Source organism: Streptomyces sp. MGP-BFMKR1, from assembly GCF_057766585.1.
This window is the reverse complement of record NZ_CM173408.1, coordinates 8,359,040-8,472,000: the sequence shown is the minus strand read 5'-3', so window position 1 is coordinate 8,472,000 and position 112,961 is coordinate 8,359,040. Positions and strand designations below refer to the sequence as shown.

Annotated in this window: 97 protein-coding genes and 1 pseudogene (1 of these 98 cut by a window edge); 58 read left to right on the top strand and 40 right to left on the bottom strand. The window is 73.6% G+C overall.

Going from position 1 to position 112,961, the window contains the following annotated elements; genetic code table 11:
• Positions 1-145 precede the first annotated feature (145 nt).
• On the top strand, positions 146-304 hold the full coding sequence (locus AC3CHW_RS33865; protein ID WP_398612257.1) for a hypothetical protein: 159 nt from the start codon (positions 146-148) through the stop codon (positions 302-304).
• Between the two features lie 932 nt (positions 305-1,236).
• Here the strand turns inward: AC3CHW_RS33865 and AC3CHW_RS33860 are convergent.
• Complete coding sequence (locus tag AC3CHW_RS33860; protein ID WP_488469052.1) at positions 1,237-1,854, bottom strand: TOPRIM nucleotidyl transferase/hydrolase domain-containing protein; 618 nt, start codon at positions 1,852-1,854, stop codon at positions 1,237-1,239.
• Positions 1,855-2,358: 504 nt separating this feature from the next.
• Here AC3CHW_RS33860 and AC3CHW_RS33855 point away from each other — a divergent pair.
• Positions 2,359-3,024 (top strand): BlaI/MecI/CopY family transcriptional regulator, encoded by a 666-nt coding sequence (locus AC3CHW_RS33855; protein ID WP_488469051.1) that lies wholly within the window; start codon positions 2,359-2,361, stop codon positions 3,022-3,024.
• Positions 3,025-3,323: 299 nt separating this feature from the next.
• On the opposite strand, the gene AC3CHW_RS33850 is transcribed toward AC3CHW_RS33855, so the two are convergent.
• A complete protein-coding gene (locus AC3CHW_RS33850) occupies positions 3,324-4,142 on the bottom strand; it encodes an SAM-dependent methyltransferase (RefSeq protein ID WP_398609420.1) in 819 nt (272 codons plus the stop codon).
• Positions 4,143-4,155: 13 nt separating this feature from the next.
• Positions 4,156-5,019: a DUF5753 domain-containing protein gene (locus AC3CHW_RS33845; RefSeq protein WP_488469050.1), complete on the bottom strand. Its 864-nt coding sequence runs from the start codon at positions 5,017-5,019 to the stop codon at positions 4,156-4,158.
• 101 nt (positions 5,020-5,120) lie between these two features.
• On the opposite strand from AC3CHW_RS33845, the gene AC3CHW_RS33840 reads away from it, so the two are divergent.
• A complete protein-coding gene (locus AC3CHW_RS33840) occupies positions 5,121-5,615 on the top strand; it encodes an ATP-binding protein (protein WP_459247494.1) in 495 nt (164 codons plus the stop codon).
• On the top strand, positions 5,612-5,881 hold the full coding sequence (locus AC3CHW_RS33835; protein WP_187060532.1) for a hypothetical protein: 270 nt from the start codon (positions 5,612-5,614) through the stop codon (positions 5,879-5,881). The genes AC3CHW_RS33840 and AC3CHW_RS33835 overlap by 4 nt, the downstream gene beginning before the upstream one ends.
• Positions 5,882-5,908: 27 nt before the next feature.
• Here AC3CHW_RS33835 and AC3CHW_RS33830 read toward each other — a convergent pair whose 3' ends face one another.
• From AC3CHW_RS33830 to AC3CHW_RS33820, 3 genes are all read right to left on the bottom strand, one after another.
• On the bottom strand, positions 5,909-8,014 hold the full coding sequence (locus tag AC3CHW_RS33830; protein WP_488469049.1) for a protein kinase domain-containing protein: 2,106 nt from the start codon (positions 8,012-8,014) through the stop codon (positions 5,909-5,911).
• Positions 8,015-8,137: 123 nt separating this feature from the next.
• Positions 8,138-10,324, bottom strand: a complete 2,187-nt coding sequence (locus AC3CHW_RS33825; protein WP_488469048.1) for a protein kinase domain-containing protein — start codon at positions 10,322-10,324, stop codon at positions 8,138-8,140.
• Positions 10,325-10,328: 4 nt separating this feature from the next.
• The gene (locus AC3CHW_RS33820; RefSeq protein WP_488469047.1) at positions 10,329-11,129 is read right to left on the bottom strand and encodes a protein kinase family protein; all 801 of its coding nucleotides are present in this window, start codon (positions 11,127-11,129) and stop codon (positions 10,329-10,331) included.
• 700 nt (positions 11,130-11,829) lie between these two features.
• On the opposite strand from AC3CHW_RS33820, the gene AC3CHW_RS33815 reads away from it, so the two are divergent.
• Together AC3CHW_RS33815 and AC3CHW_RS33810 are read left to right on the top strand one after the other, a co-directional pair.
• Positions 11,830-13,353: a glycosyl hydrolase family 18 protein gene (locus tag AC3CHW_RS33815; protein WP_398609426.1), complete on the top strand. Its 1,524-nt coding sequence runs from the start codon at positions 11,830-11,832 to the stop codon at positions 13,351-13,353.
• 372 nt (positions 13,354-13,725) lie between these two features.
• Entirely contained in the window at positions 13,726-14,241 is a 516-nt protein-coding gene (locus AC3CHW_RS33810; protein WP_176160004.1) for a lytic polysaccharide monooxygenase auxiliary activity family 9 protein, read from the top strand.
• A 218-nt stretch (positions 14,242-14,459) separates the two neighbouring features.
• Here the strand turns inward: AC3CHW_RS33810 and AC3CHW_RS33805 are convergent, their stop codons facing one another.
• Together AC3CHW_RS33805 and AC3CHW_RS33800 are read right to left on the bottom strand one after the other, a co-directional pair.
• Complete coding sequence (locus tag AC3CHW_RS33805; protein ID WP_488469046.1) at positions 14,460-15,662, bottom strand: lactonase family protein; 1,203 nt, start codon at positions 15,660-15,662, stop codon at positions 14,460-14,462.
• Positions 15,663-16,062: 400 nt separating this feature from the next.
• A complete protein-coding gene (locus AC3CHW_RS33800; RefSeq protein WP_488469045.1) occupies positions 16,063-17,034 on the bottom strand; it encodes an NAD-dependent epimerase/dehydratase family protein in 972 nt (323 codons plus the stop codon).
• Positions 17,035-17,385: 351 nt separating this feature from the next.
• On the opposite strand from AC3CHW_RS33800, the gene AC3CHW_RS33795 reads away from it, so the two are divergent.
• Complete coding sequence (locus tag AC3CHW_RS33795; RefSeq protein WP_488469044.1) at positions 17,386-18,672, top strand: trypsin-like serine peptidase; 1,287 nt, start codon at positions 17,386-17,388, stop codon at positions 18,670-18,672.
• Between the two features lie 159 nt (positions 18,673-18,831).
• On the opposite strand, the gene AC3CHW_RS33790 is transcribed toward AC3CHW_RS33795, so the two are convergent.
• Positions 18,832-19,194, bottom strand: coding sequence for an SAM-dependent methyltransferase (locus AC3CHW_RS33790; protein ID WP_488469043.1), 363 nt, complete (start codon positions 19,192-19,194; stop codon positions 18,832-18,834).
• Positions 19,195-19,486: 292 nt separating this feature from the next.
• On the opposite strand from AC3CHW_RS33790, the gene AC3CHW_RS33785 reads away from it, so the two are divergent.
• The 7 genes from AC3CHW_RS33785 (at position 19,487) to AC3CHW_RS33755 (ending at position 27,249) form a co-directional block, all read left to right on the top strand.
• Positions 19,487-20,269: a cupin domain-containing protein gene (locus AC3CHW_RS33785; RefSeq protein WP_488469042.1), complete on the top strand. Its 783-nt coding sequence runs from the start codon at positions 19,487-19,489 to the stop codon at positions 20,267-20,269.
• A gap of 50 nt (positions 20,270-20,319) precedes the next feature.
• Positions 20,320-21,282 (top strand): hypothetical protein, encoded by a 963-nt coding sequence (locus AC3CHW_RS33780; protein ID WP_488469041.1) that lies wholly within the window; start codon positions 20,320-20,322, stop codon positions 21,280-21,282.
• Positions 21,279-22,367, top strand: coding sequence for a hypothetical protein (locus tag AC3CHW_RS33775; protein ID WP_488469040.1), 1,089 nt, complete (start codon positions 21,279-21,281; stop codon positions 22,365-22,367). Before AC3CHW_RS33780 ends, AC3CHW_RS33775 begins: the two co-directional genes overlap by 4 nt.
• Positions 22,364-23,254, top strand: a complete 891-nt coding sequence (locus tag AC3CHW_RS33770; protein WP_488469039.1) for a hypothetical protein — start codon at positions 22,364-22,366, stop codon at positions 23,252-23,254. The genes AC3CHW_RS33775 and AC3CHW_RS33770 overlap by 4 nt, the downstream gene beginning before the upstream one ends.
• A gap of 82 nt (positions 23,255-23,336) precedes the next feature.
• On the top strand, positions 23,337-23,858 hold the full coding sequence (locus AC3CHW_RS33765) for a hypothetical protein (protein WP_488469038.1): 522 nt from the start codon (positions 23,337-23,339) through the stop codon (positions 23,856-23,858).
• A 141-nt stretch (positions 23,859-23,999) separates the two neighbouring features.
• Positions 24,000-25,766 carry an asparagine synthetase B family protein gene (locus tag AC3CHW_RS33760; protein ID WP_488469037.1) on the top strand — a complete coding sequence of 589 codons (1,767 nt, stop codon included), beginning with the start codon at positions 24,000-24,002 and terminating at the stop codon, positions 25,764-25,766.
• Between the two features lie 97 nt (positions 25,767-25,863).
• Entirely contained in the window at positions 25,864-27,249 is a 1,386-nt protein-coding gene (locus AC3CHW_RS33755) for an aldehyde dehydrogenase family protein (protein ID WP_488469036.1), read from the top strand.
• A gap of 30 nt (positions 27,250-27,279) precedes the next feature.
• Here the strand turns inward: AC3CHW_RS33755 and AC3CHW_RS33750 are convergent, their stop codons facing one another.
• Together AC3CHW_RS33750 and AC3CHW_RS33745 are read right to left on the bottom strand one after the other, a co-directional pair.
• The gene (locus tag AC3CHW_RS33750; protein ID WP_488469035.1) at positions 27,280-29,694 is read right to left on the bottom strand and encodes a glycoside hydrolase family 65 protein; all 2,415 of its coding nucleotides are present in this window, start codon (positions 29,692-29,694) and stop codon (positions 27,280-27,282) included.
• Entirely contained in the window at positions 29,691-30,566 is an 876-nt protein-coding gene (locus AC3CHW_RS33745; protein WP_488469034.1) for an HAD family hydrolase, read from the bottom strand. The genes AC3CHW_RS33750 and AC3CHW_RS33745 overlap by 4 nt, the downstream gene beginning before the upstream one ends.
• Before the next feature lie 282 nt (positions 30,567-30,848).
• Here AC3CHW_RS33745 and AC3CHW_RS33740 point away from each other — a divergent pair, with 282 nt between their 5' ends.
• Both AC3CHW_RS33740 and AC3CHW_RS33735 read left to right on the top strand, forming a co-directional pair.
• A complete protein-coding gene (locus tag AC3CHW_RS33740) occupies positions 30,849-31,754 on the top strand; it encodes a LysR family transcriptional regulator (RefSeq protein ID WP_488469033.1) in 906 nt (301 codons plus the stop codon).
• Positions 31,755-32,052: 298 nt separating this feature from the next.
• Positions 32,053-33,189: an MFS transporter gene (locus AC3CHW_RS33735; RefSeq protein ID WP_488469032.1), complete on the top strand. Its 1,137-nt coding sequence runs from the start codon at positions 32,053-32,055 to the stop codon at positions 33,187-33,189.
• A gap of 272 nt (positions 33,190-33,461) precedes the next feature.
• Here the strand turns inward: AC3CHW_RS33735 and AC3CHW_RS33730 are convergent, their stop codons facing one another.
• Both AC3CHW_RS33730 and AC3CHW_RS33725 read right to left on the bottom strand, forming a co-directional pair.
• Entirely contained in the window at positions 33,462-34,733 is a 1,272-nt protein-coding gene (locus AC3CHW_RS33730) for a serine hydrolase domain-containing protein (RefSeq protein WP_488469031.1), read from the bottom strand.
• Between the two features lie 365 nt (positions 34,734-35,098).
• Positions 35,099-36,238 (bottom strand): amidase domain-containing protein, encoded by a 1,140-nt coding sequence (locus AC3CHW_RS33725; RefSeq protein ID WP_488469030.1) that lies wholly within the window; start codon positions 36,236-36,238, stop codon positions 35,099-35,101.
• A 378-nt stretch (positions 36,239-36,616) separates the two neighbouring features.
• Here AC3CHW_RS33725 and AC3CHW_RS33720 point away from each other — a divergent pair, with 378 nt between their 5' ends.
• From AC3CHW_RS33720 to AC3CHW_RS33665, 12 genes and pseudogenes are all read left to right on the top strand, one after another.
• Complete coding sequence (locus tag AC3CHW_RS33720) at positions 36,617-36,694, top strand: 50S ribosomal protein bL37 (RefSeq protein WP_370454205.1); 78 nt, start codon at positions 36,617-36,619, stop codon at positions 36,692-36,694.
• Between the two features lie 242 nt (positions 36,695-36,936).
• On the top strand, positions 36,937-37,389 hold the full coding sequence (locus AC3CHW_RS33715) for a VOC family protein (RefSeq protein WP_176160020.1): 453 nt from the start codon (positions 36,937-36,939) through the stop codon (positions 37,387-37,389).
• 170 nt (positions 37,390-37,559) lie between these two features.
• Entirely contained in the window at positions 37,560-39,158 is a 1,599-nt protein-coding gene (locus AC3CHW_RS33710) for an alpha/beta hydrolase (protein ID WP_488469029.1), read from the top strand.
• Positions 39,068-39,766, top strand: a pseudogene (locus AC3CHW_RS33705) (serine hydrolase domain-containing protein); the annotation flags it as partial. The gene AC3CHW_RS33710 and the pseudogene AC3CHW_RS33705, both read left to right, overlap by 91 nt.
• A gap of 79 nt (positions 39,767-39,845) precedes the next feature.
• On the top strand, positions 39,846-40,403 hold the full coding sequence (locus tag AC3CHW_RS33700; protein ID WP_488469028.1) for a serine hydrolase: 558 nt from the start codon (positions 39,846-39,848) through the stop codon (positions 40,401-40,403).
• Between the two features lie 117 nt (positions 40,404-40,520).
• Positions 40,521-41,084 (top strand): GNAT family N-acetyltransferase, encoded by a 564-nt coding sequence (locus tag AC3CHW_RS33695; RefSeq protein WP_187118196.1) that lies wholly within the window; start codon positions 40,521-40,523, stop codon positions 41,082-41,084.
• Positions 41,085-41,151: 67 nt separating this feature from the next.
• The gene (locus AC3CHW_RS33690; protein ID WP_488469027.1) at positions 41,152-42,129 is read left to right on the top strand and encodes an SDR family NAD(P)-dependent oxidoreductase; all 978 of its coding nucleotides are present in this window, start codon (positions 41,152-41,154) and stop codon (positions 42,127-42,129) included.
• A gap of 186 nt (positions 42,130-42,315) precedes the next feature.
• Positions 42,316-44,472 carry a SpoIIE family protein phosphatase gene (locus tag AC3CHW_RS33685; RefSeq protein WP_488469026.1) on the top strand — a complete coding sequence of 719 codons (2,157 nt, stop codon included), beginning with the start codon at positions 42,316-42,318 and terminating at the stop codon, positions 44,470-44,472.
• A gap of 192 nt (positions 44,473-44,664) precedes the next feature.
• Positions 44,665-45,219 (top strand): GNAT family N-acetyltransferase, encoded by a 555-nt coding sequence (locus AC3CHW_RS33680; protein WP_488469025.1) that lies wholly within the window; start codon positions 44,665-44,667, stop codon positions 45,217-45,219.
• Positions 45,220-45,612: 393 nt separating this feature from the next.
• The gene (locus tag AC3CHW_RS33675) at positions 45,613-45,825 is read left to right on the top strand and encodes a hypothetical protein (protein WP_488469024.1); all 213 of its coding nucleotides are present in this window, start codon (positions 45,613-45,615) and stop codon (positions 45,823-45,825) included.
• A 24-nt stretch (positions 45,826-45,849) separates the two neighbouring features.
• The gene (locus tag AC3CHW_RS33670) at positions 45,850-46,569 is read left to right on the top strand and encodes an SMI1/KNR4 family protein (protein ID WP_488469023.1); all 720 of its coding nucleotides are present in this window, start codon (positions 45,850-45,852) and stop codon (positions 46,567-46,569) included.
• A gap of 821 nt (positions 46,570-47,390) precedes the next feature.
• On the top strand, positions 47,391-49,418 hold the full coding sequence (locus AC3CHW_RS33665; RefSeq protein WP_488469022.1) for an ATP-binding protein: 2,028 nt from the start codon (positions 47,391-47,393) through the stop codon (positions 49,416-49,418).
• Positions 49,419-49,535: 117 nt separating this feature from the next.
• On the opposite strand, the gene AC3CHW_RS33660 is transcribed toward AC3CHW_RS33665, so the two are convergent.
• A complete protein-coding gene (locus tag AC3CHW_RS33660; protein WP_488469021.1) occupies positions 49,536-50,720 on the bottom strand; it encodes a zinc-dependent alcohol dehydrogenase in 1,185 nt (394 codons plus the stop codon).
• 226 nt (positions 50,721-50,946) lie between these two features.
• Here AC3CHW_RS33660 and AC3CHW_RS33655 point away from each other — a divergent pair, with 226 nt between their 5' ends.
• The 7 genes from AC3CHW_RS33655 (at position 50,947) to ligD (AC3CHW_RS33625) (ending at position 55,535) form a co-directional block, all read left to right on the top strand.
• Complete coding sequence (locus tag AC3CHW_RS33655) at positions 50,947-51,195, top strand: hypothetical protein (RefSeq protein ID WP_176160031.1); 249 nt, start codon at positions 50,947-50,949, stop codon at positions 51,193-51,195.
• A 72-nt stretch (positions 51,196-51,267) separates the two neighbouring features.
• Positions 51,268-51,483 (top strand): hypothetical protein, encoded by a 216-nt coding sequence (locus tag AC3CHW_RS33650; RefSeq protein WP_488469020.1) that lies wholly within the window; start codon positions 51,268-51,270, stop codon positions 51,481-51,483.
• A gap of 93 nt (positions 51,484-51,576) precedes the next feature.
• Positions 51,577-52,665 (top strand): NAD-dependent epimerase/dehydratase family protein, encoded by a 1,089-nt coding sequence (locus tag AC3CHW_RS33645; RefSeq protein ID WP_398609453.1) that lies wholly within the window; start codon positions 51,577-51,579, stop codon positions 52,663-52,665.
• A gap of 227 nt (positions 52,666-52,892) precedes the next feature.
• Positions 52,893-53,312 carry a CBS domain-containing protein gene (locus tag AC3CHW_RS33640; RefSeq protein WP_398609454.1) on the top strand — a complete coding sequence of 140 codons (420 nt, stop codon included), beginning with the start codon at positions 52,893-52,895 and terminating at the stop codon, positions 53,310-53,312.
• A gap of 333 nt (positions 53,313-53,645) precedes the next feature.
• Entirely contained in the window at positions 53,646-53,876 is a 231-nt protein-coding gene (locus AC3CHW_RS33635) for a DUF5133 domain-containing protein (protein ID WP_187062531.1), read from the top strand.
• Positions 53,877-53,889: 13 nt separating this feature from the next.
• Positions 53,890-54,522, top strand: a complete 633-nt coding sequence (locus tag AC3CHW_RS33630) for a DNA polymerase ligase N-terminal domain-containing protein (protein ID WP_398609455.1) — start codon at positions 53,890-53,892, stop codon at positions 54,520-54,522.
• Complete coding sequence (gene ligD, locus AC3CHW_RS33625; protein WP_488469019.1) at positions 54,519-55,535, top strand: non-homologous end-joining DNA ligase; 1,017 nt, start codon at positions 54,519-54,521, stop codon at positions 55,533-55,535. The genes AC3CHW_RS33630 and ligD (AC3CHW_RS33625) overlap by 4 nt, the downstream gene beginning before the upstream one ends.
• On the opposite strand, the gene AC3CHW_RS33620 is transcribed toward ligD (AC3CHW_RS33625), so the two are convergent.
• Both AC3CHW_RS33620 and AC3CHW_RS33615 read right to left on the bottom strand, forming a co-directional pair.
• A complete protein-coding gene (locus AC3CHW_RS33620) occupies positions 55,429-55,674 on the bottom strand; it encodes a hypothetical protein (RefSeq protein WP_488469018.1) in 246 nt (81 codons plus the stop codon). The genes ligD (AC3CHW_RS33625) and AC3CHW_RS33620 overlap by 107 nt on opposite strands.
• Before the next feature lie 8 nt (positions 55,675-55,682).
• The gene (locus AC3CHW_RS33615; RefSeq protein WP_488469017.1) at positions 55,683-55,925 is read right to left on the bottom strand and encodes a methyltransferase; all 243 of its coding nucleotides are present in this window, start codon (positions 55,923-55,925) and stop codon (positions 55,683-55,685) included.
• Positions 55,926-56,500: 575 nt separating this feature from the next.
• On the opposite strand from AC3CHW_RS33615, the gene AC3CHW_RS33610 reads away from it, so the two are divergent.
• Positions 56,501-57,775 (top strand): S8 family peptidase, encoded by a 1,275-nt coding sequence (locus tag AC3CHW_RS33610; RefSeq protein ID WP_488469016.1) that lies wholly within the window; start codon positions 56,501-56,503, stop codon positions 57,773-57,775.
• 75 nt (positions 57,776-57,850) lie between these two features.
• On the opposite strand, the gene AC3CHW_RS33605 is transcribed toward AC3CHW_RS33610, so the two are convergent.
• Entirely contained in the window at positions 57,851-60,112 is a 2,262-nt protein-coding gene (locus tag AC3CHW_RS33605) for an MMPL family transporter (RefSeq protein ID WP_488469015.1), read from the bottom strand.
• Positions 60,113-60,320: 208 nt separating this feature from the next.
• Here AC3CHW_RS33605 and AC3CHW_RS33600 point away from each other — a divergent pair, with 208 nt between their 5' ends.
• The 5 genes from AC3CHW_RS33600 (at position 60,321) to AC3CHW_RS33580 (ending at position 68,491) form a co-directional block, all read left to right on the top strand.
• Positions 60,321-61,664, top strand: coding sequence for an FAD-dependent oxidoreductase (locus tag AC3CHW_RS33600; RefSeq protein WP_176160040.1), 1,344 nt, complete (start codon positions 60,321-60,323; stop codon positions 61,662-61,664).
• Between the two features lie 17 nt (positions 61,665-61,681).
• The gene (locus AC3CHW_RS33595) at positions 61,682-62,671 is read left to right on the top strand and encodes a UbiA family prenyltransferase (protein WP_488469014.1); all 990 of its coding nucleotides are present in this window, start codon (positions 61,682-61,684) and stop codon (positions 62,669-62,671) included.
• A 10-nt stretch (positions 62,672-62,681) separates the two neighbouring features.
• Positions 62,682-64,289, top strand: a complete 1,608-nt coding sequence (locus tag AC3CHW_RS33590; protein ID WP_187062524.1) for a class I adenylate-forming enzyme family protein — start codon at positions 62,682-62,684, stop codon at positions 64,287-64,289.
• 81 nt (positions 64,290-64,370) lie between these two features.
• Positions 64,371-65,714 (top strand): protoporphyrinogen/coproporphyrinogen oxidase, encoded by a 1,344-nt coding sequence (locus tag AC3CHW_RS33585; RefSeq protein WP_488469013.1) that lies wholly within the window; start codon positions 64,371-64,373, stop codon positions 65,712-65,714.
• Positions 65,715-66,112: 398 nt separating this feature from the next.
• Complete coding sequence (locus AC3CHW_RS33580) at positions 66,113-68,491, top strand: ATP-binding protein (protein WP_488469012.1); 2,379 nt, start codon at positions 66,113-66,115, stop codon at positions 68,489-68,491.
• Between the two features lie 220 nt (positions 68,492-68,711).
• Here the strand turns inward: AC3CHW_RS33580 and AC3CHW_RS33575 are convergent, their stop codons facing one another.
• On the bottom strand, positions 68,712-69,776 hold the full coding sequence (locus AC3CHW_RS33575; RefSeq protein WP_488469011.1) for a polyprenyl synthetase family protein: 1,065 nt from the start codon (positions 69,774-69,776) through the stop codon (positions 68,712-68,714).
• A gap of 598 nt (positions 69,777-70,374) precedes the next feature.
• On the opposite strand from AC3CHW_RS33575, the gene AC3CHW_RS33570 reads away from it, so the two are divergent.
• From AC3CHW_RS33570 to AC3CHW_RS33560, 3 genes are read left to right on the top strand one after another with little or no spacing between them, the layout of a single operon-like run.
• Positions 70,375-71,613, top strand: coding sequence for a DegT/DnrJ/EryC1/StrS family aminotransferase (locus AC3CHW_RS33570; protein ID WP_488469010.1), 1,239 nt, complete (start codon positions 70,375-70,377; stop codon positions 71,611-71,613).
• Positions 71,613-72,761: a DegT/DnrJ/EryC1/StrS family aminotransferase gene (locus tag AC3CHW_RS33565; protein WP_488469009.1), complete on the top strand. Its 1,149-nt coding sequence runs from the start codon at positions 71,613-71,615 to the stop codon at positions 72,759-72,761. The genes AC3CHW_RS33570 and AC3CHW_RS33565 overlap by 1 nt, the downstream gene beginning before the upstream one ends.
• Positions 72,762-72,806: 45 nt before the next feature.
• A complete protein-coding gene (locus AC3CHW_RS33560) occupies positions 72,807-74,072 on the top strand; it encodes a nucleotide sugar dehydrogenase (protein ID WP_488469008.1) in 1,266 nt (421 codons plus the stop codon).
• A gap of 93 nt (positions 74,073-74,165) precedes the next feature.
• On the opposite strand, the gene AC3CHW_RS33555 is transcribed toward AC3CHW_RS33560, so the two are convergent.
• Together AC3CHW_RS33555 and AC3CHW_RS33550 are read right to left on the bottom strand one after the other, a co-directional pair.
• Positions 74,166-74,399, bottom strand: a complete 234-nt coding sequence (locus tag AC3CHW_RS33555) for a hypothetical protein (protein WP_488469007.1) — start codon at positions 74,397-74,399, stop codon at positions 74,166-74,168.
• Between the two features lie 6 nt (positions 74,400-74,405).
• A complete protein-coding gene (locus tag AC3CHW_RS33550) occupies positions 74,406-75,110 on the bottom strand; it encodes a TNT domain-containing protein (RefSeq protein ID WP_398609469.1) in 705 nt (234 codons plus the stop codon).
• A gap of 398 nt (positions 75,111-75,508) precedes the next feature.
• Between AC3CHW_RS33550 and AC3CHW_RS33545 the strand changes: the two genes are divergently transcribed.
• A complete protein-coding gene (locus AC3CHW_RS33545; RefSeq protein ID WP_488469006.1) occupies positions 75,509-76,327 on the top strand; it encodes a M23 family metallopeptidase in 819 nt (272 codons plus the stop codon).
• A gap of 121 nt (positions 76,328-76,448) precedes the next feature.
• On the opposite strand, the gene AC3CHW_RS33540 is transcribed toward AC3CHW_RS33545, so the two are convergent.
• Positions 76,449-77,279, bottom strand: coding sequence for a serine hydrolase domain-containing protein (locus AC3CHW_RS33540; protein WP_488469005.1), 831 nt, complete (start codon positions 77,277-77,279; stop codon positions 76,449-76,451).
• A 351-nt stretch (positions 77,280-77,630) separates the two neighbouring features.
• Between AC3CHW_RS33540 and AC3CHW_RS33535 the strand changes: the two genes are divergently transcribed.
• Together AC3CHW_RS33535 and AC3CHW_RS33530 are read left to right on the top strand one after the other, a co-directional pair.
• Positions 77,631-78,455, top strand: coding sequence for a class I SAM-dependent methyltransferase (locus AC3CHW_RS33535; RefSeq protein WP_488469004.1), 825 nt, complete (start codon positions 77,631-77,633; stop codon positions 78,453-78,455).
• Positions 78,456-78,598: 143 nt separating this feature from the next.
• The gene (locus tag AC3CHW_RS33530; protein WP_488469003.1) at positions 78,599-78,877 is read left to right on the top strand and encodes a DUF6233 domain-containing protein; all 279 of its coding nucleotides are present in this window, start codon (positions 78,599-78,601) and stop codon (positions 78,875-78,877) included.
• Between the two features lie 63 nt (positions 78,878-78,940).
• On the opposite strand, the gene AC3CHW_RS33525 is transcribed toward AC3CHW_RS33530, so the two are convergent.
• Positions 78,941-80,425 carry an FG-GAP-like repeat-containing protein gene (locus tag AC3CHW_RS33525; protein WP_488469002.1) on the bottom strand — a complete coding sequence of 495 codons (1,485 nt, stop codon included), beginning with the start codon at positions 80,423-80,425 and terminating at the stop codon, positions 78,941-78,943.
• A gap of 236 nt (positions 80,426-80,661) precedes the next feature.
• Between AC3CHW_RS33525 and AC3CHW_RS33520 the strand changes: the two genes are divergently transcribed.
• On the top strand, positions 80,662-81,048 hold the full coding sequence (locus AC3CHW_RS33520) for a thiol-disulfide oxidoreductase DCC family protein (protein ID WP_488469001.1): 387 nt from the start codon (positions 80,662-80,664) through the stop codon (positions 81,046-81,048).
• A gap of 124 nt (positions 81,049-81,172) precedes the next feature.
• On the opposite strand, the gene AC3CHW_RS33515 is transcribed toward AC3CHW_RS33520, so the two are convergent.
• The 3 genes from AC3CHW_RS33515 to AC3CHW_RS33505 form a co-directional block, all read right to left on the bottom strand.
• A complete protein-coding gene (locus AC3CHW_RS33515; RefSeq protein WP_187089205.1) occupies positions 81,173-81,985 on the bottom strand; it encodes an SAM-dependent methyltransferase in 813 nt (270 codons plus the stop codon).
• Positions 81,986-82,091: 106 nt separating this feature from the next.
• The gene (locus AC3CHW_RS33510) at positions 82,092-82,307 is read right to left on the bottom strand and encodes a DUF397 domain-containing protein (RefSeq protein ID WP_176165787.1); all 216 of its coding nucleotides are present in this window, start codon (positions 82,305-82,307) and stop codon (positions 82,092-82,094) included.
• Positions 82,308-82,351: 44 nt separating this feature from the next.
• Positions 82,352-83,209 (bottom strand): helix-turn-helix domain-containing protein, encoded by an 858-nt coding sequence (locus AC3CHW_RS33505; RefSeq protein WP_398609475.1) that lies wholly within the window; start codon positions 83,207-83,209, stop codon positions 82,352-82,354.
• Positions 83,210-83,454: 245 nt separating this feature from the next.
• Between AC3CHW_RS33505 and AC3CHW_RS33500 the strand changes: the two genes are divergently transcribed.
• Complete coding sequence (locus tag AC3CHW_RS33500; RefSeq protein WP_488469000.1) at positions 83,455-83,904, top strand: ATP-binding protein; 450 nt, start codon at positions 83,455-83,457, stop codon at positions 83,902-83,904.
• 39 nt (positions 83,905-83,943) lie between these two features.
• On the opposite strand, the gene AC3CHW_RS33495 is transcribed toward AC3CHW_RS33500, so the two are convergent.
• The gene (locus tag AC3CHW_RS33495) at positions 83,944-85,005 is read right to left on the bottom strand and encodes an ATP-dependent DNA ligase (RefSeq protein WP_488468999.1); all 1,062 of its coding nucleotides are present in this window, start codon (positions 85,003-85,005) and stop codon (positions 83,944-83,946) included.
• A 115-nt stretch (positions 85,006-85,120) separates the two neighbouring features.
• On the opposite strand from AC3CHW_RS33495, the gene ligD (AC3CHW_RS33490) reads away from it, so the two are divergent.
• From ligD (AC3CHW_RS33490) to ku, 3 genes are all read left to right on the top strand, one after another.
• Entirely contained in the window at positions 85,121-86,125 is a 1,005-nt protein-coding gene (ligD, locus tag AC3CHW_RS33490; protein ID WP_488468998.1) for a non-homologous end-joining DNA ligase, read from the top strand.
• Between the two features lie 86 nt (positions 86,126-86,211).
• Complete coding sequence (locus AC3CHW_RS33485; RefSeq protein WP_488468997.1) at positions 86,212-87,261, top strand: PHP domain-containing protein; 1,050 nt, start codon at positions 86,212-86,214, stop codon at positions 87,259-87,261.
• Between the two features lie 39 nt (positions 87,262-87,300).
• On the top strand, positions 87,301-88,293 hold the full coding sequence (gene ku, locus AC3CHW_RS33480) for a non-homologous end joining protein Ku (protein WP_488468996.1): 993 nt from the start codon (positions 87,301-87,303) through the stop codon (positions 88,291-88,293).
• A 186-nt stretch (positions 88,294-88,479) separates the two neighbouring features.
• Here ku and AC3CHW_RS33475 read toward each other — a convergent pair whose 3' ends face one another.
• The 5 genes from AC3CHW_RS33475 to AC3CHW_RS33455 all read right to left on the bottom strand — a co-directional run bounded on the left by AC3CHW_RS33475 (position 88,480) and on the right by AC3CHW_RS33455 (position 93,875).
• A complete protein-coding gene (locus AC3CHW_RS33475) occupies positions 88,480-89,469 on the bottom strand; it encodes a zinc-dependent alcohol dehydrogenase family protein (RefSeq protein ID WP_398609481.1) in 990 nt (329 codons plus the stop codon).
• Complete coding sequence (locus AC3CHW_RS33470; RefSeq protein ID WP_488468995.1) at positions 89,466-90,374, bottom strand: carbohydrate ABC transporter permease; 909 nt, start codon at positions 90,372-90,374, stop codon at positions 89,466-89,468. The genes AC3CHW_RS33475 and AC3CHW_RS33470 overlap by 4 nt, the downstream gene beginning before the upstream one ends.
• A complete protein-coding gene (locus tag AC3CHW_RS33465) occupies positions 90,371-91,339 on the bottom strand; it encodes a carbohydrate ABC transporter permease (protein ID WP_459247550.1) in 969 nt (322 codons plus the stop codon). Before AC3CHW_RS33465 ends, AC3CHW_RS33470 begins: the two co-directional genes overlap by 4 nt.
• On the bottom strand, positions 91,339-92,712 hold the full coding sequence (locus AC3CHW_RS33460) for an ABC transporter substrate-binding protein (RefSeq protein ID WP_217195935.1): 1,374 nt from the start codon (positions 92,710-92,712) through the stop codon (positions 91,339-91,341). Before AC3CHW_RS33460 ends, AC3CHW_RS33465 begins: the two co-directional genes overlap by 1 nt.
• Before the next feature lie 401 nt (positions 92,713-93,113).
• Positions 93,114-93,875 carry a DeoR/GlpR family DNA-binding transcription regulator gene (locus tag AC3CHW_RS33455; RefSeq protein ID WP_176160066.1) on the bottom strand — a complete coding sequence of 254 codons (762 nt, stop codon included), beginning with the start codon at positions 93,873-93,875 and terminating at the stop codon, positions 93,114-93,116.
• 339 nt (positions 93,876-94,214) lie between these two features.
• Here AC3CHW_RS33455 and AC3CHW_RS33450 point away from each other — a divergent pair, with 339 nt between their 5' ends.
• On the top strand, positions 94,215-96,089 hold the full coding sequence (locus tag AC3CHW_RS33450) for a hypothetical protein (protein ID WP_488468994.1): 1,875 nt from the start codon (positions 94,215-94,217) through the stop codon (positions 96,087-96,089).
• A 204-nt stretch (positions 96,090-96,293) separates the two neighbouring features.
• Here the strand turns inward: AC3CHW_RS33450 and AC3CHW_RS33445 are convergent, their stop codons facing one another.
• The 3 genes from AC3CHW_RS33445 to AC3CHW_RS33435 form a co-directional block, all read right to left on the bottom strand.
• A complete protein-coding gene (locus AC3CHW_RS33445) occupies positions 96,294-97,622 on the bottom strand; it encodes an MFS transporter (protein ID WP_488468993.1) in 1,329 nt (442 codons plus the stop codon).
• Positions 97,619-98,218: an ArsR/SmtB family transcription factor gene (locus AC3CHW_RS33440; protein WP_488468992.1), complete on the bottom strand. Its 600-nt coding sequence runs from the start codon at positions 98,216-98,218 to the stop codon at positions 97,619-97,621. Before AC3CHW_RS33440 ends, AC3CHW_RS33445 begins: the two co-directional genes overlap by 4 nt.
• A gap of 323 nt (positions 98,219-98,541) precedes the next feature.
• Entirely contained in the window at positions 98,542-100,353 is a 1,812-nt protein-coding gene (locus tag AC3CHW_RS33435; protein WP_488468991.1) for an ABC transporter ATP-binding protein, read from the bottom strand.
• A 112-nt stretch (positions 100,354-100,465) separates the two neighbouring features.
• On the opposite strand from AC3CHW_RS33435, the gene AC3CHW_RS33430 reads away from it, so the two are divergent.
• Together AC3CHW_RS33430 and AC3CHW_RS33425 are read left to right on the top strand one after the other, a co-directional pair.
• Complete coding sequence (locus tag AC3CHW_RS33430) at positions 100,466-100,918, top strand: MarR family winged helix-turn-helix transcriptional regulator (protein WP_488468990.1); 453 nt, start codon at positions 100,466-100,468, stop codon at positions 100,916-100,918.
• Between the two features lie 225 nt (positions 100,919-101,143).
• Complete coding sequence (locus AC3CHW_RS33425; RefSeq protein WP_488468989.1) at positions 101,144-102,598, top strand: Gfo/Idh/MocA family protein; 1,455 nt, start codon at positions 101,144-101,146, stop codon at positions 102,596-102,598.
• Positions 102,599-102,645: 47 nt separating this feature from the next.
• Here AC3CHW_RS33425 and AC3CHW_RS33420 read toward each other — a convergent pair whose 3' ends face one another.
• Both AC3CHW_RS33420 and AC3CHW_RS33415 read right to left on the bottom strand, forming a co-directional pair.
• Complete coding sequence (locus AC3CHW_RS33420) at positions 102,646-103,368, bottom strand: L,D-transpeptidase family protein (protein WP_488471259.1); 723 nt, start codon at positions 103,366-103,368, stop codon at positions 102,646-102,648.
• Positions 103,369-103,547: 179 nt separating this feature from the next.
• Positions 103,548-104,339: a metal-dependent hydrolase gene (locus AC3CHW_RS33415; RefSeq protein WP_488468988.1), complete on the bottom strand. Its 792-nt coding sequence runs from the start codon at positions 104,337-104,339 to the stop codon at positions 103,548-103,550.
• Between the two features lie 136 nt (positions 104,340-104,475).
• Between AC3CHW_RS33415 and AC3CHW_RS33410 the strand changes: the two genes are divergently transcribed.
• Both AC3CHW_RS33410 and AC3CHW_RS33405 read left to right on the top strand, forming a co-directional pair.
• A complete protein-coding gene (locus AC3CHW_RS33410) occupies positions 104,476-106,989 on the top strand; it encodes a DEAD/DEAH box helicase (RefSeq protein ID WP_488468987.1) in 2,514 nt (837 codons plus the stop codon).
• A gap of 73 nt (positions 106,990-107,062) precedes the next feature.
• The gene (locus AC3CHW_RS33405; RefSeq protein WP_488468986.1) at positions 107,063-107,944 is read left to right on the top strand and encodes an acyl-CoA thioesterase; all 882 of its coding nucleotides are present in this window, start codon (positions 107,063-107,065) and stop codon (positions 107,942-107,944) included.
• On the opposite strand, the gene AC3CHW_RS33400 is transcribed toward AC3CHW_RS33405, so the two are convergent.
• The 3 genes from AC3CHW_RS33400 to AC3CHW_RS33390 all read right to left on the bottom strand — a co-directional run bounded on the left by AC3CHW_RS33400 (position 107,892) and on the right by AC3CHW_RS33390 (position 111,227).
• On the bottom strand, positions 107,892-109,127 hold the full coding sequence (locus AC3CHW_RS33400) for a DUF6397 family protein (RefSeq protein WP_488468985.1): 1,236 nt from the start codon (positions 109,125-109,127) through the stop codon (positions 107,892-107,894). The genes AC3CHW_RS33405 and AC3CHW_RS33400 overlap by 53 nt on opposite strands.
• Positions 109,128-109,234: 107 nt before the next feature.
• Entirely contained in the window at positions 109,235-109,645 is a 411-nt protein-coding gene (locus tag AC3CHW_RS33395; protein WP_398609495.1) for a roadblock/LC7 domain-containing protein, read from the bottom strand.
• 628 nt (positions 109,646-110,273) lie between these two features.
• Entirely contained in the window at positions 110,274-111,227 is a 954-nt protein-coding gene (locus tag AC3CHW_RS33390; protein WP_488468984.1) for an oxygenase MpaB family protein, read from the bottom strand.
• 433 nt (positions 111,228-111,660) lie between these two features.
• On the opposite strand from AC3CHW_RS33390, the gene AC3CHW_RS33385 reads away from it, so the two are divergent.
• Positions 111,661-112,572 (top strand): hypothetical protein, encoded by a 912-nt coding sequence (locus AC3CHW_RS33385; protein WP_488468983.1) that lies wholly within the window; start codon positions 111,661-111,663, stop codon positions 112,570-112,572.
• 195 nt (positions 112,573-112,767) lie between these two features.
• On the opposite strand, the gene AC3CHW_RS33380 is transcribed toward AC3CHW_RS33385, so the two are convergent.
• Positions 112,768-112,961 carry the end of an MOSC domain-containing protein gene (locus AC3CHW_RS33380; RefSeq protein ID WP_488468982.1) on the bottom strand. It continues 349 nt past the right edge of the window, so 194 of the gene's 543 nt are visible here — the last part of the coding sequence; the start codon falls outside the window, past its right edge; the stop codon is at positions 112,768-112,770.

Below are 112,961 nucleotides of genomic sequence, written 5' to 3'. Positions count from 1 at the left end.
GTTCCGTCGGGGCGTTCACCAGATTCCGTCGATGTCCGCGTATCGGGCTAGGCTACGGCCCTGACCTCCCGTTCGACCCGCACATGCAACTCGTGAGCCCCTGCAGGGCCCGCGAGCGCGGGCCCGGAAAGGAGGAGTGCCCGACATGGCCTCCCACGAGGAGAACGGTCACGAGGGCCGCCGCAGGGTCAACTGGCGACGGGTGCGGAAGCTCGCCCGTGTCGCAGCAGCACGAACCGCGTGGGTCGCGGCGATCGTCTCGATCGCCAACGACACCATCAGTCTCGCGGCACGGCTGCTGTAACGCCGCGACCCCGATCAGGCACCGCCTGACCGGGGTCACAGCCCGCGGTAAGACCGGAAGTCCCATCCCGCCCGGCCACCAAGCAGTGGAGGGATGGGGCTTCCTCTTGTTCTCGTTTCCGCGGCCCGAATCGGCACCTTGCCGTGATCAAGATCACCGCCGAATTCAGGGTCGACTATGCCATCATGCCGCGCCGCGTGCGGCAGTTGGCGCCATTCACCGTTCGTACAGGCGACGGGGTCGAACATGTGCGAGAGGTACGGCGCTCCGCAGTCTTCGCGGTGCGCAACGGCACGTACATCTCCGGCCCCCGTTCTCCATTCCGGACACGCATCGCCAAAACGCAAGTTGCATTTTGCATGATGCGTAAGACAGTACAACGGGCACACCCCCTCCGAGGCAACCCTGGAATCGACGGCCGAGCCTCAACCGCCCTTCGGTCGCGGACAGGAAGGGGTGTGTTCGTCTCCCGAGTAACCAGGAATGGCCACATCGAGCACCCGGCTTGCCGTGTCCTGTCTCACCTCAGTCGGCCAACTGCTCGTCCTGGGCCGACCGGCCACTGCCGATGCCCGAGGAGTGGGTGCCCCCATGCGTCGGGCTTCCCAGACACGTGGCGCGCACGACACCTGGCTGGCGGGCCGCTCGTGGGGACGACCAGGCTCGCACTCCGATGCTGACCGCTGGTCGATGCTCTGCTTGCCCTTGCAAACTTCCGCCGGCAGCACGCGAAGAGTACGGCGAGCGTCGGGGCCGGAGGGTGGTCGCCTTCGGCCCCGCGTGGTCAGCGATCAGGTCAGCACCTGCCGTGGGTATTCTCCTTCAGCTCTCCCGGTCAACGCCGGCCTGTCTCCCGGAACTTGTGCCTCTTCACCGTCAGTTGTCTCGGCGTACTGGCGGAACTGCGGCCGTGCCCGTGCGAGAGCCGTGGGTCAGAGGCTGGCGAGCAGGTTGTCGAGTGGAGCGGGGACGTGGGCGAGGTCGACGGCCTCGACGAGGACGCGGCCGTAATGGATCTTGCGGCCCTTCTTCGTGCCGAGGAAGCGTCGGAGCTGCTGCTGTGACGTGCGGCCCTGCTGGGCGGGCTGGCGTAGGAAGGTCTGGAGGGCGCGCTGGTCGCCCTCCGCCCGGACGAGGTCGGTCACCCGTGTCACACCCAGCGCGCGGATGAGTTCGTCTTCCAGGTCGGCCGCGCAGACGAAGAACCCCTGCTCCGTCGCGCCGGCCCGCTCCCAGCCACGGGCGTAGAAACGGCTCTCCGCCACGTCACACAGGCCGGTCAACCGCAGGCCCAGGCCGGGTGGGCCGAGGAGGCTGGTGAAGCGTGCGACGCTCATCGCGCCACCCATCGACAGCACGCAGACGCCCTCGGCCTCCAGGTCGCGGTCGTGCCTGGCCGCGAGCGCGTTCACCGCCGCGGCGTCGCTCGGTCCTTCGAGGAGGACGACCGTCCGGATGGACAGGGTCGCGGCCAGGTCGCGTGCGGTGTCGCCGGAGCCACCGGCCGCCCATGCGGTGACTGTCTCCCGGAACGACTCCATGTCTGCCATGTTCTTCAGTGTCTGTTCTTTTCGGCCCGCGCGGTAGGCGATTTTCGCGAGGCGACAGGTGGTGGTGGGTGGCAGCCCGCCGGTGCCGGGCGTCGCGGCGTTGGGTTGGTGGGGTGGGGTGTTGGCGGACGGGGTGCTGGTGAAGGGGCGGGCGGGGCGGTGGGGTTTCCGGGGGTTGGGGGTGGGGCGGGGCGGGCCGCGTGGGGCGGTGGACCTGCTTGTTGCCTACGGGGCGGAGGGCGTGGGAAACACCCGAACCGGTGATGCCCGGCGGTCGGGGAAACAGGCGCGACACAGTTGTCTCGTGCGGTGTCGGCCGCTGCCGTGGCTCGGATGTGAGCGGTAACGCGCAGGTGGCAGGGGGTCGCGGTGGACTGGTTGGGCATCGCTTGAGTGTTCAAGTCGGCAGCGTTGTCTGGGGAGTCCGGGATACGGATGGAGGCGCGCGGTGGGGTTTCATGAGTAGCATCCAGGGCCAACATCCCCCAATCAACAGGAGAGCGTGTGTCAGCCCAGAGTCGGAAGAGTGCTCCCCCTGTCCCCCTGGACCCGTCCGCGTCGGTGGAGTCCGTACTGCGCCACATGGACGAGGAGCGCGCGGAGCTGGTCAGTCAGCTTGCCGGGCTTCAGCATCGGCTGGAGCAGTTGGAGACGTCGAAGGCCCTGTTGCTCACGTACATCGGGTCGTCGGACGGCGACAGCCTGGCTTCCGCGCCCGTCGAGCCGGCGGCGGCTGCGGCGGTGGCCGTGCCGGCCGCGCGGCGTTCCTCGGCGTCCTCGTCCCGACGCGCTGGTGGGCGCGCGGCGCGGCAGGGTACGGCCGGGCGGGGCAAGTCGCGGAAGAAGCCCGCCGCAGCGAAGGCTGACGCTCCGGCGCGCGGTCAGCGCGGGCAGACCATCGTCGAGTACCTGGCCGAGCACGGTGAGCCGCGCTCGGCCACCGAGGTGACCAACGCTCTGCAGGAGCGCCACCCTGACCAGGAGTGGAGCCGGGCGGGCGTGCGCGAGAGCCTGGAGCACCTGGTCTCCAAGAACCAGGCGCAGCGCACCACGCAGGGGCGGTCGGTCTTCTACTCCGCCGCTGCTGTCGCCGCCGCGTCCGATGACGCCGCCGCCAAGGACGCTGAGGTCGCGTCCGAGTCGCGGCCAGAGGCCGCGGCAGCCTCCTGACACCCCCGGTGGGCCGTGGCGCGCCCGGTGCGTCCGGGGTGTGTCGCGGCGTGGGTGGCGGCGCGGTGCGCTGACGTCCGGCTTCCGATCGGCTTCGGGTGGTGCGGAGGAATCGGTTCCGCGCGGGCCAGCGGGCAGGCGGGCGCTCAGCAGTGGGGCCCGGAGCCGATGGTCGGCTCCGGGCCCCACTGCCGTGTGGCGCCTTCCTGGTTCGCCCCGCGGGGCCAGGCACGCGTCCCGGGCGTCGTTGTCGCGCGGGACGCGTGCCTCGGGGTGGGTTCGGGTCGCGGGCCGGCCGCTCAGGGGATGCGGGCGACCGCGCCGTAGCCGATGCCGGCGCGGGCGGGCAGGGTGTCGCTGTCGGGGCGCCAGTCGGGCATCAGGACCAGGCCGGGGTCCACCATCTCCAGGCCGTCGAAGAACTGGGCGATCTGTTCGCGGGTGCGCAGAGTGAAGGGGACGACGCCCGGTTGGTCGTTGTACTGCTCCTCGGAGGCGATGACCGCGTCCGAGGTGGGGGCGGAATGACTGATGATGAGGTGGCTGCCGGGCGCGACGTTCTTCACGAACTCGCGTACCAACGTGTAGACCTCGCCGTGGTCGGGGATCAGGCCCAGGCTGTCGGAGAAGATCAGTGCGACGGGTTGGCTGAAATCGAGGGTCTCGGCGGCCATCCGCAGCACGTCGGCCGTGTCGCGCATGTCGGCGATGAAGCAGTCGGTGCGTCCCTCCGGGGTGCTGTCCAGGTACGCCTGTTGGTACATGCTGACCATCAGGTCGTTGTCGACGTAGACGACGCGGGCGTCGGGTCGGTGGCGTTGGGCTATCTGGTGGACGTTCGGTTCGGCGGGCAGGCCGGCTCCCAGGTCGAGGAACTGCCTGACGCCGGCCTCGCGGGCCGTCCACCGTACGGTGCGCCACAGGAACTCGCGCCCGGATAAGGCCAGTTCGCTCACCTCGGGGAGTTGGGCGATGACCGCTTCGGCGGCCTGTCGGTCCGCCGGGTACCAGTACTTGCCCCCCAGCATGTAGTTCCAGAACCGGGCCGGGTGGGGGACGGTGGGGTCCACGCCGGTGGGCGGGTGCGGTCGGCCTGCGGGGGTGGCGTGGTCGGTCATCGGTAGGGCTCCTTCAGGGGGTCGTTGGGGCGATGAGGTCGGCGAGCGTCGCGCCGCGGCGAAAGCCGGCCGCGGCGGAGGCGGCGTCCAGCCGCTGGCGCCAGATGGCGACCTGCTCGGGGGCCTCGATGATGGTGGTGGCGCCGGGGAGGTCGAGCAGGATCTGGTCACCGATCTCGTCCACGTCCAGGCGCAGGAGGCGCACCGGGGGCGCGCCGGTCAGCGGGTGCCAGCCGGCGCTGAGCGGTAGCACCTGGAGGGTGACGCGCGGGCGTGCCATCAGGCGTTCCAGGGCCTGGTGTTGGGCGCGCATCACCTCGGGCGAGCCGATGACGGTGTGCAGGGCGGTGGCCGAGACCGCGGTCCAGAGTCGGGCCTTGCGCTGCCACAGGCGCTGTTGGCGCTCGGCGACGAGTTCCACGGCGAGGTCGAGTTGCTCGGCCGTGTGGTGTGGGTGTCGGGCTCGGTAGAGCGCCGCGGTGTACTCGGGGATCTGGAGCAGGTCGGGTACGAGGGCGGGGTGCCAGACGCGGACCAGGGAGGCGGCGCTCTCCAGTGCGATCCACTCCTGGTAGTCCCTCGGCATCACGGGGCGGTAGCGCTGGTGCCACCAGCCCGGTCTGGCCGCCGCGGCGGCCTGCTCCACCAGGTGCTCCCGCTCGGTCGGGGGCAGGCCGTACAGGGTGAGGAGTTGTTCGATCAGCCCGAGGTCGATGGAGGTCTTGGCTTCCTCCAGGCGCCAGATCGTGGTGTGCGCGACGCCGGCGGCCTCGGCGGCCTGCGCCACGCTGCGGCCGACCTCCTCTCGTACTCTGCGCAGCCGTTTGGCCACCACGCGGTGCTCCAGCGTGGGGCTGGATCGTGGCCGCTGCGGCACGTCGTCCTCCCCGTCTCGGTTGCTCGCCGCCGCTGCGGGCGGGTCGTTCGGCGGTGCCCGATTCTGATAGGCACATGTTGCCAAGTGTGCAAACTGCGCGCATGGTTGAGCGTATGAGCTATCGCTTTCCAGAGGAACCCTCGACACGGCGCGGCAGTCAGCCGGCCTGTGCGTGTCGCCGCTGGATACCCGCCGAGCCGGAGGGGCCTGCCATCGCCCGCAGGCAGGTGCGCACGGCCCTGGAGCACTGGGGGTTGGACGAGCACACCATCGAGCACGCGGCCCTGCTGGTCAGCGAGTTGGTCACGAACGCGGTGGAGCACGGTCGGCACCGGGGGCGGCTGCGCATGGTGTGGTGCCACGTCCGGCGCACCCCGGAGGGTGTGCGGCTGGGGGTGTGGGGGCCGACCGGGGACACCGTGCCACGGGCCCGCCGACCGGTCGAGGACGGCGATGTGGACGTCACGGACCTCGCGGAGTCCGGCCGCGGGCTGTTGATCGTGGACGCGCTCTCCGAGCGGTGGGGCACGCGGCGCGGGCGGGTCAGCCGCGAGGTGTGGGCGTTGATCCCCGCGCGGCAGTGGGCGCACTCGTGACGGGCGACCGCCGGGCCGAGGTGGAGCGCGCGACCCGGGACCTCTACGACGCCCTGGCCCGCCTCGAAGCGCTCGGCCAGGCGCCCTACCCGGTGGGCGGCCTTCCCGGCCGCGCTCCCGGGCCCGTCCTCGCCGGCTGGGGCGAGCGGGGCATCCTGCTGCCCCGTGAGACGCTCATCTGGTCGCCGCCCAGCGGGCGTTCCGACGAGCCGGGGATGTGGATGCGCTGGCCCCACGAGTGGACCGCGCCCCGGCACCGGCTGTGACCCGACCTGGCCGCGGGCGCGTGGGGGTCAGAAGACCGGCAGGGCGAGCAGCGAGCCCCCGTTGAGGGCGAACAGCCTGTTGGCGTCGCCGGCCAGGGTGCGGCCCTGTCTGGCGGTGAGCGGGTACGTCTGGGCCACCCGAGGGCTGGAGCGGGGCAGGCCGCTCACGCCGGTTTCGCGGCTCTCCGCCACCCACACGCTGCCCGCCTGGACCACCGGTGGCTGCCAGGGTGGGGCGACGCCGGTGACGAAGGCGGATGGGTTGGCCTCGTCACCGTTCGGCTGGAGGGAGCGCAGCGCCTCGCTGTCCAGCGAGAAGACCACCCCGCTCGCGACGGTGGGTGGGCCGAAGCCGTAGGCGGTGCCCCGTACCGGGTGCAGCGGGTCGTGGCTCCACAGGGTTTCGCCGTCGCTGGCGCGGATCGCCGTGAGGGTGTGGCCGCCGAGGAAGACGGTGCCGCCGTCGATGGCCGGCGGCAGTGCCGCGGCGGCCTGGCCGGTGCGGACCCATGCCCTGGCGCCGTCGCGTGTGCGCATGGCGGCCACGTCGCCGGAGGCCGCGCAGGTCACCAACAGGCCCGCCCCCAGGGCCGCCGTCGGGCGCCCGCCCGCCAGCGCGAGGGGCGGGCGGCGGGTCCACAGGACGCGCGCGTCGGCCGTGGACACGCACCGTACGGCTCCTTCGGACGTGAGCGCGTACACGTGGTCGGCGTCGGCGGCCAGCAGGGTGGTGGCCTGGATGTCGGCGGTCCATCGGGGGGCGCCGGTCGAGGCGACGTAGGTGCGCAGTACTCCGTCCCCGTCCGCGGCGGCCACCAGCCGGTCGGCGATCGACAGGTACCCGGCGTCGGCGCGGGCGTCGCCGGCCCGCCACCGGGGCTCGCCGTCCGTGACCCGGTGGGCGGCGATCCCGCCGCCGGCGGCGGCGAACACCACCACGTCCCGGACGGGCAGGGGGCGGGGCGAGCCGCTGTCGGCGACGCTCGGGAGCGGGCCCCACAGGGCCCGCGGGGTGCCGTTGTCGGAGCCGAGCCTGGCGGGCCGCACCGTCGCGGCCGGGGGGATGTCGAACGGGTCGGACGGGCTCTCGTCGGCGCCGTCGGTCAGCCACCAGGCGGTGCCGGCCGCGCCGGCCGCCAGCAGGGTGCCCCCGCCGGTGAGGGTGAGCAGGAGGCGTCTGCGGGTGGGACGGGTGCTGGTTCCGGTGGGGGTGGGTGTGTGGCTGGGTGGCGGGCCCACCGTGTTCTCGTCCTGTACCAGGCGTCGGGCCGCGGCCTCCCGCTGGCGGATCTCGTCGGCCAACGGCCCTACGAGCCACAGGCGTTCGCTGCCGGCGGGCGGTGAGGCGGCTTCGGCGACCTGGAGCGGGAGGGGGCGGGCGGCCGGGTCCTTGGCCAGGCACGGTTCGAGCAGTTCGCGCAGCGGGCCCGGGACGCGTTCGAGGCGGGGTTGGCCGTGCACCACCTCGTAGAGCACCGCCGCCACCTCGGCGCCCCGGTAGGCCGGTTGGCCCGCCGCGGCGAAGGCGAGGACGGTGCCGAGCGAGAACAGGTCGGCGGCCGGCCCGACCCGTCGGCCCAGCGCCTGTTCGGGTGCGCCGTATCCGGGGGTGACGGGCACCTGGCCGGTTCGGGTGAGGGTGAGGCCGTGCTCGGGGCGGGCGATGCCGAAGTCGATGATCCGCGGCCCGCGCGAGGTCAGGACGACGTTGGACGGCTTGAGGTCGCGGTGGACCAGGCCCGAGGTGTGGATGTCGTGGAGGGTCCGAGCCAGGGAGCGGGCGACCTCGCGGAGGAGGGCGTCGCCGAACGGCCCGTACCGGCGCACCGCGTCGTCCAGGGTGGGGCCGGCGAGGAACTCGGAGGCGATCCACGGTCGGCCCGCCTCCAGTTCCGCGCCGAGCACCCGGGCCACGCCCTCGCTGGTGACCGAGCGGGCGGTCTGGGCCTCTCGGACGAAGCGCTGGGCGAGGTTCTCGTCCTGAGTGAGTTCGGGCAGGAGTACCTTGACGGCCGCGGGGCGCCCCCGCGCGTCCCGTCCCAGGTACACCTTGCCCATGCCGCCCTCGCCGAGGACCCCGACGACGCGGTAGGGGCCGAGGCGGAGTGGGTCTCCGGGGCCGAGGGGTTTCACGCGGTGCGCTCCTTGGCGGTGGGGGGCGTGGCGTACCGGCGCAGGGTGGGGGGCGCGTCTGGTGGCCGGTGGGTTGGTGTGGTGGTGGGCCGATGGGTTGGTGGGTTGGTGCGGGGCGGGGGCTCAGGCCAGGGGCAGGGCGAAGGTCTCGCGCAGTTCCCGGACGTACAGGCGCTCGCGCGCGTAGTCGGGGGTCAGCACGGTCGCGTCGGTCTCGTACGTCCACACGGCGCGCCGGGTGGTGAGGTCCACCGCGCGCAGCCCCTGGTCGTCAAGGCTGTAGAGGTACTTCCTGCCGATCACCGGTGGCACGTCGCGGTTCAGGCGTCGGCCCTTGAAGTCCTTCTCCAGCCAGTTGAGGCTGCCGGTGAGGGCGTCGACGGCGACGACGCCGCGGTCGCCCTCGGTGCAGTACAGGACGCCGTCGCGGAGGGCGGGGGCCCCGTACACGCGCTCCTCGCCCGCGCTGTCGCCGACGTCGCGGCTGCCGTTCTCACCGAAGAGCCACCCGAGGGCGCCGTCGGACAGGTCACGTGCCATCACCGCCTCGTCGCAGAGGTAGACATGCCGCTCGTCGCGGACGATGCGGCTGGGCGGCACGCTGCTGTAACCCTCCGTCTCCGACCACCGCTGCCTGCCGTCGCGCGTGGCGTGCACCGCCACCTCGACGGACTCGGTGTAGGGGTCCTTGCGCCACAGGAACAGGTTCTCGCCGGTGACCGAGCCGCCGAGGAAGGGTGGCCCGTACTGGTCACCCGGCTCGTCCACGGGGCGGCGCCAGTGCTCGCGCCCGGTGCGCAGTTCGACGGCCAGGAGGTACCAGCGGTTGCCTGACGTCGTGCGGGCGGTCAGGTAGGCGCGGCCTCCGGCGACGCACAGGAGTTGGTTGCGCACCTCGTCGCCGGCGAAGTCCGTCGTGTCCACCCGGGGGTTGGCGAGCCTTCCGCTGGTGGGGTCGATCTCGCCGAGCACGAGGGAGCGGCCCTCGTCGTGCTCGCGCAGCGCGTAGACCCTGGTGCCGTCGCTGGCCCAGCGCCAGCCGTCGCCCATGTTGGCCTGCCAGGTGCCCTCGCCGCTTTCGGCGTTGACACCGGTCAGCACGATGCCGGCGGGTACGGCGAGCCCCTGCTTGGTCGGCAGGACGTCCCCGTACGCCTCCGGGCGGCGGACGGGGAACGTCCACAGCCGGGCGGGGGGCTTGGCCGGCGCGGCCGTGGGCTTGGCTTCGGCGGGCTTCCTGGCGTCGTCCTTCGTCGTGTCCCGGCCGGCCAGCCAGGCCCACACTCCGCCGCCGGCCAGGCCGGCACCGGCGAGCGCCGCGCCGCCGGTCAGCGCGAGCAGCCGGCGCCGCGAGGGGCCGGGGGCGGCCGGGGCCGCGGCGGGCGCGGGCACGTCGGGTGGTGGGGGTGGCTGCCGGTCCGGCGGTGTGCGCCACACCTCGGCGCCGCGCCGGGCGATCTCCCGGAGCACGGCGTCCGGCAGCGCGTCCACCCACGAGGGTGGGGCCTCGCCGGCGCCGAGTTCGGTGGCCAGCTCGTCGAGGGTGGGCCGGTTGGCCGGGTCCTTGGCCAGGCACCGGGCGAGCACCGGGGCCAGGTCGGGGTCGACGCCGCCGAGGTCGGGCTCGGCGTAGCGGACGCGGAAGAGGAGTTCGGCGGGCCCGCCGGCGCCGAACGGGCCGTGCCCGGAGGCCGCGAAGACGAGGACGCCGGCGAGCGCGAAGACGTCGCCGGCCGCTCCGTGTGCCAGGCCGGCCGCCTGCTCCGGTGACATGAACGCGGGCGTGCCGGTGGCGTCGCCGGCCTGGGTGCCCTGCTCGGCGCCGATCGCCTGGGCGATGCCGAAGTCGATGATCCTCGGCCCGGTCGCGGTGAGCAGGATGTTGGACGGCTTGAGGTCGCGGTGCACCGCCTCCGAGCGGTGCAACCGCGCCAGGCCCTCGGCCAGGGCGGCGCCCACCACGCGCACCGCGGGCGCCGGCAGCGCCCCGCCGGCCTGTACGGCGACGTCCAGCGGCGGCCCGATGACGTATTCCGTGGCCAGCCAGGGTCGCGGCGCGGAAGGGTCGGCGTCGTGCACCGCCGCGCCGTACCGCCCGCCGTTCACGCGCGCCACGTCGGTCTCCAGCCGGAAGCGGGCGCGCAGTGCCGGTTGGGCGGCCAGGCGGTCGTGCAGCGTCTTGACGGCGACGGTGCGCCCGCCCGCCGTGCGGGCCAGGTAGACCGTGCCCATGCCACCGCCACCGAGCCGGGCCACCAGCCGGTAGGGACCCATGGTGGGGGGATCGTCGTGCAACAGGGCCGACAGCATGTCGCTAGCGCACCTCCGTGGGGTGGGCGGGGAGTTCGGCGGCGAGCGCGTTCGCGGACTGCGTGGCCAGGGCCGCGACGACGCGGCCCGGCAGTGACACCGGCTCCGCCGTGGCGGTCAGGGTTCCGTACGCGGCACCGGGCGCCAACTCGGCCAGGACGTGGGCCGGTTCGGGCCTGCCGTCCGGGTCACGCGACAGGCAGGCCGAGATGAGCGGGCGCAACCCGGCGGGGATCTCGTTCCGCTCGGGTACGGCGTGGCCGGTGGCCGCGTAGGCCAGGACCGCGCCGAGCGCGTACACGTCGCCGCGCGGGTCGACCGGGGCGCCGGCCAGGTGCTCCGGGGCCAGGCACTCCTGGTCGACGCCGGGCAGGCCGGCGCGCGGCGTGCCCTCGGGCGCGGCGGCGCGTACCGTCCCGAAGCAGGCCAGCAGCGGGCCGTAGGCGGTGAGCAGGACCGCGGCGGGGCACACGCCGGCGTGGGTGATGCCCAGTACGTGCGCGGAGGCCAGGGTCTCGGCCAGCGCGGCGCCGATGGCGCGCACCGCGCCCTCGGGCAGCGGGCCGCCGTGCGCGGCCAGGGCCGCGGTCAGCGGGAGGACGGGTTGGTACGGGGAGGCGTGCCAGGGAAAGGCGGCGGTGCCACCGAGTTCGGCCACCGGCCAGAATCCGGGCTGGTTCAGTTGGTTGGCCCACCGCGCCTCGGCCGCCCAGCGGGCCGGGTCGGCGCCCGGCGCGGGCAGGCTGACGAGGACGGTGCGCTCGCCGTCGGCGCCGCGCGCCAGGTAGCGGCGTTCCGGCGGCACGCGCGGGGAGCGCGCCGCGTCCAGTCTGGCGAGTGCGACGTACTCCCCTACGCGTGGTGGGTCCGCTGGCTGTAACCCGTGCATGGCCGCCCCCTCAGCTCGCGTTGGCAGGCGAGCCTACCGGCGCGCGCCCCAGCACCTGGGGCGGGGGTTGCCGGGGTCGCCGGCCCGGCCGGGGCGATGCGCCGGGGGCTCGGCGCGGGGGTGAGGCGGGGGCGCGGCCGGGGTCCGGGCGGCCGGGCAGGACGCGGCGGGCTGGCGCGCCGACCGGGGCTCGGGGCACCCGCGCCCCGTTGGCTCGGCGGCCGGTCTCCGTACGCGGCGCGGGCCGTGCGCGGCGTGTGACGGGGCCTCAATGGCGCTGCGGCGGGCGGAAGATCGGCTCGGTGGTTCACTCGTCCCGCGGGCCTCATGGGTCACTGTGCCACCCCGCGCCGGGAGTTGGCCGCGCGGCCCGCGCGGACCCCGTTGACCCCGGGATACGGGCGGAGCGGGCCCCTGGGCGGCCTCGGCGACGCGTCGGTGACGGTGGGGCGGCGCCGGGGGTGCGGGAGTGGTGGGCGGAATAAGGGCATGAATTGGTCTAGTCCTACCTTGGTTCAGACCATTGACATGCCCATATCGCCAGGGATATTCCATAATCCCCAACCGCTGCGCACCGGGATTCCTAGCGGCCCCTTCTCACTCAGCTTGGACAATCATGAGACGTAAGCGCTCGCTCCGCGCGGCCCTCGCCGCGACCGTCACCGCTGTGGTTGCAGCGGGCATGACCGTGATCGGCGGCGGCACCGCCGAGGCGGCGACCCCACTGCCGCCCCGCGTCTTCGCCCCCTACTTCGAGGCCTGGACCGGGGAGAGCCCGGCCGCCATGGCCAAGGAAGCCGGCGTGAAGTACCTGACGATGGCCTTCATCCAGACCGAGGCCAAGGGTTCCTGCACGCCGTACTGGAACGGCAGCACGAGCACCCCGATCTCCCAGGCCACCTTCGGTGAGGACATCAAGACGATCCAGGCGAGGGGCGGCGACATCATCCCCTCGTTCGGCGGCTACACGGCCGGCACCACCGGCACCGAGATCGCCGAGAGCTGCAACGACGTCGACAAGATCGCCGCCGCGTACCAGAAGGTGATCACCACCTACGACATCTCGCGGCTCGACATGGACATCGAGGTCAACGCGCTGGACAACACCGCCAGCGTCGACCGGCGCAACAAGGCCATCAAGAAGGTCCAGGACTGGGCCGCGCAGAACGGCCGCAAGCTCGAGGTCTCGTACACGCTGCCGACCACCACGCGCGGGCTGGCCGAAAGCGGCCTGGCGCTGCTCCGGAACGCGGTGAGCAACGGTACGAAGGTCGACGTCGCGAACATCATGACGTTCGACTACTACGACAACCAGCCCCACGACATGGCCAAGGACACCGAGACCGCGGCCCAGGGGTTGCGCGACCAGCTCGCCCGCCTCTACCCGGACAAGACCGACGCGCAGCTGTGGGGCATGATCGGCGTCACCGAGATGCCGGGCGTCGACGACTTCGGTCCGGCCGAGACGTTCACCCTGGCCAACGCCAGGCAGGTGTACAACTGGGCGGTCGGCAAGGGCATCAACACGCTGTCGATGTGGGCGCTCCAGCGGGACAACGGTGGCTGCCCCGGCGGCGGGGCGCGCAACGACTGCTCGGGCATCGAGCAGAACACCTGGGACTTCAGCCGCATCTTCGCGCCGTTCACCAGCGACACCAAGCCCCCGACCAGTGACTTCTCGGTGACGACGACGCCGACGTCCGGCTCGGTCACCGCGGGCGGCACCGCGACCACCACCGTGCGGACGGCCGTGACGGCCGGCGACGCGCAGAAGATCGACCTGACCGTCAGCGGCGCGCCGAAGGGCATCGCCACCTCGCTCAGCCCGCGCTCCGTGACGGCGGGCGAGTCCTCCACCCTCACCTTCACCGCGGCCCCCGAGGTGAAGTCGGGTACGTACACGATCAGCGTCAACGGCGCGGGCGCCGACGTGAACCACTCGGCCTCGTACACCCTGACCGTCGTCGGCGACAACGGCAGCGAGTGCTCGGCGAGCCCCTGGTCGGCCGAGACGGTCTACACCGGCGGCCAGCAGGTCTCGCACCAGGGTCACACCTGGAAGGCCAAGTGGTGGACGGTGGGCGAGGAGCCCGGCACCACCGGCGAGTGGGGCGTCTGGCAGGACCTCGGCGCCTGCTGACCTGACACCCTCAACGCCCCTCACACCGCACACGGACGGCCGGCAGGCACTCGCCTGTCGGCCGTCTCCGTGCCCACGCGAGCCCGCGCCCGTACGCGGCACGCGCCGCCCCGTACGGCCGTCACCTGCGCCGCGGCGGGGCCACCACGCCCGGCACCGGACCCGCCGCGACGACGGCGGAAGTTTCGCACCGACCTACCCTCTTGACCGTGTCCCGACAAGCAGTACGGTCTAGACCAAGTAGGAGGCGTCGGCCGCCGCACCGGCCGGCGATGAGCCGCGCACCCCCACCCGGTCGCCCCTGACATGCCGCGCCCGTGCCTCCCGCGACCATCGCCCGCCCACAGCGGGCCCCCCACCGAAGGAGCCGACATGCACGGTAAGAAGAAGCTGGCCGTCACCCTCGGCGCGGCCATCGCGCCACTCCTGGCGGTCTGCCTGCCCTCCGGCACGGCCAGCGCCCACGGCTACATCTCCTCGCCCCCCAGCCGGCAGGCCCAGTGCGCGGCCGGCACCATCGCCTGCGGGCCCATCAAGTACGAGCCGCAGAGCGTGGAAGGCCCCAAGGGGCTGCGGAGTTGCAGCGGTGGCAACGGCCGCTTCTCCGAGCTGGACGACAACAGCAAGGGCTGGAAGGTCACCCCCGTCAGCCGCACCACCAGCTTCAACTGGCGCCTGACCGCCCGCCACGCCACCAGCACCTGGCAGTACTTCGTGGGCAGCACCAAGGTCGCCGAGTTCAACGACGGCGGAGCACAGCCTGGCTCGACGGTGACCCACCAGGTCAACTTCGGCAACATCTCCGGCAAGCAGAAGGTGCTGGCGATATGGAACATCGCCGACACCGCCAACGCCTTCTACGCCTGCGTGGACGTCAACATCAGCTAGCGCGAACGCGCGCCAGCGCGCCTCGCCCAGCCCCTCGACACGGCCTGGCCACGGCCCGACGTGGCCAGGCCGTGTCGGGGCGGTGTCGGCCAGCCTGGTCACGCGGCGAGACCCAACCCCGGAGCGCCCCGCGGCCTGCCCAGCCGCGGGGCGCTCCCAGGTGGCGTCGGGCCTGGCGCTCCGGCTTCCCGTCGCGCGCGAACAGGCGCGCGGCGCGGTCAGGTCGGCAGGACGCAGCCGACGGAGACGGTGGCGAACGGGGGGCCGGAGCGGGTGAGGGCGCCGGTCTCCTTGTCGACGGTGAACGTGCCGATCGTCTTGCCGTACTGGTTGCCCGAGAACAGCAGGTCGCCCGCCGGCGAGAGGCTGATGTGCCGGGGCCAGGAGCCGCCGCACGGCACGGTGTCGAGCAGCCGCAGGCCGGCGCCGCCGCCGGTGACGGCGAACCGCGCGATGCTCTCGTGGCCACGGTTGGACAGGTAGACGAAGCGGCCGTCGGCCGAGATGGTCACCTCGGAGGGGTAGTTGCGGGTGCCCGGGTCGGTGCCGTCGGGCAGGGTGGGTTGGCTGTCGCCGTTGGTGAGGACGCCGGTGGACGGGTCGTAGGAGCAGACGGTGATCGTGCTGTTCAGCTCGTTGGCCACGTACGCGTAGGGGGCCGTGGGGTGGAACACCATGTGGCGGGGGCCGGCGCCGGGCACCGACCTGGCCTCGGACACGGGCCGCAGTGCGCCGCCCGGACCGAGCCGGTAGGTGTACACCGTGTCCGTGCCGAGGTCGACGGCGAAGACGTAGGCGCCCTTGGGGTCGGTGAGGATCTGGTGCGCGTGCGGCCCCTCCTGGCGTTCGGGGTCGGGGCCGGAGCCGACGTGCTGGACGAGTGCGGTGCGCGCGCCCACGCGGCCGTCGCCGCCCAGGGTGTGCGCGGCCACGCTGCCGGCGCCGTAGTTGGCGCTGAGCAGGTAGCGCCCGCTGGGGTGGACCGCGAGGTGGGTGACGTTGGCGCCGCCGGTGGACTGGGCCCGCCCCAGCGCCGCCAACCGGCCGCCCGCGCCGATGGTGAACGCGCGGACCGCCCCCTCGCGGCCCGCGTTGTCCAGCGCGTAGAGCACCTTGCCGGAGGGCGCCAGGGCGAGGAAGGACGGGTCGGTCACCGCGGCGAACGCGCTCTTCCTGGTCAGCGCGCCGGTCGCGGTGTCGTACGCGCAGGTGATGATCCCGCTGCCGTACGTGCCGAGGAACGCGTAGCGCGGCGCGGCCGTGGCGCGCCCGCCGGTGGCGGGCGCCGGCAGGGCCTGCGCGGCGGACGCCCCGCCGAGCACGGCGGCGCCCAACACGCCGGCGCCGAGCGACCCGACGAACGAACGGCGTCCGATACCGGGGCCGGTGCGGAGGGGGTGCTCCGAGCGGTGTGGGGACATGATGGGCACCTTTCGTACCTGGGGCTGGGGCGTGCGCCTGGGGGCGGGGTGGCGTGCGTGACGCCAGATGACATGGCTTGGTCAAGAAGCGTGCTGCCTCTCGCCGCTTAGGTACAGACCAATTAGCGCCAAGGCAACGCCCGCAGGGGCGTGTCGGCACCACGTACGCGGCGGCGGGTGCCGGCGGGGCGGGCGCGGGAACGCTCGCGCGCCGGGCGACTGGACCGGTGCTCGGCGGCTGGGCCGGTGCTCGGCGGGGGCGGCCGGTTCCTGGCGTCTGGCGCCGATGGGCAGACAGTGGCGGTGCGGCCGGGGCACGCGCTCGCGCGCTCGCGCGTCCGCGCGTCAGCGTGTGCGCCGGGTCGGCTTCCTCGCGCTGTGCGGGTCGGCCGGCAGTGGCTCAGTCGGCGGTGGCGCGGCCGTCCAGGCCGGCGAGCAGCGCGGCCTCCTCGTGCGGGGTGAAGCCGCGGTTCATCGGCGGGGTGCCGCGCTCGCGGTCCCAGGCGAGCACGTCCGCGACCGTCACCGCGAGCGGTGTCGCCGTCAGCCCCGCCGCCCGGGCGCGCGCCGCGCTGCGCTGCTGGGAGGACCACACCGGACGCACCAGCGGGAACATCGGCGGCGCGGACTCCGCCGGCACCCGCACGATCTCCGGGACGGTTCCGGCCACCCGCCCGCAGGTGGCGATCAGGCCGCCGAGCGTGACGGGTTCGGCCGGCCCCACCGCCGTGAACGCCCCCGGGCGGTCGTCCAGGACCAGCCGCACCACCAGGCGCGCGAGGTCCCGGGCGTCCACGATCTGGACCGGCTGCTCCGGATCGGCCGGCAGCGCCACCCGCCCGCCACGGGCGGCCCGGCGTACCCAGTAGGTGAAGGTGTCCGACGGGTCGTAGGGGCCGGCCACCCTGCCGGGTCGCACGATGGTCGCCCGCTCGCCGTAGCGTGCCCACACGTCGTCCTCGCAGGCCACCTTGAGCCGCCCGTAGGTCTCGCCGTCGATCTCCTCGGTGGCGCGGAACGGCGCGCGGCGCGGCGTGTCCTCGTCCGAGCCGGGGCCGACGCCCGCCTGTTGGTAGACGGCGTGGCTGGAGATGAACAGGTACCGGTGGACCCGCTCCCGCAGGGCGTCCATCGCCTGTCCCACGTGGCGGGGCACGTAGCCGCTGACGTCGACCACGGCATCCCAACGGCCCCGGTCCAGGGCCCGGTAGTCGCCGGTGTCCCGGTCGCCGATGAGCCGGGTGAGCCGTGGGAAGAGGTCCATCCCGGTTCTCCCTCGGCCGAAGAGGGTCACCTCCACGTCGCGGCGCAGGGCCTCCTCGACCACCGCACGGCCCACGAACGACGTGCCACCCAAGACGAGAACGCGCATGACGGCTGACCCTAACGCGCGCGCCCGCCGATCCCCTGGGCGAACGCCGGCCACGTGACCGGCGGTTGGCTCGATCCCGCCTCGACAACGGCCCGGTGGCACGGGTGCTCGGGCCGGCCCGTGGGACGGCTGGTCGCGCGGCCGGGCGCGCGAGGGGGGCGCCATGGCGTGGTGGGCGAGCCGCGCGGCGGGCGGGCTCGGACCGAACTGGCCGAATGTTATGGCCCGTTGACAGTTCTCTGAAACGAACGCGTGTGCAAGGCTCCGCACCGGCGGCGCACGGTCACGCGCGGGAAGGAGGCCGATCGGCGCTCGCCGGACACCGATTCCTCCCCCACAAAGGAGTGTGTGATGGTTTCCACCAGACGCTGGGGCCGCCTGGCCGGTCTCGCCGTCGCGGCAACCGGTCTCGTGGCCGTCAGCTTCGGCCCCGTCTCTCCGCAGGCGTCCGCAGCCCGGTCGGACGCCGCCCCGGCCGCGGCCTCCGCCGCCCGCTCGACCAACCCCACCTCGGCCAACCCCGCCTCGGCTCCCGCGCCCTCCGCGGCCGGCACCGAGCGGGCGAGCGAGCGCTCGCTGCGCTACGGCGACGCCGGCCGGTCCTGGAGCACGGAGATCCGCTCGCCCGGCGCGTCCTACGTCAAGGTGCACTTCGCCTCCCTCAAGCTCGCCGGCGACGACCGGGTGACCGTGGCCTCCCCCGACCGGCGCGAGGTGCACACGTACTACGCCGACCGGGACCGGGGCTCGGACTACACCGTGCACGGTGACTCCGGGTTCGCGGCCCTGTCGATCGACGGCGACACCGCGGTCGTGACCCTGCACGCGACCGGGGCGCGGGACGCCGAGCCACTGGCGCGCCGTGGCTACGGCGTGCGGATCGACAAGCACTTCCGCGGCTTCGACGCCGCCGAGCGGGCCGCGCGCGCCCCGTCCACCCGGAGCGTGTGCGGCACGGACGCGCGCCGGGACGTGGCCTGCTACCGGACCAGCCACCCCACCGAGTACGCCCGTGGCAACGCCGTCGCCCGCCAGTTGCTCAGGGGCACGGGACACTGCACGGCATGGCGGGTGGGCAACACCAACCGCATGCTCACCAACCAGCACTGCATGGAGAGCGCCGCGGACCTGCGCGCCAGCGAGTTCCAGTTCGACTACCAGTGCGCGACCTGCGGCGGCAACAACCCGGGCCCCGGCACCAAGGTGAGCGGCCAGCAACTGATCAAGCTGAGCGCCCTGTCCGATCTCGACTACGCGCTGTTCAGCGTCAACAGCTTCGAGAGCATCCAGAAGTACGGCACGCTCTACCTCGACCCGCGCACCCCCAAGGCCGGCGAGCGCATCTACATCCCGGGTCACGGCGACACCACGCCCAAGCGGCTCTCCCTCTACGAGGAGACGCAGGGCGGCGCCACCTGCAAGATCGACGTCGTGTCGTCCGGCGTCAACACCGGCTACCGGTGCGACACGTCCGGCGGCAACTCGGGCTCGCCGGTGCTGGCCGCCTCGTCGCACAAGGTCATCGCCCTGCACCACCTGGGCGGCTGCCCGAACTGGGGCACCCGGATCTCGCTGGTGTACGACCAGATCAAGGGTGACATCGACAACACCCAACGCGCGCCCGCAGCAGCCGTGTAACCCCCACCCCATCTCACCGCACACCGCCACCCCCCGTGGCTGACCCTGCCCTGCGCACGGGCGCTCACAGGGGTGGCGCCGGTGCCCGGCGCGGCGGGACCAGCCTCCCGTCGCGCCGGGCCCTCCCGTCACGTGGGCCGTGGGGCCCCGCGGCCCCGCTCACGGCTTGCGCGCCATGCCGGTCGTCTGGTCCGGCGCGGAGTCCGCAGTGGCCGTGGTCAGGGTCAGGAAACTGCCGCTGGGCAGCGGCTCCACCAGCCGCCGCACGATGCCGTACGGATCGTCACCGTCGTCGAGGAAGTGGACGACCGCGATGACACTCAGGGCGGTCGGCCGGGACAGGTCGAGCGTGTCGCGCACCTCCCGGGAGTCGATGACGGACTCCGGGTCGCGGAGGTCGGCCTGGAGGAAGCTGGTGCGGCCCTGCGGGGTGCTGTCCAGCAGGGCCTGGGCGTGGGCCAGCACGATCGGGTCGTTGTCCACGTGGACCACCCGGCTCTCGGGTGTGATGCCCTGGGCCACCTCGTGCAGGTTGGGTGGGGATGCCGGTGCCGATGTCGAGGAACTGGACGTAAGTCGTCGGTCGCGCACCGTATCGTGCGGCGAGCCGCCGGCCGCGTCCGCCCCGTCGCGTGCGCGCGGCGCCACGGCGGAGTCACGGCGGAGTGCGGTGTTCCGGCAGGCGGCGGTGGGTCGCGCGGTGTGCGGGGCCCGCAGGTTGTTGCCGAGAATCGGCCGCCCGCTCCCGCTGCCGGCGATCAGCGCCTTACGATACGGATGCGCACACGGGACCACGGGGGGCTTGGTGTCCAGCATGTCGCAGAACAGTTCGCGGTGTGACGTCTCATCAGGATGGCTCGACGGCGCGGGGCTGCGGCGCATGCGGCGGCTGGCCGGCAGGCTGCCGGGCGGCGTGGAGTTGTACGGGCTGCTGCCCGGGGGCGGCATCGTCTTCGCTGACCGGGACGGCGTCCGGGAGCTGGGGCCGGAGCGGGAGTTCCTCCGCTTCATCGACGACGGCCAGTTCGCGCACTACCTCGTCGGCGACGCCGCCACCTCGCCCGGACGGCCCTCCAACGCGACCGTCAAACTGGGTGTCGTCGGCCCACGCAGCGCCTTCACGCCGCACGCGCACGGCGGCGAGCACTTCGTCCTCAGCCTGGGCCACGCCGCCTGCGGCCTCTACGACGCGGACCGCGCGGAGGTCACCCAGGTCCCGCTGGTGCCGGGCGTCATGATCCGTATCCCGGAGATGATGCCCCACTCGTTCGCCAACCGGGGCGGCGCGCCGCTGACCATCCTGGCCGCCAACACCGGCTACGGCATCGACCACGAGGACTACGCGATCACCGCCCGGGAGGCGGAGCGGCGCTCGGCCGCGGCCTCCGGAGGCGGGCCGGCCGAGGCCGGTGCCGTCACAGCCGACGGGCCGCTGGGCACGGTGCCGCGCGCCGGCACCGACTTCGCGGCGCTCGCCGCGGCGCTGCGCGACATCGAGGGCGCGCAACGGCTGCGGGGCACGGGCACCACCACCGTGCGGGAGCGGCTGGCCACGCGCATGCGCCGGATCGCCAGCGCCCTGGAGGTCCCGCGGTGATCTGCCCGCACTGCGACGCGTCGCTGCTGCGCAAGGAGCGGCCTCACCACGTGTGTAGCAAGTGTCGGCGGCGCTACGCGCTCGATCCGAAGACCAACCCCCTGGGGCTGCACGATCTCCGGGTGCGTCGGGTGGTGGCCAAGATCACCGACGACGGGCGGTTGCCGTGCACGCCGGGGCACCTGTGGTACGCCCTGTCGCGCAGGTCGCTGCGGTCGCGCCCCATCGGCGGTGCCTACGTCGCCGTGGCGCTGCTCGGCGCGGCCCTGCTCACGGGCGGGTTCTTCGCCGGCCCGGCACCGCTCGCCTACTTCGGCTTCGTGCTGGCGCTGCTCGCCCTGGTGCTGTGCCTGGTGGCGGCGGCCGACCGTGAGCAGGGGCGGCCGAAGATGCTGCCCGGCGCGTTCCGCAGGGACGTACTGGAGCCGTGGGTGGAGGTGTACGGCGAGCTGCCGCCGGGCGTGGTGGAGGACCGGCGCTATCCGGCGCCCGGTGGCGCGTCCGGCGCCGGACAGGCCACCACCCTGCTGTGTCCCGACCTGTCCGTCGCCACCCTCATCGCCGCTGCGGGTCTGCCGGAGCGCCACGGCCTGCTGCTGGTGCGCGACCTGCCCGAGGTGTCCGCGCGGGGCCCGGTCATCGTGTTGCACGACGTCAGCGCGCCGGGCCTGTTGCTGCCCTGGCGCGTGCGCGAGGCGCTGCCGGGGCGCAGGGTCATCGACGCCGGGGTGCCGTTGCGCGCGGTGCGCGGCGTGCCCAACGCGGTGCCCTACCGGGACCACCAGCCCGGTGGAGCCGTGCTGTCCCGTCTCGCCGAGGTGGGCGACTACACCTCCGACGAGCTGGCCTGGCTGCGTAAGGGTTGGACGTATCCGCTCGTCGCGGTCCCACCCGGCCGACTCCTGGACGCCGTGAGCCGCGTCGCCGAGCGGGTGGGGCGAACCGCCAGCGCCGACCGGGGACGCGCCGCCGCCGTCGGCTTCCTGACCTGGCCGGACGAGGGGGCGCCATGACGTGTCCGCACTGCCAGGCGAGGCTGTTGCGCAAGGAGCGGCTGGGCAGCACGTGCTCCCGCTGCCAGCGCGCGTTCGCCCTGGACCCCAAGGTGCACGGGCGGGGCATGAACGACCTGCGCGTCCGCCGCCGGGCCCAGCAGGTCACCCAGGACGGGCGGCTCAAGGTGACCCTCACCCAGTTCTGGTACCTGACGCACACGGGCAACCACTACACGGAGGCCCGGCCGCCCAGCGGCAAGCCGCGCCGGTACGTCTGGCTGCTGGTGGCGCCGGTGGTCGCCGGGATCATCGCGGGCACGATCGCGCTCCCCGTGCAGCCCGGCCTCAAGTGGTGGCTGGCCGCGATGGCGTGCCTGTTCGTGTGCGGCATGGCGGCCAAGGCCCAGGACGCGTACACGCCGGCCCGCCCCGCGTGGGCGAGCGTCGAGCCCTCGTACGCCTCCTTCCGCGCGATGATGCGCGGCCGGTGGACGCAGGTGTACGGCGCGCTGCCGACCGGGATCGTGGACGACGAGCTGTACGTCGCCCCGGCGCGGCCGGCGATCGTGCCGCGGGTCGCGTTGCTCTGCTCCGACCGGGCCGTCGGCGCCTTCCTGTCGGTCAACGGCCTGCCGCGGCGACTGGAGATGACGGTGGCACCCACCGTCGACGAGTTGCCCGCCGATGTGCCGGTCGTGGTGCTGCACGACGCGAGCGCGCAGGGCGCGTTGCTGGCCCTTGAGACGCGGGCGACGCTGCCCGGCCGGGTGGTCGTCGACGCCGGCCTCTCGGTGCGCACGGCCCGCGACAGGCGGCTCGTGCGGCGGTTGAGCGAGCCGTCGGGGGTCAGCTCGGCGTATCTGCGCGCGGCGGCCGGGCTGCCGTTGACGTTGGCCGACTGGCTGGCCGACGGCTGGTGGTACCCGGTCGCCGCGGTGCCCCCGGCGCGGTTGGTGACCGTGGTCGAGCGCGCGGTGGAGCAGGCCGTGCAGCAGGGCCGGATCGCGGGCGACCCGCGGCACCGACGCGCCGCCACGACCGGCTTCATGACCTGGCCCGCCGCTCCCGGCGCCGCTGACACGAAGGGCGGGACGACCCCATGACAGCGCCAGGCGTGCCGGCCGGGCACCAGGGACAGGCGGCGGGCCGCGGGCTCGCGACGCGGGTCGTCGACCGGGCGATCACCGTGGCCGCGGCGCGCGCCGCCGCGCCCGGCGGCATTCGCTTCACCGAGCGTCAGCTCTACTACGCGACGTGTCGCGCCCTGTGGCCCGCCCCCGCCCTGTTGGGCCGCCTGCCACACTCCCCCGCGCCCTCCCTGCGGCTGACCCACTTCACGCGGGCGCTGCGGGCCCGCGAGACGGCGGTGCCGGGCCTGTTGAGCCAGGCCGAGATCGGGGCGGCGGCCGGCCCCGGGGCGGGCCAGGCCCGGGAGCCCGACCTGTACGACTACGGGCTGCCGCGGCTGCTGGTCTGCCAGGACCGCTCGCTGGCGCGCATGTTGGTCGCCAACCACGTGCACCTGGAGGCCGGCTGCCCGGTCGTGGCCGCCGAGGAGTGCTGGCCGCTCGACGCCCGCCTGGTGGCCGCCCTGGAACGGGCGGAGGGCGCCACCGTGTACGTCCTGCACGACGCGAGCCCGACCGGTGTCGCGCTGCCCGCCCGGCTGCGGGCCCGGCTCGGCCCGGTGCCGGGGGTGCGGGTGTCCTCGCTCGGGCTCGTACCGCGACACGCCGCCGCGCTGCACCTGGCGTCCGGGCGGGCCCGGGGGCCGGTGGCGCTGCCCGAACCGCTGCCCAGGGGGCTGCGCCCGCGCGAGGTGGCCTGGCTGGCGCGCGGCCGGTTCGCGCAGCTCGCCGCCGTACCGCCGGATCGGCTGCTGCGCGCGGTGCTGCGCCGCACGCGCGGGCCACGCCCGCCACGGCCGACGGTCTGGAACGAGCTGCGTGACCTGCGTGCCGCCGGCTTCCTCACCTGGCCGACGCCGTGAGGCCGCTCGGCACGCCCGGCGCCGCGCGCTGCCCGGGACACCGCCCGCCCACCGTCGACCGCACACCCGAGGACCTCAGATCATGATTCGGCCACGTGACATCGGCTACACGGACGAGCTGCTCGCCGACGGCAGCGTCCACCGCGCGTACGAGGACGGCCGCCAGGAGTGGCGCCGCCGCGGGGACGACGGACTGGTGCACTGGCACGACGACCGGGGCGCGTCGGGCACCGACGAACAGTTGGGCCAGCGCGTCATCAAGCGCGCCTACGCCGACGGGCGGGTGGTCTACGGGCGGGACATCGGCTACGGCCGGACGGTGTGGGGCCGGGGCGAGACCATGCTCGTCAACCGGACGTCGTTCGGCGGCCGGACCGGTGCCGCGCTGGCCGCGCTCGGCGTGGCCGGTCTGGCCGTCACCGCCGCGCAGCTCCCCCCGCCGTACCTGACGCCGGCGGAGGAGGAGGCGCTACGGCAGCAACAGGCGGCCCAGGGATCGGGCGGCGGTGGCGGCGAGGTCGGCCTGGGCGGCGAGGAGGAAGCGGGCTGGGAGGGGGACTGGGAGGCGGACGACGGTGGCTGGAGCGACGACGACTTCGGCTGACCCGCCCCCGGTTCCCGCCCCCGTGCTTACCCGCGGGTGGCACGCGCGACGCGGTCGACGTGCGCCGCGCCTACCCGTCCACTCACCCACCCACAGGCTCGCCCGTTGGTCGAGCACGCAGACGAGGGAGAGGAGCCTGTCATGGCTCGCCTGTGCGCCTGTCTGGCGCCCGACGCCGAACGGGCCCGTGGCCACCTCGCCGCGATGGGCGCCACCCCGGGCGGGCCGGTCGGCGCCGTCCCGGCGGACGCGTTGGCGCCCGGGCTCGGGTTGGTCGTCTCCGAGCCCGGCCACGCGGATGGCCCCTTCGCCGCCCACGGGCTGACCGGCGTCGGCGAGGTCACCGTGCACAACCGCGCGGAGCTGTGTGCCGCGCTGGTGGCGGCCGGTGACGTGCCGCCGCCCGGCTGCTCCGACGGCGAGTTGTTGCTGCGCTGCTGGGCCCGGCTCGGGGAGGCGGGCGTCGCGCTGGCCGAGGGCATGTTCGCGCTCGCCGTCCGGGACGGCGCCGACCTGTTGCTGATCCGCGACCACGTCGGGGCGCGCACCCTGTTCTACGCCCGGGCCGACGGCTGCTGGGCCGCGTCGTCGTCGCTGCGGGCGCTGCGCCGCTGGCCGGCGCTCGGCACCGGCGTGAACCTCGCGGCCGTCCGCTCGTTCCTGACCTTCGCCTACCTGCCCGGCGACGAGACGCTGCTGCGTGGCGTGCACGAGGTGCTGCCGGGGCGCGTGGTGCGGCTGTCGGCGTCGGGTGCCGTCACCGAGCGGGTGTACTGGGAGCCGCGTGAGCACGTGGCCGACCCGGAGCCGGCGAACGCCTCGGAGTACGTGCTGGCCCTGCGGGCCGCGTTGGAGGAGGCGACGGCGCGGCGGCTGCCGGCGGGCGAGGCCGTCGGCGTGCTGCTGTCCGGCGGGATCGACAGCTCGCTGGTGACGGCGCTGGCCGCGAAGGCGCACGACCAACCAGTGCACACGTACTCGATCAGCTTCGGCGATGAACTCCCCCACGAGCTGGGCTACTCGGGGCTGGTCGCCGCGCACTGCCACACCCGGCACCGGGTGCTCACGGTCTCCGGCGACGCCGTGGCCGCGCGGCTCGCGGACGCGGCGGCGCTGCTCGACAGCCCGGTGGGCGACCCGTTGACGGTGCCCAACCTGATGCTCGCCGAGGCGGTGGCGGGTGACGGGCTGCGGGTGGTGCTCAACGGGGAGGGTGGCGATCCGGTCTTCGGCGGCCCGAAGAACCTGCCGATGCTCGTCCACGAGATGCACCGCGACCCGCTGGGCGGCGAGGACCGCGCCACCGCGTACCTGCGCTCGTACCGCAAGTGCTGGAGCGACCTGCCGGAGTTGCTGACGGCCGACGCGCTGCGGGCGCTGGTCGACGCGCCCGCCCCGCAGCGGTTCGTCGAGCCGTACCTGACCGGGCCGGGGCGGATGGAGTACCTGCTCAACCAGTTGTTGCACTGCAACCTGCGGACCAAGGGCGCGCACCACATCCTGACCAAGGTGGAGCGGCTGACCGCGTCCCGGGGGTTGCAGGGGCGGGCGCCGCTGTTCGACCGGCGGGTCGTCGACCACGCCTTCGCCACGCCGCCCCGGTTGAAGCTGCGCGGGACCGTGGAGAAGTGGGTGTTGAAGGAGGCCGTGCGGGACCTGTTGCCGGCCACCGTCGTGGACCGGCCCAAGAGCGGGATGCGGGTGCCGGTGCAGCAGTGGCTGAGCGGGCCGCTGCGCGAGCTGGGCGGCGACCTGCTGCTCGGCTCGGCCGCGCGGCGGCGGGGCCTGTTCCGGCCGGAGACGGTGCGCGCCTGGATGCGCGGCGACGGCACCCTGCTCCCCCGGCAGGGAGGCAAGGTGTGGCTGGTGCTCACCCTCGAACTGTGGTTGCGCTCCTACGAGTTGTGAGGCGTGGCCGCTCGGGTCGGTGGACCTCGGGGCGTGGCGCGGCCCGGGGTGCCGGGCCGGGCGGGTTGGACGTATCGACACCTGGAGGACGTGAGTCATGAGCAACCCGACATCGGGCGCGGCGACCCTGTCGCTGGTCGACCCCCGTACCGGGCGCGTGCGGGGCGTGGCGAGCCCGGGGCGCGCGGAGGAGGTGGGCCACGCGGTGGCCGCGGCGCGCGCGGCCTGGCCCGCCTGGCGCGCGCTGACGCCGAGGGAGCGTGCGCGCCGGCTGGAGCGGCTCGCCGCGCTGGTCGAGGAGAACGCCGACGCGTACGTGGCGCGGGAGCGGGCGGGTACGGGCAAGCCCGCGGCGGAGGCGGCCGGTGAGCTGGAGCAGGTCGCCGACCTGCTGCGGTTCTACGCGTCGGCGGCCCGCGCCCAACTCGCCCCGGCCGCCGGGCGCCTGGTGGCCGGGCACGAGAGCTGGGTGCGGTGGGAGCCGCTGGGTGTGGTGGGGGTGATCGTGCCGTGGAACTACCCGCTGATGATGGCGGCCTGGCGGTGCGCGCCCGCGCTGGCCGCGGGGAACGTGGTGGTGGCCAAGCCGGCGGAGACCACGCCCGACGCGCTGGCGCTGCTGGCCGACCACGCCGACCAGGCGCTGGGCCCCGGCGTGCTCCAGGCCCTGCCCGGCGATCGGACCACGGGCCGGCTGCTGGTCGAGGCCGCTGTCGACATGGTGGCGTTCACCGGCAGCGAGGCGGCCGGCGCCGACGTGGCGGCCCGGGCCGGGGCCCGGCGGGTCAGCCTCGAACTCGGTGGCAACGCCCCCGCTGTGGTGTTGCCCGACGCGCCCGAGGACACCTGGGCGGAGCTGGCCCGGGCGGTCACGTACAACGCGGGCCAGAGCTGCGCGGCGCCCGCCCGGGTGATCACGTTGCGCGACAACTACGAGGCGGCCGTCGAGCACCTGACGCGGGCCATGGCCCAGCGGGTGGCCGGTCGCGACTTCGGGCCGCTGAACAACGCCGACCAGGCCGCGCGCTACGACGACCTGGTGGCGGCCTCGGGCGCGAAGCGCGACGTGGTGGCCGCGGTGGCGCCCGGGGCCGGGGAGGCGGGCGGCTTCTGGCGCGGGGCGCGGGTGCTGGCCGACCTGCCGGATGACGATCCGGCCGTCGTGCGGGAGGTGTTCGGGCCGCTGCTGACCGTGCAGTGGGCGCCCGATGTGGAGGCAGCCCTGCGCATGGCGTGCGGGGTGCCGCAGGCGTTGGCGGCGAGCGTGTGGACGCGGGACATCGGGCTCGGGCTCGACGTGGCGGGCCGGCTGAACGCGGGCGAGGCGTGGGTGAACTGCCACCTCGTGCAGACGGCCGAGCTGCCGCACGGGGGCAGGGGCGCGTCGGGACAGGGCACGGACCTGAGCGTGTTGGCGCTGCACGAGTACCAGCGGCCCAAGACGGTCACGGCCAGGCTGGCGCTCGGCCCGGCCCGCGCCTAGCCTTCGCCGCCGCCGCCCGCGCGCGGCGGGTCAGTGGCCCGGGAGGTCGAGCCAGTGGGCGTCGCCCGGGGCGACGGTCACCGCGCGGTCGGCGAGTCGTACGGCGATGGGGGTGGCGCCCGAGGCGGGCACGCTGATGCACAGCCTGCCCGAGCGGACGCGCAGGTCCACGCCCCAGTGGTCGTGGAAGCGGACGCAGAAGCCGTACTCGGACAGCTCCGGCAGCGGCACCGGGTCAAGGCGCAGCGCGTCCTCGCGGGCCTCCAGGCCGGTGAGGCCGCGCTGCACCAGGTCCAGGGTGCCGGCCATCGCACCGAGGTGGATGCCCTCGCCGGTGGTGCCGCCCTGGAGGTCGGCGACGTCTCCGGCGAGGGCCTCCTGGAAGTACCGCCAGGCGTCGCCGCGCCGGGCGCGGGCCAACACCCAGGCGTGCACCAGGCCGCTGAGGGTGGACCCGTGGCTGGTGCGCCGCAGGTAGTGGTCGACGGTGGCCTGCCAGCCGGCGTCGTCCAGGTGGTAGCCCAGGCGGTCGAAGAGGCCCGCGAGTTCGGCGGGGGCGAAGAGGTAGCCGAGCATGAGCACGTCGGCCTGCTTGGACGCCTGGTAGTGGTTGACGCTGTCGCCCTCGGACTCCAGGATCCGATCCAGCCGCCTGATGTCGCCGTACCGGCTCCGGTAGCCGTCCCAGTCGAGTTCGGCCAGCGCGCCGTACCCGTCGAACTGGCTGATCACACCCTGGTGGAAGGGGACGTGGAGGCGGCGGGAGACCTCGTCCCAGCGCTCCAGTTCGGTGGAGTCCAGCGCGGTGTGCTCGAACAGCTCACGCCGGCGCGGCTCGGGCAGGGCGCGCATCGTGTCGAGGGCGCGGGCCAGCACCCAGGCCGCGGTGACGTTGGTGTACGTGTTGTCGTCCAGGCCGGGTTCGGCGGCCCCCGGGTAGGCGTCGTGGTATTCGTCGGGCCCGACCACGCCGCGGATGTGGTAGCGCTCGCGCTGCGCGTCGTAGCTGGCCGCGTCGGCCCAGAACCGGGCGATGTGCAGCAGCATCTCGGCGCCCTTGGTGTGCAGGAACTCCGTGTCGCCGCTGGCCTGGCAGTACTGCCACACGTTGTACGCGATGGCCGAGCCGACGTGGTACTGGCGGCGCGAGTGGTCGGGCAGCCAGCGGCCCGAGCGGGGGTTGAGGTGGAGCGTCTGGGTCTCCTCGCGGCCGTCGCTGCCGCTCTGCCACGGGTATCTGGCCCCGGCGCGCCCGGCCTCGGACGCGGCCCGGCAGGCCGCGGGCAGCCGCCGGTGACGGTAGGTCAGCAGCGCCCGGGAGACCTCGGGGAAGTGCAGGTTGAGGTAGGGCAGGACGAACAGCTCGTCCCAGAAGACGTGGCCGCGGTACGCCTCGCCGTGCAACCCGCGGGCGGGCACGCCGACGTCGAGTTCGGCGGTGTGCGGGGAGAGCGTCTGCAGCACGTGGAACAGGTGCAGTCGCAGCACGCGCCCGGCGTCGCCCGGCGCGTGGACGTCGGCGCGCCGCCACAGGTGTTCCCAGGCGGCGCGGTGGGAGCCCAGGAGGCTGGCGTACCGCGGGGCCCGGTGCGCGCCGTCCACCGCGGCCTGGAGCGGGTCGCTGATGGCCGGGTCGCGGGAGGTGTAGAGCGCCACCGTCTTGTCGAGCGTCACGGCCCGCCTCGGGGTGAGGGTGACGGTCAGCGCGCGGGTGACGCGCGGGCCCTCGTGTTCGACGCGGTCCCGGGTGACGCCGCCCCCGCTGACGCGGGTGCGGGCGGCCATGGCGATCCGCAGGTCCGACTCGGTGGTGCGGCAGCGCAGCCACACGGTGTCGGGGTCGGCGCCGGTGTGCAGGTGCGTCAGGTGGCGTCCGGCGAGCTGGCGGTAGCGGGCCACGCCGGAGTTGGTGACGCCGCCGTCGAGCCCGCAGGCGATGTCCAGCGCGCCGGTCCAGCCGTGCGCGCGGAAGACGGTGCGGATGGCCGCCAGGTGCGGGTCGCCCATGTGCACGAGCCGGTGCTGCTCGACGTCGAGGTGGCCGCCGTGCCCGTCGGCGAAGCGCAGGCGGCGGGTGAGGGTGCCCTGGCGCAGGTCGAGTCGCTGGTGGAAGGCGGTGAGCGCGGGGCTGTCGGGGGTGAGCCAGGGGCCGGGGCGCGCGTCGTCGCGGCGGACGCGGTAGCGCACGGGCAGCCAGTTCGGCAGGTTGACCATGTCCTCGTTCTCGACCTGCCGCCCGGCCACGTGGGACACGAGTCGGTTGTAGCAGCCCGCCGCGTAGGTGCCCGGGTAGTGGGTGCCGTCGGCCGCCGTCTCGGGGGCGGCGCCCCTGGTGGCGAAGTAGCCGTTGCCCAGGGTGCACAGCGATTCGCGCAGCGACTCCGCCGCGGGTTGGTAGCCCGCGTACTCCCAGGCCCACTCGGTCGCGGGGCGTCCGCTGGTCATCGCTCGGCCGTCGGCGGGCTCGCGGCGCGGCCGTGGCCGGTGGGCGGTGCGGGCGCGTCGGTCGCGTCGGGGGCGGTGAGCAGTTCGGCCAAATCGGCGACGACGAGGTCGGCGCCGTACGCGTGCAGGTCGGTGGTGCCAGCGCGGTCCGCCGTCCGGTCCACCCCGACGACCAGGCCGAAGCCGCCGTGCCTGGCCGCCGCGACGCCGGCCAGCGCGTCCTCCACGACGGCGGCGGCGGGCGGGGGCACGCCAAGCCGCCGGGCCGCCTCCTCGAACAGGGCCGGGTCGGGCTTGCCCGGCAGCCGCAACCGCGCCGCTTCGCGCCCGTCCACGAGGTGGTCCAGCAGCTCCCGTACGCCGGCCCGGGCCAGGAGTTCGCCGGCGTGCCGCGAGGCGGACACGGCGGCGCGGGGCACGCCGTCCCGGTGCAGCGCGCGCAGCAGGCGTACCGTCCCGGGGTAGGCGGCGATGCCGTGGGTGTCGAGGTACGCGGTGAAGGCGCGGTCCTTGTGGGCCGCCACCGCCCACACGGTGGCCGTGCCGGGGCCGTCGTCCTCGCTGCCGGGTGGCAGCCGCAGTCCGCGCGACGCGAGGAAGGCCGCGGCGCCGTCGTACCGGGACGTGCCGTCGACGTAGCGCCGGTAGTCCGCGTCCGGGTCGAAGGGGCGGCGCAGCGCGGGGTCGTCCGGGGGGTGCGCGCGCAGACAGGCGTCGAACGCCTGTCGCCAGGCGGCGGCGTGCGCCCGGGCGGAGTCGGTGATCACCCCGTCGGTGTCCAGGATGACGGCCCGTACGCCGGGCGGCAGCGGGACCAGCCGCTCGTGGTGGCCGTACGGCCGGTGGGAGGCGTCTGGGTGCGGCGTTGGCACGGCGCTCCTCCTCCCCGGCGGTGTCCCGGCCGCGGGATCCGCCGTTCGCTGCCGCCCGCCACGTCGGTCCCGCACGGCCCGCGAGGGCTGGCCTGCCGGGGCGGGGGCCTGGGACGTGGCGTCGATTCCTCCCCATTGTGGTACCGGTGGCGGCCTCTCACCACTTCGCGCCGGGCCGCGTCACGCGGTGTCACGGGCCGCGCCGGCTCCCGTCCCGCGCCGGACACCTGGGCGTGGCGGCCGGGCCAGGGCGGGTGTGGGCGGCCGGGTAGGGTCGGCCGGGTGCTGGAGCGACTGGAGATCGAGAGCTTCGTCGTACTCGCCGAGGAACTGCACTTCGGGCGGACGGCCGAGCGGCTCCACGTGTCGCGGGCCCGGGTGAGCCAGACGATCCAGGGCCTGGAGCGGCGCGTCGGCGCCCCCCTGTTCGAGCGCAACAGTCGCAGCGTGCGCCTCACGCCGCTGGGTCGGCGGCTGCACGCTGAGGTCGAGCCGGGCTACCGGCGCATCCGGGCCGCGCTGGAGCGCGCCAGGGCAGAGGCCAGGGGTGTGGAGGGTGACCTCGCGGTCGGGTACCTGGGGACGGCGGCCGGGGAGTTCGTGATGGACGTGGTCCGGGCGCTGGCCGGCCGGCACTCCGGGATCGAGGTGCGCATCCACGAGACGCAGATCAAGGACATGCTCGGGCCGCTGCGGGCGGGCCAGGTGGACGTGTTGGTCACCCAGTTCCCGGTGGCCGAACCGGACCTGGCGCGCGGCCCGGTCGTGTTGCGGGTGCCACGGATGCTCGCCGTCGCGGCCAACCACCCGCTGGCGGGCCGGGAGGCCGTGTCGGTCGAGGACCTGGCACGGGACCGGGTCTTCGCCTGCACCGGCGACGTGCCGGCCTACTGGCAGGAACACCTGGCGCCGTCGCACACCCCGGGCGGCCAGCCGGTGCGGCGCGGCAGGTCGGCCGCCACGCTCCAGGAGACGCTGGCGATGGTGGGAGCGGGGCAGGGCATCTCGCCGGTGGGCGCGGACGTCGCGCGCTCCTACGCGCCACGGGGCGTGGCCTACGTGCCCTTCCGCGACGCGAGCCCGCTGGAGTACGGGCTGGTCTGGCGCGCGGCGGGGGCCACGGCCCGGGTGCGGGCCTTCGTGGCGGCGGCCGAACGGGTGGCGGGCGAGCAGGTGGCGGCCGAGTAGGCGGCGGTCGGGTAGGCGGTCGGCGACGCGGCGGCGTGGGCGGCGGCGGGCGCGTAGGCGGTCGGCGACGCGGCGGGGCCGGCGCCGTCAGGCGGGTAGCCGGGCATCGGTAAGCCGGGCTTACCGATCGTCGCGCGGTCGGGGGCTGTTCCGGGCCCGCGCGGCCACGAGCCTGGAGGGCGTGACACACGATCTCTCCCGCACGCCACCGCGTACCACCCGACAGCCAGTGCCCGACGCGGCCACACCAGCGTCCCGGCCCCGCCCCGCCGCCCCGGCGCCCGATCACGGTCCGGCGGTGCCGGCCTCCGGGGCCCCGCCCATCACGACGCCCAGCGACGCGGCGGGCAGCGGCGGACCCGCGCGGCGTGCGGCGGGGACGGCCGCGCTGCTCGCCCTCGCGCTGGGGGCGTTCGCGGTCGGCACGACGGAGGTCGTCATCGCCGGGCTGTTGCCCGAGGTGGCTGCCGGCTTCGACGTCTCGCTGTCCACCGCCGGCCTGCTGGTGTCGGGGTACGCGGCGGGCATGGTGGTGGGCGCCCCGCTGCTGACCGTCCTGGGGGCGAGGGTCCCGCGTACCCGCATGCTCCTGTGGCTGGTGGGCCTGTTCATCGTGGGCAGCCTGCTCAGCGCCGTGGCGCCCGGCTTCGCGGTGCTGTTGCTGGGCCGGGTGCTGTCCGCGCTGGCCGGTGGCGCCTACGTCGGCATCGCCGCGGTGGTGGCCGCCGACGTGGTCGCCCCGCGGCGGCGGGCCAGCGCCATCGCCACGGTGTTCATGGGACTGAGCCTGGCCAACGTGGTCGGCGTGCCGGGGGGCACGGCGTTGGGGCAGGCGCTGGGGTGGCGGGCCACGTTCTGGGCGGTGACGGCGCTGGGGGTGGTGCTGCTCGGGACGCTCGCCCGGTTCGTGCCGCCGACCCCGGCGCCGGCGGACGCGGACCTGCGGCGCGGGCTCGCGGTCTTCCGGCGTGGCCGGGTGTGGCTGGCGCTCGCGGCCACGGCCTGCGGCTGGGCGCCGTTCCTGACCGTCCTCACCTACATCTCCCCGCTGCTCACGGACGTCACCGGGTTCGCCGACCGCACGGTGCCGCTGCTGCTCGCGCTGATCGGCGTGGGCATGGTCGTGGGCACCCCGCTGGCCGGGCGGCTGGCCGACCGCGCGTTGCTGCCGACGCTGTACGGGGCGCTGGCCGGGGTGACGGTCGTCAGCGCCCTGCTGCTCGCCGCCGTGCACAGCAAGCCCGCCGCCGTCGTCGGCTTCCTGCTCTTCGGGATGGTGGGCGCCGCCGTCATCCCCCGCTCCAGACGCGGGTGTTGGCGAGCGCCGACGGCGCCGGCGACCTGGCCTCCGCCGCGAACATCTCCGCCTTCAACATCGGTAACGCCGGGGGCCCGTTGCTGGCCGGCGCGGCGCTGTCGGCCGGGTGGGGCCTGACCGCCCCGCTGTGGATCGCCGCCGTGCTCGGCGCCGTCGGCCTGGCCTTCGCCACGGGCCGGCGCGCCGAGCGGACGGGCTGAGCGAGGGGCCGAGCGAACGGGCTGAGCGAGGGGGTTGAGCGAACGGGCCGAGCGGGCGCGCCGAGCCGCGCGGCCGGGTCCGGCCCGGCGGAGGTGGGACCCCCCGCCGGGCCGTTCGGCCGGGGCTCCCCCGACCCTCCGGCCCCGGGCCTCGGCGTCAGCCGGTGCCCGGCCGGCCGGGGCCCGGGATCACTTCGCGCAGAACTCGGCCTCGACGACCTCGTTGTAGGCGCCAGCCCAGTCGCCGTTGACGTTCACCGACAGCGCGTGCTCGCCGTCCGCGGTCGCCAGACTGGTCGACAGGGAGCCCTGGATGGCGCCGTTGTGGCCCCACACGACGCCGCAGGAGGTCTGCTGCTTCATGAGCCCGAGGCCGTAGGAGAACTTCGTGCCGGCGATCGGCACCGTGGTCGTCATCTCCCGCAACTGGTCGGGGGCCAGCAGCTTCCCCGACAGCAGGGCCCGGTAGAACCGGTTGAGGTCCCGCGTGGAGGAGATGACCTCGCCCGCGGCGCCGGCCAGGGTGGGGTTCAGGGAGGTGACGTCGTACGTCGGGCTCCCCGGCTCGCCGGGGGCGCCGAGGGTGCCGGTCAGCTTGGAGTACGCGCGGGCGCTGGGCGCGGGCATGCGGGCGTCGGTGCCCGGCAGCGAGGTGGCGCGCAGGCCAAGGGGGCGCAGGATGCGGCGCTCGACCTCGCGCGCGTAGGGGCGCCCGGTGACCTCCTCGATGATCATGGCGGCCAGGACGTAGTTGGTGTCGGAGTAGTGCCAGCCCGTGCCGGGCGCGAAGTCGGGCCGGTGGGTCATGGCGATCCCGACGATGTCGCGCGGGGTCCAGGTGTCGTAGCGGTGGCGGAGGAAGTCGGTGCCGAACAGCCGGCGTTTCACGTCCGCGTCGTCGGTGTAGCTGGAGACGCCGCTGGTGTGGTTGAGGAGTTGGCGCACGGTGATCCGCTCGCCGTCGTGCCCGTTGCCCCGCACGAGGTCGGGCAGCCAGTGGTGCACGGTGTCGTCCAGGCTCAGCCTGTCCTCGGCCACCAACTGGAGCAGCACCGTGGCCGTGAAGGTCTTGGTGATCGAGCCGACCCGGAACCGCTCGTCGGCCTGGCGGGGCAGGCCGCTGCGCAGGTCGGCGGTGCCCGAACGGCCGGCCCAGGTGGCGCGGCCGTCGCTGGCTCCGGCGACCACTCCGGGAACCCCGCGCGCCACCACGGCGTCGATGGCTTCCTGGGTGGCCCGGTGGTCGCCCCTGGTCGCGGCGGGTTCGGCCGCCGCCGCCGTGGCGGGCAGCGCGCTGGCCACGCCGAGCACGGCCCCGACGACCGCGGCGACGACCGCCGCCCCACGGCGGTGGGTGCGCGCCCGGGCCCGGACGGGCCGCGGGCCCCGCGCGGTGCTGGCCGTGGGGGCGGTGGGCCCGGCGGCCCGCGGGTGCCGGTGGGGGGCGTGGCGCACGTGCATGGGAGGTCTCCTGCGGGTTGGGCGGGTGATCAACTGGCGGGTCCAGCCTCGCCGAACGGGCCCCGCGACGGCAGCCGCCAGTCCCCCGGCCTCGGGGACCGGGTAGCCCTACCGCGCGGCGGGGGTTTTCCCACCACCCGGGCGATCCGCTCGGCCCGGGACACCCACCCCCGGCCACCTCGGGAGCCACCACGGCCCCGGGCCCCACCCACGCGAAGGGCCCCGCCGTGGCCGCGGTGCGGCGACGACGGGGCCCGGGGTCCCAACCCACCCGGCCCGCCCCCGCGACAGCGGGACGTGGCCTGGGCGAACGCCCCGCGCCGCCCGGCGATCACCGGCGCGGCACGGGGGTTGGCCCGCGTCCGTCAGACGCGGTAGGCGTAGTAGAGGGCGTTCGGGTACGAGGCGATGATGCTCGCCACCGACTTCCGGTAGGTGTTGACCGAGTGGTACGTCAGGTACGGGACGCCGCTCGAACTCCGGTAGGTGGTCATCATCGTGTGGTCCTTGGACCCGTCCCGGTCGAAGTCCATCTGCATGACGTCACCGACGCCCATGTAGTAGACGTTCGCCAGGTTGGTGGCCCGCTTGTGGTGCAGCGTGAACCACGACCACTCGTTGGCGCCGACCCACGACAGGCTCTGGTAGGAGGAGTCGTACCACCAGTTGCGGTAGTCGTCATAGGTGCCCGAGTCGTGCTTCCAACCGCCCGCCTTGAGCGCCTGGCTGACGAAGTTGGTGCAGTCGCCGCCGGCGTCGTTGAACTTGCGGTAGGCCGGGTTGTAGTTCTTCCAGTACTTCTCGGCGTACGTGGCCATCGCCTTGTAGTTCAGGCCGGTCGTCCCGGGCGGCTTGGCCTGCGGCGTCGAGGGCTTCTTCGTGGCGGCGGGCTTGGCGCTCGGTAGCGCGTCGGCGGTGGCCACGGCCGGCGTACGCGGCTCGTTGATCGCCACCGGCCCGTCGTCCGTGGAGCGCAGGCCGGTCAGCTCCCACGCGCCGGCCGAGGTGCGCGCGAGGGTCATCTCGTGGTGGGCCTCGAAGCCGGTCGTCGCGGGCTCGTCGCCACGGACCTTCGCGTAGCGCAGCGTGGTGGTCTCGGTGACCTGAACGGTGGCCCGGTCGCCCTGGACGCGGGCCTCGTTCACGGTGGCCTTCGTGTCGCCGGCGCTGTACGCCTCGCCCAGGGCGGCCAGGCGCGCCTTGCGCTTGCTGAGCGAGGAGACGGCGCCGCTCTCGGCGCGGGCCAGCTTCGCCGAGACGCGCACCTTCCGGTCGCCGAGCGTCGCCGCCCGTCGCGCGGGCTTGCCGTCCACGATGGCGGCCGTGCGCTCGGTGAGCACGGCGTCGGCGATGCGGCTGAAGGACTCGATCGTCGCGGCGTTCGCCGTGCGCGGCTGTGCCTTCGTCCCGTCCGCCGCGTTCGCGGCCGTCGCCGGCAGCAGTACGGCCGAGACGGCCACCGTCAGGGCCGCCCCGACAGCGGATCTGAAGGTCGTAGGTATCACGTTGTTTCCCCTTGTCACCCCGGCCCGCTCGGCCCGGGGACGGAATCTTCGCACGAACTCCCGTTTTCTGGAGGGTATGTGGGGAGATTGTGGATCAACCGCCAAATGAACGGTACGGTCGTGCTAGAGGGCCACTGACGGAGCCCTCGCCCCAGCGCGCCGCGACGCGTCGACCCGGCGGCGCGTCAGGCCCCTTCGTATACCACCGACCCTGACGGTCCGGGGCCCGTCCTCACCCGGATGGCGGGCGCGGAACCGCGTTGCCGGGGGCACGCCCCGATCGCCCGGCGGTACGCGGCGACGGCGGGTAAAAGGGTGGGGAGCCGGCAAAGCGCTCACCATGGGGTGAACAGCCCCACCACCACGAGGAGGCATGACATGTCGTCCAAGCGACGCCGCAAGAAGAAGGCGCGCCGCAAGAACGGCGCCAACCACGGTAAGCGACCGCAGAGCTGACCCGGCCGCCCCGGGCCGCGTCCGGGGCGCCCCGGCCCGGGCCCGCCGCGCCCCGGTGCGCGGCGGGCCCGGCACCCTCGCCGCCGCTCGCCTCGCCGACCCGCCGACCTGGTCGGAGGCCGGGAGGCCGGAGTCTGGGTCCGCGCGGGGATCACGGGCGGCGGTCGCAGGGCGGCCCCGCCGCTGGTCGTAGGGCCAAGGAGGGATGTCGTACGCCGGTGCGGGGCTGCCAGCATCGACGCATGAACGCTTCCTGGCCGGCCCATCTCGACGTGGGCGCCGTGCGGTTCGCGCGGCCCACCGCCCGCTACGACGACGTCCTCACGTTCTACCGCGACACCCTCGGCCTGCCCGTGCTGGCCCAGTGGCGCGATCACCACGGGTACGACGGCGTCGTCCTCGGGCTCCCGGACACGCCGGTCCACCTGGAGATCACCCAACACGGCTCCCCGCCGCGCATCCCGGAGCCGCACCCGGAGAACCAACTCGTGCTGTACCTGCGCGGGCCCGAGGCGGTCGCGACGGCCGTGGCACACCTGGCCGGCCACGGCCACCACCCCGTGGCCGCCGCGAACCGCTACTGGCCCGACCGGGGCGCCGTCGCGTTCGAGGACCCGGACGGCTGGGTGGTCATCCTCGCCCCCTGGGTGTTCGGCGCCCAGAGCCCACCACCGGTGCGGGCGGGGCAGGCATAGCAGAGCGCGGGTCCCGCATCGCATCCCGCCAACCCGCCGACCGCCCCGGGGGATTGCCCCCGGGGCCACCGACCAGGTGGCCCGATGGTCTGGCACCGGGCACGCTCCTAGCGTCTTTCGGGTCGTCACCACGTGATCGACGACGATCCACCTCGCCCCGAAGGAGCACGATGCGCATCGCGTCGACAGTCGCCGCCGGACTCGGCCTGACCGGCTTACTCGCGGGGGCCGTGCCCGCGCTGGCGCACCCCCAGCCGACCCGGTCCGCGCCCGCGGCCACCTCCGCGCAGCACCCGCCCGCCCCGGCCGGCGCCGCCTACCGGCACCAACGCCTCGACTGGGGGCCCTGCTCGGCCCAGCAGGCCGAGCTGCGGGCGGCGGGGGCCGAGTGCGCGCGGGTGCGCGTGCCGCTCGACTACGCCGATCCGGGCGGCCGGACGATCCAGGTCGCCATCTCCCGGATCAGGGCCGCGGACCGGCACGAGCGGCGCGGCGTCCTGTTGGCCAACCCGGGCGGGCCGGGCGGGACCGGGCTGGCCTACCCGCTGTCCCTGCGGCCCACCCTGGGGGACGTCGCGGACCGCTACGACCTCATCGGCTTCGACCCACGCTTCCTCGGCGAGAGCTCCCCCATCTCCTGCGCACCGGCCTCGCCGCCGGCCCCGCCCGGCGAGACGACAAGCCCGCGGCGGGACTTCCTGGCCTCCGTGCGCTCGGCTCGGGACACCGCCCGCCGCTGCGGGGAGCACGGCGACAACGCGACGCTGCTGCCGCACGCCTCCACCCGTAACGTCGCCCGCGACATGGACGTCATCCGCTCCGTGCTCGGCGAGCGCAGGCTGTCATACTTCGGCACCTCCTACGGCGCCGACCTGGGCGCCGTGTTCACCCAGTTGTTCCCGCACCGCTCCGGCCGCGTCGTCATCGACTCCTCGACCGACCCGGCGGCCACCCAGTACGAGCTGTTCCAGCGGGCGGGCGAGCCGCTGGAGGAGGCGCTCGACGAGTGGGCGGGTTGGGCCGCGCGGCGGCACGCCACCTACCGGCTCGGCACCACGGCCGTTGCGGTCCGCGCCAGCGTGCGGCGGCTGCTCGACCACGCCGAGCGCCGCCCCCCGCGCGTGGCCGGCGAGCGGCTGGACGCCCCGCTCGTCCGGCTGCTGCTGCGCCAACTCATCCAGCACCAGGAGTACGACCCGACGCTGGCCAGCGTCGTGCGGGACCTGGTGGCGGCCGATGCCGGCGAGCTGACCGAGCCCGGTCCCGAGCTGGCGGGCCTCCTCGCACTGCTCCGCTCCCCCGACCTGGCCGACAGCATGGTCGGCGGGGCGCTGTTCATGTGCGGCGACGGCGGCTGGCCGGCGGGCGGCTGGCCCACGGCCCCCGCCACCTACTGGCGGAACATACGGCACAGCCGCGCCACCCAGCCCGTCTTCGGGCCGCTCGTCAACGGCATGATCGCCCCGTGCGCGTTCTGGCGGGCCCGGCCCGCCGAGCCGGGCACCGCGATCGGCAACGACGTACCCGTCCTCATGCTCCAGGCCCGGCGCGACAACAACGTGCCCTACGAGGGCGCGCTGGCGCTACACCGCAGGCTGACCGGCTCGCGCCTGATCACCGCCGAGATCCGTTCGCACGGCGTGTACGGGCGCGGTGGCGAGGGCCTGCGCCCCGTGCCGTGCGCCGACCGGGCCGTCAACGACTACCTGCGGGGCGGCGCGTTGCCGGCCTCCGACCAGACCTGTGCCCCGGCCGGGAGCGGGCGGTGAGCGGGGCGCGCCCGGCGTTCAGCCGGCGCGCCGGGGTGTCCGCCGCCGCTGCCGCGCTGCTGGTCGGCGCCGCCCCGGTGGCGGCGACCGCCGCGGACGGCCAGCGCCGCCGGGGCGGTCGGGGCAGGGCGGAGCGGGCCCGGCACGACGCGGCCCTCCAGCGCGATGTGGCGGCCGTCCGGGCCACGGGCGCCACCGGCGTGCTGGCAGAGGTGCAGACGGCGGATGGTCGCGCGGCGGCCCGGGCCGGCACCGCCGACCTGGCGACGGGCCGCCCGGTGCCGTGGGACGCGTACTACCGGATCGGCAGCGACACCAAGCCGTTCACGGCCACGGTCGCGCTGCAACTCGTCGGCGAGGGCGCGTTGGCGCTCACCGACCCGGTCGAGCGCTGGCTGCCGGGCCTGGTGCGGGGCAACGGCAACGACGGGCGCCGTATCACCCTGGCCAACCTGCTGCGGCACACCAGTGGCCTGGCCGACTACCTGGCGGCCTCGGGCGACGGTGAGCCTCCGACGCCCGCCGGCCACCGCGCGGGACGGTTCTCCCACCAGACACCCCGTCAGCAGGTCGCGGCGGCCCTCAGCCAGCCACCCGGCTGGCTGCCCGACGCCGACGACCCGGCCGGGGAGCGCCGCTGGTCCTACTCCAACACCAACTACGTCCTCGGGCCTGATCATCGAGCGGGTGACGGGGCACTCCTGGGCCCAGGAGGTGCACGAGCGCGTCATCGAGCCGCTGGGCCTGCGCCACACCCTGACCCCGGGCACCTCGCCGTACGTGCCCGAGCCCACGGCCACCGCGTACACGGCCTTCCCCGGCGAGCGCGGGCTGACGGACACGACGCTGGCCTTCGGCGGCTACGCCGACGGCTCGCTGATCAGCACGCCCCGCGAGCTGGCCGCGTTCTGGCGCGCGCTGTTCGGCGGGCGACTGCTGCGTCCGGCGCAACTCGCCGCGATGCGGCAGACGGTGCCGGCGCCGGACTGGATCGCGGCGCGCGGGGTCCGCTACGGGCTCGGCGTCGCCTGGCGGCCGGTGCGCGGCAGCTCGGACGGCATCTGGTTCCACGGCGGCACGCACCTGGGAACGGTCTCCGAGAGCGGCGTGCGGCCCGACGGCTCGCGCGCCGCGACCGCCGCGGTCTTCACCCCGCGGATGGCGGGCGACGCGGCCGACGCGCAGGCCAGGGCGGCGCTGCGGTTGGTGGAAAACGCGCTCGGGAGTAGGGGCGGGGCCGATTGACCCGGCGCCGTACCCCGCTCCGTGCCGCCCCGGACGACCCGCGTCGCCCGGGGCGGCGCGGCGACCCGCCCCCACGCTGTTGATAATGGTTTTCATAACGGGTGTAGGCTGTGTGCCATGCACCGTGACACCACCCCCCACCGCGTGGGCCCCTACGAGCTGCGCGCGGCCCGGTCCGAGGACGCGGAAGGCGCCCGACGGGTCATGCTGGACACCTTCTACCGCGAGTTCGGCTACGGCTACGTGCCCGCCTGGCACGCGGACGTCGTCGACATCGAGGGCACCTACCTGGCCGACCCGCGCCACCTGCTCCTGGTCGCCACCCTCGACGGCGCGGTGGTGGGAACCACCGGGGTGCTCTCCCGTGGCCCGGCACACCCGCCCCACCCACGCTGGCTCGCCGAGCGCTACCCCACCGGCTCCACCGCCCAACTCGTGCGCGTGTACGTGGCCGCGGAGCACCGCCGGCACGGGCTGGCCCGGGCCATGGTCCGCCGGGCGTGCGCCTTCGCCGCCGCGACCACGGGGTACGACTGCGTCTACCTGCACACCAACGTCAACGTGCCCGGCGCGCAGGGCTTCTGGGACAGCGTCGCCAAGGAGGTCTTCGACGCCAGGACCACCGGCGAGCACGGCCCGGGGTGCGGCACGGTGCACTACGAGATCCCGCTGCACGCGTAGGCGCCCGGCACACCCACCGGGCCCGTCGCTTGCCTTGGAGCGCACTCACACGCATAGCGTGCGGTCCATGACGACAACACCCCAGCGCGGCATCGGATCGGGTTTCCACGCCCGCAGCACCACCGACGACGTCCTGCGCGGCATCGACCTCACCGGCACCCTCGCCATCGTCACCGGCGGCTACTCGGGCCTCGGCCGCGAGACGACGCGCGCCCTGACCGGCGCCGGCGCGCGGGTGATCGTGCCCGCCCGGCGGCGCGCCGTCGCCGAGCGGGCCCTCGCCGGCGTCGACGGTGTCGAGGTCGACGAACTGGACCTCGCCGACCTGGCGAGCGTGCGCGCGTTCGCCGAGCGCGTGCTGGCGTCGGGGCGGCCCGTCGACGTCCTCGTCAACAACGCCGCGGTCATGGCCTGCCCGGAGACGCGGGTCGGCCCGGGCTGGGAGGCCCAGTTCGCCACCAACCACCTGGGCCACTTCGCGCTCGTGAACCACCTGTGGCCGGCGCTCGCCGCAGGTGGCGGTGGGCGCGTGGTGTCGGTGTCGTCCGCGGGCCACCACCTGTCGGACATCCGCTGGGACGACCCACACTTCTCCCACCGCTACGACCGGTGGCTGGCGTACGGACAGGCGAAGACGGCCAACGTCCTGCTGGCCGTCCACCTCGACGCGCGCGGTCGCGACGCGGGCGTGCGGGCCTTCGCGCTGCACCCCGGCGCCATCCTCACCCCGCTCCAGCGCCACATGACGCGGCAGGAGATGCTCGACCGGGGGTGGATCGACGAGGCGGGCACCCCGGCCGAGAGCTTCAAGACGCCCGAGCAGGGTGCGGCGACCCAGGTATGGGCGGCCACCTCCCCGCTCCTGGCGGGCCTGGGCGGCGTCTACTGCGAGGACTGCGACATCGCCGAGGTGTGCGACGACGGCGCGGCGCCGATGAGTGGCGGGGTGCGCGGCTATGCCGTGGACCCGCGGCAGGCGGCGCGACTGTGGGCGCTGTCGGCCGAGCTGACGGGCGTGGACGCGTTCGCGACCAGCACCTCCTGACCCACCCTCGGGCTTTCGGCACCGCGCCGGGCGGCCGGCGCCGGGGGCGCGCCGCGACCCCGCCCGACCGCGCCACGGGGCGACCGGTGCGGCGCCTGGCTCGCGGCGCGCCCGGGCGCGCGCCACGCGGCGGCGCGGCGCGCACCCTCCGTGACGGCCGTGGCGATCATGGCGCATCATACGAATATGTCGCCTTCGCGCCGGAACGAGGAGAAGATCGCATCCAGTGGGCTGCCGCTGGACGTCTTTGACACGGCGCCGGTCGGGGTGGGGGTCTACCGCGGCGACCGGCTGGTCCTGGCGTACACGAACCACGCGTACCACGAGATCTTCGGCGACCGACCGCTGGGCATGCCCCTGCGCGAACTCTTCGCCGACCTGCGGGAGCAGGCGGACCTGGACCTGTTGGAGGCCGCCTTCCACACCGGCCGGACCGCGCGGGCGTCCGCCATCCCCTTCACCGTGGGCGGCGCGAGCGACGCGGCGCGGGGGGATGCCGCGCGGGCCACCCAGCGGTACCTCTCGTTCAGCGCCTCCCGGATCGAGCTGGCCGACCACGAGCCCGGCCTGCTGCTGGTCGTGGTGGAGGAGACCGAACAGGTGACGGCGGCGGAGCAGACCCGGGTGCTGGCCGAGGAGCGGCGCCGGGCCCTCCTGCGCTACGAGTCGCTGACCACGGCGCTCACCCAGCAGGTGTGGGTGAGCGACAGCGAGGGACAGGTCATCGAGCACAGCCCGGCCTGGGAACGCACCACCGGCCAACCCCCGGAGGCCATCCGTGGCAGCGGCTGGCTCGACAGCGCCCACCCCGAGGACCGTGACGAACTGGCCCGCTCGTGGCGCCGCGCCGTCGCCGAGGTGCCGGAGGTGTTCCAGTACGCGTTCCGGCTGCGCCAGGCGGACGGCGGCTACCGACACTGTGAGCTGCACGCGGTGCCGGTGCGCGAGGGCGGGCGGGTGAGCGAGTGGGTGAGCGCCTGCACCGACGTCGAGGAACGCTGGCTCGCCGAGCGGCGCAGCTCGCTCATCCGGCGCGCCTCGCGCGCCGTGACGGAGTCACCCACCGCCCGCGAGGCGTTCACCGTGCTCGGCTCGGTCCTGGTCCCCGCGCTCGCCGACGAGTGCGGCATCTACCTGCTCAGCGAGTTCTCCGGCCCCGAGAGCAAGCCCGACGCCGGCCCGCTGGCGGTAGAACGGGGCGCGGCCGTCGCGCGCCCCGGCCTGCCGCCGGGGCCGCCGCTGCGCAGCGAGGAGGTCATCAGCGCGCGGCACGCGATGGCGCGGGTGGTGTGCGAGCGGCAACCGCGGCACGCCACGTTCCCGCCCGGCGCCGTGCCGCCCGACTTCGCCGCGCCGGGCACCGTGGCCTGGTTGAACCGCATCGGCGCGCACAGCGGCGCGCTGCTGCCGGTACTGGTCGACGGCGAGGTGGTGGCCGTGGTCGCGGCCTACGTCTGTGGCGACCGGGACCCGCTCTCGCCGGCCGACCGCGACCTGATGCGGGAGCTGATCGAGCGGGCGCACGCGCCACTGAGCCGGGCCCTGCAACTCCAACGCACCCAACAGGTCGCCCGGGCCCTGCAACACAGCCTGCTCACCCCGCCGCCGGAGCTGCCCGACCTGGCCATCACCGCCCGCTATCTGGCCAGCCCCACGGCGGACGAGGTGGGTGGCGACTGGTACGACTCGTTCGTGCTGCGGGACGGCGCCACCGTGCTCATCATCGGCGACGTGGCGGGCCACGACCTGGACGCCGCCGTCACGATGAGCCGCACCCGCAACATGCTGCGCGCGCTGGCCGTTGACCGGGAGGAGCCACCGGGCGACATCCTGCGCCGACTGGACGTCAACACGCTGGTCCTCAGCCCGCAGGAGTCCACCACCACCTGCGTCCTGGCACGCGTCGAGGGCCCACCGGGTGGGCCGTGGCAGTTGAACTACTCCGTCGCGGGCCACCCTCCGCCCCTGTTGGTCACCCGGGAGGGCACGGCGTGCTTCCTGGACGACGCGCAGGACGTGCTGCTCGGCGGCCTGTTCCCGGACGAGCCGCGCAAGAGCAGCGTGCGGCCCCTGCCTCTCGGCTGCACCCTGCTGCTCTACACCGACGGCCTGGTCGAGCGGCCGGACGAGGATCTCGACCAGGGGTTGGAGCGGCTGCGCCGGCACGCGGCCACCCTCGCCGACGAGCCCCTCGACGTCTTCTGTGACGTGCTGCTGGCCCACCCCGCGCAGACCGGCCGCGACGACATCGCCATGCTCGCGCTACGGCTCCCGGGTGCGACCGAGCCCGACGTACGCCACGGCGAGCACCCTGACCAGCACCGCGGCGCGGCGCCCGCCTGAGCGCTTGCTAGGCTCCGCCACGTACTCGACAGTCGACGGCAGCCACCCCGTGCGCGCCGCCCGCGACGAACGGACCGCGACGACCAGGGGGTTGATGAATATGGCTCGGCCAACAGCCTCATCAGCATGCCCAGATCCGGGTCGCCGCGGCAGGTGAGCGACCCGGTCGACATCACTGACCAGGAGCCTCACATGTCTTCCAGTTCCGCTCGTTCCGCGCATCCTTCCGGTCCGTCCGCTGAAACGCCGGCGACCGGGTCCGACCTGTACACGGACCGCCTCGTCCTGCGGCAGTGGCCCGCCGACGACCTCACCGCGGTCGTCGACGGGGCGCGCCGCGCGCACTGGGCCGAGGACTTCCCCGCCGAGGGGGACCGTGTCATCGCCGGTTACGTCACCACCCACCCCGACAGCCGGGGCCGCTACGGCCAACGCCAGATCGTCGAGCGTGAGACCGGCCTGGTGGTTGGCGCCATCGGCTTGTTCTGGCCGCCCTCGGAGGGAAGCCTCGAATTCGGCTACGGCGTCGTCGCCTCCCGTCGCAACCGGGGTTACGCCGCCGAGGCGGCCCGGGCCCTGGTGGCGTTCGCCCTGACGGCGCCGGGGGTGCGCACGGTGCACGCCACTGTGGAGCTGTCCAACCCCGCCTCGGTGCGGGTCCTGGAGAAGGCGGGACTGCGACGCCTCGGCCAGGACGCGACGACCGTCAGCTTCGGCGTCACGGCCGCCGACGCCACCCCTAGCTGACCTGAGGTGACCCGGTGCCGGCCTGGCCGCACGGCCGGCACCGGGCCACCGCCCTTCGACGGTCAAAGCGGTCAGTGCTGCCAGGTCGTGTTGGGTGAACGCGCGAACGAGCATGGGAGTGCGCCGTTCGGGCTGAGGTCCGGATACCGGCCACACAACGGCGTCGACCGGCCCGCCCCGAGTGCGGGAACAGCGGGCGAAGCCGGATCTCAGCGGCGGGTACGCCAGGCGGCGAAGCACTCCATGTCCGCGACCCCAACGCCCGGAGCGCGGGGTGAACACGGCACGGGGCGCGGCGGGTTGGCCGGCCGGGCCGCCCCGACCGGTGGTGCGGGCGCGTCCTACTGTGTGAGCCCGCCGCCCCGCTTCCGACCGGCAAGGAGCACCAGGCCCATGAACGTCAGCGTCGAGGTTCCCCCGCACATCCACGACACGGCCACCCATCTCGGGGCTGGCGTCCCCTACGCCCTGCGGGTCCTGGCCGGACAGTTGGCCGAGACGCCGGACATGGGTCAGCCTTCGAGCCTGCCCGGCATCCTCACCGTGACGGTCGACGGTGACCTGTTCGAGGACTGCCCCGCCCTGTCCGTCGGCTACCTGCGCTAGCCGGACCGCGTCCAGATCCGCTCCGTGGACCCGATACCACCCTCCGCGTCCACCGCGCCCACCCAGGACGCGGACCAACCCCAGGAGCGGGCCCGGGCGACCAACCCCGCCGACGACGCGCTCGTGGCGCGCCAGATCGCCGACGCATGGAACCGCGTCACCCACTGGCTCCAGCACAACGCCCCACGGTCCCTGGAGGCACTGCGCGCCGGCGCCTCCCCCGCCGCCATCGCCACCCTCGAAGCCGACCTGGGGCTCCAACTCCCCGTCGAGCTGCGCACCCTGTGGGCGCTGACGGCGGGTGACGACGGAGTCGACGGCGCCGGGTGCCTGCCCGGCGACCAGGCCCTGATGCCCCTGGAGGAGGTGGCTGACTTCCACCGGTCCCGGCTGGACGCCCAGGCGTGGGAGGACACCCTCAACGCCCGACGCCCCGCCGAGGACCGGTTCGTCGGTTGGCGATCAACCTGGGTCCCCGTCGTCTCCCACGGCGCGACGGACCGCACCTCGGGCCTGTACCTGGACACCACCACGGGCTACCTGGGCCGCTGGTCCCGCTACCGCGAGGGCCCCGACGAGGAGCTCGACACCCTGGTCACCTACCTGGAAGACGCCGCCGACATGCTCGAAGCCCCGGCCCTGGCCGTGCGGGACACACCCGGCTTGATCGACGGGGCGCTGGTGTGGGGTAGCAGGCTCGGCTCGGAACGACAGGAGGGCCGATGGCGCCCCCTCACCGGCTGACCGGCTGACCGGCTGACCGGCTGACCACGCGAGGCTTTCCGGTGCGACCGCGCGCCACGCGCCCGCTTCTCCTGACCACCACTCCCACTCCCGCACGGGCACGCGCGGGCGCACGGCGGTAGGGAGCGTACGGATGCGCGGCTCGTACGGGCGGCGCGCAGGCGCGAATCGGGCGTGTGGCCCGCGCGTGCGCCGCCCCTACGCTCCCGTACGCCGGCGGCGTTCTCATCGCGCCTGCCGGCGCCCCGTACCGCGCATCGGGGCGCGCGCCGAAGCGGCTCGGGCGGGGCGTTCACTCGCCGCCCGGAGGAGTTTCCCGGCGTCCCGGCCGAGGGGCCCGGCCCGTCCCTGCCGCTCGTACGTCGGGTGGCCGGGGCGGCGCGTGGCCGCGGGTTGGAACGCGCCGCGCGGGGCGGGAGATCGGTCCCGCTCGGGGGTTCCGCTTGCGGGTCGGAGCCGCTCGGCGCGGGCCGGGCTGCGGCTCGTTCCTCACGGTCAGGCGGGATATGGCGGCCCCGCGCGGCGTTCCGGTTCGGTGCCGGCGCGGGTGTGCTCGGCTTTCCGAGCGCGCGTCGGCGCGGGGGCCGTGGCGCGGCCGTGGTCCGGTGTGCGCATTCGACTTGGTGTCCGAATCGCCACCCGCCCAGGAGGGCGAGTGTGCGGCAAACGGGTCGTTCTTCGGCTCTCCCGGAGGGGCTGCTGGCCGGCCCCGCGCCACGGGGCACACCGCCTGCCGCGCACGCCACCGGGTGTGCGCCGTGCTCCGTCAGGAGCGTTGGCGCGGTTGCCGTCCGGGGCACGGCTTGGGTCAGAATGTGCGCGTGGTGGGGCACATTCCCGAAGAGACGTCCAGCTTCGTAGGACGCAAGGCCGAATCGGCCCGGCTGGCGGCGGCGCTCGGCAGCGAGCGGTTGGTGACGCTGACCGGCGCCGGCGGCGTGGGCAAGACGAGACTGGCGCTGCGCGCTGCCGCGCACGCCGCGCCGCGCTACCCCGACGGGGTGTGGTGGGCCGACCTGTCGCCGCTGGACGGCGACCGGCTCCTGCTCGCCACGGTCTCCGACGCGGTGGACCTGTTGGACCACATGCCCGGCATACCGGTGGAGGACCTGTGCGAGTGGTTGGGTGACAAGCGGCTCTTGCTGGTGCTCGACTCGTGTGAGCACCTGGTCGAGCCGTGTCGGCACCTGGTGGGCGACCTGTTGATGACCGCCCCCGGGCTGACCCTGCTCATCACCAGCAGACAGCCGCTGGAGCTGCCGCGCGAACGGGTCATCGCCGTCCCCCCGTTGGCTCCGGACGGCCCGGACGCGTTGGCGTTGTTCACGCAACGGGCCAAGGTGGCGGCGCCCGGGTGCTCGTTCGAGGCGGTGGAGGAGCGCGCGGCGGCCCGGGCCCTGTGCCAACGCCTGGAGGGCATCCCACTGTCACTGGAGCTGGCCGCCGCGCAGGTGACCCGGCGTTCGGCGGCCGACCTCCACGATCGGCTGGTCTCCCGGTTGGACGTGTTGGAACACAGCGAGCGCGTGTGGCCGCAGCGGCACCAGACGCTGCGGACCGCCATCGGCTGGAGCCACGGGCTGTGCACGCCGGCGGAGCGGCTGCTGTGGGCGCGGCTGTCCGTCTTCCGTGACCGATTCGACGCGGCGTGGGTGCACGCGGTGTGCGCGGACGCCCAACTGCCGGCCGACGCGGTGCGGGGCGCGCTCGGCGGGCTGCTCGTCAAGTCGGTGCTGAGCCGGGACGGCGACGGCTACCGGATGCTGGACACGCTGCGCGAGTACGGTGCCGAGTGGCTACGGGCGGCCGGTGAGGACACCGTACTGGCCGACCGGCACGCCGAGCACTTTCTCGGGCTCGCGCGCCAGGCGGAGGCCGGGTGGCTGAGCATCGACCAGGTGAGCTGGTACGGCCGGATCTCGCACGCCCACACCGAGTTGTGCGCCGCCCTGGACCACCTGCTGGTCACCCGGCCGATCCGGGCGCTCGAACTGGCGGGTCTCGTGGGCTACTTCTGGAGCTGCTGCGGGCGTCTGCGCCAGGCGCGCGACTACCTGGAGCGCGCCCTGGCGCTGTGCCAGACGCCGAGCCAGGAGCGCACCCGGGGGCTGTGGGCGCTGGGCGTGACGCTCACGCTCCAGGGCGAGTACACCGCCGCCCGCGACATCAGCGACCGGTGCGCGATCGCCGCCCGGGACAGCCGCGACGACGAGGCGCGGTTGGCGGCCGCCTACCTCGCGGGGCTCAGCTCGCTGCTGCGCGGCGAACCGCTCACCGCGCGGGTGCTGACCGGTCACGCGCTGGCCAGCATCCCGGGCCAGCCCTTCGACTCGGCCTCCCGGCTCCGCTGTCACCTGGCGCACGTCTTCGCGCTCACCGCGGTCGGCAGGTTGCCCGAGGCCAGGACGGAGGCGCTGCGGCTGCGCGCGGGCTGCGCGGAGATCGGCGAGTACTGGACGCGGGCGTACGTGGAGCACCAGCTCGCCCTGATAGCCCTGCTGTCCAACCGCCCCCGGGAGGCGGCGGAGCACGCGCGGGCGATGCTGTCGGGCAAGGAGCAGATGGGCGACAGCTTCGGCATCGCGCTGGGACTCGACCTGCTGGCCGCCGCGATCGCGGCGCAGGGCGACGGTGAGCAGGCCGCGTTGGTGTACGGGGTGGGCCAGGCGTACTGGCGCACCGTGGGCGATGCCGAGCAGGGCACGCTGGAGGTGCGGGCGGTGCGCGCGGAGTTCGAGCGCGCGGCGCGGGCCGCCGCCGGGGACGTGGCGTACGAGGCCGCCTTCGAGCGGGGTGCCAGCGCGGACCCGCAGGCCGCCCTGGCCATCACCCTCGCGCCGGAGCGCTGACGCGGAGGCGGTGGCGCTGGGACGGGGCCGCTGGGCCGGGGGCGCGATGTCACCGCGGGGGCCAGCCCGTACCCCCGCGCGGGCCGCGCGGGGGTACGGGTCGGTGGTGCCGCGTGTTCAGATGGTCAGCAGCGTCTTGATCATGCCGTCTTCCTTGGCCTGGAACGTGCGGTAGGCGTCCGGTGCCTGCTCCAGCGGCAGCCGGTGGGTGGCGAAGTCGTCCACGCCGAGCACGTCGGTCTCGTCGAGCAGCGGCAGGATGTCCGGGACCCAGCGCCTGACGTTGGCCTGCCCCATGCGGAGCTGGATCTGCTTGTCGAAGAGGGTCATCATCGGTACCGGGTCCATGGCCCCGCCGTAGACGCCGCTGAGGGAGATCGTGCCGCCGCGGCGTACGACGTCGACGGCCAGGTTGAAGGCCGCCATGCTGTCCATGCCGGCGCGGCCCATGACCCGTTGGCCGATCTTGCTGGGCAGCCTCCCCACGAGTTGCTGGGCGGCCTTGATCGGGGCGGTTCCGTGCGCCTCCATGCCCACCGCGTCGATGACCGCGTCCGTGCCCCGCCCATCCGTCAGTCGGCGCACTTCGTCCCCCAGGTCCTTGCCGTACGCGTTCAGGTCGAGGGTGTGCACGCCGCGCGCGCGGGCCCTGGCCAGGCGTTCGGGGACCAGGTCGACGCCGATCACCTGGCTCGCGCCCCGGTGCAGCGCGATGCGGGAGGCCATGTCACCGATCGGGCCGAGGCCCAGCACGGTGACGCTGCCGCCCGGGGGGATGTCGGCGTACTCCACCGCCTGCCACGCGGTGGGCAGGACGTCGGAGAGGTAGACGAACCGGTCGTCCGACGGGCCGTGCGGCACCTTGACGGGCAGCGTGTTGCCGAACGGCACGCGCAGCAACTCCGCCTGGCCGCCCGGCACCTGCCCGTACAACTTGGTGTAGCCGAACAGCGACGCCCCCATGCCGCGCTCGCGCACCTGGGTGGTCTCGCACTGCGAGTGCAGGCCCTGGCCGCACATCCAGCAGGTGCCGCACGAGACGTTGAACGGGATGACCACCCGGTCGCCCGGCGCCACCGCGGTGACCTCGGAGCCCACTTCCTCGACGATGCCCATGGGCTCGTGGCCGAGGATGTCGCCGGGCTCCAGGTAGGGGCCGAGGACCTCGTAGAGGTGGAGGTCGGACCCGCAGATGCCGCTCGAGGTGACGCGGACGATGATGTCGGTCGGCTCGGTGATGTGCGGGTCGGGGACGGTGTCCACCCGCACATCGCGCTTACCGTGCCAGGTCAGGGCCCTCATGATCACTCCAAAGCGGTGGGCGTGGCGAACTACGGGGCGGCACTGCTGCCTAGGTCACGCCGGGTAACCCGGGTGGCCGGCCGGCAAACCTCGGTGCGCCCCGACGTGGACTCGTGGCCTGCCCGCTCGCCCGCTGGGCGGCCGGCGAGCGGTGGGTGTTCGGCGTACGCGCGGTTGGGGGGCGTACGCGAAGAGTCGGGCCGGGATCATGGGGTACCCGGGTCCCATGTGCCCCACAGAGCAGCCCCAAGCAGAGCAGCGGCAGACGGAGCCGGAGGAGACCGGCGCGGCCACCCGGCCGGAGCAGGTAGAGCCCAAGGAAGCGGACGAGACGCAACTGACGCCCGACCTGCCGCCCAGGGTCGAGGTGCCGGAGGCGAACACCGACGCCTCGGGACGGCCGCCACGCTCCGAGGACGACCGGGTCGGCGAGCGCCCGGAGGACGAGCCCGACGTGCCCGAGCACCCGGGATGATCTCGGGCGGCCAGCGGCGTACGACCGGACACGGGGGGCGCGCCCGGCGCGCCCCGGGAGGAGGGATCAACGGTGCGTAAGAGTGAACGAACCGAGTCGGCGGCGCAGGAAGTGGCGCACGCGGTCGAGGACGCGGAGACGGACGTGACGGACGAGCGGAACGCCCGGCGCGACAGCACGGCCGGGGACACCCTGACACCCAGCCCGCACGCCCAGCGGCAGGCCAGCGACCCGGCGGGCCCGGAACACCACTCCGAGGACGGCGACGCGGCGAACTCCGCCGACTGACAGCCGACTGACACGGCCCGAACAACACGTTTATCGCGCGCCGCGCGGGCAACCCGGGGCGTCCCGCCCGTGGACCCCGGAAGGAACCGCGCCATGGCCAAGCCCAACCCACCCGACGAGCGTCCCCTGGACGTCGTGGTCGTCGGGGCCACCGGCAACATCGGCACCGGCCTGATCCGCGCGCTGGGCGACGACCCACGGATCGGCTCGATCCTGGGCCTGGCGCGCCGGGTCCCCGACTGGACGCCGCCGAAGACGCGTTGGCTCAGCTACGACGTCGGCGCGGGGCGGCCCGACGAGTTGGCCGAGCACTTTCGGGGCGCCGCCGCGGTGGTGCACCTGGCCTGGCTGTTCCAGCCGACCCATGACCCGGTGACCACCTGGCGCACCAACGTGCTCGGCAGCCTGCGCGTCTTCGAGGCCGCGGCCACCGCTCAAGTCCCCGCCCTGGTCTACTCCTCGTCGGTCGGCGCCTACTCGCCCGGCCCCAAGGACCGGGCCGTGTCCGAGGAGTGGCCCACACACGGCTGGCCGGAGGCGGCCTACCCACGGGAGAAGGCGTACGTGGAGCGGGCGCTGGACTCCTTCGAGCGGGACCACCCCGACCTGCGGGTGGTGCGGATGCGGCCGGGGTTCGTCTTCCAGCGGTCGGCCGCGCCCGAACAACGCAGGTTGTTCGGGGGCCCCTTCGTGCCGGGGAGGTTGGTGCGCCCCGGCGTCGTGCCCGTGGTGCCGAACATGCCCGGGCTGCGCTTCCAGGTGCTGCACACCGATGACGCGGCGGCGGCGTTCGCGCAGGCGGTGCTGCGTCCAGTGCGCGGCGCGTTCAACATCGCTGCGGACCCGGTGGTCGACGCCCACCTGTTGGGGAAGGTGCTGGGCGCCCGCGTGGTGCGGGTGCCCGCCGCGGCGGCGACGGCCGCCGTGTCCGCGCTGTGGCGGCTGCACCTCGTGCCGGCCACGCCGGGCCTGCTCCGTACGGTGCTGCGGGTACCCGTCATGGACACCGGCCGGGCCGCGGCCGAACTCGACTGGGTCCCCCGGTACAGCTCCACGCAGGCGTTGGGAGAGTTGCTGCGTGGACTCCGGGACCCCGTCGGCGCCCCGACCCCGCCGCTCGCGGGCAGCGTCGCGGGCGGCAGGTTCGGGGAGTTGGCGACGGGCGTGGGCGAGCGGCCGTAGGGCTGGGCGATGGCTGGTGAGCGCGGGACGGCGCCGGTGGGGGCTCGATCGAGAACTGGCCGTCCCGGGTCGGGCGTCGCGGCGGGAGGACACCTGGGACCCGACGCGTGCCGTGGCACCCGGGCGGCTCACTCGTTGGAGAATCGCTGTTTGTTCCCCATCCGGTCGGGCACCCGGACGACGTTCCTGATCCCGACGCGCTCGACAGAGCGAGATGGTGGTGAACTGTGGCTACGGCTCGCGACATCATGACCCCCGACGCGACGTGTGTGGGCGCCGACGAGAGCGTCCTGGCGGGTGCCCAGAAGCTGACCACGCTGGGCGTGGGGGCACTGCCCATCTGTGGTACGGACAACAAACTTAAGGGCATGCTCACGGACCGCGACATCGTGGTCAAGGTACTGGGTGCGGGCAAGGACCCGGAGAGCACGAAGGCGGGCGATCTGGCCCAGGGTGAGGCGGTGACCATCGGCGCCGACGACAGCGTCGAGGAGGTGCTCGCCACGATGAAGAACCACAAGGTGCGTCGGCTGCCGGTCATCGACGGGCACGACCTGGTGGGCATCGTCGCGCTGGCCGACGCGGCGAGGGCACTGCCCGACTCCAAGGCCGGCGAACTGATCGACGCGCTCTCCAGCGACCGCTGAGGCCATCGAGGCGAGGGCGGGCGTCCGCGAGTGGTGGGCGCGGGCGCCGGCCCCCGCCGTTCCCGCTCGGGCGCGGGGTGGCACCCCGCGCCCGAGCCCTCCCCACTCCCCCGGCCTCTCACACCCACCACCCCCGGGCCGCGCACCGCGCGACCCGGACATCCGACCCCCCGCTGCCGACCCCTTCGTCCTGACGACCCCAGCGCGTCCCGCCCCCCGGGCCGGGACGCGCTCGCCGTGCGGGGCGGCCCGCCCACCGGCACCATGGGCAGGAGTCGCCGCCGGGGATGCCCCGACCCGCGGGCGGCGCGTACGGCGACAAGGAGATCCACGATGCTGATGGCTCACCCCTCGGTGCTGCGCGAGCTCATCGACCGGTACGAGGCGCTGCGCGCGCGGTGCGCCGCCGCCCACGACGGGCACGAGCGCCGTCGCATGGAGGACGTGGTCTACACGCTGTGCGTGACGACCGGGACGCGCGAGATAGAGGCGGCCCTGAGCGCGGCGCGTCGGCAACTGGCCTGGGCCACGGCCGAGGGGAACGGGCCCGCGCTGTCCGCGTGAGGCCCGGGACGCCATGAGCCGCGGCCACCCGCTGGAGACCTACCGGCGCAAGCGCCACTTCGACCGGACCACCGAGCCGCGCGGCGACGCGGGCCCCTCCGGGACCACCGCCCCGTGCTTCGTCGTCCAAATCCACGACGCGAGCACCCTGCACTTCGACTTCCGCCTGGAGGTGGACGGCGTGCTCAAGTCCTGGTCCGTGCCGAAGGGCCCGTCCACCAACCCGGAGGACAAGCGGCTCGCCATGCCCACGGAGGACCATCCGCTGGAGTACCGCGACTTCGAGGGCGTCATCGCGGAGGGCGAGTACGGAGCGGGCACCGTGATCGTCTGGGACGAGGGCACCTACCGCCCGCTCACCCACGACAAGCGGAACCGACCGGTGCCGTTCGCCGACGCGCTGGCGGCCGGACACGTCTCGTTCCACCTCGACGGGGGCAAGCTGCGCGGCGGCTTCGCGCTCACCCGCTTCCGCGGTGGCGACGGTGAGCGGGAGTCCTGGCTGCTGGTCAAGGAGGGCCGGGCGGGCTCCGCCCGGCAGCGCGGAACGCCGGACCCGGCCCGCGCCCGCTCGGCGCGCACCGGGCGCACCCTTCGCCAGGTGGCGGCCGAGGAGCGGCCGGCGGGTGGGGGCGCGCGAAGATGAGCGATCTGCTGGCCGGGCTGCCCGCCGCGCAGCGGGAGTTGTTGTCGGTCGCGCCGCCGGGCCGTGAGCTGGCGGTGCGACCGATGCTCGCCCAGCTCAGCGATCTGCGGACGTTCGGTGACGGGTGGGTCTTCGAGCGCAAGCTCGACGGGGTGCGGGCGCTGGCGGTGCGCGAGTCGGGTGGTGAGGCGCGGCTGTTCTCGCGTAGCGGGCAGGACCTGGGCGGCACCTATCCCGAACTGGTCGAGGCGCTGACGGCGCAACCGTGCGCGGACTTCACCGTAGACGGCGAGGTGGTCGCCCTCTGGCGCGGGCGCACCGACTTCGCCCGGCTCCAGCAGCGCATGGGGCTCACCGATCCGCGCCGGGCCCGGGCCACCGGCGTCGCCGTCACGTACTACCTGTTCGACCTGCTGGCGCTGGAGGGCTTCCGGACCACGCGGTTGCCGTTGCGGGTCCGCAAGTCGCTGCTGCGCCGGGCCCTGACGTTCGGGGAGCCGCTGCGGCTGACCCCGCACCGCAACGAGGGCGGTCAGGACCTGCTGGACCAGGCGTGTGCCTGGGGCTGGGAGGGGCTGATCGCCAAGCGGGCGCAGGGCCGCTACGTACCGCGCAGGTCACCCGACTGGCTGAAGCTGAAGTGCTCGCGCGGGCAGGAGTTCGTCATCGGCGGCTTCACCGAGCCGTCGGGCAGCAGGACCGGGTTCGGCGCCCTGCTGCTCGGCTACCACGCGCACGGCCGTCTGCGGTACGCGGGCAAGGTCGGCACGGGTTACACCGAGGCCGTGCTGCGGAGGCTCAGCGCGCGGCTGGGGGAGCTGGCCAGCGGTACGTCGCCGTTCACCGACGCGGTGCGCGAGCGTCGGGCGCACTGGGTGCGGCCCGAGCTGGTGGCCGAGGTGGCCTTCACCGAGTGGACCCGGGACGGCATGCTGCGCCACCCGCGCTTCCTCGGGCTGCGCGAGGACAAGGACCCGCGCGAGGTGGTCCGCGAGGAGCCCCCGCGCCGGTAGCGGGCGTGGCCACCCGCCCGGCGTGGGCTGGCGCGGTGGTGCTCGGTTCCACGACGAGCACCCGGCCGTGCTCGGGCCGCGCCTCCCGACAGCGCCGGAGGACGCCCGCGCGCCTCTCGTCGCTCCGGTCGTGGATCACGCTCTTGATCAGGTGATCGGATACAGGTCGGCGCCGGCCGGCACGGACGCGAGGAAGTCGCCGACCGTCAGCTCACACCGCCCGGTCAGGTCCGGTTCGGCCAGCCTGTCCGGGGCCTGCGCGAGGCCGTCGGCCCTGTCGTGGACGGTGCCGCGCGGCGTGCGGAACCGGCGCGGGACGCTGGCGAGAAGGGTGCCGTCCCCGCCGCCGACGTCCACGACGTGCTGGAAGCCCCCGAAGTGCCCGAACACCCGGGCGAAGTCGCGCGAGCCTCCGGGGCGTCCGAGCGCGACAGCCGCTCCGCCGTGGTGAGCGCGAACATGTCGGTGTCCTCCTCCTGGGCAAGGCCGACGACGGCGAGGGCCCGCGGCAGTCGGCGCGCGCCCCGCGGGGCGAACCCGCCCTGAGTTTCCGCGTGCCGTTCCTGGCAACTCCCCTGCGCCGCGCCCGCGTTGTGGTCGTACGACGCGGCGCGCGGCCGTCGCGCGCTCCCCCGCGACACCCGCCCGACAGCGCCCGCCGCGCGCCCGCCACCCCGCCACCGAGCCGTCGGCGCATGTCAGGAGCCGGACCATAGCCGGCGACCGCGACACCCCGCCGGCGCGGGGTGCGCCATGCCACGCGCGGTTCGCCCCGGGCGAAGATCGAACAAATTGCCCAACCTTCCTTGTTCTTAGGCCATGAGTTCGACACCATCAGCCCGGTCAGCGCCGCCGCGCCCATCGCGGCGCACTGCCCGCTCCACCCGCCCACCTGTCCCCGACACCGAGCGCCCGACTCCGCGGACGTGCCACCGCGGACCACCACCCTCACAGGAGAAACCCCCATGGCGAGATCAACCCTGGCCGCTTCCCTGGCCCTCGCGCTGGTCGCGACGGGCGGCACCGTCCTCACCTGGTCGGCCAGCGCCGCCGCGAACCCGTCCGAGCCACTGGCGCCGCTCCAGGCAGCGGGGGCCGACGCCGTCGACGGCCGCTACGTCGTCGTCCTCAAGAAGCCGGCCCGAAGCGGCGCCACGGCCTCGGCCCACAGGGCGCTGGCCGGCCCGGTGACCACCGCGCGGGAGGCCGGCGGCACGGTCCGCCGCTCCTACACCGAGACGCTGCACGGCTTCTCCGCCGACCTGTCCGACGCCGCGCTCGACGAGGTGCGACGCGACCCGGCGGTCGCCTACGTGCAGCCCGTACGCGTCCACCGGCAGGAGGCGGCCCCGACCGCGAGCCGCCCCGCGCCCCCGGCCACCCAGCAGCGCGCGCCCTGGCACCTGGACCGCATCGACCAGCGGAAGCTGCCGCTGAACACGAGGTACTCCCCCACCGGCGACGCGTCCGGGGTGCCGGTGTACGTGCTGGACTCGGGCATACGGGCCAGCCACAAGGAGTTCGAGGGGCGGGCGTCGGGCGTCTACTCGGCCATCAAGGACGGCAACGGCACCAAGGACTGCGCCGGCCACGGCACCTTCGTGGCCAGCCACATCGCGGGCAGGACCTACGGGGTGGCGAAGAAGGCCAAGATACGCGCCGTGCGCATCCTGGGCTGCGACAACAGCGCGACCACCGAGGAAATCCTCGACGGCATGAACTGGACGACCAAGAACGCGCCCGCGTCGTCGGTCGTCAACATGAGCATCCAGAGCAGCGACGGCATCGCCGACCGGGCCATGGACGACGCGGCCAAGGCGATGGTCGACAAGGGGTTGCTCGTGGTGTTCATCGCGGGCAACTTCGGCAAGGGTGACTGCCAGAACTCGCCCAAGGACCCTCGCGCCATCACCATGGGCGCCACCAACAAGACGGACGCCCGCAACACCGACGCCAACCCCTCCAGCTACGGCTCCTGCGTGACCGCCTTCGCCCCGGGCGCCGGCGTCTCCGGCGCGGGCGAGGGCAGCGACACCGAGGTGCTCAAGGGCTGGAACGGCACCTCGTTCGCGGCCCCGCTGGCGGCCGGCACCCTCGCCGTCGCCAAGCGCGACAACCCGGACCTGACCATGGCCGAGGCGAAGAAGCTCATCACCTCCACGGCCACGCGGGGCGTGCTCAAGAACATCGGCAAGGGCTCGCCCAACCGGCTGCTGTACGCGGGCCCGGCCGGGCGCTGAGCCCGCCGGCGCCGGCATGGCACGCGAGGGGCGGGCGGGCCCGGGCGCACCGGGCCCGCCCGCCCCTCGGGCGTCTCAGTCCCGGCCCACCGACTCCCGGCTCCGGTCCCGCGACGCGGCGCGCGGTTCGCCCGGGGCGGGCTCGCCCTCGCTGAGGCCGATCTTGTCGTGCAGCGCCCGCAGCGGGCCCGGTGCCCACCAGTTGGCGCGGCCGGCGAGGCGCATGAACGCGGGCACCAGGGCGCCACGTACCAGCGTGGCGTCCATCAGGACCGCGATGGCGAGCCCCACGCCGATCGCCTTGAGGTAGACGATCCCGGAGATCACGAACCCCAGGAAGACGATGGCGATCAGCAGCGCGGCGGCGGTGACGGTCGAGCCGGTGCGCTCCAGGCCGCGCGCGACGGCCTTGGTGTTGTCGCCGGTGAGCTGGTACTCCTCCTTGATCCGGGAGAGCAGGAAGACCTCGTAGTCCATCGACAGGCCGAAGGCGATGCAGAACAGCAGCACCGGCACCGTCCAGGTGATGGAGTCGGTGACGACGAAGTCGCCGACGATGCCCTCCAGGTGGCCGTTCTGGAAGCCCCAGACCAGTACGCCGAGGGTGGCGCTCAGGCTCAGGCAGTTGAGCACCAGCGCCTTGAGCGGCAGCACGATGCTGCCGGTGAACAGGAACAGCACGATGAACGAGCTGACCGCGATGACCACGAGCGACAGCGGCAGCCGGTCGTTCATCGAGGTGATCGAGTCGTGCAGCTCCGCCGCCGGGCCGCCCACCCGCACGTCGTACGGGGCGTCGACGGCGCGGATGTCCTGGACGAGCTGGCGGCCCTTCTCGGACAGCGACTGGCTCTTGGGCACCACCGACAGGTACGTGCTGTCGGCGACGCCGAACCGGTCGGCGGCCGGGGTCGGCGGGGCCACCTGTCGGCCGCCCGCGAACGTGCCGGCCTCCGTGTCGACCCGGGCCACGTTGGTCAGGCCGGACAGGGTCCTGGCGTAGTCGGCGATGTCGCGCTCGCCCTTGGCGGGCGCGTCGCTGAGCACGACGTTGAGCGCCTGCGTCTCCTGGGCCCGGAAGTCCGCCCGGATGGTCTCACCGACCTCGCGCGACTGGGTGCTGGCCGGCAGCACCCGCTCGTCGGCCAGGCTCATCTTCAGGTCGAGGAACGGCGCCCCGAGGAAGAGCAGCAGGGCGATGACGGCCGTGGCGATCGGCACCGGGAAGCGCATCACGGTGAGGGCGAGCCGGTGCCAGAAGCCCTCGACGTCCTCGCCGCGCGCCACCGCCTCCTCCACCGGGAGCTTCCGGCGACCCACCCGGCCCTTCTCGATGCGCGGGCCGAGCGCCTTGAGCAGGGCCGGCAGGAAGGTCACCGAGACGACGGCGGCCAGCAGCGCGGTGGGGATGCCCGCGTAGGCGAACGAGCGCAGGAAGTAGAAAGGGAAGACCAGCAGCGCGGCCAGGGCCAGGGCGACGGTGACCGCGGAGAAGACGACGGTGCGCCCGGCGGTCCGCAGGGCGGTGGCGATCGCCCCGTCGGGTTCGGCGCCGCCGGCCAGCTCCTCGCGGTAGCGCTTGATCAGGATGAGGCTGTAGTCGATGGCCAACCCGAGCCCGAGCCCGGTGGCGACGTTGGTGGCCAGCACCGACACCTCGGTGAACAGCGTCAGGACACGCAGCGTCAGCAGCACCGAGACGATGGTCAGTCCGCTGACCAGGAGCGGCACCAGCGCGGCGACCACACTGCGGAAGACGAAGAGCATGACCACGAACAGGATCGGGAAGGTGACCATCTCGATCTTGAGCAGGTCCTTCTCGGTGGTCTCGACGATCTCCTTGTTCGCCAGCGCGCTGCCGCCGATGGTGACGTCGACGCCGGCGATCTTCCCCTCGTAGCGCGACTCCAGCTTGTCGAACCGGTCCTGGATCTGGTCCTCGTCGCCGTTGATGCGGGCCAGCACCAGGGCGCGGTCGCCGCCCTTGCCGCGCAGTGACTCGGCATTGCCCAGCGACCAGTAGGAAACGGCGTGCTCGACGTCCTTCTCCCCGTCGAGCCGCGCGGTGATGGCACGGCCCGCCGCGGCCACCTTCGGGTCGTCCACGCCCCGCTCGTCGGTGATCAGGAGCGTGAGATTGGGGGCGCCCGCGTGGAAGCGTTCGTCCATGATCTCGGCGGCCCTGGCCGATTCCGTGGAGCTGTCGATGAAGCCACCCGCCGACAGCTTCGAGATGACCCCACCACCCAGCGCTCCCGCGATGACGAACAGAACTCCGCTGAGATACAGCACCAGTCTGCTGCGACCGGACGTGAAGCGGGCCAGAGAGGCGAACATCTGACGTAACCCTTCATTCGGGGCACGGTCGGCTGGCGTACGTGGAGAGACAGGCTACTCCCCCGCCGCCGCGCGCGGCCGTTTCTCGGTCATGGCAAGAGTCTGCTTACCAACTCTTGTCCCACCCCTGCTATTTATCGCCCCCTCGTACGGATTTACGTTTTCCGAGAGCTCGGAAGCAACCCTGTTCTGTGGAGGTGCGACACGCATGGCTCGACGCAAGAGGACTGCCGTCGTCGGCGGCGGTATGGCTGGCTGCGCCGCCGCCAAGGAGCTGTTGAAGAACGGGCGGGAGGTCGTCATCTACGAGACCACCGCCGGCCTCGGTGGGCGCGCGCGGTCCTGGCACCGTCCGGAGATCGAGCCCGATGTCGGCGTCAACCTGTGGTTCACGAGCTTCTACAAGATCATGTTCGAGCGCATCCGCGAGTACGGTCTCGAGGACCAGCTCACGGAAATGTCGAACAACGTGATCGTGGTGGACAACGGAAAGCCGGCCGAGCTCCTGTCGGACTCGATGAAGAGTCTCTTCACCTTCCCCCACGTAAAACTCGGGGACCGCATCGGATTCCTTACCGCCACCCTCAAGGAAACGCTCAAGCGCAAGGAACTCGACCTTTTCGACCCGCTCAAGCTCGCCAAGTACGACGATGGCACCAATGCCGCGGAATACGCGCGCAAGAGCATGTCCCAGCGCGGCTTCGACAACCTGCTGCGGCCGGAGATCGAGTCGTTCTGGCTGTGGCGCTGCGAGGACATCTCGGCCGCCCACGTCCGGGCCATGCAGGCGCAGATCGCCGGCGCCAAGTTCTACGTGTTCAAGGGCGGCATGGAGATCATCGCCGAGAAGAACGCGGAGGGCGCGGAGATCCGCCTGGAGAACGAGGTCACCGACCTCCAGGTCAGCGACGGCGAGGTGCGCGTCACCGCCCGGGACGCCGACGGGACGCTCAGCGAGGAGGTCTTCGACGACGTCGTGATGGCCACCCCGGCGCCGGTCGCCGCGAAGCTGACGGCCGCCCTGCCGCGTCAGATCGTCGGCGAGGACACCAGGGACTTCCTGGCCACCCAGAAGTACGAGCCCGCGCTGTCGGTGTCGTACCTGGTGGACTTCTCCAGCATGCCGTCCGAGGCGCACATCGTCGCCGCCGGGGCCGAGGACCCGCCGGTCAAGACGATCATCACCTTCCCGCGTCAGGTGCGGGACGCGAACGGGCGCCCGGTCGACAAGCACCTCGCGTTCGTCTACCCGGGCCGGGCCGCCACCCGCAGGCTGCTCAAGCTCTCCACCGAGGAGCAGTTCGCCGAGACCACGCGGCTGGTCACCTCGCTGTGGCCGGACTTCCCCGCCGACGCCGAGCCGTTCGAGATCGCCGAGCGGCCGTGGGCCATGCCGGTGCCCGAGCCCGGCCGCTACCGCAAGTCGGCCCGGGTCATCCGGCTCCAGCACGCCCCGGTGGTCTTCGCCGGCGACTACTTCACCTCGCCGATCTCCGAGGCCGCGATGCTCTCCGGCATCCGGGCAGCCGACAAGCTGCTCACGGTCGGCTGAGGCTCGGCGGGCCGTCCATGAACGCGATCACCGCCGCCGGGGCCCGGCGCGCCCAGGGTGCGTCCGGCCCCGGTTCGCCGGCCCGGGGGTTCGCCTCACGTCTGTCGGCCTTCGCCCGCCTGGCCAAGTTCGAGTTCGTCCTGGACTACTACCTCAGCGTCCTCGTGGTCGTCTCGGCGCTGGCCGCGGGCTCCGGGCTGGCCGGGAACGACCTGCTCACGCTCGGCCTGTTCCTGCTCGGTGAGATCGGCGTGGTCTCGGCCGTCATGGCCTTCGACGACGTCAACGGGTACCAGGACGGCAGCGACGCGGCGAACTACCTCAGCGAGGACGGCACCGAGCTGCGCCCGCTCCAGCGCAAGCCGCTGCTGACCGGCGCCCTGCGCCTGCGACAGGCCCAGTGGTTCGGCTACCTCTCGTTGGCCTGGGGCGCGCTGTTCTGGTCCACCTCGGCCGCCGCCGCCGAACACCAGCCGGTCTGGGCGCTGGTCGTCACCGGCCTGGTGCTCGTCTCGAGCTGGCAGTACTCCTGGGGCCTCAAGCTCAGCTACCGCGGGCTCGGCGAACTCCTCATCGCCGGCTGCCCGATGGTCATCGTCATCGCGCCGTACGGGTTCGTCGCCGGCGACCTGCCCGCGCTGCTGCTCGTCGAGGGCCTGCTGTTCGGCCTGTGGCAGATCCTGGTCTCCGCGTACTCCAACACCAAGGACATCGAGGGCGACGCGGCGGTCGGGCGCAGCACCGTGGCCGTGCGCGCCTCCGAGCGGGGCAACCGCCGCTTCATCGGGCTGCTGAGCGCCGCCGACGTGCTGCTGGCCGGGACCGCCGCGGTGGTGGGCTGGGCTCCGTGGTGGTTCGTGCTGGCCATGCTGCCGCTGACCGCCCTGCGGGTGCGGCAGTACGTGTCCTTCGTCCGGAACGGCGACGCGCTGCTGGCGCGCCGGCGCGGCGTCGTGGCGTTCCGTACCGGGGTCGCCTGCCTGATCCTGGTCAACCTCATTCACTGACGGGAGAGTCATGAGTGGCAAGAGCAGGCCCTCGGGCCTGGGTTCGCTGTTCGAGAGCCACGCGGAACGGGGTCGGCGCACCCGTTTCCACCTGAGCCGCCCCTTCGACATCGCCCCCGAGCGGGGGGCGGAGTACACGGTGCAGCAACTCGCCGACCTGGTGGCGGAGGCGTCGGCGTGGCTGTACGAGGCGGGGGCGCGGCCCGGCTCCCGGGTGGCGATCGCCAAGGACAACCACTGGGACTACCTGCTGCTGGCCGCCGCCGCGGCGCGGGTGGGCGCGCTGCCGGTGTTGGTGGCCGGCTCACTGCCGCCGGACACGCTCCAGACGGTGCTCAAGCGGGCCGACGCCCGGGTGTTGGTGACCACGGGTGAGATCGTGCGCTCGGCCGCCGCGGCCGGCGTGGACGTGACCGCGTTCGCCCCGCGCGTGGTGACCATCGACGGCCCCGCCGACGGCGCGACGCACGTGGACGAGTTCCGCGGGGCGCGGGTGCCGGGCACGGTGCGGGCCGCCTCGTACGAACCGATGGTGGCCACCCACACCTCGGGCACCACCGGCGTGCCGAAGCTGGTGGTGCACTCGGCGGACACGATCATGGGGCACCTCAGCCGCACCGAGTCGCTGCCGTGGCCCATCGTCGGCATGAAGCACCGGGACACGGTGGCCACGGCCATCGCGTACAACCACATGCGGATGATCACCTGGAGCGCGGGGACGCTACGGCTGGAGCCGAAGCACGCGCTGATCCTCACCGACGGCGAACCGGCCACCGCCGAGCGGATGTTCCGCCGCCACCGGCCCAACTACCTGGAGGCGCTGCCCGCCACCTACGTGGGCTGGGAGCCGCTGACGGAGAAGCCGCACCACGTGTTCACGGACGTACGGGTCTACGTCAGCACCTTCGACGCGATGCACCCGCCGACGGTGCGCACGTTCCTGCGGGCCAGCCAGCGGCGCTTCCCGACCTGGTTGCAGGGCTGGGGGCAGTCCGAGACCGGCCCGATGACCTTCCGGCTGCTGGCCCGGCGCGACCTGGAGGCCCAGGGCGACCGGCACCCCACCATCCGCGACGTCGGCCGCCCGATCCCCGGCTTCACCGGGATGAAGGTGGTGGACCCGCAGACGCTGCGGCCGGTGCCCGACGGCACGCCCGGCGTGGTGCTCTCGCGCACCCACGGCCGCTGCGTCGGCTACCTCGGCGAGGAGGACCGCTGGCAGCTCAAGGCCGAGGGCAAGTGGTGGAACACCGGCGACTGGGCGGTGCGCAGCAGGACCGGCGCCTTCCGGCTGCTCGACCGCGAGGTGGACGTGATCCCCGGGATGAGCTGCATCGAGCTGGAGGACGTGTTGGCCGACCGGCTGCCGCGGCTGACCGAGGCCGCGGTGATCGGGGTGCCGGGCGAGCTGCCGCTGCCGGTGGTGTGCACCCGGGACGGCTCCTGGGACCAGGCGGCCTGGCAGCGGGCCACCGCCGACCTGCCCCGGATGGCCGACCCGCGCCTCCTGGAGTGGGACGAGTTCCCGCGCACCAGCACCGGCAAGGTGCGCCGGATGGAGCTGCGGGAGCGCCTGTTGGGTGAGGCGAGCGCGTACGGCACCGGGCGCTGGACATAGCCGAGCGCGCGACGTACGGGCAGGGCGCGCGGGGCGCGAGGCGCACCGCGCGGGGTGGACGAGGAAAGGGAAGGGAACGGCATGGCGCAGGACCTGGCCGATGTGGACATCGCCGTCGTGGGTGCGGGGATCTCCGGCCTCACCGCGGCCTACCGGCTGCGGGAGGCGGGCCGCCGGCCGGTCGTCTTCGAGTCGCAGGAGGCGGTCGGCGGGCGCATGAAGGCCCGCCGGGTGGACGGCTGGATCGTCGAGGAGGGCACCGAGACGCTCGCGGCGGCCGGCTACGACGCGACCTGGCGGCTCATCAGGTCGGTCGGGCTCGACCGGAACGGCGGGGTCCGCAAGGTCACCAGCCTGGCCGGCGTCTGGCGGAACGGGCGCGCCCACGCGGGCACCGGCCACTGGTTCGGGGCGCTCAGCGGCTCCGGACTCTCGCTCGGCGGCCGGATGGCGCTCAGCTCGCTGGTGGGCGAGATCGCCGGCTCGGCCGGCGGCTTCGACACCCGGCACCCGGGGCAGAGCCCGCTGGCCACCCGGACGGTGGCCAGCCTGGCCGCGGGCCGCGACCGTGAGCTGTACGACTACGTGTTGCAGCCGGCGGTGGCCACCGCCTGGGCCTGGGACCCGCACCGCTCGTGCGCGGGCCCGCTGGTGTCCACCATGCTCTCCACGCGCGGCCTGCTGGGCTGGCGCACCTACCGGGACGGCATGGACTCACTGGCCCACGCGGTGGCCGAGCGCCTGGACGTGCGCACCGGGCGGGCCGTCACCGAGGTGAAGGACACCGACGCCGGGGTCACCCTCGTCTTCGCCGACGGGCAGACGGTGACGGCGCGCGAGGTCGTACTCGCGGTGCCCGCTCCGCTGGCGGACAAGCTGCGGCCGGGCGCCCCCGCGGACGAGACGCCCTTCCTCCAGGCGGCCTCGTACACGCCGATGATGCGCATCACCTGTCTGGTGGACCGCCCACTGATGCCCCCGCAGCGACGCGGCACGCCCGCGGTCTACGCCGTCCTGGTGCCGGAGGTGGAGGACGGCTGTGTGAGCGGGGTGACGTTCGAGCACGCCAAGGCCGCCAACCGGGCCCCCGCGGGCCGCGGCCTGGTCAGCATCCTCACCGCGCGGCGGGCGACGCGGGAGTTGCTCGACGCGCCGGATGAGGAGGTGTTGGCGGCGCTGGTGCCGCGGGCCGAGCGGTACGCGCCGGGCCTTGGCGCGGCGCTGCGGCAGGCGTTCGTGCACCGCTTCCCGCACGCGTCGCCGGAGGCGTCGCCGCTGGCGCTGCGGTTGCAGAGCGCCTTCGTCGGCCGGGAGGCGCGCGCGGTGGAGTACGCGGGCGACTGGGTGTACCAGCGGCCCTCCAGTGAGGCGGCGGTGCAGTCGGGCGAGTGGGCGGCCGAGCGGTTGCTGTCGCGCACCGCCTAACGATCGGTCAAGGCGGCCCGCGAGGGGCCGCTGGCACCACCTCGGAGCGGAAGGCCCCGGCAGCGCGCCCGCGCACGCCGGGGCCTTCGGTCTACCCGCACGCCACCCCCGTCCCCCAACGCGCCCCCGACATGCCTCATGAGCTGGCCAAACGCGGTAACGCACCCCCCGGTTGAGGGGCGGTTCCCGGGTCCTAGTAGGGTGCGCGTAGCACGGCTTTTGATGACCGGCGCTCGTGGTTGGCCTGAGATCCGAAGGAACCGCGAGCGAATCGGGCGTGACGCGAAAAGGCGTTTCTACCTGCGCGTTTCACGACCCTTGACCGGGCTTTTGCCGCTGCCTGCAACCGTTGGCCGACCAGCGTGGAAGTTCCCGCGGGCCCCAACGGAAGGAGCCGCATGGTGCAGGCAGGCACTCACGCGCAGCAGGACGGCTTCACCCCGGAACCGGCCGCGACCGGTTCCAGCCGACGACCACTGTCACCGCTGGTGGGCCGAGACGACGAGGTAGCCCGGCTGAGAGCGCAGATCCTGGCCCGGGACACCCAGGTGCTCACCCTCACCGGCCCCGCCGGCGTCGGAAAGACCCGCCTGGCGACGGTGCTCGCCGACGACGTGGTCAGCGCCTTCCGGGACGGTGGGTGCTACCTGGACCTGGAGGACCAGCGCCAGGACCTGGCCGGCGCGGTGCGGGCCGCGCTGTGCGGTGACGGTCCGGCCGCCGACGGCGATCCGCCCCTGACCGACCTCGACTTCCTGCTCGTACTCGACTGCGGCTCACGGCCGACCCGGGAGGTGGCCGAGTTGGTGGCCGACCTCGCCGGCCGCGCGCCCCGGCTGTGCGTGCTGACCGTCGCGACCCAGGTGCTCGGGGTCTACGGCGAGCGGCGCATCCAGCTCGACCCGCTGGCCGTGCCCGGCTCCGCCGGGGCCACGGGCCCGCTCGCGGAGGTGGCCTCGGTGCGCCTGCTCGTGCAGCGCACCCGCGCCGTACGGCCCGGCTTCAAGCTGACCGAGGAGAACCGGGACGCGGTCGCCCAGTTGTGCGTGCGGCTGGACGGGCTGCCGCTGGCGCTCGAACTCGCCGCGGCCCGCCTCAAGGTCTCCTCGCCCCGCGCGCTCCTTGAGGAACTCGACCGCTCGTGCGGCGCGCTGCGCGGCACCGCGGCCGACACCATGTCGCGGCACCTGAGCGTGTACGAGGCGGTGGAGCACAGTTGGGCGGTGCTCGACCCGGACCGCCGCGCGCTCCTGCGCCGACTGGCGGTCTTCGCCTCCTCCTTCGACGGGGCGCAGGCCGCCGAGGTGCTGGGCCTGTCGGTGTACGAGGCGCGGTCGGCGCTCGAGGAGTTCGTCGACCGCAGCCTGCTGCTGCCGCGGGAGCAGCCCGACGGCAGCATCAGGTTCCGCATGCTGCGCACCTCGCGAGCGTACGCCGTGGAGCAGCTCGCGGACGAGGGCGCCCTGGAGTCGATCAGGAACCGGCACGCCGCGCACGTGCTGCGCCGCGCCCGGGCCACGCTGCCGCGACTGAGCGGGCCGGGGCAGGCCGCGACGCTGGCCAGGCTGGCGCTCGGGCACCACGACACGCTGGCGGCCCTGGGCCACCTGGTGCACGTGGGGGACGGCGACGGCGCGGGCGAGTTGGCCGCGACAACGCTGCCGTACTGGCTGGTCCGCGGCGAGGTGCGGGAGGCCGCGGCCCGGCTGAGCGCGGCGTGCGCCGCCGGGGTGACCACCGGCCGCGTGCGGGCCGCGCTGCGGGCGGCGCTCGGCGAGACGCGCCTGCTGGGCGGCCGGTACCTGGAGGCGCGGGAGGACCTGCGGGCGGCGCTGGTCCAGTACCAGGCGGACGGCGACCGGGCCGGCGCGGTCGCCGTCCGGGAGCTGCTGGCGCGCCTCGCCCACGCGCAGGGCGACCTCACCGGCGCCCAGGCCCTGCTGAGCGATGTGGTGGCGGAGTACCGGGAGCTGTCCGACGCGCACGGCGTGGCCTCGGCGACCGGGCGCCTGGCCGAGGTCTGTCGGGATCTGGGCGACACGCCCGCGGCGGTGCAGTACGGGCAGGACGCGGTGCTGCGCTTCGAGGAGATCGGCGACGCGCGGCGGGCGGCGCTCGGCAAGCTCGTGCTCGCCGGGATGCTGGCCGAGGGCGAGGTGCCGGCGAGCGCCGACCGGATGGCGCGGCAGGCGCTGCTGGTCCTGCGCGACCTCGGCGACCTGCCGGCCCTCGCCTGCGCGCTGCACGTCTGCGCCGACCTGCTGGTACGCCGGCACGGCCGGGCCACCGGCGCCTGGGAGCGGGCGGCCCAACTCCTGGCCGCAGCGGGCGTGTTGGAGGAGGGTGCCGGCGGGTTGCCGGTGCGGCTGCCGGAGTCGGCCCGGCAGGGGCTGCTGTCGCAGGCCGGGCAGCGCCTGGGCGAGGCCGCGTTCGACGAGCACAGCCGGACCGGCGCGCGGCTGAGCGCGCACGAGGCGGTGGCGCTGGCGCTGACGCCGCTGGCCCCGCCGCCCTCCGCGCCCCAGGCCCCGCCAGCGGCGGACACCCTCACCCGGCGCGAGCAGGAGGTGGCGGCGCTGGTCGCGGAGGGGCTCACCAACCGCGAGGTGGCGCGGCGCCTCGGGACCGCCGAGTGGACGGCCGTGAACATCCTGCGCAAGGTGATGCGCAAGCTCGACTGCACCTCGCGGGTCCAGGTGGCCAACCGGGTGCTCAGCGCCCGCGCCACGGCCGACGGTGATCTCGGCGCGGCCAGCGGGCTGCCGCGCGTGGTCTGACGCACCCGCGCCGCGCCGACACGGGGCGGGACGCCGGCCGGGTCACAGCCCGCGCCGGCGGGCCGCCCCCTCGACGCCGTGGAGGAAGGCCGTGGCGCGGACGGGGGCGAGGACGCGGAAGCGTCGGTGCCGCCGACGTGTCGACGACATGGGTCCGTCCGTGGGTGGAAACGGGGCTCGGGAGGTGTGCTGCCGGGCCCCGCTGCCACGCGCGCGGCGGCTACTTGTCGCGGTAGGCGACGGCGACCGCCATGCCCGCCAGTTCCTCGCGCCACTCCTGGGGCAGCGGCGCGTTCGCCAGGGCCTCGCGAGCCTGGTCCACCAGGGTGTCGATGCGCCGCTCCACCTCGGCGCGTACGTCGATGGCCGCGATCTCCGCGCGGAGTGCCCTCTCGTCCCGGCCACCGGCCGAGACCAGGTCCCGCACCCGCTCGCTGCGGCCCACGGCCAGGCTCATCAGCAGGGTCATCTTGTTGTTCTCGGCGTCGGCGCCCACCGGCTTGCCCGCCACGTCCGCGTCGCCGAAGGCGTCGATCAGGTCGTCGCGGAGCTGGAACGCCTCACCGAGCGCGGTGCCGTACGCCTCGAACGTCGCGGCCAGGGTGGTGTTCCCGGTGATGGCGGCGCCGAGTTCGAGCGGGCGGCGGATGCTGTAGCGCCCGGACTTGGCGTTGGCGATGTACTCGGACAGCCGCGTGTCGGCGACCCCCTCGGCGGCCACGGCCACGTCCAGGTGCTGGCCCACGATCATCTCGGTGACCAGCTCTCCCCAGACCCCGCGCGCCGGGGCCGGCAGCTCCTGGGCGAGCCGCATCGCGTACGAGAGCGCTAGGTCGCCGGCGAGCACGGCGACGCCCTCGCCGTAGCGGCGCGCCTCGCCGTGCCAGCCGAGGGCGCGGTGCTGTTCGATGGCGCGGACGTGGGCGGTGGGTTCGCCGCGGCGCAGCGGCGAGTCGTCGATGACGTCGTCGTGGATGAGGGCGAAGGCGTGCAGCAGCTCGACGGCGGCGGCAGCCTCCACCACCCGGGTGTCGGTCTCCTCGCCGCCGGCGGCCAGGAAACCGGCCGCGCAGAACGCCGGTCGCAGTCGCTTGCCACCCGCGCGCACGAGTTGGCCGACGCTCTCGACGGGAGCGATGGCGCGCGCGTCCACGCCGGCCCACTGCGCGCGCTCGGCGGCGAGCAGGGCGTCGAGGCGGGTTTCGGTACGGGCGAGAATCCGGGCCCTGGCCTGGGCGCCGCGGCCGGTAGGGGTGGCCACGGGTGCCATCGGTGACACGGTCATGTTTGGGGTTCCTCTCTGCGATCACCGGTGTGGCCGACCGGCGGCACGCCTCGCGCGCACGGGCGGGGCGGCGTGTCCGTCCGGACGCCTCGAACAGCGGGGCGGCGGCTGGCGGGGGGCGCGCGCGGGCCGTGGCGCCCGGGGGCGCTCGCGCGCGCGGGGACGCGCCCGCCTCGCGCGGCCGACGGGTCAGCGGCGAGCATGCCGCGGCGCACGACGGACCGGCGGCGAAAGGGGCGCGCGGCAGGCGGCGGAAGCGGGCGCGGCGGGCGGCCACCGCCGTTTTGTCCGCGCCACTCCCCGACGGGACGGCCGGTGAGAATCCCATGGCCCGGCAAAGCCGAATCTCCTGCGGGTGTCCATATGGGAAAGCGCCCCCCGGCCTGGAAGTTGGAAACGTTATCCACCATCGACGGTGGACAACACGCCGGTCAAGACGGCCTGTCCAGACAGCAATTGAGGGGTCGAAAAGACACAGAACTCTGTCCGAGAGTGACATGTGAGGCACTGAATCTGCCATGTCATTGCCTGCTGATTGCTATCCCTGACAACTCACGTGCCGCCTATTTTCGAAAGTGGGTACTACGAATGGAGAGACATGGGCAGGAGAGTGACGGAAAGCATTCCCGGAAGCCCCGGGACAGCGGCCCCGACCGGAGTCCCGTTCTTCACCCAGGCGGCCTCGTTCGAACGGCTGTGGCCTTCCGTACGCCGACAGATCGAAGACGTGCTCGACTCCGGGGTCTACTCGAACGGACCCAAGACCGCCGAGCTCGAGGCAGCGTTGCGTACCTACACCGGTGCTCGGCACGCCATCGCGGTGGGCAACGGCACCGACGCCCTCGTGTTGTTGCTGCGCGCGGCGGGGATCGGGCCCGGCGACGAGGTGGTGGTGCCGGCGTTCGCGTCCGCCGCACCGGCCGCGTCGGTGACGTTGGTGGGTGCCCGCCCGGTCTTCGCCGATGTCGACCCCCTGACCTACGGCATTGACCCCGCATCGGTCGAGAAGGCGATCACCGCGCGGACCAGGGCCGTACTGCCAGCGCACGTGTTCTGTCAGCCGGCCGACCTCGCCGGGGTGACGGACGTCGCCGCGCGCCACGGACTGCTGGTGCTCGAGGACGGCGCGCGGAGCCTGGGGATGCGCTGGGCGGGCGTGCACACGGGGCTGGTCGGCGCGGGCGGCGCGCTCTCGCTGTGCCCCACCACGACGCTCGGCGCGCTGGGCGACGCGGGCCTGGTGCTCACCCGGGACGACGCGCTCGCCGCGCGCGTGCGGGCGCTGCGCGACCACGGCCGCACGGCCCCGTCGGCGGCGGTGAGCCAGGGCACGGCGAGCCGGCGGGCAGCCGCCGCCGAGGTGGCCCGGCAGGGCGAACTCCTGGGCACCAACGCCAAGATGGACGACGTCCAGGCGGCGGTGCTGCTCGGCAAGCTGGCCGGCGTCGAGGCGGACATCGCCCGCCGCGCGGAGCTGGCCGCCGCGTACACCCGGCACCTGCGCGGCGCGCCCGGCGTGCGCCGGCTGCCCGAGGTCGTGCGGGGCTCGCGGGCCCGCGTCGATCCGGTCTTCTCGGTGTACGCCATCGAGGTGGACGACCGGGACGGGCTGGTGGACCACCTCGCGCGGGCCGGGATCAGCACCGAGGCGTACCCGCGCCCGTCGCACCTCCAGCCCTGCTTCGCGGACCTCGGCCACCGGGAGGGCGACTTCCCGAACGCCGAGGAGGCCGCCGAACACGTGCTCGCGCTGCCCCTCTACCCGGACCTGACCTCGCGTCAGGTGGCGGACGTGTGTGCCGCCGTCCGTTCCTTCGCTCCGGAAGGTGCCCTGTGATGAGTGTGGTGGACTCGGCCCTCGCGGTCGACGCGGCCCCGGTGCCCTACAGCGGCTCGCTCCTCGACTCCGGCGCCCGCGAACTCCTGCTGGACACCGTGCGGGAGGTGGCCACCGATCCCGACCAACGCTTCGTCCTCGGCCGTCGCACGGCCGAGTTGGAGCGCCGGCTGCGGCAGCGCGTCGGCACGGGTGACGTGATCGCCTGCGCGAGCGGCACCTCGGCGCTCGGCCTCGCGCTGCGGGCGGCGCGGCTCGGCCCCGGGGACGAGGTGATCGTGCCCGCGTTCGGCGCCGAGCCGCTGGCGAGCACCGTCCTCGGCGTGGGTGCCGTGCCGGTCTTCGCCGACGTCGACCCGGTGACGATGGTCATCGACGTGGCCGACGTCGCGCGCCGGCTCACCGCCCGCACCCGGGCGGTCGTGCCGGCGCACACCTTCACCACCATGGCCGACATGCCCGGGGTGACGCGGCTGGCCTCGACCCATGGGCTGACCGTCATCGAGGACGCGGCCATCGCGCAGGACGCGACGCTGGCCGGGCGCGCCGCGGGCACCTGGGGCCAGCTCGGCCTGTACTCGTTCTTTCCGGCCAAGCCGTTCGGGATGCCGGGCGAGGGCGCCGCCGTACTGACCGACGACCCGGAACTCGCCCGCACCGTGCGCGCGCTGCGCGACCACGGCCCGGAGGGCGAGCGGCGCTCCGTGCACCACGAGATCGGCCCGCACAGCGGCTTCGACGAGATACAGGCCGGCTTCCAACTCGCCCGGCTGGCGACCCAGGACGCGCGCATCGCGCGCCGGGCGCGGATCAGCGCGTACTACAGCCAGCGGTTCGCGCCGTTGCGTGCGCACGGGCTGAGCGCGCCGGCTCCGGACGCCGAGCAGTGCCACTACGTCTACGCCGTGCAGACGCAGCGCCGCGACGCGCTGGCCCGCCACCTCGCGGCCCACGGCATCGGCACCCGGGTCTACTACCCGCTGCCCCTCCCCCGCCTCCCCGCCTTCGCGCCGTACGCCCCGCCCGGGGCGCGCTGGCCCGGCGCCGAGCAGGCCAGCGCGGGGCACCTGGCCCTGCCCCTGCACCCCCAGCTCGACCAGGCCCAGGTGAGCCGCATCGCGGACGCCGTGGCCGCCTTCTTCCGCTGACCGCAGCCCGCCCGCACGCACCGCCGTCCACAGGAGGATCGATCCGTGAGCAGCAAGATCGCGATACTGGGCCAGGGCTACGTCGGCCTGCCGCTGGCCGTGCGGGCAGCCCGCGCCGGGCACCGGGTCGTCGGCTACGACATCGACGGTGAGCGGGTGAAGCGGCTGGTGGCCGGCGAGTCCTACGTCGAGGACGTGCCCAGCGCCGAGTTGACCGCGTTGCTGGAGACCGGCAGCTACCTGCCGACGGCCGACACGGCCGAGCTCGACGGCTTCGACATCGCCGTCATCACCGTCCCGACGCCGCTCAAGGACGGGGTCCCCCATCTGTCGCACGTCGAGGACGCCGCGCGGCTGCTCGCCAGCCGGCTGCGGCCCGGCGTCACGGTCGTGCTGGAGTCCACCACGTACCCGGGCACGACCGCCGAGTTGGTGGGCCCGATCCTGGAGGAGGACTCGGGACTGGTGGCCGGCGAGGGTTTCTTCCTCGGGTACAGCCCCGAGCGCATCGACCCGGGGAACCCCACCTGGCACCTGGGCAACACGCCGAAGGTGGTCTCGGGCGTCAACGAGGCGTCGTTGGCGGCGGTGCGGGCCTTCTACGACTCGATCACCGAGACGACGGTGCCGGTGCGCACGCCCGAGGTCGCCGAGCTGTCGAAGCTGGTGGAGAACACCTTTCGGCACGTGAACATCGCGCTGGTCAACGAGATCGCCATGTACGCGCACGAGTTGGGCATCGACGTGTGGGAGGCGCTGGACGCGGCAGCGTCCAAGCCGTTCGGCTTCATGCGGTTCACGCCGGGGCCCGGGGTGGGCGGGCACTGCCTGCCGGTCGATCCGGAGTACCTGTCCTGGCGGGTGCACCGCACGCTCGGCCGCCGGTTCCGCTTCGTGGAGTTGGCCAACCACATCAACGGCCACATGCCGGACCACGTGGTGCAGCGGCTGCTGCTCGCCTTCAACGCGCGCCGTCGCTCGCTGAACGGGGCCCGCGTGTTGCTGCTCGGCCTGGCGTACAAGGCCAACACCGGTGACGCCCGCGAGTCGCCGGCGCTCAAGGTCGCGGAGTTGCTGATCGGTCTCGGCGCCGAGGTGCGCGCGGCCGATCCGCACGTGGTGGAGTCGGTGACGGTGGACAGCAGCGTGCGCCGGGTGGACTTCGGTCCGGCCGAACTGTCCGCGGCGGACGCGGTGGTGCTGCTGACCGACCACGACGCGTTCGACTACGCCGCCATCCCCCGGCACGCGCCCTACGTCCTCGACTGCCGTCGCCGGCTGGAGCCGAGCGCGTCGGTCGACATCCTCTGAAGTCCCCCGTGCGCACCGCCTCCTACCGGGCCGCGGCCGGCCCTCGCCCCGACCGGCCACGGCCCGGCCGGGGCGCTCCGGCGGGCGCACGGCTCAGGTCAGCAGCGCCAACAGGTGGGCGCAGGCCGTCGCCTCGTCACCGTGCACGGCGATGACCTCGCTCGCGCCGCGCTCGTACGCGCCCACCTGCCAGCCGCCGCTCTCGTTCCCGCGCAGGAAGAGATGGTCCACGGGGGTGGGCCGGGGCTCGTGCACACCCTCGATCCAGTAGTGGTCATCGCTCACCCGCGCCGCGTGCAGGGCCTCGCGCAACGCGCGACGATCCACGGTCGGCTACCGCCTGGCCGCGGCGAGGTAGCCGTTGTCGAGCAGCCACTTCACGTTCAGCCGCTGTCCCTGGCCCGGGTCGAGGAGGGCCGGGTCGAGCTTGATCTGCTGGCCGCCGCCCGGCTGCTCGAACCAGGGCGCGATCCTGCCCTGCCAGACGGTGAACTTCCTGGTGACCTTGTACACGTGGTAGTCGCAGGGGAAGGCGGCGTCGCGCGTGTTGAGGTTCTGCGGCGGCAGCGCGCGCTTGGCGTAGTGGTCGCCCGCGGGCGCGAGGTAGCCGCCGTACTCGGAGCCGAACCGGTCGAGCCGCTGGCCCGGCCGCAGTTCCGCGCGCCGCTTGTCGACCTTGCCGTTGACCTCGGCGAAACCGTCGTTGGGCGGGTATTTCCAGCCACCCTTGTCGGCCGGGCCCTCCCAGTACTTCCTGAGGAAGGCGTCCGGGGAGAGCTTGCCGGTGCGCTGGTAGCCGAACACCAGCGGGCCCACGGGGAACCGCAACAGCCGCGGCAGCCGCTCCGGACCCAGCCGGGCGTCCCCCTGGTAGGCGCCGGTGCACGGCTCCCGCCACTGTGCGCCGGCACCGGCCGGCGCGACGGAGCGGCGCTCAGCGGGCCGCTCCGGTGCCGGCTGGGCCGCGCTCGCGGCGGGCATGGCCACCACGATGACGGCGGTACTCAGCGCGCTGGCGATGGCGCCCCTTCGGTTCATGCGGGTCTCCTCATGTGGCACGGGTGGCTCGTCGCGCTGACTGCCCGTCAGGCTCGGTGCGCATCGTAGGGGATCAGTCGCCGAGGGCGATGAGGAGTCGGGTCACGCGCCCGGTGCGTCCCCCTATGCGACGGCTCCCCGCCGGGTTCCGCCGCCCGGCGGGCTGCGGACGGCCCGCTTCCGCTACCCGCCCGCCGCACGGTTCGCCGCGCTGCGCGCGCCCGCCCCGGCGAACGGCGGCGAAACCGGAAGCGGCAGGCAGCGGGCGAAGTGGAGTCGAGGCCACCGCGCGGGGTGTGCGGCGCGGCGCGCCGGTGGTACACGTGATCGGCACCGCCGGGCCGCCGGGCCCGGTGGTGCCGACCCGCCTCCCCCGGTTCGACGAAGGAGTCATCTCGATGCACTACAGACGCTCGCGCACGGTGTCGCTGTTGGTGGCCGTCGTGGCCACGATCGGCGCACTGCTGACCGCCCCCGCCCACGCCACGTCGGCGTCCGGCGACGGCGCCCGGCTCGCGGCGGCGCCGAACTTCCGGGCCCCCTTCCCCTGTGGCCAGAAGTGGACCTACAGCCACCACTCCGCCGAGGTGCGGCGCGCGCTCGACTTCGTGCGCGCGGACGGCGGTTCGACGGCGGGCACGCCCGTGCTGGCGTCCGCGTCCGGGACGGCCACCCGCATGTCACAGCCGAGCGGTGCCGGCAACTACATCGTGATCGACCACGGTGGTGGCTGGAAGACGTACTACTTCCACCTGGCCTCCTACTCCGTGCCCAGCGGCGCCGCCGTGAGCCAGGGCCAGCAGATCGGCGTGACCGGCAGCACCGGGCACTCCTCGGGCGCGCACATCCACTACGAGCAGTTGCTCAACGGCGTGGGCCAGAACATCGTCATAGGCGGAGCGGGCCTGCCCTACCCGTCGCAGTACCACCAGTCGTACCTGACCAGCGACAACGGCTGCGGTGGCGGCGGAGGCAACTTCCGCACCTGGGGGTCGGACATCCGGGTGCGCGCCGACGCCTACCTCAACTCGCCGGTGGTGGGCGTCCTGCCCGGGCCGACCAACGTGACGGTCGTCTGCCAGAAGCAGGGCAGCACCGTCACCGCCGAGGGTTACACCAACAACTGGTGGAGCAAGCTCCGCGACCAGGGCGGCTTCATCTCCAACATCTACGTCGACCACCCGGCGGCCCAGTTGCCCGGCGTGCCGATCTGCTAGCCGGGGCGCCTGCCGCGCGCCGCGTTCCCGCTCCGGCCCGCGGCTGCCCCGGTGCGACGCGCGCCCACGCCGGGCCCGTCGCGGCGTTCGGCCGTGGCGGGCCCGGCGTGCGTCGCCCAGGTCACCGCGTCGCGGACCGGGTCAGGTGGCGCATGCCCTCCGCGTCGGTGTCCGTGTGCGAGCCACCGAGGCGGTGCACGAGGACCCACCGCCCGTCGGGTAGCGCGCCGGCGAACACCGAGGCGTCGCGCGTGGCGCCGTTGTGCCAGGTGACGTCCTTGGCGTGGCGCCACGTCACCGCCGGGGCCCCGAGTTCACGGTCCACGAGCAACCCCGTGACCAGGCGGGCCGCGGCGCGCGGGGTGGCCCACATCCCGCCGGCGGGCAGGATCGCGCCGTCCATGGTCCACGACGCGCGCGGGCGGCCGAAGAGCCCCGTGGCGCGCAGGGCCTGACCCGCCGGCGGGTGCGCGGCCATCGCCTCGATGCCGAGCGGGCCCAGCACGTGGTCGCGTACGACCCGCTCGTAGGGTTGGCCCGTCGCGGCGACCAGCGCGGCGCCGAGCACGGCGTAGCCGAGGTTGGAGTACTCCTCCCGCGCCCCGGGCTCGCCCACGACCAGCGCGTCCAGCCTGGTCGACAGGGCGCGCAGCGCCGCGTCGTCGAAGGAGGCGTACGGGTCCCGGCCGCCGAGGCCAGGGGGCAGCCGGGGCAGGCCGGAGGTGTGCTCGGCCAGGTGTCGCAGGGTGATGCCGGTACCCGGCGGCACCGGCAACCACCGCTCCACCGGGTCCCCCAGGCCCAGCACCCCGGCCTCCGCCAGACGCGTCAGGGCGGTGCCGGTGAGGACCTTGGTCAGGGAACCGATCTCCACGTACCGGTCGGGGTCGTGTCCGTGACGGACACGCACCGGACCGTCGCCGCTGAGCACACAGGTGGGTGAGGGGCGCACGGTGTGGGACTCCTTCCGGGGCGGGCCGCCTGGGCCCGTGCGAAGGCGCGGACTCCCGCGCCTTCCGATGTCGCGCGCCCAGCCGGGACGGGCGGCCTCGCCCGACCACCCCGCGCGGGTCTCACCGTACGAGGGGGCGCGCCGGGGGCCGTCGCCGGGAGTCCCGTCAGCCCGTTCGGCCCGTTTCCGGCCCGCGCGGTGGAGTGGTGTGCGCCCCGGTCGCGGGCCCGGGCCCGCGACCGGCCGCGCCCGCTCGGCCGCCGACACCCTGCGCGGCCACTCGGTCGCTGCGGGCGATGCGTGGCCGGTCAGGGCCTTGACGGGTCCGCGCGTCGGGGTGAGCCTACGGATATGGCGGATTCCCCCACCGCGCACGGCCTCGACGGCGTGGCGCGCACCCTGTTAACGCCCCTGTACGCCCGCGCGCACGCGGCGCGGTTCGTACCCGAGTCGTCCTTCCGCGACCCCCTCGCCGCCGACCTCCTCGCCCGCACCGGGTACGCCGATCCCGAGGTGATCCGCGACCGGCCGAACATGCTGGGCGGGCTGCACCGCGGCATGGTGTTCGACGCGCTGACCAAGGCGTTCGTGGCCGAGCACCCCACCGCCACGGTGGTCTCCGCCGGCATCGGCCTGTGCACCCGCAACCACCGGCTCGCCGAACGCGCCCCGGGTGTGCGCTGGGTCGGCGTGGACACCTCCGAGGTCATCGCGCTGCGGCGGCGGCTGCTCCCGGACGAGGACATCACCCTGCGGGCCGCCTCGATCACCGAACCCGACTGGGCGCGGGGCCTGCCGGGCGCCGACGGTCCCGTGCTGGTGCTGGCCGAGGGGGTGTTGATGTACCTCGCCCCGGACGGCGTGCGGACCTGCCTCGACGCCATCCGCGCCACGTTCGGCCCCGGCACGGAGTTGGCCGCCGACTACTTCCACCCCAAGCTCGCCCACAGCGACCGCCACCCGATCGTGAAGGCCACCGGGGCCCGCTTCCTCTTCGGCGTCCGCAACGGCGCCCGGCTGGCTCAGCACGCCCCCGGCTGGTCGCTGGTGCGCGAGCACGGCGTGATGGAGCGCCTCAACCCGACGCAGCGCGTGGCGGCCTACGCCGCGCGGGCGCTGACCCTGGGCGGCCGGGCCTACGCCGTGGCCCAACTGCGGGCGCGCGCCAGGCCGTGACTGGCCGAATCGGCCGGTGCCACGCACGCACTTTTTTGTAGGTACTTGATCCACCTCCCCGCAGCAACAAGCATCGCTGTCATGCGAAGCATCGCTCTCACGCGCCGATGTCAACGAGCCGTCTGACCGGGAGGGGCCTACCCATGCACGTCGAGGAGGACGTCGGAGCGGGCTGGTGGCGGGTCCACGAGTCCGCGCCGAGCGCGGCCGGCGGCAACTGGCTGGTGTTGCACCGCGACACGTGTCGGGCCGCCTCCGACTGCGCGGACCTGGTCACGACCGAGGCCGCGCTGGCGCTCCTGGCAACGCCCGGCACCCGCCCCTGTCCGAGCTGCTCCCCGGAGCGCGCCCTGTGCCGGGGCGCGCTGACCACCGCGAGCCCGGCCGCCAGGCCCGCGCCGGCGGCCCGGCCCGCGCCCTGACTCACCCCGACCCCGCTTCGTGCCCGGCGGGCCGTCACGGTCCCAGGTGGCGCCGGCCGGCGGTCAGTCGCCCAGACCGCGCCCGAACTCCAGGCCACGGGTCGGCGCCGGCAGGTGCAGGCTGGCCGCGCTGTAACCCACCCCCGTGACGGCGCCGTCGCCGGCCGCCCGGAACAGTGACCAGACGCGGCCGTCCCCACCGTCCTCGCCCGTCGCCGCGGTGTGCAGGTCGGCCCGCCGGTCGCCGTCGGCGTCACGCAGCACCACCTTTGCGCCAAAGGCGTCGCGGGCCTCGCTGCTGCCCGGCACGCCGGGCGCGTCCTGGTGGACACCGTACGAGCGGTCGGCGCGCAGCCCGGTGGGCGAGCCGTAGAGCAGCGTGACGCGGCCGGCACCGGCCTTGGTCCCGGCGGCCTCGCCCGGCGCGCCGACCGCCAGGTCGGCGTGTCCGTCCGCGTCGGCGTCGGCGGCCGAGACCGCGAACCCGAAGTCGTCGCCGCGCTCGCTCTCGCCCGCGCCGGTGCCCGGCACGCCCGGCGTCTCCTGGCTGAAGTCGGCGGGCTCCCGGCTGCCGGCCGGGCCCTTGGGCCCGCCGTAGAGCACGCGTACCGTGCCGCCGACGCCGCTCGCGATCGGGTACCGCGGCTCCCAGTCCGGGTCGTCGGGGCCGACGCTGCGGGCGCCGCCCACGGCCAGGTCGGCGTAGCCGTCGCGGTCGAAGTCGCCGGCCGCGATCGACTGACCACCGGTCTCGTGGTGCCAGGCGCGCTCGCGGGCGAGGCCGTCGGGCGTGCCGCGCAGCATGGCGGTGCCGTCGCCCTCCTGGCCGCGCCAGGGGGCCACCACGTCGTCGCGGCCGTCGCCGTCGAGGTCCCCGACGGCGAGGGCGACCACGCTGCTGAAGTGCGTGATCCCGGTGTCCGCCGCCCGGGTGAGCGGGGCGGGGGTCCGTCCCGGCGCGAAGGGGCCGCGGGCGAGCGAGAGGGTGGCCAACTCCTCGCCGTCGTCGGCGGTGACGAAGTCCCGCGCCCCGTCGCCGTCGACGTCGGCGACGGCCAGGCCGTGGCCACCGGCCCGGCCGTAGGCCGCGGGGCCGGGCACGCTGGTGGTCCCGCCGAGGCCGTCGGCCGCGCCCCAGAGGATGACGACGCGGCCGGCGTCCTCGGTCGGCCCGTCCTCGCCGGGCACGGAGACGAGCAGGTCCGCGTAGCCGTCGCGGTCGAGGTCGGCGCTGGTGTGGTGGGCGCCGAACTGGTCGAAGGGCTCGGGTGCACCGGGCACCCCGGTGCTGGCCTGGCTGACCGTCCAGCGCTCCGCGGTCGCGGGCCCGGTGGCCGAGCCGGGCACGACGGCGACGTAGCCGGCCTGCTGGTGGCCGTCGACGGTGCCGTTCGCCACGCCGACCACCACCTCCGGGAAGCCGTCGCCGTTCAGGTCGTACGGCGCGGCCTCGCGCTGCGGGGCGGCGTGCGCGGTGGGCAGGGTGAGGACGGTGGTCGCCGCGAGGGCGGACAGGGCCGCGGCGAGCGTGCGGGAGCGTTGGTGCATGGGGTCCTCCGGTGGGTGGGGGACGGCTGGCGTCGCGTGTTCAGCTCTGGTTCGCCGCTCCGTGGGGTCGGATTGAGCCGCCGATCACCTGGGGTGACCGCCCGCGGGCGCCGGAGGTTGTATGGACGCGTCCGCTCCGCCACACGACGCGCCTGCCTGGCCCGGCCCTTGCGCCCCGGCCACCGCGGAGTGGGCCCGGCGGCGGCGCCCGGAACCGGCGGGGCATGATGGGGTGCATGCGGACCCGACCTGTGTTGATCTACGACGGCGACTGCGCGTTCTGCACCAGTTGCGTGACCTTCGCCGAGCGCCGCATCCGGCCCCGCTGCGAGGTGACCGCCTGGCAGTTCGCCGACCTGGGGGAACTCGGCACCACGCGGGACAGGGCCGAGCACGAGGTGCTGTGGGTCACGCCGAGCGGCACCGTGTACGGCGGGATCAGGGCGGTCGCCAAGCTCCTGCTCAGCGCGGGGCGCGGCTGGGCCCCGCTGGGCGCGCTGGTGAACCTGCCGCCGCTGCGCTGGATCGGCCACGTCGTCTACCGCATGGTGGCCAACAACCGCCACCGGATGCCGGGCGGCACCCCCGCCTGCGCCCTCCCGCGCCGCGACGCCCCACGCTGACCGCCGGCGCGCCCGTCACGCGCTGACCGCCACTGCCCGCGTACGCCAAGAGGACGCCCGCCACCCCCGAGGCGGGCGTCCTCGTCCGTGTGGGAGCGCGGCGCGCTCCCGGTGTGTGGCGGTGCTAGGGCTTGCGCGCCACCGCGCCGTACAGCGACACGTCAGCGTCCGTGACGTTCGCGTCCGTCTCGGCGTCGGGCCGCCACCGGTGCGGGACCTCGACGCCGGGCTCGACCAGTTCCAGGCCGGTGAAGAACCGTTCGACCTCGGCGCGCGAGCGGGTCTGGGCGGGGATGCCGCCACGGTGGTAGATGTCCACCACGCGGGCCCACACGTCGGGCGCGAAGTCCGAGGTGACGTGCGACAGGACCAGGTAGCTGCCCGGGGCCAGCGCCGCGACCAGGCGCTCCACCAGGTCGTAGGCGTGGAACTCGTCGGGCACGAAGTGCAGCAGCGCGTTGAGCGACAGCGCGACGGGCTGGCTCATGTCCAGGGTCTCGCGCAGTTCCTGGGCGGCGAGGATCTTCTCCGGCTCGCGCACGTCCGCGTGGATGTAGGCGGTGCGTCCCTCGCGGGTGCTGCGCAGCAGCGCCTGGGCGTGGGTGAGCACGATCGGGTCGTTGTCCGCGTAGACGACCCGCGCCTCGGGGGCGACGCTCTGGGCGACCTGGTGCAGGTTGGGCTCGGTGGGGATGCCCGTGCCGATGTCGAGGAACTGCCGTACGCCGGCCGCGGCCAGGTAGCGGGTGGCCCGGTGCATGAAGCGGCGGTTGGTGCCCGCGCAGATCTTGATCCCGGGATTGATCTCCACGACCTTCTCGGCGGCCTGCTGATCCACCTCGTAGTGGTCCTTGCCACCGAGGTAGTAGTCGTACATGCGCGCCGGATGCGGCTTGCTCGTGTCGATCCGGCTCGCTGCGCGACCGAGTTCGGCCATCTGTTCCTCCGGTTCCTGGTGCTGTCGCCACCGCGGGTGGTCGAGGGCTGGGCCGCGGTGGTAGGGGCTCGCGTGCGGGTGGTGCGGGGTGGTGCCGGGTTCGCCGTCAGGCGAGAAGGAAGTCCGCCTGGCCGCCCTTGGCGCCGTGCAGGAACTGTTCTATCTCGCGCACGGTGTAGATCAGTGCGGGGCCGTCGGGGTCGGTCGACTGGCGCAGGGCCACCCGCCCGTCGGCGAGCTTCATGACTTCGACGCAACTGCCGCCGTTGGGGCCGCTCCACGGCTTGCGCCAGCCCTCGCTGCCGAGAGCGCTGGCGGGCATGCCGTTGTAGACATGGTCGGTGTCTGCCACGGATTTGTTCACGGTCAAAGCTCCTTGCGAAGGTCACCGAGGAGGGCCTCGGTGCGTGGTGCTGGGACGGCCTGCGTGCCCATGCGGTCGAGGGCTTCGAGGTAGGCCGCCACGTCGGCGCGTTCGTCGAGGTACGAGGCGCTGGTCAGGCCCTCGCTGTAGACGACGTCGGGCAGTTCCGGCACCCGGAACCTGAACAGCTGGAAGGGGCCGAACATCCCCGGGTGCGGACCGGCGCTGAACGGCACGACCTGGAGCGTCACGTTCTCCAGCTCCAACGACTCGATCAGCCGGTCGACCTGACCGCGCATCACCTCGGCGTCCCCCACCGGGCGGCGCAGCACCGTCTCGTCCACGATGGCCCAAAGCCGCGGCGCTTCGGGGTTCGTGAGGAGTTGCTGGCGTTCCATCCGCAGCGCCACCCGGCGTTCGATCTCCTCGTCGTCGGCGTGCGGGAAGCCGACGCGCAGCAGCGCTCGCGCGTACTCGGGGGTCTGCAACAGGCCCGGGACGAAGTGCGGTTCGTAGGCGCGGATGAGGCTGGCCGCGCCCTCCAGGCTGACGTAGAGGCTGAACCAGTCCGGCAGCACGTCGCGGAAGCGGTGCCACCAGCCGGGCCGGTTGGCCTCCTCGGCCAACCGCAGGAAGGAGCTGACCTCTTCGTCCGGGATGCCGTAGGTACGCAGCAGCTTCTCCACGTACGGCAGCTTCAGCCCGACTTCGGCCTTCTCCATGCGCCGCACGGTGGTCTGGTTGACGTGCAGCGCCTTCGCCGCCTGCTCGTACGAGACCTCGGCCTTCTCCCGGAGGTCCCGCAGCCGCATGCCGAGGACTATCTGCCCGACCGTTGGGGCAGATCGCGCCTCACCCACATCCCACCTCCGCACATGGCTTGTTCGCAGCAGTGTGCCACGGTTCGGCTGACATCAACAGACTGCGCTCGCTATTCTGCATTTCGCATAATGCCCCTTGCTGACTGGGTGAGGCAGCGATCATAGGTACGTGGTCAACCCCTCTCATCACGGTCGTGGCTCGGCGACCCTACCGAGACCCGCGCGCCTGTGCTCCTCCCCCACCGCGCCCCCACCCCCCGCAGGCACCTGGAAGGCGAACGGCCGTGATCGCTCCTGAAATGACGCCCTTCCCCGTGTCGCCCAGCACCGTGGGCGCACCCTGTCACGAAGTGTTCCGCCTGCCGGCCGAACGCGCGGCGGTCTCCGACGCCCGCCGTCGCGTCCGCAGTTGGCTCACCTGCCAGCAGGTGTCCGAAGACGCCCGCGACATGGCCCAGTTGGTCATCTCCGAACTGTTCACCAACGCCGTCGTGCACACCGACAGCAGTTCCATAGCCTGTGTCCTGCAGGCGATACCCGGGCAGTTGCGTATAGAAGTGCGTGATCAGGGCGGGAGCGCCACCCGGCCCATGCCACGGGACGCGGCGGCCGGTGACGAGAGCGGGCGTGGCCTGCTCCTGGTGGACACGCTCGCCGACACCTGGGGCGTGGTCCTCGGGGAACGGGGCCAGGGGCGCACGGTGTGGGCGGCGCTCCCGGCCCACTCCGCCTGACGCCGCGCCCTGGCCCCGCCCCGGGTCACGGTGGTGGGCTCAGGCGCCGAGCACCCGGTCCAGGTCGTAGCTGACCGGCTCCTCCAACTGGGCGTAGCCACAGCTCTCGGGCGAGCGGTCGGGGCGCCAGCGCCGGAACTGCGTGGTGTGCCGGAAGCGGTCCCCCTCCATGTGGTCGTACGCCACCTCGCAGACTCGCTCGGGGCGCAGCGGCACCCACGACAGGTCCTTGCCGCCGGTCCAGCGGCTCGGCGCGCCGGGCATCCGGTTCTGGGCGTGGGCGCTCTCCTCGCCCCAGTCGGCCCAGGGATGGCCCCGTACGCTCGCCATGCGCAGCGGCGCCAGCTCCGCCATCAGGGCCTCGCGTTGGCGCATCGGGAAGGACGCGCACACGCCCACGTGTTGGAGCCGGCCCGTGTCGTCGTAGAGGCCGAGCAGCAGCGAGCCGACGACGGGGCCGCTCTTGTGCGGGCGCAGTCCCGCCACCACGCAGTCCGCGGTGCGCTCGTGCTTGACCTTGACCATGACCCGTTCGCCCGGTCGATAGGGAAGATCAGGCCGTTTCGCGATCACGCCGTCGAGCCCGGCGCCCTCGAACTGGTCGAACCACTCGCGGGCGAGGTCCAGGTCGGTGGTGGCGGGCGCCACGTGCACCGGGGGCGTCGCGGCGCGCAAGGCGGACGTGAGCGCCGTGCGGCGCTCGGCGAGCGGGGCGTTGAGCAGGGAGCGGTCGTCGAGCGCCAGCAGGTCGAAGGCGACCAGGCTGGCGGGGACCGTCTCGGCGAGCATCCTGACCCGGGAGGCGGCCGGGTGGATGCGGCTGAGCAGCGTCTCGAAGTCGAGCCGGTCGCCCTGGACGACGACGATCTCGCCGTCCAGGACGCAGCGCTCGGGCAGGTTGGCCCGCAGCGCCTCGACCAGTTCGGGGAAGTACCGGGTGAGCGGCTTGCCGGTGCGGCTGCCGAGTTCGACCTCGTCGCCGTCGCGGAAGACGATGGCCCGGAAGCCGTCCCACTTGGCCTCGTAGCTCATGCCGGGCGGGAGCTGCGCCGCGGGCTTGGCCAGCATCGGCCGTACGGGCGGCATCACCGGTAGGTCCATGTCTGGATTGTGCGGCGGCCCGTCGCCGCCCGCCCGCCGAGCGAGCGGACCACCCGAGCCCCGCCCCTCCCGGTGCCGACAGGCGCGCCGGCGGGGACCGGCCTAGCGTGGCGGCATGGCCAAGGCCCTGGAGCTCACGGTCGGTGAGCGCACGGTGCGGGTATCGCATCCCGACAAGGTGTACTTCCCGGAGCGGGGGTTCACCAAGGAGGACGTGGTGCGCTACTACCTCGCCGTCGGCGCGGGGGTGCTGCGCGCGCTGCGGGACCGGCCGACGACGCTGGAGCGCTACCCGGACGGGGTAGCCGGGGAGTCGTTCTTCCAGAAGCGGGCGCCGCGCAACCTGCCGGAGTGGATTCCGACCAGTCGCATCACCTTCCCCAGCGGGCGGTACGCGGACGAGATCTGCCCCACGGAGCTGGCGGCCGTGGCGTGGGCGGCCAACCTGGGCACCCTGACCTTCCACCCCTGGCCGGTGCGCCGCGCGCGGACCGACCACCCCGACGAGCTGCGCATCGACCTCGATCCGCAGCCCGGCACGGACTACGAGGACGCGGTGCGGGCGGCCGAGGAACTGCGTGACGTGCTGGACGGTCTCGGCCTGCGCGGCTGGCCCAAGACCTCCGGCGGCCGGGGGCTGCACGTGTACGTACCCCTCGCGCCGGAGTGGACGTTCGTCCAGGTCAGACGGAGCGCCATCGCCATCGCCCGGGAGCTGGAGCGGCGGGCGCCGCGGCGGGTGACGACGTCGTGGTGGAAGGAGGAGCGGGGGGCGAAGATCTTCGTGGACTACAACCAGACCGCCCGGGACCGGACCATCGCCAGCGCGTACTCGGTGCGTCCTCGGCCGCACGCCCCCGTCTCGGCCCCGCTGCGCTGGTCGGAGGTGGCCGACGCCCGGCCGCGCGACTTCGACGTGGCGACCATGCCCACCCGCTTCGCCGAGGTGGGCGACGTGCACGCGGACCTGGACGCGCACGCCTTCCGGCTGGACGCGGCCCTGGAGCTGGCGGCCCGCGACGAGCGCGAGCACGGGCTCGGCGACCTGCCGTACCCGCCGGACCACCCCAAGATGGCGGGCGAGCCGAAGCGGGTGCAACCCAGCCGGGCCAAGCACTGAACGGGCGGCCTCCCCCGGCGGGCACCGCGTCGGAGCGGGCCGGGCGGGACGGCGGGAGCCGCAGGGACGGGAAGGAGGCGAGATCCGTGGAGCCGGTGGCGGCACTGGAGCGGATCGCGTTCCTGCTGGAGCGCGCGGATGCCGAGACGTACCGCGTGCGCGCCTTCCGTACGGCCGCGACGGCGCTCACCCACCTGGGCGCCGACGAGGTGCGGCGACGGGCGGCGGCTGGGACGCTGCGGGCCGTCAAGGGGCTCGGGCCCAAGACGGCCGCGGTCGTCGAGCAGGCGGTCTCCGGCGAGGTGCCCAGCTACCTGCGCAAGCTGGAGACCGAGGCCGAGCGGCCACTGGCCACGGGGGGCGAGCGACTGCGAGCCGCGCTGCGCGGCGACTGCCACCTGCACTCCGACTGGTCGGACGGCGGCAGCCCCATCGAGGACATGGCCCGCGCGGCGGCCGGGCTGGGGCACGCCTGGGCGGTGCTGACCGACCACTCGCCCCGGCTGACCATCGCCCGCGGCCTGAGCCCCGAGCGGCTGCGCGAACAGCTCGCGGTGGTGGCCGAGCTGCGTGCGGGCCTAGCGCCGTTCCGGCTGCTGACGGGCATCGAGTGCGACATCCTCGACGACGGCTCGCTCGACCAGGACCGTGAGCTGCTCGACCAGTTGGACGTGGTGGTGGCCTCCGTCCACTCCAAGCTGCGCATGGACGCCGCCGCCATGACGCGGCGCATGGTGACCGCGGTGCGCGACCCGCTGGTCGACGTGCTCGGGCACTGCACGGGGCGGCTGGTGGCGGGGCGTGGTCGGCCGCCGTCCGCGTTCGACGCCGAGGCGGTGTTCGCCGCCTGCGCCGAGGCCGGCACCGCGGTGGAGATCAACTGCCGCCCGGACCGGTTGGACCCGCCGCGCCCGCTGCTGCGCGAGGCGGTCGCGGCCGGGGTGCTGTTCTCGATCGACACCGACGCGCACGCCCCCGGCCAGTTGGACTGGCTGGACTACGGCTGCGCCCGCGCGGCCGAGTGCGACGTACCGGCCGAACGGGTGATCAACACCTGGACCGCGCGCCAGCTCACCGACTGGACCCGTACCCGCAAGCCGCCCGCTCGCACTGCCGCCGGACGATCTCCGACATAGGGTTGACACCTCACCAGAAGGGCCAGCATCATGCGCTCGATGTGGAAAGGGGCCATCGGCTTCGGTCTGGTGTCCATCCAGGTCAAGCTCTATCCGGCCACCGAGGAACGCGGCGTCAAGCTGCACCAGGTACACGCCGCCGACGGCGGGCGCATCCGCATGAAGCGCGTGTGCGAGCAGTGCGGGAAGCAGATCGACTACGCGGACATCGCCAAGGGGTACGAGGACGTCGACGGCCGCACGGCCGTGCTCACCGACGACGACCTGACCCAGTTGCCGCTGCCGAGCAAGCAGCTCATCGACGTCATCGCGTTCGTCGACGCGGACGACATCGATCCGCTGCGGCTCTCGCGCGCCTACTACGTGGGCGCCGACTCGCCGGCGGCGGCCAAGCCGTACGTGCTGCTGCGGGAGGCGCTGGCCGACAGCGGCCGGGTGGCGGTCTCCAAGGTCGCGCTGCGCACCCGGGAGTCGCTGGCCCTCCTGCGGGTGCACGAGGACGTGCTGGTGCTGCACACCATGCACTGGCCCGACGAGATCCGCGCCGCCGGCGGGCTCGCGCCGTCGGACAAGGTGACCGTCCGGCCCCAGGAGCTGAAGATGGCGACCTCTCTGATGGACACACTCTCCGAGGACTTCGACCTGGACTCGCTGCACGACGACTACCAGGCCGCGCTCGACGAACTGGTGACCGCCCGGCTCGAGGGCAAGGCCCCGCCGTCGGGCGCGGAGGCCGAGCCGGCGCCCGACAACGTCGTCGACCTGATGTCCGCGCTCCAGGCGTCGATCGACGCCCGCGAGGGCGAGGGCGGTCGGCCCCGCGCCAAGGGGGCCGCCAAGTCGGGGGCCAAGAAGAGCACGGCCAAGAAGACCAGCGCCGCCAAGGAGGGCACCGGTTCCACCGGTCGCCGCACGACCAAGACCGCGGCGAAGAAGAGCGCCACGCCGAAGTCCGGGCGTACGACGAAGACCGCGAAGTCCACCCAGTCGAAGAGCGCGGAGCGGCAGCCGGCCCGGCGCAAGCACGCCTGAGCCCGCGGCCACCTCTCCCAGCCGGCCACGGTTCGCGGCGCGATCGGCTACGTGACTCCCCCGGGGACGCCCCGAACCCGGCGGGCGCGGGCCGGGACCGGGCAGGCGCGCGCCGGGCGAGTGCCCCGCCCGCGCCCAGGGCGGTCGCCGGGGGGGCTCACCCGGGCGCGGGCGCTGCCGGACGGGTTACGGCACCACCACGATCTTGCGGCCCACGCCCGCGCGGAACTGCTCCAGGGCCTGCGGGTACTGCGCCAGCGGCAACCGGTCGCTGATGAAGACGGCGGGGTCGAGCACGCCGGTGGCGAACAGGTTCGCCGCCCGTTCGTAGCTGTGCAGCACGGCCATCGAGCCGGTGATGGTGATCTCCTGGTTGTAGATGCGGTACGGCTCGATCGTCGCGGTGGTGGCGTAGTCGGCGACGCCGAACTGCAGAAAGGTTCCGGCCTTCGCGACCCGTCGCAGGCCGTCCTGGATGGCCGCCGGGTGGCCGGTGGCGTCGATGACGACGTCCCAGCCCCGGGGCTGGTCCAGTTCCTGTGCGGTGGCCGCCGTACGCGAGCAGCCCAGGGCGCGGGCGGTGGCCAGCCGGTCGGGGTTGAGGTCGAGCACGTCGACGCTGGCGGCGCCGGTGCGCTTGGCCAGTTCGAGCATCATGAGCCCCATGGTGCCGCTGCCGTAGATCAGCACCTCGGCGCCGAGGTGGTTGTTGAGCACGTCGTAGCCGCGCACGGCGCACGAGAGCGGCTCGATGAGCGCGGCGTCCTGGAGGGAGACGTGGTCGGGCAGCTTCACGCAGTTGCCTACCGGTGCCAGCGCGTACTCGGCGGCGCCGCCGGCCACGGAGACGCCGATGGCGTTCCAGTTGTCGCACAGGTTGCCCCGGCCGGCCCGGCAGTAGCGGCACGCCTGGCAGTACAGGGACGGGTCGACGGCCACCCGGTCGCCGATGGCCAGCTCGCTCACCTCGCTGCCGATGCCGACGATCTCGCCGGCGAACTCGTGGCCCGGCACGACGGGCAGGGTCGGCGCGAACTCTCCCTCCAGGATGTGCAGGTCCGTTCCGCACAGGCCGCAGGCGGCGACGTCCACGACCACCTCGCGCGGCCCGGGCGTGGGGTCGGGGACGGTCGTCACGGTGACCTTGCCGACGGCCTCGATGAGCGCGGTTCTCATTTCACTGCTCCTAGCGACAGGCCCTGGACGAGCTTGTCCTGGGCGGCGAACCCGGCGGCGAGCACCGGGAGGGAGATCACGACGGACGCTGCGCAGACCTTGGCCAGGAACAGGCCCTGGCTGGTGATGAAGCTGGTGAGGAAGACCGGCGCGGTCTGCGCCCTGACGCCGGTCAGCACACGGGCGAAGAGCATCTCGTTCCAACTGAAGATGAAGCAGATCAGCGAGGTGGCGGCGATGCCGGGGCCGGCGACGGGGGCCACCACGCGCGCCAGGATGGTGCGCAGCGGAGCGCCGTCGATCTGCGCCGCCTCGATGATCGCCACCGGGATGTCGGCGAGGAAGGACTGCATCATCCATACCGCGATCGGCAGGTTCATCGACGTGTAGAGGATGACCAGCAGCCAGATGTTGTCGAGCATGTCGACGTTCTTGGCGAACAGGTAGATCGGCAGCAGCCCGGCGACGACCGGCAGCATCTTGGTGGACAGGAAGAAGAACAGCACGTCCGTCCACTTGCGCACGGGGCGCAGGGACAGCGCGTACGCGGCGGGCAGCGCGAGCACCAGCACGAGCAGGGTGGAGCAGACGCTGGCGGTCAGGGAGTTGATCAGTGACGGCCAGGGGCTGGCGCCGCCGTCGGCGCCGAAGAAGGTGCGGTAGCCGTCCCAGGTCAGCGAGGCGCCGAGGGAGGGTGGGTTGGTCGCGGCGTCCTGCTCCGAGTGCAGGGAGGTCAGCACCATCCAGGCCACGGGGAGGAAGAAGAGGAGTCCGACCAGCCAGGCGAGCAGGCCGAGGGCCGCCCCCCGGCGCCGTGCCGCGCGCTGTGGGCCGGCCAGTGGGCGCCGGCGGGCGGCTGACAGGGAGGTCGTGGCGGCCGTGGGCGCGTCTGCGGTGGCGGTCATGAACGGGACGCCTCCTCGGTGAACAGCGACGAGACCACCCGCAGCGCGAAGGTCGCGATGATGATCGAGCCGATGACGACGAGCACGCCGGCCGCGGACGCCTGGCCGTACTCGTGGGCCTGGTAGAAGGTCTGGTAGATGGTGTAGGGCAGGTTGGCCGTGTCCAGGCCGCCCGCGGTGATGGTGAAGACGGCGTCGAAGTTCTGCACGATGTACACCGAGCCGAGCAGCACGCCGAGCTCCAGGTAGCGGCGCAGGTGCGGCAGGGTGAGGTAGCGGAAGATCTGCCAGTTGCCGGCGCCGTCGATGCGCGCGGCCTCGATCATGTCCATCGGACGGCTCTGCAACCCGGCCAGCAGGATCAGCATCATGAACGGCGTCCACTGCCAGATCAGCGATGCCTCGACGGCCAGCAGCGGCATGTCGGACACCCAGTCCGGCTGGGGCGGGCTGTCGTCGCCGAAGCGGGCGGCCACCCAGGTCAGGGCACCGTTGAAGAGGCCGTAGTCGGGGTTGTAGAGGACGTGCTTCCACAGCAGCGCGGCGGCGACCGGGACGACCAGGAACGGGGCGATGAGCAGCGTACGCACCACCCCGCGGCCCCGGAACTTTCGGTCGAGCAGGAGGGCGAGCAACAGTCCGAGGACGACGGTGGCCAGGACGACGGTGGCCGTCAGGACGGCGGTGGTGAGCACCGACTCGCGCAGCGCCTCGTCCTCGGCGGCGTGGCGGTAGTTGCTCAGGCCGGTGAAGTGCCGGTCGTCCGGGTCCAGGGAGTTCCAGTCGAAGAGCGAGATCACCAGGGTGGCCACGAACGGCAGTTGGGTGACGGCGATCAGGAAGACCAGGGCGGGCAGCAGCGGGGCGCGCGTGGCCCACGCCTTGAGGCGGTTGGGCGGCTGCGGCGGCCTGACCGTGGGTGAGGGTGTGACGGGGGCGCGCGGCCCGGCGGTTGGCGCGGTCATCAGTCCTGGTACTCCTCGCCGACCCGCTCGGCCATCTTCTGGGAGGCGCGCAGCGCCTCGCGCACCGGCTGGCGGCCGGCGATGGCCGCGCTGATCTCCTGGGAGACCCTGGTGCCGAGGTCGGTGAACTCGGGGATGCCGACGAACTGGATGCCGGCCGTGGGCCTCGGCTGGACGCCCGGGTCGCGCGGCTTGGTGGCGGCGATGGAGCGGTGCGTGACGTCGGCGAACGCGCTTGCCGCGGAACGGTATTCCGGTCGGGCGTACGTCGAGGCGCGTTTGCCGGCCGGTACGTTGGCCCAGCCGCTCTCCCGTCCCACCAGGGCCTCGTATTCCTTGCTGGAGGCCCAGGAGATGAACTTCCAGGCGTCGTCGGACTTCTCGGACGCCTTCTGCATGCCCCAGGCCCAGGTGTAGAGCCAACCGGAATCCGAGGTCTTGTTCACCGGCGCCTTCACATAGCCGATCTTGCCCTTGACGGGGGACTTCGCATCCTCCAGCGTGCCGGCCGCCGCGGTGGCGTCGTACCACATCGCGCTTTTGCCCTGCGACATGTTGTACAGGCATTCCGCGTATCCCGACTGCGCGGCGCCCGCCTGCCCGTGTTCACGCACCAGGTCGACGTAGAACTGGGTGGCCTCGACGAACTCCGGTGACGTCAGACGGGCTTTCCAGTCCTTGGTGAACCAGGTGCCGCCGAAGGTGTTGACCACCGTGGTCAGCGGCGCGGTCAACTCGCCCCAACCGGGCAGTCCCCGCAGGCAGATGCCCTTCATCCCGGGGCGTGCGCCGTCGGTCTTCGCGGCGATGTCGGCCACCTGTTGCCAGGTGGGCTCGGCGGGCATGGTCAGGCCGCGCTCGGCGAGGACGTCCTTGCGGTACATCAGGAAGGAGGATTCGCCGTAGAACGGCTCGGCGTAGACCTTGCCGTCGTCGGCGGTCAGCGACTGCCGTACCGGGGCGAGGATGTCCTGCTGGTCGAAAGCGGGGTCCTTGGCGAGAAAGGGCCCCAGGTCGCGTAGCCAGCCGTGTTCGGAGAAGAAGGGGACTTCGAAATTGCTGATGGTGGCGACGTCGTACTGGCCGGCCTGGTTGGAGAAGTCCTGACTGATTTTGTCGCGGACGTCGTTCTCGGGCAACACGGTGAAATTGACCTTGATGCCGGTGTCCTTGGTGAAGTGCCGCTTGGTCAGCTTCTGTAACTCCACCATCTGTGGGTTGTTGACCATCAGGACGTTGATGGCGTCACCCCCGAAGAGCGAGGAGCCGCCGGCGCCGACGTACCCCTCGCATGCGGTGCACGCCGCGACGAGCGCCCCCGCCGAGGCGGCGGCGACCAGCGCGCGGGCGCCGCGTCGGGTGTGGATGGACATGGGTTCTCCCCGTGGATCGGTGTCACTGGGTGGCTGGGGGGCACGCCGGGCCGTGGTCGGGTGGCCGAGGCGCGCGACGCGTACCGGGCCCACCGCTCGCCGCGCGGGTCACCCCGGGCGGGGCCCCGAGCGGGGCGGCCGAGGCGGCGGGTTGGGGGGCGCGGGTGAGGTGGTGCTGGTACGGCGGTTGGGGCGTCGGCGGGCGGCGCGGGCTGGGGCGGCGCGGCTGAGGGTGGGCCAGGTTGCTCCGATGGGGTCGCGTACGCGGTCGGTGGATGCCGGTCGCCCCGGCGCTGTGCGGTGGGGCCGGCCCGGGCGACTGGTCGGGGCGCCGTTGACGGGACGCGGCGCGGGCCCCGCGCGGGTGCCGGTAGCGCGGCCGGCGCGTGGGGCGGGGGTGGTCACACGCGCAGCACCTGGGGCCCTAGCAGGGCGTAGCGGTGGGCCTCGGCCAGGGGCAGGCCGGTGTCGGTGATGATGACCTCGAACTCCTGGGCCTCGGCGAAGCGACAGAAGCTGACGGCGCCGAACTTGGTGTGCACGCCGGCGAAGATGCGGCGCCTGGCGACCCGCATCACCTGCGCCTTGACCTCGCTGACGGCCGGGTCGGGGGTGGTCAGGCCGTACTGTCGGGAGATGCCGTTGGCGCCGATGAACGCCAGGTCGATCACGAAGCCCTGGAGCATGTGGGTGGCCCAGTGGCCCACGGAGGCCAGCGTGCTGCCCCGGACCCGGCCACCGAGTAAGAGCACGGTGATCCGGTCACTGACGGCGAGGCCGCTGGCGGTGGCGAGCGACGAGGTGATGACGGTCAACGGCCGTTCGCGGGGCAGCGCTTGGGCGATGAGTTGCGGCGTGAAGCCCTCGTCCACGTAGACGGTCTCCGCGTCGCCGACGAGTTCGCCGGCCGCGGCGGCGATCCGGGACTTCTCCGCGACGTGCATCGTGGTGCGGAACGCGAGCGTCGTCTCGTACCCCGCGCTCTCCACGGGATAGGCCCCGCCGTGGGTGCGCCGCAGCAGGCCCCGGTTCTCCATCGCGTGCAGGTCACGCCGAACGGTCTCCTTCGACACCCCGAGCTTCTCCGCCAACTCCGTCACGACGACGGAGCCGGTGTGGCGGGCCAGTTCGAGGACCGTGCGCCGGCGTTCCTCTGCGTCCACAGTGACTCCCCATCACGTACCGCACTGCCCGTTCGGGCACTTCCTGATCAGATTTCTACAAGGGGAGTTGTGCTGTGGCCAGGCCAGGCACCAGATCTCTCCTGACCGTCTCTGCCCGCTTAATGTCCAGGCAACCCCCAGGTCAGCGGCATTCTACGGAAGGAAAACACAGGTCACCGCTGCCCGCCTGCGGGCAACAACCTGACCGGTTCCCGCCCGGTTGGTTTAAGTGGCGCCCTTGCCACCGCCCGCTACGGCGCTTCCACGCTCCGCGACGGAACGTGCGTACGCTCCGCCGCCGGGCACCGGGACGACGGCCGGAACGGATACGGTGCTGCCATGGCAAACAACGGGGCAGGAGCGGCGAACGAGTCGGGATACGCCCTGCTCATCGCGGCAGGACCGACGGGCAAGCAGCGGGCGATGGACACGGCCGCCGCACTGCCGTCGCTGGCGGCCATCGCACCGTCGGTGCTACTGGGCACGACGGGCGGCGCGCAGGTGGTGCAACTCGTCGATCCCGACGAGCCGCACACCGTGCTGACCCACCTGCGCACGGCAGCCGCCCACCCGGGGCCCGTGCTGGTCTACCTCGTCGGCCAGTTGACGCTGGACACCAAGCAACACCTGCCACACCTGGCACTGGCGCGCACGACGCCGAAGACGGCTCGGTACACCGCGTTGCCCTGGCACTGGCTGCTCTCGGAGCTGGGCCACCGGCCGGCCGGCACCACCACCGTCTTCGCCGACCTGGCGGCCGACGAGACGGCCTGGTCCAAGCTCACCGCCGAGCACCTGACGATCGGACTCGCGCTGTACGGGTGCGTCGTTCCCCCGCCGCGCCGCCGCCAGCTCAACACCCCGCACTACACCCGGGCCCTGGCCGCGGCCCTCCGCTCGGTGGGCACCCGCCCACCGCTGCCGCAGTTGCACCAGCACGCCGTCGAGCAGTCGGGGCTCGACCAGGGGGCCGCCCTGCTGGTGGCGTCCACGGGGGGCGCGCCCCATCCCGCCGACGGGGGCAGCGGGCTACCGCTCGGCGTGCCGCACGCGGCGCCCACAGGCCCGGTCGACCCGGCCCTCGGGCCAGCGCCGACGGGCGCGGCGAACGCCTGGGCGCCGCCGGCCTCACCACCGGGGGTCAGTCCCCCGCTGGTCCCGGGCTTCGAGCCGGCGGCCGGGCCCGCGAGCCCGCAACCGAACCCGACGCCCGACCAGCCTCAGTGGCCCCCCGTCGACGCGACGCCCACGCCGTCGGCGGGCCCGGACCCGGACTCGGCGGTCACGGCACCCGAGCCCGCCCCGTCCGCGTCACCGAGCGCCACACCAGCCGTACCTGCCGCACCAGCCGCAACCCCGCAGTCGAGCCCGCCTGTTGCACCGCCTGCGGCGTCCGCCGCTCCCCGCGCGCCGGAGGCAGGTGACGCGGCGGACGAGCCAACGGACGCGGCGGCCCGTCCGGCGGGCGAGGCGAGGCCGGTCGAGCCCGCTGACGAGGCGCCGTCTCAGGGCGCGGCGGTGCCACCCCCGCCGCAGGCGTCGGCCGCTCACTCCGGCGAGTCCCCGCTGTCGGCCTCCGGCACTCACTCCGGCGAACCGACCGCGGCCCCGGCGGATGAGGCCGCGCCGACCCCGGACCGCCACTCCGGGCAGGGCGGGGAGGCCGAGCCGGCTTCGGTCGCGGACCGCGCAGCCGCCGGGGACGCCGAGGCGGCCCCGCGACGGCCGTACGATCCCGGCCCGCCGCCCGCGTACGCGCCGGGGTACGGCGGCGGCGAGGTGGCCCACGATCCGCACGGCGCGATACTGGAGGCGGCGCACGCGGGGCGGCACAGCGAGGCCGCGGCGATGGCCGCGGCCTGGGAGCAGGAGGCGTTCCGCTCGGCGGGCCCCGACTCGCCGCAGGCGCTCCACTGGCTTGAGGTACGCGCCGACCTGGCCCGGCTCGCCGGAGACCCGGCCCGCGCCTGCGAGCTGTGGATGGCCGCCGCCACCACACGCCTGAGCGCGGGTCAGGCAGCGGACCAGCCCGACGTGGAGGGCGCGGTGGACCGGGCGCACCACCAGTGGCAGCACGTCAACGACCTGCTGCGCGCCCGCTCGTTGGCCACGGAACTGATGGCCCTGCGCACCCGCGTACCGGGCCGCAGACCCGGCGCGCTGCGGGCCATCCAGGCCAGGTTGGAGAGCTTGCGCAGCGTCCGCGCGAGCTGAGCGGTGCGGTGCGGTCGGCGCTCTCGTACCGCGGGCAGCCGCCGCGCGCCGCGCCTCCGGCCGGCCGCGCGGCGGCTGCGTACTGCCGAGCCCGGGGCGTGGCTGCTTCCGGCCCCCTGCGCCTGTCGAACCTGTCCGGCACGCTCGCTGGCGGTGGCATGGGAGCCGGCCCGCGACCGCCAGCCGCGTCACCCCCGAGCCCGATCAGGCGTGAGGCCGATCAAGCGTGAGGCCGTTGTCCGCATCGGCATCGGCGCACGGAACGGTCGCGCTTTCCGGGGCCAGTGAACGAATGCGCGGTATCGGTGAGGACAGCAGCCAAAACAGCGACAGCACTCCCCCAGCGGCGCCGACGAGCAGTGTCGCCCGCAGGCCCCACCCCGTCGCCAGCAATCCGCCGACAACGGCTCCGATGGGCCGCATGCCGTAGTTGACGGTGCTGAAGGCGCCCGCCACACGACTGCGCATGGCATCGGGGATCACGCTGGTTTGCAGGGAGTTGAGATTCACGTCGAAGAGCATCACGCCGACCCCGGAGAGGAATTCCGCGGCGGCCAGCGCGCCCACTCGCGCCCACAGCGGTCCGCCCGCGCTGGCCGCGATGGCGATGGGCGCCGGGAAGAGCACGGCCCCGACGAGAATGCTGCGCCCGACGCCGATCCGCCGCGAAACCCGTGGGGCGATGACGGCACCCAGGAGCGCGCCGGTCGAGCCGATTCCCAGAGCCAGTCCGATGGCCCCGGCGGACAGTCCCAGATCACGGTTGGCGAACAGCACCACCAGTCCGCTGCCCGCGACGAAGGTGAAGAAGTTGACCGTCGCCGCGCAGCCGAGCCCAGCGCGCAGCACCGGGTGCCGAGCGACGTAGGTCATCCCTTCCCGGGCACGTCGGAGCAGCGAAGGCCCCGTTTCCGCGTCCACGCCACCGGGCGACTCGTCGAGCGGTATGCGCCCTATCAGGAATGCCGATGCCAGATACGACAAGGCATCCACGATCACGGCGACGGGCGCGGTCAACGCCTGGATGAGGCCGCCGCCGGCTGCCGGTCCGACCACGTGCGACATGGACCGGCTGGCGCTGAGTCTGCTGTTCGCCTCCACGTAGGACACACGGGGCACGAGCTGTGCGAAGAACGGTGGATAAGCGGTGTTGAACAACACCGCCGCGGTGCCGGTCAGCAGTGCGACGACATAGAGCTGGCCAAGGCTCACGGCATCGAGCAGGTACGCCACGGGGAGGCTCAGCAACACCGCGCCGCGCACCAGGTCAGCCAGGACCATCAGGCGGCGCTTACGCACCCGACGGTCGACCCACGCCCCCAGGAGAATCGCCAACAGATTCGGTGTCCAGATGAGCGCGGTCAGCCACGCCACCTGGTTGGCCGAGGCGCTCAACGCCGTGACGGCGATCAGCGGCAGGGCCAGTTCGGATATGCGGTCACCGAACTCCGAAACGGATTGCCCGGCCCAGAACCGGCGGAACCGCCGATCTCGCCACAGGGACACCGGGGCATCGACCTTCGCAGTGCTCATGGCGTCTCATCCGCCGACTCCTGGTCCCGTTCCGGCAGGACGTAGCGCATCAGTCGGACGCCGCGACTACCGGCCGGCCGCTCGGCGGCGTCACGCGTCACGTACGGGGCCAGCACCCGCTCGATGCCTTCCTGAATCGCCGCGAGTTCCTCCGCCGAGACGACCACCCGGGTGTTGGCCAGACCAGCGGCCTGCTGCCAGGCCGGTTCGAGGTGGGGCTCGACCTCGGTCAGCCACCTGCTCGGCAGATCCCCGTAGCGCGCGAACATCTCCCGGGACAGCGCCCGCGCGGCCGAGCCGCCCTCCTCGTCCTTCGGCGTCTGGAACCGGAACCCGCGCGCCGCCGCCTGCCATCGCCGCTGCCGACGGTCCGGCCCGGCTTCGGCATCCCGGACCAACCCGAAGCCCGCCAGGTGCCGTAGGTGCCAACTGGTCACCGACGGCGTGGCGCCCACGTGGGGCGCGAGTTGGGTGGCCGTGGCCGGGCCGTGCCGCTGGAGGCGGTCAAGGATGGCTAGCCGCACCGGGTGGGCCAGTGCCCGCATCGCCTGCGGGTCGGTGATCTCGATGTCACCCAGTCGATTCTCGGAATCCATAACGTGAGAGCTTCCTCTCAAATATTGTGAGAGTCAACTCTCAGATCCGGAGAAGAGGGCTCGCATGGCAGCGACGGTCCGTACGAACACACGTCGAACTGCGACGCCTCACACGACCACCGCCGCCCGCCCGCGCGTGCCGATTGGTTGGGTTGGTTGGGTTGGTCGGGTGCGAGGCGTACGCCTGGTTCGATGCGCGGATGCGCAGGGCCGGCCCCGAGGGCCGCGTTCGGCCGGCACGAGAGGCATGGGCCGCGCCGAGCCGGCCGCCGCTCTCGGTGGGCGCGACGGCCGGCTCGTGTGGGGTGTGCTCGGGCCGCTCGTCAGCCGGCCGGTATGGCCACCGACGCCTCGTCGTCTCCGCGTATGAGTGCCGCGTACTTGCCCTGCTTGAGCATGAGTTCCTCGTGCGTGCCGCGCTCGACGATGTCGCCGTCGGCCAGGACGACGATCTGGTCGGCATCCCGCACGGTGGACAGCCGGTGGGCGATCGTGATCGTGGTGCGGTTGGCGGCGAGGGCGTCGATGGCGCGCTGTACGGCGTACTCGGTGCGGGTATCGAGCGCGCTGGTGGCCTCGTCGAGAATGAGGACGGGCGGATCGCGCAGGATCGTCCGCGCTATCGCCAGGCGCTGCTTCTCGCCACCCGAGAACCGGTACCCCCGCTCGCCGACGAGCGTGTCATAGCCGTCGGGCAGCGACGCGATGTGTTCGTGAATCTGTGCCGCCTCGGCCGCGGCCCGTAGTTCCTCGTCGGTCGCGTCGGGCTTGGCGAAGCGCAGGTTGTCCGCCACGGACGCGTGGAAGAGGTACGTCTCCTGGGAGACCACTCCGACGGCGTTGGCGAGCGTGTCGAAGCTGAGGTCGCGGACGTCCACGCCGTCGATGAGCACGCGCCCGGCGGTCACGTCGTACAACCGGGGCACGAGGTAGCTCAGGGTGCTCTTTCCCGAGCCCGTGGGGCCGACGACGGCGAGGCTGCCGCCGGCGGGGACCGTCACGTCGATGCCCCGCAGGGTGGGTTCGGTCGAGTCGGGGTCGTAGGAGAAGCTGACGTCCTCGAAGCGAACGTCTCCGCGCACCGTGCCCAGGCGCACCGGCTGGTCCGGCTCGGCGATGCCCACCGGCAGGTCGAGGTACTCGAAGATGCGGTGGAAGAGCGCCAGCGAGGTCTGCATCTGCACTCCGGTGGAGAGCAGGCTCACCGTCGGCCGGAACAGGCCCTGTTGCAGCGAGACGAAGGCGACCAGGGTGCCGATACTCACGCCGGAGCCGCCGCCTTGGAGCGCCATGCCGGCCGTCCAGTAGATGACCGCGGGCATGGCCGCCATGACGATGCCGATGGTCGCCATGCGCCAGCGGCCGGCCATGCTGGAGCGCACCTCCAGGTCCACCAGCCGCTCGGACTCGCGGGTGAAATCGGCGGTGAGCGAGTCCGAGCGCCCCATGGTGCGGCCGAGCAGGATGCCGCTGACCGACAGCGACTCGGTGACGAGCGCGGCCATCGCCGCCATCTGCTTCTGCCGCTGCGAGGTGATCCGCTTGCGCTCCCTGCCGACCCTGCGACTGATCCAGACGAAAACCGGGAGCAGGCAGAGCGAGACCGCCGTCAGCCGCCAGTCCAGCGCCAGCATGGCCACGATGCTCGCTATCACGCTGGTCAGGTTCGAGACCAGGGACGTGGCCGTGGACGTCACGGTGGCCTGCATGCCGCCGATGTCGTTGGCGATGCGCGACTGCACCTCGCCGGTGCGGGTGCGCGTGAAGAACGCCAGCGACATGCGCTGGAGGCGGTCGTAGACGGCGGTGCGCAGATCGTGCATGACCCGCTGGCCGACGGTGGTGGAGATCAGAGTCTGTAGGACGCCGAAGATGCTGTTGACCACGGCCGCGACGATCATGCCGCAGACCAGCAGTGTCAGCAGCCCCGACCGGCCCTGGGGAATGGCGGTGTCGAGCACTTCGCGCAGCATGAACGGCGAGGCCACCGTGACCAGCGAGGAAGCGGCCACCAGCAGCCCGACCAGGGCGAGGCGGCCTCGGTAGGGGCGGAAGAGGCGCAGAATGCGCCGTACTTGGGCTGGTTCATCCCGGTCGGCAGCGGGTGGCTCCCACCGTGGTTCGTGATCGCGCATGGACTCCTTCCGGGGTAGGCGGGGATCTGCGGGCCGGCTGGCGGCGACCTTGCCGAGCATAGCTCACTGTTACCTAAGCTCACAATGCACTTGGTCCTGCTAGGCTCCCTACATGCCCGCCTCCGACGCCTCCGGTCAGCTTGCCGAGCAGTTGCTGCGCCTCACCCGTAGGCTGCACCGCGCGCAGAAGCGCTATCTGGAGCCCCTCGGTATCACCCCGGCCCAGGCCCGGCTACTGCGCACCGTGGCGCTGTACGACGCCGAGCCTCCGCGCATGGCCGACCTCGCCGCCCGGCTTGAGGTGGTGCCCCGCGCGGTGACGACGCTGGTGGACGCGTTGGAGGCGAACGGCGTGGTGCGCCGCGTCCCCGACCCGTCGAACCGGCGCGTTATACGCATCGAGCTGACGGACGCCGGCCGGGCCACGCTCCGCGCGCTGCGCCAGGCTCGCCGCTCCGCGGCCGAGGACATCCTGGAGCCGCTGGACGCGCGGGAGCGAGAGCTGCTGGGCAGCCTCCTCAACACCCTCGCGGGCAGCCCGCGCGACCGCGTCGACGATCGCTGACCCGGGCTCGACGCGCCGACCGGGGGCAGGGCATCCACACCTGTTCCCGAGGTCATGTGCACGGACGACCTGCCGAAGCCGCCCGACCGCACGGCCCCTCCGTTGTCTTTCGCCGGTCTTCCAGCCAAGAAAGCCTCGTTCCGCTTCTTGTGCCACATGCCTCACGCCCGCCAAGGTCTGACGCGATGTAGCACGCCACGCGCCATCAGCTTTCCAGGAGGCTCGGTGAACGAGGCAACACCGCACGACCAGAACACGCCCAGCGGCCCGCGGGCTGGCGAATCCCCCGCCCCCAGCCGTCGCTCCGTGCTGTGGACCGCCGGAGCGGCCGGGCTCGGCATCGGCGCACTCGGGGGCCAGCAGGCGGCGGCTGCCGACGCGCGAGCGACGGGGGCGACGGAGACCACCGGGGCGGCGCCCACTGCGCGTCGTGCCGCGACCATGATCGGGGTGCCGTTCGAGGGGCGCAGCACCGTACGGGTGGGCATCGTCGGCCTCGGCCAGCGCGGTGGCAGCATGATCGACTTGTTCCTCGCGCTGCCGGGCGTCCGTGTCGTCGCGCTGTGCGACTTGGTGCGCGCGAAGGCCGAGCGGGCCGCCCGCAAGGTCACGGCGGCGGGGCAGCCGGCACCGGCTCTCTACACCAAGGACGACCAGGACTTCGAGCGGCTGTGTCAACGCTCCGATCTCGACTTCGTCTACGTCGCCACGCCCTGGGACAGCCACTTCGCCATGGCCAGGGCGGCCATGCTCCAGGGCAAGCACGTCGGCGTGGAATGCCCCGCGGCCATGGAGCTCAGCCAGCTGTGGGAGCTGGTGGACGTCTCCGAGCGCACGCGCCGGCACTGCGTGCAGTTGGAGAACTGCGCGTACGGCAGGAACGAGATGCGGGTGCTGCGCATGGCGCACGCGGGCCTCTTCGGTGAACTGCTGCACGGCGCCGGCGCGTACATCCACGACCTACGGGCGCTGATGTTCTCGCCCACCTACTACGAGGGGCCGTGGCGTCGGCGGTGGCACACCAGGCTCCGCGGCGACCTCTACCCGAACCACGGGTTCGCCCCGGTCGCCAACTACATGGACGTCAACCGGGGCGACCGAGCCGTGCGGATCACGACGTTCGGCTCACCCTCCCTCGGCCTCGCCGCCTACCGCGAGGAACACATGCCGCCGGGCGACCCGAGTTGGAAGGAGTCGTACATCGAGAGCGACATGTCGATCAGTCTCGTGCAAACGGCCAAGGGGCGCGTCATCCGGCTGGAGCACAACGTGTCCAACCCCCACCCCTACAGCCGGCTCAACATCCTCGGCGGCACCAAGGGCGTCTTCGAGGACTATCCACCCCGCGTTTATCTCGAACCGGACAGGAACGACCACCAGTGGGGCGACTTCGCGGACTACGCGGACTGGGACCACTGGCTCTGGAAGGAGCACGCCAACCCGCCGGGCGGGCACGGCGGCATGGACTACATCATGCTGTTCCGCCTGATGCAGTGCATGCGACTGGGCCTCGTCCCCGACTTCGACGTCTACGACGCGGCCACCTGGACCGCACCGCTCCCCCTGAGTCACGCGTCCATCAAGGCCAACGGCGCGCCCCAGGAGATACCCGACTTCACCCGCGGGCTGTGGAAGAAGCCCCGTCCCGGTATGGACTCGCCCAAGCCCGCCGGCGACTGATCCGCGGCGCACGGCCCGTCCCCACCCGGCGGGCCGTGCCCGACGCCTCAGGCGGCAAGTTCCCGTTCGTCTCCCATCACCACGACGGGGTGCCGCGCCGGGTCGAGCGTCTTCAGCAGGTACGCCATCCCCGCCTTGGGCAGGCTCACGCATCCCGACGTGCCGCTCCCGTGGTCGAGGTGCAGCCAGATGCTGCCGCCCTTGCGGGTGCCCTGGGGGCGGGTCGGGTCGAGGGGCGTCGTGCCCCTGACGCGGTTGTAGTCGATCGCTATCACGTAGTCGAAGTCGTGCCAGTGCGTCCTGGGCCAGTAGTGCGGCGCGGCGAAGGCGGCGGTGTGGTGGTACGGAAGCTTCGCGCCGGGGTCGGCCAGCACTCCGCCCGCGTCGCTGAGCGTGAAGACGCCGACCGGGCTGCGCTTGTCGTTCTCGCGGTGGTTGGTCGTCCAGCCCCGCCTCCCGTTGTGCGCCGGCCACGAACGGTCCCGCTGCCAGGCATCGCCGTCCTTGGTGTACAGCACGACGGTGGCGTCAGCGGAGTTCCTGCCCTCGCCGTACACGGCCACCACCTGGCGGGCCGAACGGGGTATTCGCGCCGCCCACTTCTCCCCCACGTCCGGGATGCGCCGCTTGTCCGCGGTACGTGACCCGTTGGGCGCCGCCGAATCGCTCCCGTCGCTCCCGGCCCCTCGCTCGCCGCCCTCGCAGCCGACCAGAAGGCCGGCGGCCAGCGCGACCGCCGCCACCCCCCGCAGCACGCCCGACATTCGCATGCGGTCCATGGTCGCACCCCCGCCCGCGGCCTCGTAAGACGCCGAGGCAGCCGACGGCAGGTGGCCCGCCACGCGGGTGCCGGGGCCGGGACCCACGGGTCGGACCGCTCGCCATCCGATACCTGATCGGCGGCCCACCCGCCGTGTCGGCCTGGGCGGAGGCCCCGCGAGCGGCGCGACTACAGGAAGCCGAGGGCTCCGAGGCCACCCGCGCCGCCCAGCAGCATGAAGGCGGGCATCAGCACCTTGAGCTCCACCCAGCTCCCGGCCCGGAACCGCAGGATCCTCGGCGGACCGATCGGGTACCAGCGCTTGCGGCCTATCGGTATGGGCCACAGGATCGGACAGCCGGAGACCGTCAGGGCGTCGCCGATGTCGTGCACCAGCGCGCCGAGCACGATCGGCAGCCCCAGCCACAGGTACTCCTGGCCGTCCCCGGTGAACAGCCAGTCCGATCCGTTGCCCGGCTTGTTGAGTATCTCGGCGAGAATCCAGGCGCTGGTCGCCCCCAGGAGCCAGACCAGCACGTCGCTTGAGACCCGGGCCATCCGCCACAGCAGTCCTTCGACCGCGAGCACCATGTGCACGAAGAGCAGGCCCAGGACGGCCCAGCGGCCACCCGTGACGGCGAGCACCGAGGCGCCGGCGCCGATCAGCACGGCCCAGACCCACGTATGGGTGAGCGTGCGGTGCCCACCCGTGCGCCGCGGGTCGCCCGCCTTCCTGGTGGCCTGGTACACGGCGTGGGAGAGACTGTCGATCACCCCGCACAGGGCGCGCGAGAGGGGACCGAAGGCGCGGGATATCGTCGCCGACTTGTGGTCGAGGTCCGGGGCGAGCGCGGCTCCGGCGCAGATCAGCGCGCCGACGACGAGCACCGGCCAGGGCATGGGGTGCCCGGCGGCCCCGGCTGCCGCCCCCACCCCCAGCCAGGCTGCCGCTCCGGACAGCGAATGCGCCGGTCCCATCATCGTCGTTCCCCGCCCCTGCTCGTGCCCGCTCCCCGGCGGGTGGTGTTCTCATCGGCCCGGCACAGCCTATCCACGAATGATCTTCGTCCACCCGGTCGGTTCCCGCCCGGGGCCCGAGAGCAGGCAGTATGGGGGCGTGACTCTTATCGATCAGATGCCGAGCGACGCCGACCCAGATGCCCTCTTCGAGACGTTCTCGTCCTGGGTGGAGGAGCGTGGTATCTCGCTCTATCCGGCCCAGGAAGAGGCACTGATCGAGGTGGTCTCCGGCGCGAACGTCATCCTGTCCACCCCCACCGGCTCGGGCAAGAGCCTGGTGGCGGCCGGGGCGCACTTCTCGGCGCTGGCGCGCGATGAGGTCACCTTCTACACCGCTCCGATCAAGGCGCTGGTGTCGGAGAAGTTCTTCGAGCTGTGCAAGCTCTTCGGGACCGAGAACGTCGGCATGCTCACCGGCGACGCGTCCGTCAACGCCGACGCGCCGATCATCTGCTGCACCGCCGAGGTGCTGGCCTCCATCGCCCTGCGGGACGGCAAGGACGCCGACGTCGGTCAGGTGGTGATGGACGAGTTCCACTTCTACGCCGAGCCGGACCGGGGCTGGGCCTGGCAGATCCCGATCCTCGAACTGCCCCAGGCGCAGTTCATCCTCATGTCGGCCACGCTGGGCGACGTCTCCCGGTTCGAGGAGGACCTGACCCGCCGCACCGGGTGGCCGACCGCCGTGGTGCGCTCGGCCACCCGACCGGTCCCGCTCAGCTACGAGTACCGGACGACGACGCTGACCGAGACGCTCACGGAACTGCTGGAGACGCGCCAGGCGCCCGTCTACATCGTGCACTTCACGCAGGCGGCGGCGGTGGAGCGGGCGCAGGCGCTGATGAGCATCAACATGTGCTCGCGCGCCGAGAAGGACGAGATCGCCGCGCTGATCGGGAACTTCCGGTTCACCACCAAGTTCGGCCGCAACCTCTCGCGCTACGTACGCCACGGGATCGGCGTGCACCACGCGGGGATGCTGCCCAAGTACCGGCGACTGGTGGAACGACTCGCGCAGGCCGGGTTGCTCAAGGTCATCTGCGGTACGGACACGCTCGGCGTCGGCGTCAACGTGCCCATCAGGACCGTGCTGTTCACGGCGCTCACCAAGTACGACGGGCAGCGGGTGCGCACGCTGCGGGCCCGCGAGTTCCACCAGATCGCCGGCCGGGCCGGGCGGGCTGGCTTCGACACCGCCGGGTTCGTGGTGGCGCAGGCTCCCGAGCACGTGGTGGAGAACGAGAAGGCGTTGGCGAAGGCGGGCGACGACCCGAAGAAGCGCCGCAAGGTGGTGCGTAAGAAGGCGCCCGAGGGGTTCGTCAACTGGGGGCAGAACACCTTCGAGAAGCTCATCTCCTCCGAGCCGGAGCCGCTCACCTCGCGGTTCCGGGTCACCCACACCATGCTGCTGGCGATCATCGCGCGCCCGGGCAACGCGTTCGAGGCGATGCGGCGGCTACTCGAGGACAACCACGAGCCGCGCAAGAACCAGTTGCGGCACATCCGCCGCGCTCTCGCCATCTACCGCTCCCTGCTGGACGGTGGCGTGGTCGAGCAGTTGCCCGAGCCGGACTCCGAGGGCCGCGTCGTGCGGCTCACCGTCGACCTGCAGGCGGACTTCGCGCTCAACCAGCCGCTGTCCACGTTCGCCCTGGCCTCCTTCGAGCTGCTGGACCCCGAGTCCCCCTCGTACGCGCTGGACATGGTCTCCGTGGTGGAGTCGACGCTCGACGACCCACGGCAGATCCTGGCGGCGCAGCAGAACAAGGCCAGGGGCGAGGCCGTCTCGCAGATGAAGGCGGACGGCATCGAGTACGAGGAGCGGATGGAACTGCTCCAGGACGTCACCTACCCGCGCCCGCTGGACGAACTGCTGTCGCACGCCTACGGCTTGTACCGCAAGAGCCACCCGTGGGTGGGCGACCACCCGCTGTCGCCCAAGTCGGTGATCCGCGACATGTACGAGCGGGCGATGACGTTCACCGAGTTCACGTCGTACTACGACCTGGCGCGCACCGAGGGCATCGTGCTGCGCTACCTGGCCAGCGCGTACAAGGCGCTGGACCACACCGTCCCGGACGATCTGAAGTCGGACGACTTCGAGGACCTCATCGCCTGGCTCGGCGAGATGGTGCGACAGGTCGACTCCAGTCTGCTGGACGAGTGGGAACAGCTCGCCAACCCGGAGGTGGAGTCGGCGGAGGAGGCGCAGGAGCGGGCGGAGCAGGTCAGGCCCGTCACCGCGAACTCCCGCGCCTTCCGGGTGTTGGTGCGCAACGCCCTGTTCCGCCGCGTGGAGCTGGCCGCGTTGGACAAGGTCGAGGAGTTGGGCGAGCTCGACGGGGAGTCGGGCTGGGACGCGGAAGCCTGGGGCCGGGCCCTCGACGCGTACTGGGACGAGTACGAGGAGATCGGCACCGGGCCCGACGCGCGCGGGCCGAAGTTGCTGAGCATCGAGGAGCAGCCGGAGCACGGGTTGTGGCGGGTGCGGCAGACCTTCGCCGACCCCGGGGGCGACCACGACTGGGGCATCTCCGCCGAGGTGGACCTGGCGGCGTCCGACGAGGAGGGCCGCGCCGTGATCCGCGTGACCGACGTGGGGGCGCTGTAGCCTCCCAGACGCCGCCCGCGCCAGGTCGTGGCCGGGCGGCGTCTCGCGGCATGCCAGCAAAGGAGCACCACCGATGCCCAACCCCGCCGAGCGGCTGGTCGACCTACTCGACCTGGAGCGGATCGAGACCAACATCTTCCGGGGACGCAGCCCCGACGAGTCGCTGCAGCGGGTGTTCGGCGGGCAGGTCGCCGGCCAGGCCCTGGTGGCGGCGGGGCGGACCACGGACGGCAAGCGCCCGGTGCACTCGCTGCACGCGTACTTCCTGCGGCCCGGCACGCCCGGGGTGCCCATCGTGTACCAGGTGGAGCGCGTACGCGACGGACGGTCCTTCACGACGCGTCGGGTGGTAGCCGTCCAGCAGGGGCGGACGATCTTCAACTTGACGGCCTCCTTCCATCAGCCGGAGCCGGGATTCGAGCATCAGGTGCCGATGCCGGACGTGCCCGAGCCGGAGTCGTTGCCCAGGCTCGGTGACGCCATCCGCGAGCGCCTGGGTGAGCTGCCCGAGGCGCTACGGCGCATGGAACAGCGGCAGGCGTTCGACATCCGCTATGTCGAGCCGCTGCGCTGGACCGCCGACGAGCTTGCCGGTGCGGAGCCGCGCAGTGGGGTGTGGATGCGGGCGATGGGGCCGCTGGGGGACGACCCGCTGGTGCACACCTGCGCCCTCACGTATGCGAGCGACATGACGTTGCTGGACGCGGTGCGCATCCCCGTGGAGCCGCTGTGGGGCCCGCGGGGTTTCGACATGGCGTCGCTGGATCACGCGATGTGGTTCCACCAGCCCTTCCGCGCGGACGAGTGGTTCCTGTACCAGCAGGAGTCGCCCATCGCGACGGGTGGGCGGGGCCTGGCCCGCGGTCAGATCTTTCATCGCGGCGGCGCGCTGTTGGTATCGGTCATGCAGGAGGGACTCTTCCGCCCGCACCGCCGGTCGGCCGCCGAGAGCTGAGGTCAACGCCCCGGGGGCGTCGCCGGGCCGCAACCGGGCCGCGGGGGCCGGGCGTCCGCTCCCGGGTGCCGACGGCCGCGCGCGCCGCCGGCGCCGTCACCCGTCGAGGGCTCTCGGCCTCCCGGGCGCGTCGGGCCGCAGCGGCGCGCGCCAGGAACTCCCACGCCGTCCCCGGCCGCACCGGGGGCGGTCCCGCGGGTGTCGCGGGGCCCGACGGGGCGGCCCGGCGGACTTCGCTCCGACGATCCACGCTGGCTCGCATGCTCGCCGGGGCCGGGCGCGCCGCGGACAGCGCTCGCCTCTCCGACGCTGGGGCCAGGACCGCTGCCTCGCCGGTCGCGGGCGGCGCTGCCGGCGGGGTCGGGCGAGCGTCCTCCAGCGCCGTGGGGAGGCCGATCTGATGCCAGATCACCTCCTCGCGGTCGTCCGCCGTCACCACCTCGTCCACCACCGCGCACACCGCCGGAGCCACCGCACGCACCGGGCTCAGCGGAGGGTCGAGCTCCCGCAGACACGCCCGCTCGGTGGGGTCGGGCACCACCTCGGCCAGCGCGTCGGTACTCAGCACGGCGGCCGAGACGGCGGCCCGGCTCCACGGGTCGGAGCTGTGCGCGAGGAGTTGCCCCACCCGCCGCGCCCGCCAGTTCCGCCCGCGCCAGTCGGCCTCCGTCCGCATCATGGCCCGCAGTCGCTCGGGGACGCGTGCCGCGCTCAACTCGGGCTCATTCGCCGCGAACTCGGCCAGCTCCGCCGCCAGGTAGAGCCAGACGACGGCCCGATAGCGGTTGACGTAGAAACGGGCGGGACTGACACATCCGCCGCGCGCCAGCCGGGTGAACCGGCCTGGGCTGATACCCAGCAGCTCGGCCGCCCGCGCCGTGCCGACCAGCCGCAGTCGCCCGCGCAGCGCCCGCAGCGCGCAGGGGTCCGCCGCGAGTCTTTCGACTTCCGAGCGGATCACGCGCCGTTGCCACGAGGCGCCCGGTACGGCCGGGGCGCGCTGGTCGCGACTGGCAGCGGGCCGCCCCCAGGGCGCCAACTCCCCGAGGCCCACCGAGCGCATGACACCGAGCTGGACGGCCAACTCGAGCTCGCGCCGCGGGCAGCGCAGCTCTCTGGCCGCGCTGCCCAGCGACACGGTCGCCCTCACCGTCGTGCGCGTCTCCCATGCCCGTGCGGTCATGATGCCTCTCCCCCATCGATCGATCACTGACAGTGACGACCATAGCGCTGGAGAGGCCGCGCGCGGCGGGCCTGTGGATAACCTCCGTGAGATCGGCGGCGGGAAGGTCAGGCGCCGCCCGGGGCGCCGCTTTGCTGGCGTACCTCGACGCCGAGATGCTCACCCACACGATTGACGAGAAGACCCATCTCGTAGGCGATCTGCCCCACGTCGGCCTCTTCGTGGCTGAGCACGCACAGACAACTGCCGTCGCCGGCCGCCGTCACGAACAGCACGCCCTCCTCGAACTCGACCATGACCTGACGGACGTGACCTGTCCGAAAATGATGGCCAGAGCCCTTGGCGAGACTGTGCAGACCCGATGCCACGGCGGCCAGGTGCTCAGCGTCCTCCCGGATGAGCGACGTGCTCGCACCGGTCACCAGACCGTCGTTGGACAGCACCAAGGCGTGCCGGATGTGCTCGATCCGCGTGGTCAGGTCGTCCAGCAGCCAGTCGAGCCCCTTGGTCAGTGCCATGCCCTCGCCTCCCCGTACGGCATTCCCCGTAACTGCCGTGCCAGCCTTGCTCACCGCCGCCATCTCGGCAACCCGGCCTTGGCTTTAGACCGCCCTTGTCCTCGCTCTGACACACAATGAAGACGCGGTTGAGCAGATGGCGACGGATCAGTGGCACGCCTCCCCCGTCGTCAGACACGCGCACCGGCCGGCGCTTCGGCGCTCGGCAAAGAAGACGCGCTCGTGAGGCCCGTAGGTGACCTGCCGTCAGACCAGGGATCAGGGTGTTCGGGCGACCGGTCGTTCAGCCCGGGGGCGAACATTTGCCTCGCCACGGCTTCCACTGCCCATCACTCCGCCCGCGAGGCGCCGCCTTCGCGCCGCGTGGAGCATCACGCTGGGTGAGTGACACGGCCTCCTGGGCCCGCCAGGCGGCGACGCCACGAGCGGCGTCAGGGAAGGGTTGAACGGCAGCCCGCAGGAGCGAACTCTCACCCTACGGTTGAGAGTGAGAGACGGTGTCGCTGGTGCCGGCTCTCGCGCCACGCGCGAAGGCGGTGCGGATCAGGTGGCACGCGCGGCCGGGCGCGACGGCGTCGACCTGCCGCTGACGTACGGGCTTGAGCCCGGCCACGAGGGTGGGGCCGCTCTAGTCGCGCCGCGGGTCCGCACGGGGTGGGGGCGTCGCGCGACCCACCGGGCAGCCGGGGGTGAGGGTGGGGCGCGCGGTGCGGGAGCGTGGCGTGCGAGTGCCTGGGCCGGTGGGGAAAGTGCCGAGTTCGGCCAGTACGTAGCCGAGTGGGTAGCCCTTGATCTGGGGGTTCTGCCGGGCGTAGTGGGGTTTGCGGCGCGGCGGCAGGAGCCGGACCGCTCTGCCGCGTAGCCGCAGCGCGCCCCGCACGGTCGCGGTGGCCAGCGGCCCGGGGTCCGGATAGCGGAAGGCGCGTCGCAGCGGCGCGTCGAGCAGGGCCAGGCTCGCCGCCCTCGCGAGTGGCGCGAGTGGCCGCGGATACCAGGAGGCCATGAGTTCGCGGGTGGCGTCGGCCACGCTTCTGCCGCCTTCGTCCCAGCCGAAGTGAGCCGCCTCGTACTGGTCGAGGTAGCGCTCGAATTCCCCGTACGTGGCGGGAATTTCCGTGATGCCCATGTGGCGGCCGAGGGTGCGGTAATACCGCGCTGACGCCTGCTTCTCGTGTTCGCACAGGCTCCGCCAGCCGTACGCGTCCAACCAGCGTTTGGGTACGACGACAAAGGTGCTGAGCACGTAACGCATGTCGTCGTTGGTGATGTCGTACGAGCCGTGCATCTGGTTCATGCGCCTGATGGCCGTGCGCCCCCGGGCGTCGGCAAATCCGTGTTCCAGCACCGCGTCGAGCAACAGCGCCGTGTCGTCGTAGCGCTTCTGGGTGCGTTCGGTGAATTCCCCGGTCCGCGCCAGCAGGCCACCGACGCTTGGCACCGCATAGGTACGGAAAAGGGCCAGTTCGAGCGCCCTGGTGAAGTCCCAGGGAAACTCGTGTGTCGCGGTGATGCGGTAGATGCGGAGGAAGTCCCGCTCCGGATCGAGGCGCTGGATCTCTCGTAGCCAGTCGTATCGCCGCATGTCGCCGGCTTCCCTTCGCTGATCCACAGGGGTGCTGTCCGGGCTGCCCGGGCTTCAACTGTAGGGGCGCTGGAGGGAATGCGGCAGAGCCGTACGGCCGAGGAGCGTGGGTGATCGGAATTGTTCCGTCGGCCGCGCCGAAGGTTCGTTTCGTGGCGGAGAGTGGCATCACTGATCGCAGTATGTCGGGCGCCTCGCCATGCGGGCGGGATCAACGGTGTGTGTGGTGCCCATGCGAGGGACGGGGTGGAATCGCCGGTGGGCGGAAAGGCCCACGCGGGCGGTGTGGAGGGGTGCCCTCCGCGATGGGAGCGCTCTCCGTTGGCCAGTAGGTGAGCCGGGCCGCGTACGGGTCGCGTCAGAGGTATCGACTCCGTGGTTACTCGCTGGTTAGGGTGCGCCCGCAAGGCAACGGCGGGGCAGGGAGGCTGCGGTGGTCACGACGGACGAGGCGAGCGACGAGGCGCTGTACGTGCTGACCGCGGTGCTGCTCACTCCGGCGCGGTTCCCGGGCGTCCTCGGGGACGACTATCCGCAGGTGTGTCAGGCCCTCGGACTCGCGCCCCGGCCCGACGGCTACGGTCTGGTGCTCGGCCAGGACGGTGCGGGCGCGCGCTGGACCGTGGTCACCGACGACGTGTCGCTGGTCGCCTGCGCGCTCGCGGCCTGGGACTGCGGCATGGACTACGACCTGACGCCGGGTGAGCGCAGTGTGGTGACCGCGCTGCCCGGCTGGCCGCTCGCGGTCGCGGTGGCTGCGCCGGGAGTGCCGGCGCCGCACGACCCCGCGCCCGAGCCGGGCCCCGACGGGCTGGTCCGCTCGCCGCTTCGCCCACCGGACTGCGAGCGGTGGGGGCCGGCGCAACGGCGGTTGGGCGCGGACGAGATCGCGCTGCGGTGGGCGGAGTGGCGGGAGCAGATCGGCGACGACGTCACGTTCGTCCAGCCCGGCGGTGATGCTGGTGCGGCCACCGACGCGGCCGGCACGGACGCGGCCCCGGATGACACCGCCGACGCCGCGTCCGCCGCCCCGTCTTCGCACACCGAGCGCGCGGAGGGCGGAGTTACCGCGCCGGGTCACGCCGGAGTGCGGCGGGTGTTGCGCGAGGCCCGTGGCTACCTCCGCACTCCCCCGCCGCCGGGGCGAGTGCGCTCGGCGTACGCGTCGGGCGAGGCGCGCACCCTGCGCGCCGACGGGCCGGGCTGGAGCCTGGTGGCCAGGACCGACGACATCGCGTTCGTCCTGTTGGACGAGGAACCGGGCGAGGTCCTTCCGGTGGGGCGCGGCCCGGAGCTGCCCCGCCTGCTGGCCGCGTTGGACGCCTTGGCCATGCGTTCGGCGTAGGGCGTCACACGTCGCGGCCAGCCCTGGTGCGCGGGCGCGGCGCTCCGGGCGGGCCTTGGCGTGCCGCGCGTCGGAGGCGGCCAGCGTGGGCGCTGTCATCCGTCCCCCGGCGTATGCCGCGCTCTCGCCATGGGCGCCGGGCCGTGGCGTCCGGCCGGTTCGGGGCGGCCCGAGCGGGCCGCCCGGGCCAGGGCGCTACACGCGTTCCAGGGGGCGGTGCGGGCCGGCCGGGAGTTCCACGCGGATGGCGTCGCCAGGGCGGACCGCTCCGCCCTCGCGGACGATGCTCATGACGCCGGCCTTGCGGACGATCTGTCCGTCCGCGTCCCGGCCCACGACCCGTTTCAGCAGTCCGTCCGAGAAGCCGTCGATCTGCCGGCACGGGTTGC

What these genes read in the sequence shown, in the direction of transcription:
- AC3CHW_RS33800 (WP_488469045.1), bottom strand. Translation starts at nt 17,034, where the DNA reads ATGCGCGTTCTCGTCTTGGGTGGCACGTCGTTCGTGGGCCGTGCGGTG.
- AC3CHW_RS33570 (WP_488469010.1), top strand. Translation starts at nt 70,375, where the DNA reads ATGGGCAGGAGAGTGACGGAAAGCATTCCCGGAAGCCCCGGGACAGCG.
- AC3CHW_RS33585 (WP_488469013.1), top strand. Translation starts at nt 64,371, where the DNA reads ATGGCGCAGGACCTGGCCGATGTGGACATCGCCGTCGTGGGTGCGGGG.
- AC3CHW_RS33450 (WP_488468994.1), top strand. Translation starts at nt 94,215, where the DNA reads ATGGCAAACAACGGGGCAGGAGCGGCGAACGAGTCGGGATACGCCCTG.
- AC3CHW_RS33860 (WP_488469052.1), bottom strand. Translation starts at nt 1,854, where the DNA reads ATGGCAGACATGGAGTCGTTCCGGGAGACAGTCACCGCATGGGCGGCC.
- AC3CHW_RS33565 (WP_488469009.1), top strand. Translation starts at nt 71,613, where the DNA reads ATGAGTGTGGTGGACTCGGCCCTCGCGGTCGACGCGGCCCCGGTGCCC.
- AC3CHW_RS33405 (WP_488468986.1), top strand. Translation starts at nt 107,063, where the DNA reads ATGCCCAACCCCGCCGAGCGGCTGGTCGACCTACTCGACCTGGAGCGG.
- AC3CHW_RS33630 (WP_398609455.1), top strand. Translation starts at nt 53,890, where the DNA reads ATGAGCCGCGGCCACCCGCTGGAGACCTACCGGCGCAAGCGCCACTTC.
- AC3CHW_RS33595 (WP_488469014.1), top strand. Translation starts at nt 61,682, where the DNA reads ATGAACGCGATCACCGCCGCCGGGGCCCGGCGCGCCCAGGGTGCGTCC.
- AC3CHW_RS33575 (WP_488469011.1), bottom strand. Translation starts at nt 69,776, where the DNA reads ATGACCGTGTCACCGATGGCACCCGTGGCCACCCCTACCGGCCGCGGC.
- AC3CHW_RS33760 (WP_488469037.1), top strand. Translation starts at nt 24,000, where the DNA reads ATGGCTCGCCTGTGCGCCTGTCTGGCGCCCGACGCCGAACGGGCCCGT.
- AC3CHW_RS33865 (WP_398612257.1), top strand. Translation starts at nt 146, where the DNA reads ATGGCCTCCCACGAGGAGAACGGTCACGAGGGCCGCCGCAGGGTCAAC.
- AC3CHW_RS33810 (WP_176160004.1), top strand. Translation starts at nt 13,726, where the DNA reads ATGCACGGTAAGAAGAAGCTGGCCGTCACCCTCGGCGCGGCCATCGCG.
- AC3CHW_RS33655 (WP_176160031.1), top strand. Translation starts at nt 50,947, where the DNA reads ATGTGCCCCACAGAGCAGCCCCAAGCAGAGCAGCGGCAGACGGAGCCG.
- AC3CHW_RS33465 (WP_459247550.1), bottom strand. Translation starts at nt 91,339, where the DNA reads ATGACCGCGCCAACCGCCGGGCCGCGCGCCCCCGTCACACCCTCACCC.
- AC3CHW_RS33825 (WP_488469048.1), bottom strand. Translation starts at nt 10,324, where the DNA reads ATGCTGTCGGCCCTGTTGCACGACGATCCCCCCACCATGGGTCCCTAC.
- AC3CHW_RS33695 (WP_187118196.1), top strand. Translation starts at nt 40,521, where the DNA reads ATGCACCGTGACACCACCCCCCACCGCGTGGGCCCCTACGAGCTGCGC.
- ligD (WP_488469019.1), top strand. Translation starts at nt 54,519, where the DNA reads ATGAGCGATCTGCTGGCCGGGCTGCCCGCCGCGCAGCGGGAGTTGTTG.
- AC3CHW_RS33765 (WP_488469038.1), top strand. Translation starts at nt 23,337, where the DNA reads ATGATTCGGCCACGTGACATCGGCTACACGGACGAGCTGCTCGCCGAC.
- AC3CHW_RS33435 (WP_488468991.1), bottom strand. Translation starts at nt 100,353, where the DNA reads ATGCGCGATCACGAACCACGGTGGGAGCCACCCGCTGCCGACCGGGAT.
- AC3CHW_RS33600 (WP_176160040.1), top strand. Translation starts at nt 60,321, where the DNA reads ATGGCTCGACGCAAGAGGACTGCCGTCGTCGGCGGCGGTATGGCTGGC.
- AC3CHW_RS33420 (WP_488471259.1), bottom strand. Translation starts at nt 103,368, where the DNA reads ATGCGAATGTCGGGCGTGCTGCGGGGGGTGGCGGCGGTCGCGCTGGCC.
- AC3CHW_RS33400 (WP_488468985.1), bottom strand. Translation starts at nt 109,127, where the DNA reads ATGACCGCACGGGCATGGGAGACGCGCACGACGGTGAGGGCGACCGTG.
- AC3CHW_RS33755 (WP_488469036.1), top strand. Translation starts at nt 25,864, where the DNA reads ATGAGCAACCCGACATCGGGCGCGGCGACCCTGTCGCTGGTCGACCCC.
- ligD (WP_488468998.1), top strand. Translation starts at nt 85,121, where the DNA reads ATGGCCAAGGCCCTGGAGCTCACGGTCGGTGAGCGCACGGTGCGGGTA.
- AC3CHW_RS33415 (WP_488468988.1), bottom strand. Translation starts at nt 104,339, where the DNA reads ATGATGGGACCGGCGCATTCGCTGTCCGGAGCGGCAGCCTGGCTGGGG.
- AC3CHW_RS33730 (WP_488469031.1), bottom strand. Translation starts at nt 34,733, where the DNA reads ATGCACGTGCGCCACGCCCCCCACCGGCACCCGCGGGCCGCCGGGCCC.
- AC3CHW_RS33710 (WP_488469029.1), top strand. Translation starts at nt 37,560, where the DNA reads ATGCGCATCGCGTCGACAGTCGCCGCCGGACTCGGCCTGACCGGCTTA.
- AC3CHW_RS33605 (WP_488469015.1), bottom strand. Translation starts at nt 60,112, where the DNA reads ATGTTCGCCTCTCTGGCCCGCTTCACGTCCGGTCGCAGCAGACTGGTG.
- AC3CHW_RS33795 (WP_488469044.1), top strand. Translation starts at nt 17,386, where the DNA reads ATGGTTTCCACCAGACGCTGGGGCCGCCTGGCCGGTCTCGCCGTCGCG.
- AC3CHW_RS33685 (WP_488469026.1), top strand. Translation starts at nt 42,316, where the DNA reads ATGTCGCCTTCGCGCCGGAACGAGGAGAAGATCGCATCCAGTGGGCTG.
- AC3CHW_RS33750 (WP_488469035.1), bottom strand. Translation starts at nt 29,694, where the DNA reads ATGACCAGCGGACGCCCCGCGACCGAGTGGGCCTGGGAGTACGCGGGC.
- AC3CHW_RS33440 (WP_488468992.1), bottom strand. Translation starts at nt 98,218, where the DNA reads ATGGATTCCGAGAATCGACTGGGTGACATCGAGATCACCGACCCGCAG.
- AC3CHW_RS33590 (WP_187062524.1), top strand. Translation starts at nt 62,682, where the DNA reads ATGAGTGGCAAGAGCAGGCCCTCGGGCCTGGGTTCGCTGTTCGAGAGC.
- AC3CHW_RS33520 (WP_488469001.1), top strand. Translation starts at nt 80,662, where the DNA reads ATGCGGACCCGACCTGTGTTGATCTACGACGGCGACTGCGCGTTCTGC.
- AC3CHW_RS33610 (WP_488469016.1), top strand. Translation starts at nt 56,501, where the DNA reads ATGGCGAGATCAACCCTGGCCGCTTCCCTGGCCCTCGCGCTGGTCGCG.
- AC3CHW_RS33815 (WP_398609426.1), top strand. Translation starts at nt 11,830, where the DNA reads ATGAGACGTAAGCGCTCGCTCCGCGCGGCCCTCGCCGCGACCGTCACC.
- AC3CHW_RS33775 (WP_488469040.1), top strand. Translation starts at nt 21,279, where the DNA reads ATGACGTGTCCGCACTGCCAGGCGAGGCTGTTGCGCAAGGAGCGGCTG.
- AC3CHW_RS33510 (WP_176165787.1), bottom strand. Translation starts at nt 82,307, where the DNA reads ATGCCCGCCAGCGCTCTCGGCAGCGAGGGCTGGCGCAAGCCGTGGAGC.
- AC3CHW_RS33430 (WP_488468990.1), top strand. Translation starts at nt 100,466, where the DNA reads ATGCCCGCCTCCGACGCCTCCGGTCAGCTTGCCGAGCAGTTGCTGCGC.
- AC3CHW_RS33720 (WP_370454205.1), top strand. Translation starts at nt 36,617, where the DNA reads ATGTCGTCCAAGCGACGCCGCAAGAAGAAGGCGCGCCGCAAGAACGGC.
- AC3CHW_RS33675 (WP_488469024.1), top strand. Translation starts at nt 45,613, where the DNA reads ATGAACGTCAGCGTCGAGGTTCCCCCGCACATCCACGACACGGCCACC.
- AC3CHW_RS33660 (WP_488469021.1), bottom strand. Translation starts at nt 50,720, where the DNA reads ATGAGGGCCCTGACCTGGCACGGTAAGCGCGATGTGCGGGTGGACACC.
- AC3CHW_RS33680 (WP_488469025.1), top strand. Translation starts at nt 44,665, where the DNA reads ATGTCTTCCAGTTCCGCTCGTTCCGCGCATCCTTCCGGTCCGTCCGCT.
- AC3CHW_RS33805 (WP_488469046.1), bottom strand. Translation starts at nt 15,662, where the DNA reads ATGTCCCCACACCGCTCGGAGCACCCCCTCCGCACCGGCCCCGGTATC.
- AC3CHW_RS33840 (WP_459247494.1), top strand. Translation starts at nt 5,121, where the DNA reads ATGGTTGAGCGTATGAGCTATCGCTTTCCAGAGGAACCCTCGACACGG.
- AC3CHW_RS33515 (WP_187089205.1), bottom strand. Translation starts at nt 81,985, where the DNA reads ATGGCCGAACTCGGTCGCGCAGCGAGCCGGATCGACACGAGCAAGCCG.
- AC3CHW_RS33535 (WP_488469004.1), top strand. Translation starts at nt 77,631, where the DNA reads ATGGCGGATTCCCCCACCGCGCACGGCCTCGACGGCGTGGCGCGCACC.
- AC3CHW_RS33690 (WP_488469027.1), top strand. Translation starts at nt 41,152, where the DNA reads ATGACGACAACACCCCAGCGCGGCATCGGATCGGGTTTCCACGCCCGC.
- ku (WP_488468996.1), top strand. Translation starts at nt 87,301, where the DNA reads ATGTGGAAAGGGGCCATCGGCTTCGGTCTGGTGTCCATCCAGGTCAAG.
- AC3CHW_RS33635 (WP_187062531.1), top strand. Translation starts at nt 53,646, where the DNA reads ATGCTGATGGCTCACCCCTCGGTGCTGCGCGAGCTCATCGACCGGTAC.
- AC3CHW_RS33460 (WP_217195935.1), bottom strand. Translation starts at nt 92,712, where the DNA reads ATGTCCATCCACACCCGACGCGGCGCCCGCGCGCTGGTCGCCGCCGCC.
- AC3CHW_RS33770 (WP_488469039.1), top strand. Translation starts at nt 22,364, where the DNA reads ATGACAGCGCCAGGCGTGCCGGCCGGGCACCAGGGACAGGCGGCGGGC.
- AC3CHW_RS33445 (WP_488468993.1), bottom strand. Translation starts at nt 97,622, where the DNA reads ATGAGCACTGCGAAGGTCGATGCCCCGGTGTCCCTGTGGCGAGATCGG.
- AC3CHW_RS33495 (WP_488468999.1), bottom strand. Translation starts at nt 85,005, where the DNA reads ATGGACCTACCGGTGATGCCGCCCGTACGGCCGATGCTGGCCAAGCCC.
- AC3CHW_RS33715 (WP_176160020.1), top strand. Translation starts at nt 36,937, where the DNA reads ATGAACGCTTCCTGGCCGGCCCATCTCGACGTGGGCGCCGTGCGGTTC.
- AC3CHW_RS33530 (WP_488469003.1), top strand. Translation starts at nt 78,599, where the DNA reads ATGCACGTCGAGGAGGACGTCGGAGCGGGCTGGTGGCGGGTCCACGAG.
- AC3CHW_RS33475 (WP_398609481.1), bottom strand. Translation starts at nt 89,469, where the DNA reads ATGAGAACCGCGCTCATCGAGGCCGTCGGCAAGGTCACCGTGACGACC.
- AC3CHW_RS33550 (WP_398609469.1), bottom strand. Translation starts at nt 75,110, where the DNA reads ATGAACCGAAGGGGCGCCATCGCCAGCGCGCTGAGTACCGCCGTCATC.
- AC3CHW_RS33580 (WP_488469012.1), top strand. Translation starts at nt 66,113, where the DNA reads ATGGTGCAGGCAGGCACTCACGCGCAGCAGGACGGCTTCACCCCGGAA.
- AC3CHW_RS33645 (WP_398609453.1), top strand. Translation starts at nt 51,577, where the DNA reads ATGGCCAAGCCCAACCCACCCGACGAGCGTCCCCTGGACGTCGTGGTC.
- AC3CHW_RS33470 (WP_488468995.1), bottom strand. Translation starts at nt 90,374, where the DNA reads ATGACCGCCACCGCAGACGCGCCCACGGCCGCCACGACCTCCCTGTCA.
- AC3CHW_RS33850 (WP_398609420.1), bottom strand. Translation starts at nt 4,142, where the DNA reads ATGACCGACCACGCCACCCCCGCAGGCCGACCGCACCCGCCCACCGGC.
- AC3CHW_RS33785 (WP_488469042.1), top strand. Translation starts at nt 19,487, where the DNA reads ATGTCGCAGAACAGTTCGCGGTGTGACGTCTCATCAGGATGGCTCGAC.
- AC3CHW_RS33390 (WP_488468984.1), bottom strand. Translation starts at nt 111,227, where the DNA reads ATGCGGCGATACGACTGGCTACGAGAGATCCAGCGCCTCGATCCGGAG.
- AC3CHW_RS33395 (WP_398609495.1), bottom strand. Translation starts at nt 109,645, where the DNA reads ATGGCACTGACCAAGGGGCTCGACTGGCTGCTGGACGACCTGACCACG.
- AC3CHW_RS33545 (WP_488469006.1), top strand. Translation starts at nt 75,509, where the DNA reads ATGCACTACAGACGCTCGCGCACGGTGTCGCTGTTGGTGGCCGTCGTG.
- AC3CHW_RS33525 (WP_488469002.1), bottom strand. Translation starts at nt 80,425, where the DNA reads ATGCACCAACGCTCCCGCACGCTCGCCGCGGCCCTGTCCGCCCTCGCG.